96 protein-coding genes and 1 riboswitch are annotated in these 94,624 nt (G+C 72.1%); of the genes, 51 read left to right on the top strand and 45 right to left on the bottom strand.

Annotated features, from left to right (window positions below):
• The first annotated feature begins 88 nt into the window (after window positions 1-88).
• The 3 genes from ACFVYR_RS31730 to ACFVYR_RS31720 are packed head-to-tail and all read left to right on the top strand — an operon-like array spanning window position 89 to window position 1,948.
• Window positions 89-844: a CPBP family intramembrane glutamic endopeptidase gene (locus ACFVYR_RS31730; RefSeq protein ID WP_384263941.1), complete on the top strand. Its 756-nt coding sequence runs from the start codon at window positions 89-91 to the stop codon at window positions 842-844.
• 1 nt (window position 845) lies between these two features.
• A complete protein-coding gene (locus ACFVYR_RS31725; RefSeq protein ID WP_384263944.1) occupies window positions 846-1,187 on the top strand; it encodes a PadR family transcriptional regulator in 342 nt (113 codons plus the stop codon).
• Window positions 1,184-1,948 carry a hypothetical protein gene (locus tag ACFVYR_RS31720; RefSeq protein ID WP_384263946.1) on the top strand — a complete coding sequence of 255 codons (765 nt, stop codon included), beginning with the start codon at window positions 1,184-1,186 and terminating at the stop codon, window positions 1,946-1,948. Before ACFVYR_RS31725 ends, ACFVYR_RS31720 begins: the two co-directional genes overlap by 4 nt.
• 72 nt (window positions 1,949-2,020) lie before the next feature.
• Here the strand turns inward: ACFVYR_RS31720 and ACFVYR_RS31715 are convergent, their stop codons facing one another.
• The 5 genes from ACFVYR_RS31715 to ACFVYR_RS31695 form a co-directional block, all read right to left on the bottom strand.
• Window positions 2,021-3,469: a peptidoglycan D,D-transpeptidase FtsI family protein gene (locus ACFVYR_RS31715; protein WP_384257564.1), complete on the bottom strand. Its 1,449-nt coding sequence runs from the start codon at window positions 3,467-3,469 to the stop codon at window positions 2,021-2,023.
• A 126-nt stretch (window positions 3,470-3,595) separates the two neighbouring features.
• Window positions 3,596-4,258, bottom strand: a complete 663-nt coding sequence (locus ACFVYR_RS31710; protein ID WP_384257567.1) for a response regulator — start codon at window positions 4,256-4,258, stop codon at window positions 3,596-3,598.
• The gene (locus tag ACFVYR_RS31705) at window positions 4,255-5,514 is read right to left on the bottom strand and encodes a sensor histidine kinase (protein ID WP_384257569.1); all 1,260 of its coding nucleotides are present in this window, start codon (window positions 5,512-5,514) and stop codon (window positions 4,255-4,257) included. The genes ACFVYR_RS31710 and ACFVYR_RS31705 overlap by 4 nt, the downstream gene beginning before the upstream one ends.
• Before the next feature lie 189 nt (window positions 5,515-5,703).
• Window positions 5,704-6,180, bottom strand: coding sequence for a GNAT family N-acetyltransferase (locus tag ACFVYR_RS31700; protein ID WP_384257571.1), 477 nt, complete (start codon window positions 6,178-6,180; stop codon window positions 5,704-5,706).
• 3 nt (window positions 6,181-6,183) lie between these two features.
• On the bottom strand, window positions 6,184-6,957 hold the full coding sequence (locus ACFVYR_RS31695) for an IclR family transcriptional regulator (protein WP_384257574.1): 774 nt from the start codon (window positions 6,955-6,957) through the stop codon (window positions 6,184-6,186).
• Between the two features lie 159 nt (window positions 6,958-7,116).
• On the opposite strand from ACFVYR_RS31695, the gene ACFVYR_RS31690 reads away from it, so the two are divergent.
• The 6 genes from ACFVYR_RS31690 (at window position 7,117) to ACFVYR_RS31665 (ending at window position 12,903) form a co-directional block, all read left to right on the top strand.
• Window positions 7,117-8,649 (top strand): aldehyde dehydrogenase (NADP(+)), encoded by a 1,533-nt coding sequence (locus ACFVYR_RS31690; protein WP_384257576.1) that lies wholly within the window; start codon window positions 7,117-7,119, stop codon window positions 8,647-8,649.
• Between the two features lie 4 nt (window positions 8,650-8,653).
• On the top strand, window positions 8,654-9,262 hold the full coding sequence (locus tag ACFVYR_RS31685; protein ID WP_384257578.1) for a DUF1349 domain-containing protein: 609 nt from the start codon (window positions 8,654-8,656) through the stop codon (window positions 9,260-9,262).
• Between the two features lie 106 nt (window positions 9,263-9,368).
• Window positions 9,369-10,085: a DsbA family oxidoreductase gene (locus ACFVYR_RS31680; protein WP_384257581.1), complete on the top strand. Its 717-nt coding sequence runs from the start codon at window positions 9,369-9,371 to the stop codon at window positions 10,083-10,085.
• 22 nt (window positions 10,086-10,107) lie between these two features.
• Entirely contained in the window at window positions 10,108-11,163 is a 1,056-nt protein-coding gene (locus tag ACFVYR_RS31675; RefSeq protein WP_384257583.1) for an aminotransferase class V-fold PLP-dependent enzyme, read from the top strand.
• 58 nt (window positions 11,164-11,221) lie between these two features.
• Window positions 11,222-11,875 (top strand): RNA polymerase sigma factor, encoded by a 654-nt coding sequence (locus ACFVYR_RS31670; RefSeq protein WP_384257585.1) that lies wholly within the window; start codon window positions 11,222-11,224, stop codon window positions 11,873-11,875.
• Window positions 11,872-12,903, top strand: coding sequence for a maleylpyruvate isomerase N-terminal domain-containing protein (locus tag ACFVYR_RS31665; RefSeq protein WP_384257588.1), 1,032 nt, complete (start codon window positions 11,872-11,874; stop codon window positions 12,901-12,903). The genes ACFVYR_RS31670 and ACFVYR_RS31665 overlap by 4 nt, the downstream gene beginning before the upstream one ends.
• Before the next feature lie 51 nt (window positions 12,904-12,954).
• Here the strand turns inward: ACFVYR_RS31665 and ACFVYR_RS31660 are convergent, their stop codons facing one another.
• Window positions 12,955-13,476, bottom strand: coding sequence for a MarR family winged helix-turn-helix transcriptional regulator (locus ACFVYR_RS31660; protein WP_384257590.1), 522 nt, complete (start codon window positions 13,474-13,476; stop codon window positions 12,955-12,957).
• Window positions 13,477-13,612: 136 nt separating this feature from the next.
• Between ACFVYR_RS31660 and ACFVYR_RS31655 the strand changes: the two genes are divergently transcribed.
• Window positions 13,613-14,680, top strand: coding sequence for an alkene reductase (locus tag ACFVYR_RS31655; protein ID WP_384257592.1), 1,068 nt, complete (start codon window positions 13,613-13,615; stop codon window positions 14,678-14,680).
• Window positions 14,681-14,762: 82 nt separating this feature from the next.
• On the opposite strand, the gene thpD is transcribed toward ACFVYR_RS31655, so the two are convergent.
• The 6 genes from thpD to ACFVYR_RS31625 form a co-directional block, all read right to left on the bottom strand.
• Window positions 14,763-15,662, bottom strand: a complete 900-nt coding sequence (thpD, locus tag ACFVYR_RS31650; protein ID WP_384257595.1) for an ectoine hydroxylase — start codon at window positions 15,660-15,662, stop codon at window positions 14,763-14,765.
• A 52-nt stretch (window positions 15,663-15,714) separates the two neighbouring features.
• A complete protein-coding gene (locus tag ACFVYR_RS31645; RefSeq protein WP_361727199.1) occupies window positions 15,715-16,119 on the bottom strand; it encodes an ectoine synthase in 405 nt (134 codons plus the stop codon).
• 53 nt (window positions 16,120-16,172) lie between these two features.
• Window positions 16,173-17,444 (bottom strand): diaminobutyrate--2-oxoglutarate transaminase, encoded by a 1,272-nt coding sequence (gene ectB / locus ACFVYR_RS31640; RefSeq protein WP_384257596.1) that lies wholly within the window; start codon window positions 17,442-17,444, stop codon window positions 16,173-16,175.
• Window positions 17,445-17,510: 66 nt separating this feature from the next.
• A complete protein-coding gene (gene ectA, locus ACFVYR_RS31635; RefSeq protein ID WP_384257599.1) occupies window positions 17,511-18,062 on the bottom strand; it encodes a diaminobutyrate acetyltransferase in 552 nt (183 codons plus the stop codon).
• A gap of 350 nt (window positions 18,063-18,412) precedes the next feature.
• Window positions 18,413-18,943: a DinB family protein gene (locus tag ACFVYR_RS31630; RefSeq protein WP_384257601.1), complete on the bottom strand. Its 531-nt coding sequence runs from the start codon at window positions 18,941-18,943 to the stop codon at window positions 18,413-18,415.
• Between the two features lie 130 nt (window positions 18,944-19,073).
• Window positions 19,074-20,174, bottom strand: coding sequence for a pyridoxal-phosphate-dependent aminotransferase family protein (locus tag ACFVYR_RS31625; RefSeq protein WP_384257773.1), 1,101 nt, complete (start codon window positions 20,172-20,174; stop codon window positions 19,074-19,076).
• 111 nt (window positions 20,175-20,285) lie between these two features.
• Between ACFVYR_RS31625 and ACFVYR_RS31620 the strand changes: the two genes are divergently transcribed.
• Window positions 20,286-21,383, top strand: coding sequence for an amidohydrolase family protein (locus ACFVYR_RS31620; protein WP_384257603.1), 1,098 nt, complete (start codon window positions 20,286-20,288; stop codon window positions 21,381-21,383).
• Between the two features lie 363 nt (window positions 21,384-21,746).
• Window positions 21,747-22,700: an SCO1860 family LAETG-anchored protein gene (locus ACFVYR_RS31615; protein WP_384257606.1), complete on the top strand. Its 954-nt coding sequence runs from the start codon at window positions 21,747-21,749 to the stop codon at window positions 22,698-22,700.
• Window positions 22,701-23,050: 350 nt separating this feature from the next.
• On the opposite strand, the gene cobC is transcribed toward ACFVYR_RS31615, so the two are convergent.
• On the bottom strand, window positions 23,051-24,601 hold the full coding sequence (cobC, locus tag ACFVYR_RS31610; protein WP_384257608.1) for an Rv2231c family pyridoxal phosphate-dependent protein CobC: 1,551 nt from the start codon (window positions 24,599-24,601) through the stop codon (window positions 23,051-23,053).
• Window positions 24,602-24,675: 74 nt separating this feature from the next.
• On the opposite strand from cobC, the gene ACFVYR_RS31605 reads away from it, so the two are divergent.
• Window positions 24,676-25,407 (top strand): ZIP family metal transporter, encoded by a 732-nt coding sequence (locus ACFVYR_RS31605; protein ID WP_384257611.1) that lies wholly within the window; start codon window positions 24,676-24,678, stop codon window positions 25,405-25,407.
• Window positions 25,408-25,421: 14 nt separating this feature from the next.
• Here ACFVYR_RS31605 and ACFVYR_RS31600 read toward each other — a convergent pair whose 3' ends face one another.
• The 7 genes from ACFVYR_RS31600 to ACFVYR_RS31570 all read right to left on the bottom strand — a co-directional run bounded on the left by ACFVYR_RS31600 (window position 25,422) and on the right by ACFVYR_RS31570 (window position 34,007).
• Window positions 25,422-26,888: a cobyrinate a,c-diamide synthase gene (locus ACFVYR_RS31600; RefSeq protein WP_384257613.1), complete on the bottom strand. Its 1,467-nt coding sequence runs from the start codon at window positions 26,886-26,888 to the stop codon at window positions 25,422-25,424.
• Window positions 26,882-27,490: a cob(I)yrinic acid a,c-diamide adenosyltransferase gene (cobO, locus tag ACFVYR_RS31595; protein ID WP_384257615.1), complete on the bottom strand. Its 609-nt coding sequence runs from the start codon at window positions 27,488-27,490 to the stop codon at window positions 26,882-26,884. Before cobO ends, ACFVYR_RS31600 begins: the two co-directional genes overlap by 7 nt.
• Window positions 27,490-29,574: a putative cobaltochelatase gene (locus ACFVYR_RS31590; protein ID WP_384257618.1), complete on the bottom strand. Its 2,085-nt coding sequence runs from the start codon at window positions 29,572-29,574 to the stop codon at window positions 27,490-27,492. Before ACFVYR_RS31590 ends, cobO begins: the two co-directional genes overlap by 1 nt.
• Before the next feature lie 34 nt (window positions 29,575-29,608).
• Window positions 29,609-31,117, bottom strand: coding sequence for a cobyric acid synthase (locus ACFVYR_RS31585; RefSeq protein ID WP_384257620.1), 1,509 nt, complete (start codon window positions 31,115-31,117; stop codon window positions 29,609-29,611).
• Window positions 31,114-32,067 carry a cobalamin biosynthesis protein gene (locus ACFVYR_RS31580; RefSeq protein WP_384257623.1) on the bottom strand — a complete coding sequence of 318 codons (954 nt, stop codon included), beginning with the start codon at window positions 32,065-32,067 and terminating at the stop codon, window positions 31,114-31,116. The genes ACFVYR_RS31585 and ACFVYR_RS31580 overlap by 4 nt, the downstream gene beginning before the upstream one ends.
• 129 nt (window positions 32,068-32,196) lie before the next feature.
• Window positions 32,197-32,271: riboswitch (cobalamin riboswitch) on the bottom strand.
• 203 nt (window positions 32,272-32,474) lie between these two features.
• The gene (locus ACFVYR_RS31575; RefSeq protein ID WP_384257625.1) at window positions 32,475-32,699 is read right to left on the bottom strand and encodes a hypothetical protein; all 225 of its coding nucleotides are present in this window, start codon (window positions 32,697-32,699) and stop codon (window positions 32,475-32,477) included.
• A gap of 12 nt (window positions 32,700-32,711) precedes the next feature.
• Window positions 32,712-34,007, bottom strand: coding sequence for an anion permease (locus tag ACFVYR_RS31570; RefSeq protein ID WP_384257627.1), 1,296 nt, complete (start codon window positions 34,005-34,007; stop codon window positions 32,712-32,714).
• Between the two features lie 398 nt (window positions 34,008-34,405).
• Between ACFVYR_RS31570 and ACFVYR_RS31565 the strand changes: the two genes are divergently transcribed.
• The 3 genes from ACFVYR_RS31565 (at window position 34,406) to ACFVYR_RS31555 (ending at window position 37,944) form a co-directional block, all read left to right on the top strand.
• Window positions 34,406-35,128 (top strand): class II aldolase/adducin family protein, encoded by a 723-nt coding sequence (locus tag ACFVYR_RS31565; protein WP_384257629.1) that lies wholly within the window; start codon window positions 34,406-34,408, stop codon window positions 35,126-35,128.
• 82 nt (window positions 35,129-35,210) lie between these two features.
• Window positions 35,211-36,350, top strand: coding sequence for an alpha/beta hydrolase family protein (locus ACFVYR_RS31560; RefSeq protein ID WP_384257631.1), 1,140 nt, complete (start codon window positions 35,211-35,213; stop codon window positions 36,348-36,350).
• Window positions 36,351-36,471: 121 nt separating this feature from the next.
• Window positions 36,472-37,944 (top strand): hypothetical protein, encoded by a 1,473-nt coding sequence (locus ACFVYR_RS31555; RefSeq protein ID WP_384257634.1) that lies wholly within the window; start codon window positions 36,472-36,474, stop codon window positions 37,942-37,944.
• A 19-nt stretch (window positions 37,945-37,963) separates the two neighbouring features.
• On the opposite strand, the gene ACFVYR_RS31550 is transcribed toward ACFVYR_RS31555, so the two are convergent.
• On the bottom strand, window positions 37,964-38,854 hold the full coding sequence (locus ACFVYR_RS31550) for a neutral zinc metallopeptidase (protein ID WP_384257637.1): 891 nt from the start codon (window positions 38,852-38,854) through the stop codon (window positions 37,964-37,966).
• Window positions 38,855-39,087: 233 nt separating this feature from the next.
• Between ACFVYR_RS31550 and ACFVYR_RS31545 the strand changes: the two genes are divergently transcribed.
• From ACFVYR_RS31545 to ACFVYR_RS31530, 4 genes are all read left to right on the top strand, one after another.
• Window positions 39,088-39,840, top strand: coding sequence for a hypothetical protein (locus tag ACFVYR_RS31545; protein WP_384257640.1), 753 nt, complete (start codon window positions 39,088-39,090; stop codon window positions 39,838-39,840).
• A 121-nt stretch (window positions 39,841-39,961) separates the two neighbouring features.
• The gene (locus ACFVYR_RS31540) at window positions 39,962-41,560 is read left to right on the top strand and encodes an ABC-F family ATP-binding cassette domain-containing protein (protein ID WP_384257642.1); all 1,599 of its coding nucleotides are present in this window, start codon (window positions 39,962-39,964) and stop codon (window positions 41,558-41,560) included.
• A gap of 389 nt (window positions 41,561-41,949) precedes the next feature.
• The gene (locus ACFVYR_RS31535) at window positions 41,950-42,171 is read left to right on the top strand and encodes a helix-turn-helix domain-containing protein (RefSeq protein ID WP_055550175.1); all 222 of its coding nucleotides are present in this window, start codon (window positions 41,950-41,952) and stop codon (window positions 42,169-42,171) included.
• Between the two features lie 134 nt (window positions 42,172-42,305).
• Window positions 42,306-43,109 (top strand): enoyl-CoA hydratase/isomerase family protein, encoded by an 804-nt coding sequence (locus tag ACFVYR_RS31530; RefSeq protein WP_384257644.1) that lies wholly within the window; start codon window positions 42,306-42,308, stop codon window positions 43,107-43,109.
• Between the two features lie 188 nt (window positions 43,110-43,297).
• Here ACFVYR_RS31530 and ACFVYR_RS31525 read toward each other — a convergent pair whose 3' ends face one another.
• Window positions 43,298-44,047, bottom strand: coding sequence for a nucleopolyhedrovirus P10 family protein (locus ACFVYR_RS31525; protein WP_384257647.1), 750 nt, complete (start codon window positions 44,045-44,047; stop codon window positions 43,298-43,300).
• Window positions 44,048-44,160: 113 nt separating this feature from the next.
• On the opposite strand from ACFVYR_RS31525, the gene ACFVYR_RS31520 reads away from it, so the two are divergent.
• The 5 genes from ACFVYR_RS31520 to amaP are packed head-to-tail and all read left to right on the top strand — an operon-like array spanning window position 44,161 to window position 46,479.
• On the top strand, window positions 44,161-44,649 hold the full coding sequence (locus ACFVYR_RS31520) for an Asp23/Gls24 family envelope stress response protein (protein WP_384257649.1): 489 nt from the start codon (window positions 44,161-44,163) through the stop codon (window positions 44,647-44,649).
• A gap of 23 nt (window positions 44,650-44,672) precedes the next feature.
• On the top strand, window positions 44,673-44,858 hold the full coding sequence (locus ACFVYR_RS31515; RefSeq protein ID WP_384257650.1) for a hypothetical protein: 186 nt from the start codon (window positions 44,673-44,675) through the stop codon (window positions 44,856-44,858).
• Window positions 44,859-44,861: 3 nt separating this feature from the next.
• Complete coding sequence (locus ACFVYR_RS31510; RefSeq protein WP_384257653.1) at window positions 44,862-45,206, top strand: hypothetical protein; 345 nt, start codon at window positions 44,862-44,864, stop codon at window positions 45,204-45,206.
• On the top strand, window positions 45,203-45,895 hold the full coding sequence (locus ACFVYR_RS31505) for a DUF6286 domain-containing protein (protein ID WP_384257655.1): 693 nt from the start codon (window positions 45,203-45,205) through the stop codon (window positions 45,893-45,895). The genes ACFVYR_RS31510 and ACFVYR_RS31505 overlap by 4 nt, the downstream gene beginning before the upstream one ends.
• A 5-nt stretch (window positions 45,896-45,900) precedes the next feature.
• Window positions 45,901-46,479, top strand: a complete 579-nt coding sequence (amaP, locus tag ACFVYR_RS31500; protein WP_384257657.1) for an alkaline shock response membrane anchor protein AmaP — start codon at window positions 45,901-45,903, stop codon at window positions 46,477-46,479.
• A gap of 26 nt (window positions 46,480-46,505) precedes the next feature.
• On the opposite strand, the gene ACFVYR_RS31495 is transcribed toward amaP, so the two are convergent.
• The 6 genes from ACFVYR_RS31495 to ACFVYR_RS31470 form a co-directional block, all read right to left on the bottom strand.
• The gene (locus ACFVYR_RS31495) at window positions 46,506-47,261 is read right to left on the bottom strand and encodes an SDR family oxidoreductase (RefSeq protein WP_384257660.1); all 756 of its coding nucleotides are present in this window, start codon (window positions 47,259-47,261) and stop codon (window positions 46,506-46,508) included.
• A 4-nt stretch (window positions 47,262-47,265) separates the two neighbouring features.
• The gene (locus tag ACFVYR_RS31490) at window positions 47,266-49,050 is read right to left on the bottom strand and encodes a glycoside hydrolase family 15 protein (RefSeq protein ID WP_384257662.1); all 1,785 of its coding nucleotides are present in this window, start codon (window positions 49,048-49,050) and stop codon (window positions 47,266-47,268) included.
• Between the two features lie 56 nt (window positions 49,051-49,106).
• Entirely contained in the window at window positions 49,107-49,895 is a 789-nt protein-coding gene (locus tag ACFVYR_RS31485) for an SURF1 family protein (RefSeq protein ID WP_384257663.1), read from the bottom strand.
• A 49-nt stretch (window positions 49,896-49,944) separates the two neighbouring features.
• A complete protein-coding gene (locus tag ACFVYR_RS31480; protein ID WP_384257666.1) occupies window positions 49,945-50,178 on the bottom strand; it encodes a hypothetical protein in 234 nt (77 codons plus the stop codon).
• A gap of 103 nt (window positions 50,179-50,281) precedes the next feature.
• Entirely contained in the window at window positions 50,282-51,277 is a 996-nt protein-coding gene (locus tag ACFVYR_RS31475; protein ID WP_384257668.1) for a DEDDh family exonuclease, read from the bottom strand.
• Window positions 51,278-51,308: 31 nt separating this feature from the next.
• Complete coding sequence (locus ACFVYR_RS31470) at window positions 51,309-51,959, bottom strand: TetR/AcrR family transcriptional regulator (RefSeq protein ID WP_384257670.1); 651 nt, start codon at window positions 51,957-51,959, stop codon at window positions 51,309-51,311.
• Window positions 51,960-52,041: 82 nt separating this feature from the next.
• On the opposite strand from ACFVYR_RS31470, the gene ACFVYR_RS31465 reads away from it, so the two are divergent.
• The 6 genes from ACFVYR_RS31465 (at window position 52,042) to ACFVYR_RS31440 (ending at window position 58,109) form a co-directional block, all read left to right on the top strand.
• On the top strand, window positions 52,042-52,839 hold the full coding sequence (locus tag ACFVYR_RS31465) for an acetoacetate decarboxylase family protein (RefSeq protein WP_384257673.1): 798 nt from the start codon (window positions 52,042-52,044) through the stop codon (window positions 52,837-52,839).
• Between the two features lies 1 nt (window position 52,840).
• Window positions 52,841-53,725 (top strand): SDR family NAD(P)-dependent oxidoreductase, encoded by an 885-nt coding sequence (locus tag ACFVYR_RS31460; RefSeq protein ID WP_384257675.1) that lies wholly within the window; start codon window positions 52,841-52,843, stop codon window positions 53,723-53,725.
• 33 nt (window positions 53,726-53,758) lie between these two features.
• Window positions 53,759-55,048, top strand: coding sequence for an amidohydrolase family protein (locus tag ACFVYR_RS31455; RefSeq protein WP_384257678.1), 1,290 nt, complete (start codon window positions 53,759-53,761; stop codon window positions 55,046-55,048).
• Window positions 55,045-56,298: an amidohydrolase family protein gene (locus ACFVYR_RS31450; protein ID WP_384257680.1), complete on the top strand. Its 1,254-nt coding sequence runs from the start codon at window positions 55,045-55,047 to the stop codon at window positions 56,296-56,298. The genes ACFVYR_RS31455 and ACFVYR_RS31450 overlap by 4 nt, the downstream gene beginning before the upstream one ends.
• 186 nt (window positions 56,299-56,484) lie before the next feature.
• Window positions 56,485-57,399, top strand: coding sequence for a sterol desaturase family protein (locus ACFVYR_RS31445; protein WP_384257681.1), 915 nt, complete (start codon window positions 56,485-56,487; stop codon window positions 57,397-57,399).
• Entirely contained in the window at window positions 57,396-58,109 is a 714-nt protein-coding gene (locus tag ACFVYR_RS31440; protein ID WP_384257684.1) for a lysoplasmalogenase, read from the top strand. The genes ACFVYR_RS31445 and ACFVYR_RS31440 overlap by 4 nt, the downstream gene beginning before the upstream one ends.
• Here the strand turns inward: ACFVYR_RS31440 and ACFVYR_RS31435 are convergent.
• The 4 genes from ACFVYR_RS31435 to ACFVYR_RS31420 form a co-directional block, all read right to left on the bottom strand.
• Window positions 58,078-59,133: a CopD family protein gene (locus ACFVYR_RS31435; RefSeq protein WP_384257686.1), complete on the bottom strand. Its 1,056-nt coding sequence runs from the start codon at window positions 59,131-59,133 to the stop codon at window positions 58,078-58,080. The two genes, ACFVYR_RS31440 and ACFVYR_RS31435, sit on opposite strands and share 32 nt — an antisense overlap.
• Before the next feature lie 101 nt (window positions 59,134-59,234).
• The gene (locus ACFVYR_RS31430; RefSeq protein WP_384257688.1) at window positions 59,235-59,804 is read right to left on the bottom strand and encodes a hypothetical protein; all 570 of its coding nucleotides are present in this window, start codon (window positions 59,802-59,804) and stop codon (window positions 59,235-59,237) included.
• An 81-nt stretch (window positions 59,805-59,885) separates the two neighbouring features.
• Window positions 59,886-61,454 carry a S8 family serine peptidase gene (locus tag ACFVYR_RS31425; RefSeq protein ID WP_384257691.1) on the bottom strand — a complete coding sequence of 523 codons (1,569 nt, stop codon included), beginning with the start codon at window positions 61,452-61,454 and terminating at the stop codon, window positions 59,886-59,888.
• A gap of 14 nt (window positions 61,455-61,468) precedes the next feature.
• Complete coding sequence (locus ACFVYR_RS31420) at window positions 61,469-63,013, bottom strand: S8 family serine peptidase (RefSeq protein ID WP_384257693.1); 1,545 nt, start codon at window positions 63,011-63,013, stop codon at window positions 61,469-61,471.
• Between the two features lie 355 nt (window positions 63,014-63,368).
• On the opposite strand from ACFVYR_RS31420, the gene ACFVYR_RS31415 reads away from it, so the two are divergent.
• The 3 genes from ACFVYR_RS31415 to moaA all read left to right on the top strand — a co-directional run bounded on the left by ACFVYR_RS31415 (window position 63,369) and on the right by moaA (window position 66,591).
• A complete protein-coding gene (locus tag ACFVYR_RS31415; protein WP_384257695.1) occupies window positions 63,369-63,791 on the top strand; it encodes a DUF485 domain-containing protein in 423 nt (140 codons plus the stop codon).
• Window positions 63,788-65,425 (top strand): cation acetate symporter, encoded by a 1,638-nt coding sequence (locus tag ACFVYR_RS31410; RefSeq protein ID WP_384257697.1) that lies wholly within the window; start codon window positions 63,788-63,790, stop codon window positions 65,423-65,425. Before ACFVYR_RS31415 ends, ACFVYR_RS31410 begins: the two co-directional genes overlap by 4 nt.
• A 158-nt stretch (window positions 65,426-65,583) precedes the next feature.
• Window positions 65,584-66,591: a GTP 3',8-cyclase MoaA gene (moaA, locus tag ACFVYR_RS31405; protein ID WP_384257700.1), complete on the top strand. Its 1,008-nt coding sequence runs from the start codon at window positions 65,584-65,586 to the stop codon at window positions 66,589-66,591.
• A gap of 18 nt (window positions 66,592-66,609) precedes the next feature.
• On the opposite strand, the gene ACFVYR_RS31400 is transcribed toward moaA, so the two are convergent.
• Both ACFVYR_RS31400 and ACFVYR_RS31395 read right to left on the bottom strand, forming a co-directional pair.
• Window positions 66,610-66,825 (bottom strand): hypothetical protein, encoded by a 216-nt coding sequence (locus ACFVYR_RS31400; RefSeq protein ID WP_384257702.1) that lies wholly within the window; start codon window positions 66,823-66,825, stop codon window positions 66,610-66,612.
• A gap of 187 nt (window positions 66,826-67,012) precedes the next feature.
• Entirely contained in the window at window positions 67,013-67,399 is a 387-nt protein-coding gene (locus ACFVYR_RS31395) for a DUF3099 domain-containing protein (protein WP_384257704.1), read from the bottom strand.
• A 225-nt stretch (window positions 67,400-67,624) separates the two neighbouring features.
• On the opposite strand from ACFVYR_RS31395, the gene ACFVYR_RS31390 reads away from it, so the two are divergent.
• Entirely contained in the window at window positions 67,625-67,900 is a 276-nt protein-coding gene (locus ACFVYR_RS31390; protein ID WP_384257707.1) for a GlsB/YeaQ/YmgE family stress response membrane protein, read from the top strand.
• Between the two features lie 124 nt (window positions 67,901-68,024).
• Here the strand turns inward: ACFVYR_RS31390 and tyrS are convergent, their stop codons facing one another.
• From tyrS to ACFVYR_RS31375, 3 genes are all read right to left on the bottom strand, one after another.
• Complete coding sequence (gene tyrS / locus ACFVYR_RS31385; protein WP_384257709.1) at window positions 68,025-69,293, bottom strand: tyrosine--tRNA ligase; 1,269 nt, start codon at window positions 69,291-69,293, stop codon at window positions 68,025-68,027.
• 74 nt (window positions 69,294-69,367) lie between these two features.
• Window positions 69,368-70,768, bottom strand: a complete 1,401-nt coding sequence (locus tag ACFVYR_RS31380; protein WP_384257712.1) for a metallopeptidase TldD-related protein — start codon at window positions 70,766-70,768, stop codon at window positions 69,368-69,370.
• The gene (locus tag ACFVYR_RS31375; RefSeq protein ID WP_384257714.1) at window positions 70,765-72,288 is read right to left on the bottom strand and encodes a TldD/PmbA family protein; all 1,524 of its coding nucleotides are present in this window, start codon (window positions 72,286-72,288) and stop codon (window positions 70,765-70,767) included. Before ACFVYR_RS31375 ends, ACFVYR_RS31380 begins: the two co-directional genes overlap by 4 nt.
• Window positions 72,289-72,472: 184 nt before the next feature.
• On the opposite strand from ACFVYR_RS31375, the gene fabG reads away from it, so the two are divergent.
• From fabG to ACFVYR_RS31360, 3 genes are all read left to right on the top strand, one after another.
• A complete protein-coding gene (gene fabG, locus ACFVYR_RS31370) occupies window positions 72,473-73,192 on the top strand; it encodes a 3-oxoacyl-[acyl-carrier-protein] reductase (protein ID WP_384257716.1) in 720 nt (239 codons plus the stop codon).
• A gap of 4 nt (window positions 73,193-73,196) precedes the next feature.
• Window positions 73,197-73,958, top strand: coding sequence for an enoyl-ACP reductase FabI (gene fabI, locus ACFVYR_RS31365; protein ID WP_384257719.1), 762 nt, complete (start codon window positions 73,197-73,199; stop codon window positions 73,956-73,958).
• Window positions 73,959-74,103: 145 nt separating this feature from the next.
• Window positions 74,104-74,439, top strand: coding sequence for a hypothetical protein (locus tag ACFVYR_RS31360; RefSeq protein ID WP_384257775.1), 336 nt, complete (start codon window positions 74,104-74,106; stop codon window positions 74,437-74,439).
• On the opposite strand, the gene ACFVYR_RS31355 is transcribed toward ACFVYR_RS31360, so the two are convergent.
• On the bottom strand, window positions 74,423-75,133 hold the full coding sequence (locus ACFVYR_RS31355; protein WP_384257721.1) for a FadR/GntR family transcriptional regulator: 711 nt from the start codon (window positions 75,131-75,133) through the stop codon (window positions 74,423-74,425). The genes ACFVYR_RS31360 and ACFVYR_RS31355 overlap by 17 nt on opposite strands.
• Before the next feature lie 137 nt (window positions 75,134-75,270).
• Here ACFVYR_RS31355 and ACFVYR_RS31350 point away from each other — a divergent pair, with 137 nt between their 5' ends.
• The 4 genes from ACFVYR_RS31350 to ACFVYR_RS31335 all read left to right on the top strand — a co-directional run bounded on the left by ACFVYR_RS31350 (window position 75,271) and on the right by ACFVYR_RS31335 (window position 77,776).
• The gene (locus ACFVYR_RS31350; protein ID WP_384257724.1) at window positions 75,271-76,575 is read left to right on the top strand and encodes a CynX/NimT family MFS transporter; all 1,305 of its coding nucleotides are present in this window, start codon (window positions 75,271-75,273) and stop codon (window positions 76,573-76,575) included.
• A 69-nt stretch (window positions 76,576-76,644) separates the two neighbouring features.
• Window positions 76,645-76,761, top strand: coding sequence for an SGM_5486 family transporter-associated protein (locus ACFVYR_RS31345; protein WP_268770442.1), 117 nt, complete (start codon window positions 76,645-76,647; stop codon window positions 76,759-76,761).
• A 192-nt stretch (window positions 76,762-76,953) separates the two neighbouring features.
• Entirely contained in the window at window positions 76,954-77,169 is a 216-nt protein-coding gene (locus ACFVYR_RS31340) for a hypothetical protein (RefSeq protein ID WP_384257727.1), read from the top strand.
• 88 nt (window positions 77,170-77,257) lie between these two features.
• Window positions 77,258-77,776 carry a SixA phosphatase family protein gene (locus ACFVYR_RS31335; RefSeq protein WP_384257730.1) on the top strand — a complete coding sequence of 173 codons (519 nt, stop codon included), beginning with the start codon at window positions 77,258-77,260 and terminating at the stop codon, window positions 77,774-77,776.
• 109 nt (window positions 77,777-77,885) lie between these two features.
• Here the strand turns inward: ACFVYR_RS31335 and serB are convergent, their stop codons facing one another.
• Both serB and ACFVYR_RS31325 read right to left on the bottom strand, forming a co-directional pair.
• Window positions 77,886-79,100, bottom strand: a complete 1,215-nt coding sequence (gene serB / locus ACFVYR_RS31330) for a phosphoserine phosphatase SerB (protein ID WP_384257733.1) — start codon at window positions 79,098-79,100, stop codon at window positions 77,886-77,888.
• A gap of 249 nt (window positions 79,101-79,349) precedes the next feature.
• Window positions 79,350-81,089, bottom strand: coding sequence for a streptophobe family protein (locus tag ACFVYR_RS31325; RefSeq protein ID WP_384257735.1), 1,740 nt, complete (start codon window positions 81,087-81,089; stop codon window positions 79,350-79,352).
• A gap of 341 nt (window positions 81,090-81,430) precedes the next feature.
• Here ACFVYR_RS31325 and ACFVYR_RS31320 point away from each other — a divergent pair, with 341 nt between their 5' ends.
• A complete protein-coding gene (locus tag ACFVYR_RS31320) occupies window positions 81,431-84,052 on the top strand; it encodes an FHA domain-containing protein (RefSeq protein ID WP_384257737.1) in 2,622 nt (873 codons plus the stop codon).
• A gap of 107 nt (window positions 84,053-84,159) precedes the next feature.
• Here ACFVYR_RS31320 and ACFVYR_RS31315 read toward each other — a convergent pair whose 3' ends face one another.
• Window positions 84,160-84,879 (bottom strand): transglycosylase SLT domain-containing protein, encoded by a 720-nt coding sequence (locus tag ACFVYR_RS31315; protein ID WP_384257740.1) that lies wholly within the window; start codon window positions 84,877-84,879, stop codon window positions 84,160-84,162.
• Between the two features lie 462 nt (window positions 84,880-85,341).
• Between ACFVYR_RS31315 and ACFVYR_RS31310 the strand changes: the two genes are divergently transcribed.
• The 4 genes from ACFVYR_RS31310 to ACFVYR_RS31295 all read left to right on the top strand — a co-directional run bounded on the left by ACFVYR_RS31310 (window position 85,342) and on the right by ACFVYR_RS31295 (window position 87,944).
• Window positions 85,342-86,487, top strand: coding sequence for a GAF domain-containing sensor histidine kinase (locus ACFVYR_RS31310; protein WP_384257742.1), 1,146 nt, complete (start codon window positions 85,342-85,344; stop codon window positions 86,485-86,487).
• Window positions 86,480-87,142 carry a response regulator gene (locus ACFVYR_RS31305; RefSeq protein ID WP_384257744.1) on the top strand — a complete coding sequence of 221 codons (663 nt, stop codon included), beginning with the start codon at window positions 86,480-86,482 and terminating at the stop codon, window positions 87,140-87,142. Before ACFVYR_RS31310 ends, ACFVYR_RS31305 begins: the two co-directional genes overlap by 8 nt.
• Window positions 87,143-87,322: 180 nt before the next feature.
• Window positions 87,323-87,568: a chaplin gene (locus tag ACFVYR_RS31300; RefSeq protein ID WP_384257747.1), complete on the top strand. Its 246-nt coding sequence runs from the start codon at window positions 87,323-87,325 to the stop codon at window positions 87,566-87,568.
• Between the two features lie 127 nt (window positions 87,569-87,695).
• Window positions 87,696-87,944 carry a chaplin gene (locus tag ACFVYR_RS31295; RefSeq protein WP_384257749.1) on the top strand — a complete coding sequence of 83 codons (249 nt, stop codon included), beginning with the start codon at window positions 87,696-87,698 and terminating at the stop codon, window positions 87,942-87,944.
• A gap of 155 nt (window positions 87,945-88,099) precedes the next feature.
• Here ACFVYR_RS31295 and ACFVYR_RS31290 read toward each other — a convergent pair whose 3' ends face one another.
• On the bottom strand, window positions 88,100-88,888 hold the full coding sequence (locus tag ACFVYR_RS31290) for a hypothetical protein (RefSeq protein ID WP_384257752.1): 789 nt from the start codon (window positions 88,886-88,888) through the stop codon (window positions 88,100-88,102).
• A gap of 121 nt (window positions 88,889-89,009) precedes the next feature.
• On the opposite strand from ACFVYR_RS31290, the gene ACFVYR_RS31285 reads away from it, so the two are divergent.
• From ACFVYR_RS31285 to ACFVYR_RS31275, 3 genes are all read left to right on the top strand, one after another.
• The gene (locus tag ACFVYR_RS31285; RefSeq protein ID WP_384257754.1) at window positions 89,010-89,807 is read left to right on the top strand and encodes an ABC transporter ATP-binding protein; all 798 of its coding nucleotides are present in this window, start codon (window positions 89,010-89,012) and stop codon (window positions 89,805-89,807) included.
• A 41-nt stretch (window positions 89,808-89,848) separates the two neighbouring features.
• Window positions 89,849-90,277, top strand: coding sequence for an NfeD family protein (locus ACFVYR_RS31280; RefSeq protein ID WP_384257756.1), 429 nt, complete (start codon window positions 89,849-89,851; stop codon window positions 90,275-90,277).
• 99 nt (window positions 90,278-90,376) lie between these two features.
• A complete protein-coding gene (locus ACFVYR_RS31275) occupies window positions 90,377-91,315 on the top strand; it encodes an SPFH domain-containing protein (protein WP_384257759.1) in 939 nt (312 codons plus the stop codon).
• Window positions 91,316-91,385: 70 nt separating this feature from the next.
• Here ACFVYR_RS31275 and ACFVYR_RS31270 read toward each other — a convergent pair whose 3' ends face one another.
• From ACFVYR_RS31270 to ACFVYR_RS31260, 3 genes are all read right to left on the bottom strand, one after another.
• Entirely contained in the window at window positions 91,386-91,892 is a 507-nt protein-coding gene (locus ACFVYR_RS31270; RefSeq protein WP_384257762.1) for an HNH endonuclease, read from the bottom strand.
• A 176-nt stretch (window positions 91,893-92,068) separates the two neighbouring features.
• Complete coding sequence (locus ACFVYR_RS31265) at window positions 92,069-92,608, bottom strand: YbhB/YbcL family Raf kinase inhibitor-like protein (protein WP_384257764.1); 540 nt, start codon at window positions 92,606-92,608, stop codon at window positions 92,069-92,071.
• Window positions 92,609-92,654: 46 nt separating this feature from the next.
• Complete coding sequence (locus ACFVYR_RS31260) at window positions 92,655-93,437, bottom strand: sporulation protein (protein WP_384257766.1); 783 nt, start codon at window positions 93,435-93,437, stop codon at window positions 92,655-92,657.
• Between the two features lie 163 nt (window positions 93,438-93,600).
• Here ACFVYR_RS31260 and ACFVYR_RS31255 point away from each other — a divergent pair, with 163 nt between their 5' ends.
• Window positions 93,601-94,242 (top strand): DNA-3-methyladenine glycosylase, encoded by a 642-nt coding sequence (locus ACFVYR_RS31255; RefSeq protein WP_384257768.1) that lies wholly within the window; start codon window positions 93,601-93,603, stop codon window positions 94,240-94,242.
• The last annotated feature ends 382 nt before the right edge of the window (window positions 94,243-94,624 follow it).

Genomic DNA, 94,624 nt, shown 5'->3' with positions numbered 1-94,624 from the left:
CGCGTCCCCGGGGCCCGGCGTCTATAGGTTGTATTCCTGACTAGGTCGCTATACGGTCTAGATAGCTCAAACGCACAAGGAGGGCTCCATGACCATCTCGCCCGACTTCTCCGTCGCATCGACGGCCGTCACCGCCACGCTCGCCGTCTACCTGCTGTTCGCCGAACCCTTCACCGGCCGCCGGATGTACCGCTCGCTGGCCCGCCGCAGGGACACCGAACCCGGCGCCCTCGTCCGCTACTTCGGCCTGCTGCTCGCCCTCTCGTGGGCCCTCGCCGCCCTCGCCGTGGCGGCGCTGCTGCTCTCGCCCGGCATGGAAGCCGCCGACCTCGGCCTGGCCCTCCCGGAGCGGCCCATCTACGCCGTCGCCGGGATCCTCCTCTGCACGGCGATCGCCGTGACCTCCGGACGGAACTTCCACGACCTCGCCGAGCGCGGCAGGAACGTGCCGGGACTCACCGCCATCGAGGCGATGCTCCCGCGCACCACCGAGGAGCGCAGGCTCGCCGTCGCCGTCGCCGTGAGCGACGGCCTCTGCGCCGAACTGGTCTACCGCGGCCTCCTCATCGCCTTCGGCGTCGGCGCGCTCGGCCTCAACCTCTATGCGGCGGCGGCCCTCTCGGTCCTCGTCTACGCGGTCGCCGGCCTCTACCAGGGCCGCCAGGGGATCCTCGTCTTCGCCCTCTTCGGCGCCGTGTTCACCGGCCTCTACCTGGCCACGGGCAGCCTGCTGCTCCCCGTCGCCGTGCACATCGTCCTCTCGGTACGCGACCTGACGCTCCCGGCGCCGGACAAGCCGCGCGCCGCCCACACCGCCCGGCCCACCGCCCGAAAGGCAGAGTGAAGTGACCGACCGCCGCGCCAGCTGGTTCAAGGGCGTACTCGACCTCCTCGTGCTCGCCGCCCTCACCGACGGTGAGAGCTACGGCTACGAGATCGCCAAACTGCTCGGTGCCGCGGGCTTCGGGCAGATCAAGGGCGGCACCCTCTACCCGGTGCTGAACCGCCTTGAGGAGGCGGGCCTGGTCTCCGCGGAGTTCCGCGCGACCGAGAAGGGGCCCGGCCGCCGCTACTACCGGCTCACCGACGCCGGCCGCGACACCCTCGGCGAACAGGGCGGCCTCTGGCTCGCCTTCGACGGATCCGTACGCGAAGTCCTCGCGAAGGCAGGAGTGACCCCTCGATGAACACCACGGAAGACATGAACACGCGCCACCGGCAGGACGGTTACCTCATCGGCCTCGCCGAGCGGCTGCGGGCGCACGGCCTGCCCGCCGACCGCGTCGAGGCGACCGTCGCGGACCTGGCCGCGCACCTGGAGGAGTCCGGCGCGAAGGACGCAGAGGCCGAGTTCGGGCCCGCCGAGGAGTTCGCCGCACAGCTGGTGCCCGCCACGGGGGAGCGGGCACCGCAGGCGCCGGAGGAGCGGGTGGAGACCTGGCGCTGGACCGCCGACACCTACGTCGACGAGGAGCTCCTGAACCGCTTCGGCGACGAGGGCTGGGAGGTCGAGCGGGTCGACGCCGTCGGCCGCTTCGTCAGCCGCCGCGACATGGCGCAGCCGCAGCGCTGGGAGTACCGGCGCGAACTGATCACCCGCGGTCGCGAGGGCCTGGACGAGCGGCTCGCCCCGGACGGCTGGGAGGCGTGCGGGACCTGGCTGATCTACGCCTGGTTCAAGCGGCCGAGGGCGGCGAGCCTCGGGCCCGCGGCCCGGGTGGAGTCCCCGCCGCCGGTGCCGGAGCGGTCCAGCTTCTTCAGCGGACAGTTCTACGCGCTGCTGACCGTGCTCGCCGTCGCGGTGCTGGCCGGCGGAATCTCGATGACCACCCGCGACGGCGACGTCGGCTCGGGGATCGGCTTCGTGGGAGGACTGCTCGCCGGCGCCGGGGCGGTCGCGGCGGTGGTCTGGGCCCTGCGGACGTGGCAGGAACGCCACCGCTCCTGAGACCTGTCAGGGGGCGGGGTGGTGGACGCCGGTCATCCGGCGCCCACCACCCCGCCCCCTCGCCGATTCGGCTCAGCGCTTCAGCGCCGCCTGCATCATCGCCTTGGCGATGGGCGCCGCGAGGCCGTTGCCGCTGACCTCGTCGCGGGCCGCGCTCGACGACTCGATCATCACCGCGACCGCCACCTGCTTGCCGTCGGCGCCCTTGGCGTACGACGTGAACCAGGCGTACGGCGTCTGGCTGTTGTTCTCGCCGTGCTGGGCCGTGCCCGTCTTGCCGCCGACCGTCGCGCCGGCGATCTGCGCGTTCGAACCGGTGCCCTTCTCGACGACCGTCCGCATCGCGGACTGCAGGCCCTTCGCGGTGGACTCGTCCATCACGCGCTGGGACTCCCCGTCGTCGTACCTCTCCAGGACGTCGCCGCCGGAGTCGCTGATCTGCGAGACCATGTGCGGCTTGACGAGCTCGCCGCCGTTGGCGATGGCCGCCGACACCATCGACATCTGCAGCGGCGTCGCCGTCACGTCGAACTGGCCGATGCCGCTGAGCGCCGTCTGCGCCTTGTCCATGCCCGACGGGTAGACGCTCTTGCCCGCGCGCACCGGGACGTCCAGCCTGTCGGCGTTGAAGCCCAGCTTCTCCGCCATCTCCTTGACCTTGTCCTGGCCCAGGTCGACGGCCATCTTCGCGAAGACGTTGTTGCAGGAGTACTGCAGCGCCGTGCGGATGTCGGCGTTCTCGCAGGGCGCCGACCGGTTCTCGTTCTCCAGGACCGTCCGGGTACCCGGCAGCGTGTACGGGTTCGGGCTGCTCGTCCTCGTGTCCACCGAGCCGTAGAGGCCGTCCTCCAGGGCCGCCGCCGCGACGACCAGCTTGAAGGTCGAGCCGGGCGGCAGCGGCTGCCGCAGCGCGCGGTTGACCATCGGCTTCTCCTTGTCGGTGGTCAGCTCCCGCCACGCCTCGGAGTCCGTGGAGCCGCTGATCCTCGACGGGTCGTACGACGGTGTCGAGACCATGCCGAGGATCTTGCCGGTCTCCGGGTCGACGGCGACCGCGGCGCCCTTGATGTCGCCCAGCGCCTTGTACCCGGCCTTCTGCACCGCGGGATCGATCGTCGTCACGACGTCACCGGGAGCGGCGCGCTTGCCGGTGAGCGTGTCGAGCGGGGTCTTCAGCCGGGTGTCGGTGCCGTCGAGCAGGTCCTTGTAGATGCCTTCGAGCTGGGTGGCGCCGTAGACCTGGGAGCTGTAGCCCGTCACGGGTGCGTAGAGGTCGCCGTCCTTGTAGGTGCGCTTGTACGCGAGGTCTCCGCCTTTCGTCCGCTCGGAGCCGGTGATGGCCTCACCGCCCACGATGATGTCGCCCAGCGGGTTCGCGTACTGCTCCATCGCGTTGCGCCGGTTGTGCTTGTCGTCCGCGAGCGCCTTCGAGTCGTGGAACTGCACCCATGTCGCCCGCACCAGCAGGGCGAGCACGAGCAGCAGTGCGAAGACCGAGGCTTGCCTGATCGTCTTGTTCATCCCGTGGAAGGACGAACGGCGGCGAGGGGTTCGTTCCCTTCTGATGCGCTTCTGTCCGTTTTCTCAGAGAGTCCTCAGACAGCAGCGAGTCCTCAGACAGCAGGGAGTCCTCAGCCGGCCCCGCGCTCAGCCGGTCCGCATGAAACCGGCCTCGTACGCCGCGATCACCGCCTGGGTGCGGTCCCGCGCGCCCGTCTTGGCGAGGACGGACGCCACGTGCGTCTTCACCGTCGCCGGGCCGACCCCCATCCGTCCGGCGATCTCCGCGTTCGTCAGCCCCTTCGCCATCAGCCGCAGCACCTCGCTCTCCCGGCCGGTGAGCCGCGCCACCCAGGCGGGCGGGGCGGCCTCGGCGCGGCCGTACTCGGCGGCCAGGGCGCGGACGGCCGCGGGGAAGAGGAGGGAGTCGCTGCGCGCGACGAGCCGGACCGCCTGGACGAGCTCGTCGGCGTCCGCCCGCTTGAGCAGGAACCCCGCGGCTCCCGCGCGCAGCGCCTCGTACACGTACGCGTCGTTCTCGAAGGTCGTCACCACGACGACGCGCGGCGGGCAGGACATCGTCCGCAGGATCTGCTCGGTGGCGCGGATGCCGTCGGTCTCCGGCATCCGGACGTCCATCAGGACCACGTCGGGCCGCAGCTCCCGTACGACGGAGACGGCCTCGGCCCCCGTCGCCGCCTCGCCCGCCACCTCGATGCCCGGCTCGGCGGAGAGGATCGCGCGCAGGGCGGTGCGCACCATGCGTTCGTCGTCCGCGAGGACGACCCTGATGTTGCTGTTCGCCGTCATGGCTGTCCCTTCAGCGGAAGTCGTACGTCCAGTCGCCACGTCGTCCCGCGCACGGGGCCCGCGTCGGATGTGCCGCCGAGCAGCCTGGCCCGGTCGGCGATGCCGCGCAGGCCGTGGCCGCCGCCGGGCCGGGAGCCGGTGGAGCGGGGCGGCAGCGGGTTCTCGGCGGTGACGGTCAGGTCGGGTCCTTCCACGGCGATGCGCAGGGTGACGGCGGTGTCATCGCCGCCGTGCCGCAGCGCGTTGCTCAGGGCCTCCTGCACGATGCGGTAGGCCTCGCGGGAGACCAGCGGGGGCACGGCGGAGGGCTCCACGTCGACGGTGGCGGCCACCCGGAGGCCGCCCGCGACGGTGCGCCGCAGCAGGCCGTCCAGGTCGGCGGCGAGCGTGGGCGCCGGCGCCGTCGGACGGGCTCCGTCGGCCTCGCGCAGCACGCCGAGCACGGCGTCGAGTTCGCCGACCGTGCGGCGCGCGGTGTCCTCGATGGCGGCCAGCGCCTCGCGTACGAACTCCACGTCGTGGTCGAGGACCCGGCGGGCCGCGCTCGCCTGGAGCGTGACGGCGCTCAGGGCGTGCCCGACCGAGTCGTGCAGCTCGCGGGCGATGCGGTTGCGCACCGCGAGCTCGGCGGCGCGCCGCTCGGCTGCCGCGAGCCGGTCGGCGGGCGTCGGCCCGAGGAGGCCGGGCGCCCAGCGCGCGAGCAGCCCCCCGGCCGCGGCGGCGCACGCCGCGAGCGCCGCGAGCGAGGCGACGCCGATGACCGGCGAGAGTGCCAGCAGCCAGCCCTCGCCGAAGACCGCGGGCAGCCCGATGAGACCGCCCCCGAGCAGGGCGAAGAACGGCAGCGCGATGAGGACGCCCGCGAAGGGCGGCAGCGCGAGCGACATGCCGCTGATGACGCCGCCGAGCCCGAGGTGCAGGGTGAACCACGCGGCGGTGCGCCCGCGCGCCGCCCGGGACCGCGCGGGCCCGTCGGCGAGCGACTCGTCCGGCACCGCGCACAGCGCCCGTACGGCGGCCACCGACATCGGCCGGGTGAGCGGGAAGAGCGCGGTGACCGCGGCGAGCGGCAGCCCGACCGCGAACGACGTGAGCTGGGCGCCGAACGAGCCGAAGAGGCCGCTGTCGCCGAAGAGCGGCCCGACGACGACGGAGCCGACGAAGACGTACGGCATGGCGAGGGCGCCGCCGAGGATGAGATGGACCCACCGGCGGCGCACCCGGCGCCCGAACAGGGCCGTGGCCAGGGCCTTCACGCCGCCGACCCCGCCCGCTCCGTGCGGGCCGGACGCGGGGAGCCGGTGGGCCGGTGGGCGGTGTCCCCCGGACGTCGTGAGCGGGTCGGGGGCAGGTACAGGATCTTCGTCATGCCCCGACGTTCCCCGCGGCGCGGGCGCGGCGCCTCCCGCGCCGTGCTGATCCGCCTCCGCCGCGCGGGGGAGGGCTCAGCCACCGCGCAGGACGAGAACCACCTCGTCGATCTCCGCCTGCCGCGCCGCCGCGTACCCCCGCTCCCGCGCGGACACCCGGAACCCGCACTTCTCAAGGACCCGCAGCGAGCCCGCGTTGTCCGCCGCCGCGCGGGCGTACAGCGGCCGCTCGAGGAACTGGGCGAGCAGCGCGCACAGGGCGGCGGTGGCCAGGCCCCGCCCCCAGTACGCGCGATCGATCCAGTACGTGACCTCCCGCTCGCCGGGCGTCCCGTACACCCCGGCGCTGCCCACCACGTCCCCGTCCACGAGGACCGTGCGGACGTCGACCTCGGCGGAGGCCCGCATCGTGGCCCAGTGCGCGTCGAACCTGTCCCGGTCGGCCGGGTCCTCGGGGGTGAAGGCGGCCATGTGGCAGGACTCGGGGTCGTTCATCTGCCGGAAGAAGACGGGCAGATCACTGTCGTGGACCGGGCGCAGGCTGACATCCATGGCTCAGAGCCTACGAGTTGCCAGTGTCAGCCGGTCGCGTGCGTCGAACAGGGCGTCCTTCACCATCTGTTCGTGCGCGGGCGTGAGCCGCGCGACCGGCACCGAGCAGCTGATGGCGTCGCGCGCGGGGGTGCGGTAGGGGATGGCGACGCCGAAGCAGCGCAGCCCGAGCGTGTTCTCCTCGCGGTCCACCGCGAAGCCCTGCTCGCGCACCGCGCGCAGCTCCTCGATGAGCTGCTCGCGGTCGGTGATGGTGTGCTCGGTGAGCGCGGGGAGCGTCTCCGGGAGCATCTTGCGGACCTGCTCGTCGGTGTGGGTGGCGAGCAGCGCCTTGCCGAGCGACGTGGAGTGCGCGGGCAGGCGGCGGCCGACCCGGGTGAAGGGCCGCAGGTAGTGCTGGGACTGGCGGGTGGCGAGGTAGACGACGTTCGTGCCGTCGAGGCGGGCGAGGTGGATGGTCTCCGTGGTGTCGTCGGAGAGCCGGTCCAGGGTCGGCCGGGCGGCGGCCACGACCTCGTCGCCGTCGATGTACGAGGTGCCGACGAGCAGGGCGCGTACGCCGATGCCGTACCGCGTGCCGGTCGCGTCCGTCTCGACCCAGCCGAGCTCGACCAGCGTGCGCAGCAGCATGTAGAGGCTCGACTTGGGGTACCCGACGGCCTCCTGGACCGCGGCCAGGGAGTGCATTCCCGGACGGCCCGCGAAGTACTCGAGCAATTCCACCGTCCGCACCGCGGACTTGACCTGCGCACCGCCTCCGGTCTCGCCAGCCGACATCGCCCTTGACCCCTTCGAACGCCGAGAAATAGTCTCCGAGTCCCCGACCATTCACCGATGGGGACGGCGTTCAGCATATCGAACAGCCCTGGTGAGTGGCGCCCCTCCGGCAAGACCCCTCACAAGACCCTGGCAGTACCTCTGGAAAGGGAATCCGCGGTGGCAGCAGCACCAGTCTGGAGTGTCGACCCCCGAACCGGGAAGCAGCGCGAGCAGGTCGCGGTGGAAGCCACAGCCGAGGAGGTCGACCTGGCGGTCCGCGCGGCCAGGGACGCCGCGCCCGCCCTGGCCGACCGCACGGTCCGCGCCGCCTTCCTGCGCACGGCGGCGGACCTCCTCGAAGAGGCGAAGGGCCACCTCGTGGAGGCCGCGGACGCCGAGACCGCGCTCGGGCCCGTCCGGCTCGCCGGTGAACTCGCCCGCACCTGCTACCAGTTGCGCGCCTTCGCCGGCATCGTCGACGAGGGCGCCTTCCTCGGCGTCGTCATCGACCACCCCGACGCCACGGCGACCCCGCCCGTCCCGGACCTGCGCCGTTACAAGATCCCGCTCGGTGTCGTCGCGGTCTACTCCGCCTCCAACTTCCCCTTCGCCTTCTCGGTGCCCGGCGGCGACACCGCCAGCGCGCTCGCCGCGGGCTGCCCCGTCGTCGTCAAGGCCCACCCCGACCACCCCGGCACCTCCGAGCTCGTCGCCTCCGTGCTGCGCAGGGCCGCCGCCCGGCACGACATCCCCGAAGGCGTCCTCGGCCTCGTGCACGGCTTCGAGGCGGGCGTCGAACTCGTCAAGCACCCCCTCGTCGCGGGCGCGGGATTCACCGGCTCCATCCGGGGCGGGCGCGCCCTCTTCGACGCGGCCGCCGCCCGGCCCGTGCCGATCCCCTTCCACGGCGAGCTCGGCTCCCTCAACCCCGTCGTCGTCACCGAGGCCGCGGCCGCCGAGCGCGGTGAGGAGATCGGCACCGGCCTCGCCGGGTCGATGACGCTCGGCGTCGGCCAGTTCTGCGTCAAGCCCGGCCTGGTCCTGGCCCCCGAGGGCGCGGGCGGCGACCGGCTCGTGAAGTCCCTGACCGACGCGGTCAGCAACACCGGGTCCGGCGTGCTCCTCGATCACCGCATGCGGGACAACTTCGTCGCCGGGGTGCGCGAGCGCGCCGAACTCCCGGACGTCCACGCCCCGGTGACACCCGGCGCGGGCGGCGAGCACACCGTCAGCGCGGGCTTCCTCACCGTCCCCGCCGCGCGCCTCGCCGCCGAAGGCGCGCACGACCTGCTCCTGGAGGAGTGCTTCGGCCCGGTGACCGTCGTCGCGCGGTACGCCGACGCCGCGGAGATCACCGCCGTCCTCTCCCGCCTGCCGGGCAACCTCACCGCCACCGTGCAGCTGTCCTCGGACGAGGCCGCGGGGGAGAGCGGCCGGGGCGCCGAACTGCTCGCCGAGCTCACCCCGCTCGCCGGGCGCGTCCTCGTCGACGGCTGGCCCACGGGCGTCGCCGTCGCCCCCGCCCAGCACCACGGCGGCCCCTACCCCGCGACCACGTCGACCTCGACGTCCGTGGGCGGCACGGCCGTCGAGCGCTGGCTGCGGCCGGTCGCGTACCAGAACACGCCGGAGGCGCTGCTGCCGCCGGAGCTGCGCGACGACAACCCGCTGGGACTGCCGCGGCGCTACGACGGCCGCCTGCAACACTGAGGCCATGGACGTCACGATCCCCGAACTGCCCTTCCCGCTGCGCACCTACGGCCCCGAGGGCCACTGGTCCCACGAGGACGGCGTGCTCACCGGCTGGGCGGGCGCCCGCCAGGACCGCTTCGTCGCGCCGACGGGCGAGGCGCTGGAGCCCGCCTCCGACGCGCCGCGCCTGCTCGGTGCCCCGGAGGGCGACTTCCAGCTGATCGCCCGCGTCACGGTCGGCTTCGCCGCCGCCTTCGACGCGGGCGTGCTGTACCTGCACGTGGGCGAGCGCGAGTGGGCCAAGCTCTGCCTGGAGCGCTCCCCGGACGAGCCGACGATCTGCACGGTCGTCACCCGCGGCCACTCCGACGACGCCAACGCGTTCGTGGTGGACGGCACCAGCGCCTGGCTGCGGATCAGCCGTACGGGCTCGGCGTTCGCCTTCCACGCGTCGACGGACGGCGAGCGGTGGACCTTCGTGCGGATCTTCTCCCTCGGCGACGAGGAGTCGGCGGGCGCCGCGCTCGTCGGCTTCATGGCGCAGTCGCCCGTCGGCGAGGGCTGCGTGGTGACGTACGACCACATCGAGTTCCGCCCGAACTGGCCGAAGGGGCTGCGGGACGGCTCGTAGACCCGGGAGCGGTACCGGGAATGCGACGCTTTGCCCGTACGTTGACGCGGGGAGCGGAGGCTGCCTCCGTGCCCACCCGATGTACGACCTGAAGAGAGCCACACACATGCGCGTCGAGATCTGGAGCGACATCGCCTGCCCCTGGTGCTACGTGGGCAAGGCCCGCTTCGAGAAGGCGCTCGCCGCCTTCCCGCACCGTGACGGCGTCGAGGTCGTGCACCGCTCCTTCGAGCTGGACCCGGGGCGCGCCAAGGGCGACACCGGGCTCGTCCTGCCGATGCTCATGCAGAAGTACGGCATGAGCGAGGAGCAGGCCCGCGAGGGCGAGCGGCGGCTCGGGGAGAACGCCGCGGCCGAAGGACTCGACTACCGCACGGAGGGCCGCGACCACGGCAACACCTTCGACATGCACCGCCTGCTGCACTTCGCCAAGGAGCAGGGCAGGCAGGACGAGCTGATCGGCCTGCTCTACCGCGCGAACTTCGCCGAGGAGCGGTCCGTCTTCGCGGACGACGCGCGCGTCGTGGAGCTCGCCGTCGAGGCGGGCCTTGACGAGGGCGAGGTGCGGGCCGTCCTCGCCGACCCCGAGCGGTACGCAGACGACGTCCGCGCCGACGAGCGCGAGGCAGCCGAGCTGGGCGCGAACGGCGTGCCGTTCTTCGTCCTCGACCGCAAGTACGGCATCTCCGGCGCCCAGCCCGCCGAGGTCTTCTCGCAGGCCCTGGAGCAGGCGTGGGGCGAGCGCGCGCCGCTCACCACCCTCGCGACGGCCGACGGCGGCGATGCGTGCGGGCCCGACGGATGCGCGGTTCCGCAGGCCTGACACGCCGCATAGGTTGATCCCCATGGAGTCCATGGGGATCAACACCGGTACGGAATTCGCTCCCACGTCGACGTATCTGAACACCGCGAGCTGCGGTCTTCTGCCGCGCCGCGCCATCGACGCGATCCGGACGCTCGCCGTCGAGAATGGTGCGGGGAGGCCGGGCGGCGCCGGTGACTTCGAGGTGGTGGACGCGGCGCGGGCCGCGTTCGCCCGGATCGTCGGCGTGGCCAAGGGCCGGGTGGCGGTCGGCGGGTCCGTCGCCGTGCACGCCGGGCTGATCGCCGCCTCCCTGCCCCCGGGCGCCGAAGTCCTCGTGCCCGAGGGCGAGTTCGCCTCCATCGTGAACCCCTTCGTGCTGCGCGGCGACCTCAAGATGCGGTACGCGCCGCTGGACGGGCTCGCCGAGGCCGTCACGCCCACGACGGCGCTCGTCTCCTTCTCGGCCGTCCAGTCCGCCGACGGCCGCACCGCCGACCTGCCCGCCGTCCGCGCGGCGGCCGCCGCCCACGGCGCGCGCACCCTGCTCGACGCGACCCAGGCGGTGGGCTGGCTGCCGCTGGACGCCGACGCTTACGACTACACCCTCACCGGCGCCTTCAAATGGCTCCTGTGCCCGCGCGGCGTGTCCTTCCTGACCGTGCGCGAGGAGGTCCAGGACTCCCTCGTCCCGCTGCACGGCGGCTGGCTCGCCGCGGCCGACACCTGGCACTCCACGTACGGCCCGCTCACCGAACTCGCCCCGGACGCCCGCCGGTTCGACGAACCCACCGCCTTCCTCGCCTACCACGGCGCGGCGGCGGCCCTCACCCTCGTCGAGGAGACGGGGATCGACGCGATCCACGCCCACGACACGGCGCTCGCCGCCCGCTACCGCGCCGGACTCGCGGAGCTCGGCCACGTCCCCGTGCCGGGCCGCGCCCCCATCGTCTCGGTGCCCGGCCTCGCAGACCGCGCCGCCGAGCTGACCCGGGCCGGCATCCTCACCTCGGCACGGGCGGGACACCTGCGGGCGACGTTCCACCTGTACAACACCGAGGCGGATGTGGACCGCCTCCTCGACGTCCTCTCCTGCTGAGGCCTGGCGCGGCGGGCCGCGGAACGCCAGGGTTGACAGGACGAAACGGCCGCGCGAGGTGGTGGTGCCGGTGAAGCCGTCGTCCGAGGAGCCGGGCACGCCGGAGCCGCGGGCCCGCCCCGGTGGGCCCGCCGCCGACGCCGCCCTGCACCGGCGCCTGGTGCACGGCGAGGAGGCGGCCCTCGCCGAGGCCTACGCCGCGTACGGCCCGCTCGTCCGCCGCGTCGCGGCGCGCGTCACCCGCGACCACGCCGCCGCCGAGGACGTGGCGCAGGAAGTCTTCGCCCATCTGTGGAGCCGGCCCTACGCGTACGACGCCCGCCACGGCGGCCTGCGCGTCCGGCTCTCGATGCTCGCCCACCGGCGCGCCGTGGACTGGGTGCGCGGCGAGGAGCGGCACCGCAAGGCCGTGCCCGCCGACGGGGCGGCCCCGCGAGCGGTCCCGGCGCCGGGGCACTCCCCGGACGGGCGCTCGCCGGACGGGGCGGTCGTCGAGCAGGAGCGCTCCCTGCTCCTGCACTCCGCCCTCACCCGGCTCCCGCCGTCCCAGCAGCAGGTGATGCACCTGGCCCACTTCGCGGGCCGCACCTACCGGCAGGCCGCCGTCGAACTCGGCATCCCCGAAGGCGCCGTCAAGAGCGGTCTGCGAGCGGCCCTTGGCACACTGACCGAGACCCTCGCGGACCCGCCCCCGCGAGGTGAGCGCCCGTGACGGACCCCCACGCGGCGGTACGCGAACTGCTCGGCGCCCGGGCCGTGGACGCCCTCCTCGCGGGCGAGGAGGCCGAGGTCGGCCGGCACCTGGGGGAGTGCGCGCCCTGCGCCGCCGATGCCGCGCGGCTGCGGGCCACCGTGCGGTACCTCGACGGCCCCGCCGTGCCGGACCCGGCACCGGACGCGCCGTCCACGGCGCACGGACTCTCGCTGGCCCTGCGGACCCGCGCCCCCGCCCTGCGCACCGCCCCGCACGCCGCTCCTTACGCCGCCGCGGTCGCCGCGCTCCAGGCACTCCTCGGCGAACTGGACGAGCGCGGGCCCTGGAGCACGCCGGTCGCGCACGACCGGGACGTCCGCGACACCGTCGCCCATCTGATCGCCGCCGACGAGCCGCTCGCCCGGCGGCTCGGCCCCGGCCCCCGCGCGCAGCAGCCCGCCCCCGGCTCGTCGGACGGCGCGTCCTGGCGTACGGCGAGGAAGGCGCGTACCCGCGAGGTGATCCGCCGCGAGCGGGCCCGCACCCCCGCGCAGACCGTCTCCGCCTGGCGCGTCCAGGCCGCCGGACTGCTCTCGTCACGTGCCGCCCACGACGCCGAACGTGCCGCCCGCGCAACGGAGCTGGCGGGCGTCCTGCTGCCCGTCACCGACCACTTCCTGGCGCGCGCCTTCGACACCTGGGTGCACGCCGACGCCATCGGATGCGCCCTCGACCGCGTCGTGCCCCCGCCGCCGCCCCCGCACCTGTGGCGGTTCGTGCGCCTCGCCGTCCGCCTGCTCGGCCCGGCCCTCGGCCCGAAGGCTCCGCCCGTCGCGCTCACCGTCGCCGGGGAGGGCGGCGAGACCGAGTGGGTCCTCGGCAGCGCGGACGATCCGGTACGCGCGCAACTCGTCCTCGGCCCGGTCGACTTCTGCCTGCTGGTGGGCGGCCGGCGCGCGCCGGACCGGGTGCCGCGCGGCACATCGGGCGACGAGTCGGCGGCTCAGCGGGTCCTGACCCGGGCGGCGTCGCTGTCCTGGCTCTGATCTGATCCGATCTGATCGGATCAGGCCGGAGCAGAGACCGAGATCGCGCCCTCAGGCGCGCCCCTTCCGCTCCGGGCAGTCCTCCGTCTCCTTGCACAGGTTCGTCTCCACCTTCGCGAGGAGCCGCGCCAGGTCCGCGCGTTCCGTGTCGTCCAGGCCCGCCAGCGTGTGGCCCTCCAGCTCGCCCCACGCGCGTTCCACCTGAGTGAGCAGGCCGCAGCTCGCCGCGCTCGCCTCGACCAGGACCGCGCGGCGGTCGCTCGGGTCGGGGCGGCGGCGTACGTGGCCGGCCTGCTCCAGGCGCTGCAGCATCTTCGTGACCGTCGAGGGGTCGAGGTCGACCGCCTTGATCAGCTCGGACTGCCGGACCGCGCCCGCCTCCCACAGGTGCATCATCACGAACTCCTGGCCGGGGTAGAGACCGAGACCCTTCAGCACCTTGCCCGCGGCGATGCGGTGCAGCCGGGCGACCCGGCTGACGGCGAGACTGACAGGTCCCGCGTCGGCGACACCGGAGGCCCCGGGGGTACAGACGGGGTCGCCCGGAGGTGCCTGGACGGTGTCGGCCTTCATCACGTGCTCCTGTTTGTCGATCGTGAGACGTCTGCCAAAAGATTACCTTGGTCGGCCAAGGAATGGGTTACAGTGCTCTCAGCGCGAATGATTGGCCGACCACATATTTCCGTCGTATCTCAGTCAGGGAGTTCTGATGACCACCGCGTTCGACCCGATCGACCTGTCCGGAACCCAGCTCCGCAACCGCATCGCCATGGCCCCCATGACCCGGAGCCGCGCTGGTCAGGGCGGTGTCGCCACCGATCTGACCGCGGAGTACTACGCGCAGCGCGCTTCCGCGGGACTCATCGTCACCGAGGGCATCCAGCCTTCCGTGGTCGGCCAGGGATACCCGGACACGCCGGGCCTGCACAGCGCCGAGCAGACCGCCGCCTGGCGCAAGGTCACCGACGCCGTGCACGCCGCCGGAGGCACGATCTTCGCCCAGCTCATGCACGCGGGCCGCGTCGGCCACCCCGTCCTCCTGCCCGACGGACTGATCAACGTCGCCCCCTCGCCGGTCGCGGCCGACGGACAGGTGTACACCGCCGAGGGCCCCAAGGACTTCGTCACCCCGCGCGAGCTGACCGACGCCGAGATCCGCGCCACCATCGCCGACTTCGCCACCGCCGCGCGCAACGCGATCGACGCGGGCTTCGACGGCGTGGAACTGCACGGCGCCAACGGCTACCTGATCCACCAGTTCCTCGCCCCCGGCTCCAACCGCCGCACCGACGCGTGGGGCGGCTCGCCCGAGAACCGCGTCCGGTTCGCCGTCGAGGTCGCCGCCGCCGTCGCCGAGGAGATCGGCGCCTCCCGCACCGCCCTGCGCATCTCGCCCGGCAACCCCGCCAACGGCATCTCCGAGCCCGACCCCGAGCCCGTGTACACCGCGCTCGCCAAGGAGCTGGCCGCGCTCGACATCGCGTACCTGCACATCATGGAGATCGGCGGCGTCCGCGAGCTCACCGTACGGCTGCGGCAGGACTTCGGCGGCACGCTCGTCCTGAATCCGCACAGCGAAGGCCCCACCGGCCCCGACGCCCTCGCCCTGGTCGAGGACGGCACCGCGGACATCGTCACGTTCGGCGCCCTGTTCCTCGCCAACCCCGACCTGCCGGCCCGCCTGAAGGCGGGCGGCCCGTACAACACCCCGGACCCCGCGACCTACTACGGCGGCGCCGAGAAGGGCTACACGGACTACGCCTTCCTGGCGCAGTAGCCGTAGAACGGCGAACGGCCCGGCTCCCAGGAAAGGGAACCGGGCCGAACACGCCCACCTGACAGGTCACTTCACCGGCAGGTCACTTCACCGGGGTGAAGTCCCGCGCCCCGATGTACTCGGGACGGCGCACCGGCGCCGCGAACGGCTCCACCGCCGTGTTCTCCACGCTGTTGAACACGATGAAGACGTTGCTGCGCGGGTACGGGGTGATGTTGTCCCCCGAGCCGTGCATGGCGTTGCAGTCGAACCACGTCGCCGATCCCGCCTCGCCCGTGAACAGGCGGATGCCGTAGTCGGAGGCGAGGTGTGTGAGCGTCGCGTCCGACGGGATGCCCGCGTCCTGCATCTGCAGCGACCGCTTGTAGTTGTCCTTCGGCGTGGCGCCCGCGCAGCCGAGGAACGTCTTGTGCGACCCCGGCATGATCATGAGGCCGCCGTTGGTGTCGTAGTTCTTCGTCAGCGCGATGGACACCGAGACGGTCCGCATGTTGGGCAGGCCGTCCTCCGCGTGCCAGGTCTCGAAGTCCGAGTGCCAGTAGAACCCGGAGGCGCCGAAGCCCGGCTTCACGTTGATCCGTGACTGGTGGACGTAGACGTCCGAGCCCAGGATCTGCCGTGCCCTGCCGACGACGCGCGGGTCCGCCGCGAGCCTGCCGAAGAGCTCGCTGATCTTGTGCACCTCGAAGATCGACCGGATCTCCTGGGAGCGCGGCTCGACGATGGAGCGCTCGTTCGCGCGCATCGCCGGATCGTTGATGAGCCGCTCCAGCTCGGCGTGGTAGACGCTCACTTCGTCCGGGGTGATCAACTGGTCGATCGCCAGGAAACCGTCCCGCTCGAACCCGGCCAGATCCCCGGCCGAGATCGGCCCTTCAGCGCCCGGCTCGGACCACACGACGGGGTCCTTGCGCTCGATGAGCACCTCTTCGGTGCCTCGCGTCGGGTACAGGTCACTGGTGCGTTCGGGTGCGGTGGTCATGGTGTTGCCTGCCTCTCCTCTCGTACGGCCCTGTTCGGGATGTAGGACTCGATCAGTCCGCGTCCGGCTCCGTGAGCAGCGGGTACACGCCGTTCTCGTCGTGGTCCTCACGACCCGTGACGGGCGGGTTGAAGACACAGATGCAGTGGAAGTCCTCCTTGATCCGCATCGTGTGCTTCTCGTGCCCGTCGAGCAGGTACATGGTGCCCGGCGTGATCGTGTACTTCTCGCCGGTCGTGTCGTCGGTCAGCTCCGCCTCACCCTTGGTGCAGACGACGGCCTCGATGTGGTTCGCGTACCACATCGACGTCTCCGTACCCGCGTACAGGATGGTCTCGTGGACCGAGAAGCCGACGCGCTCCTTGGCGAGGACGATGCGCTTGCTCTCCCAGGTACCCGAAGCGGCCTTCACATGCCGGTCGGTGCCTTCAATGTCCTTGAACGAACGGACGATCACGGTGAGTTGATTCCTTTTCTCTTACGGTGCCGGGGGCCGGCCGGGTCGCTCGGTCAGGCGGTCTCGCGGACCGCGCGGGCCAGCGTGCGCAGCCCCTCGTCCAGCTCGTCGGGGGTGATCGTCAGCGCCGGAAGGAGCTTGACGACCTCACCCTCGGGGCCGGAGGTCTCGATGAGCAGGCCCAGTTCGAAGGCCCGCTTCGCCACGGCGCTCGCGCGGTCCTTGTCCAGGAACTCGATGCCCCAGACGAGACCGCGGCCGCGGAACTCCTTGATCTCCGTGCGGTTCTCCTCGACGATCGCGGCGAGCACCTGCTCGACCTGCTCGCCGCGGGCGCGGGTCTGCTTCTCCATCGCTGAACCGTCGGCCCAGTAGGCCTCAAGGGCGGCGGCGGCCGTCACGAACGCGGGGTTGTTGCCGCGGAACGTGCCGTTGTGCTCGCCCGGCTCCCACACGTCGAGCTCCGGCTTGAACAGGCAGAGCGACATCGGCATGCCGTAGCCGCTGATGGACTTGGACACCGTCACGATGTCCGGCGTGATGCCCGCCTCCTCGAAGGAGAAGAAGGCACCGGTGCGGCCGCAGCCCATCTGGATGTCGTCGACGATCAGGAGCATGTCCCAGCGCTCGCACACGTCGGCGAGCTTGCGCAGCCACTCGGTGCGGGCGACGTTGATGCCGCCCTCGCCCTGCACCGTCTCGACGATCACGGCGGCGGGCTGGTTCAGGCCGGACCCCTGGTCCTCCAGGAGCCGCTCGAACCAGATGAAGTCGGGGGTCCGGCCGTCCAGGTAGTTGTCGAACGGCATCGGGGTGCCGTGCACCAGCGGGATGCCGGCGCCCGCCCGCTTGAAGGCGTTGCCGGTCACCGCGAGCGAGCCGAGCGACATGCCGTGGAAGGCGTTCGTGAACGACACGATCGACTCGCGGCCCTTGACCTTGCGGGCCAGCTTCAGCGCCGACTCGACGGCGTTGGTGCCCGTCGGGCCCGGGAACATGACCTTGTACGGCAGGTCGCGCGGGCGCAGAATGATGTTCTGGAACGACTCCAGGAAGGCGCGCTTGGCGCTGGTCGACATGTCGAGGCCGTGGACGACCCCGTCGCGCTCCAGGTAGTCGATGAGGGCGCGTTTCAGGACCGGGTTGTTGTGGCCGTAGTTGAGTGAACCGGCTCCGGCGAAGAAGTCGAGGTACTCATGGCCGTCCTCGTCGTACATGCGGCTGCCCTGCGCGCGGTCGAAGACCGTAGGCCAACCGCGGCAGTAGCTGCGCACCTCCGACTCCAGGGTCTCGAAGACGCTCAGGTCGGGCTGGGTGATGGTCACAGCAGATCTCCTGGGAGATGGAAAGGCGTGGGAGTGGGGGGTTCGGGCGTGCGGGGGGAGCGAAGTTCAGGGGTGGATCGGACCGATGCGGTAGAGCACCTCGGGCTCGTGCCCGTCATCCGGGAAGAGCCCCGCGTCGAAGAGGGTCTTCCGCTCGACCGACGCGCCGTGGCGCCGTGCGTAGGAGAGGAACAGCCGCTCGGAAGCGGTGTTCCCCGGCGAGATGGTCGTCTCGACTGTGCTCAGCTCGCGCCCGGCGCCGACCTTCGCGGTCAGCCCTTCGAGCAGCGCGCCGGCGAGTCCGCGGCCGCGCTGCCCGTGGTCGACGGCCACCTGCCAGACGAGCAGGGTGTCCGGGCGCTCGGGCCTGATGTAGCCGGTGATGAAGCCGACCGGTTCCCCGGCGGCGTCCCGCGCCACGACGGACGTGGCCGCGAAGTCACGGCACCACAGCAGATAGCTGTAGGACGAGTTCAGGTCGAGCACTTTGGAGTCGCGGGCGATCCGCCAGATGGCGGCGCCGTCGGCGACCACGGGACTGTCGAGTCGCAGCCCCTCTGGCATTTTCAGGAATTTCGCTTGCAGGTCGGTCGGTAGATCGGCTTGTGCAGCGGTCATGCGGATTGAATTTACCGAGCAATTCCTGGGATTGCATCGGGGGGAGGGGTTACATGAAAGCGGTTCATGTGTTATCACGCGTAGGTGCGCGCCCGCATGAGGTCCCGCTGGTTTGGGGTGATTTGACCGGGATTTATAGCACAAAACGGGCGCGATGTGGAGTACGTCACAGATCCGCAATCGCGCGGAAGGTGTCCGGATTGCGGTATTTGATGCTGTCGAAATCTTAGTGTTTAGGACCCGGGAAAGCGGGCAGAAGAATACGGGAAGCTGTGCTTCTCGAGTTTATAAACAATTCGTGGGATTGGTTGCGGGAATTCACAGTGACGCAAAGAGGCGGAGGGGTGGATTCACGGTCCGGTGACCCCGTCGATGCGTTCCCTCAGGAGATCCGCGTGGCCGTTGTGCCGGGCGTACTCCTCGATGAGGTGGACCAGGATCCAGCGCAGGCTGACCGTCTCCTCGCCGCCCACGACCGCCGCCTCCTCGGCGCCGAGCCGCCCCGTGTCGTCGAGTGGACGCCCCGCGCAGATCCCCCGGTTCACCTCCACCTCGCGCTCCCACACCGCGAGCACCTCGGCGAACGTCCTGGACCGGTCCGGGGTGAAGGCGCAGGACTGGTCCTCCCCGTAGAGCGGCGGCACGTCGCGCCGGGCGAAGATCCGCTGGATCCAGTTGCGTTCGACCTCCGCGAGGTGCTGTACCAGGCCGAACAGCGAGAGTGCGGACGGCTCGACGGCCGTGCGCAGCGTCTGCTCGTCGTCGAGCCCCGCGCACTTCAGCGCCAGGGTGGCGCGGTGCATGTCGAGCCAGCTCGCCAGCAGGGCCGGCTCGTCTGCGGTCAGGGGCGGGATGCGGCGGCCGTCCGGAAGTGTGGTCATGACAGGTACGTTGCCATGGGGCGGTGGACGGCCGCAGCGATTTCGTACAGGTCGGGGCCGATGCCGCCGAAGGCCCCGCGCGCGCTGCGCCCGCGCTTCGCGCGGACGGCGGGGGTTCGAAGGCGGGCTCTCAGCGCCAGGCGTCGTTCACCGCGCGCCGGGCCGCCTCCAGGTCGACCGCGAGACCGGCCTCGCCCATCGCGGCGCCCAGCGCCGCCAGGCAGGCGTGCACCGCGCCACGGGTCGCGTCCTGGCCGTAGTGGTTGACCCGGATCATCTCCTTGGCCAGGGCCCCGCCCCCGGCGACCAGCGCAAGCGCCGGGTCCGAGGCGAGCGCCGCGGCCACCAGGGCCGAGGCGTCCACGCCCGAGGGCGCCCGCAGGGTGGTGGCGACCGGAGCCGCGTCCGCCGCGTCGTGCACGTACGGCTCCAGACCCCCGCCCAGCGCGAGCGCGCCCGCGCGGGTGGCGGCCGCGGCGGTGGCGTGCCGCGTCATCAGGGCGTCGAGGCCCTCCGTCTCGATACGTTCCACGCACGCTTCGAGCGCGAGCATCTCCAGCTGGGCGGGCGCGTGCAGCAGGGCCTTGCGGCCGCCGTCGATCCAGCGCTCCTTCCAGTCCAGGAGGGAGAGGTAGGAGCGGCGCGGCGCCTGCGGATTGGCGGCGATGCGCTGCCAGGCCCGCTCGCTCACGGACACCGCGGAGACACCCGCGGGCCCGCCCATCGCCTTCTGCGCGCCGATCACGCACAGGTCCACGCCCCACGCGTCCGGCAGCAGCGGTTCGGCGCCCACCGAGGCGACCGCGTCCAGCATGAACAGCGCCCCGTGCGCGCGCACGACCTCGCCGATCTCCGCGACGGGGTTGGTGTTGCCCGTCGCGGCCTCGGCGTGCACGAGCGAGACGAAGTCGATCTCCGGGTGCTCGGCGAAGGCCTGGCGCACCTGGTCGGCGGTGACGGCCGTGTGGAAGGGCACGGCGAGGTCGATGACGGTCGCGCCGCAGTCCCGCAGCCAGTTCCCGAAGGTCTGGCCGTACGGCCCGGTGATCACGTTCAGCGCGGTCGTGCCCGGCCGCGCCGCGCCCCGGATGCATCCCTCCAGGGGCAGCAGGGCCTCGCCCTGCATGATCACGACGTCCTGCCGGGTGCTGAGCAGCTCCGCCACCCGTGCCTCGATGGCGGCGAAGTGCTGGGCGCTCAGCGGCGCCAGGTCCAGAAAGGGATGCGTCACAGTACTGCTCACGTCACTGCTCACTTCGCTCACGAGTTCGTTCGGGCTGCGGTACCGAGCGTACCGACCGGGCCCGTACCGGGCGCTGCGAGTGCCTCCTAAGCTGCTGCCATGAGTGATCACGCGGTGCTGCACGTGACGGGGCGGGTGCTCGTCGGGCCCGATGAGGTACGCGACGAACTGTGGGTGGTCGGGGGGAGGGTGACGTACGACCGGCCCGCGGGGACGGCCGCGGCCGACATCCGTACCGTCCAGGGCTGGGCCCTGCCCGGCCTGGTCGACGCGCACTGCCACGTGGGCCTGGACGCGCACGGTCCGGTCGACGCCGCCACCGCAGAGAAGCAGGCGCTGACCGACCGTGAGATCGGGGCCCTCCTGCTCCGCAACGCGGGCTCGCCCTCCGACACCCGCTGGATCGACGACCGCGAGGACCTCCCCAAGATCATCCGGGCGGGCCGCCACATCGCGCGCACCCGGCGCTACATCCGCAACTACGCCCACGAGATCGAGCCCGAGGACCTGGTGGCGTACGTCGCCCAGGAGGCGCGGCGCGGGGACGGCTGGGTCAAGCTCGTCGGCGACTGGATCGACCGCGAGGCGGGTGACCTGACGGCGTGCTGGCCGCGCGACGCGGTGCGGGCGGCGATCGCGGAGGCCCACCGCCTCGGCGCCCGCGTCACGGCCCACTGCTTCGCCGAGGACTCCCTGCGCGACCTGGTCGAGGCGGGGATCGACTGCATCGAGCACGCCACGGGGCTGACCGAGGACACGATCCCGCTCTTCGCGGAGCGCGGCGTCGCGATCGTCCCGACACTCGTCAACATCGCCACGTTCCCGGCCCTCGCCGCGGGCGGCGAGAAGAAGTTCCCCCGCTGGTCGGACCATATGCGCCGGCTGCACGCCCGCCGCTACGACACCGTGCGCGCCGCGTACGACGCGGGCGTCCCGATCTACACGGGCACCGACGCGGGCGGCTCCCTGGCCCACGGCCTGGTGGCCGCGGAGGTCGCCGAGCTGACCCTCGCGGGCATCCCCGCGGTGGACGCGCTCTCCGCCACGACCTGGGGCGCGCGCGACTGGCTCGGGCGCCCCGGTCTCGCGGAGGGCGCGCCGGCGGACCTCGTGGTGTACGAGGCGGACCCCCGTCAGGACGTACGGGTGCTCGCGGCGCCGCGCAGGGTGGTGCTGAACGGGCGGGTGGTGGGGTGACGGCCGGGGTCCGGTCGTGATGGCGGACGCCCGGCCGGTGCCCGGTTGACCCGGGCGTTGCGCGGGGGTGGTGCGGGTCGTTGGAGTCGCCCCGCGGGGGAGCGCGCGTCAACGGCCGTGCGCGGGCGGCCGGTTGCTCGGGTGACGTGAGGGAACGCCTGTGCCGGGGGATTCGAAAGCGTGGGCGGAAACCTCCCTTTGGGGTGAACTCACGCCAGGTTGCTGACCGTTCACCCACAGTGCGTAAAGATTCCCGCGTCGCCCTCGCCGATGCAGGGCGACGCCGTCGGCCGGTTCGCACGCGTTGTCCCCTTGTGACGTGCGCCGCCGGTGGCCCGTCTCTCTCGTGGGGGTTCCACCACCTTGAACAGCAACACCTTCCGCATGCCCGCGCGCCGCCTCTCCGTCGTCGCCGTCGCCACCGCGCTCGCCGCCGGACCCGCGGCCCTCGCGGGCGCGGGGTCCGCGCAGGCCACGGGTGGCGACGGCCACCGGGGCGGGCGCGCCGACGCCGTCGTCCTGCGCGCCGGTCTGAACGTCTCCCTGCTCAACAAGACCGTGAACGTCCCGCTCAACGTCGCCCTGAACGAGGTGCGGGCCCCTGCCAGCGCCTCGAAGACCGCGCTGACCGCCCACCTGAACGGGGTCGACGGAGGCCGCCCGTTCAGCGTGCTGCGCGCCGACGTGGCCACGGCGAAGGCGACGGTGCGCGGCGGCACGGCCGAGGGCTACAGCAACATCGCGCGGGCCCGGGTCCATGTGCCGGGGCTGCCGCTGCTCTCCCTCATCGAGGTCGAGCAGGTCACCTCGAAGGCGCTCTGCACGGCGGGGAAGCGGCCGGTCGCCGAGTCGAATCTGCTGGGCGGGGTGACCGTGCTCGGCAAGAAGGTCACGCTGACCGCCGGGGGGACGACCGAGGTGAAGGTGCCGGGCGTCGGCGAGGTGCGGCTCGACCTGTCGAAGACGCACGTGACGTCGCGTACGGCCGCGGCGTCCGCGCTGGAACTGAAGGTGTCCGTGAACCCCCTGAAGCTGAACGTGGCGGAGGTGACGGGTGCGGTGACGCTGGCCGGGGCGGAGTGTGAGACACCGGCGGGAGCACCGCCGAAGGACGCGGAGACGAAGCCGCGGCCGCAGGGGGAGCCGGCGAAACCGGCGAAACCGGCGAAGCCGGTGGAGTCTGCGAAGCCGGTGGAGCCGGAGCTGGCGGAGACGGGCGGCAGCTCGATGACGCCGTATGTGGCGGGCGGGGCGGTGGCGTTGCTGCTGGCGGGGGGTGGGGCGGTGGCGCTGGGCAGGAGGCGGAGGCGGGGCTGATTCTGGCGGGGGCGCCTTGGGCGGGGTTCGCCTGTTGTTCGGTTGTGGGGCGGGGCCGCGGGGGTATGTGCGTACTCGCTATCCCTGCGTCGCGCTGCACGAACAATGGGGCTATAGCGTGCTCGGTGCTCCGTTCGCACATACCCCCACGTCCCCTCCGGCGCGCGAGCGACTGCGGTCCGGTGGGGGCGTGTCCCTACTCCCGCTGTGCGTCGCAGGGTGAACGGGTGGGTGGGTGGGATACATCCGCCGCGAAGCGGCGGTCCCGTTCGTACCCGCGGACGGGAGACGAAGGGGACCCCTACCCGCCCTCCATCCCCGCGAAGCGGGGGTGTACCCACCCCCTGCCCCTACTCCCGCCGTGCGTTGCGGGGCAAACGGGTGGGTGGGTGGGAGGCATCCGCCGCGGAGCGGCGGGTCTGTTCCGGCCCCCCGAGCACCGCCGAGAACGCGCCGAGGAGGCGGTCCGACGTGGCGCGATCGCGGACGGCGACCCGGATCCAGTCAGGCCCCAGGCCAGGAAACGTGTCGCCGCGCCGCACCGCGAACCCCCGCCCCCGCAGCCGCTCGCGCACCCCGGCCGCCCCGGGCACCCGTATCAGCACGAAGGGCCCCTCCGCGGGCTCCACCGCGCGGACCCCGAAGGAGGACAGCTCCGCCAGGCCGGCGAGCAGGTGGGCCCGGTCCGCGGCGACACGGTGCGCCGCGTGGCCGGCCTCGGCGAGCGCCCGCGGCCCCACACACGCCCGCGCCGCCTCAAGCGCGGGCGAGGACACCGGCCACAGCGGCTGCGCCTGCGCGAGGGCGGCGATCGTGTCGGGCGCGGCGAGGACATAGCCGATCCGCAGCCCGGCCAGGCCCCACGTCTTCGTGAGGCTGCGCAGCACCACGAGGCCGGGCACGTCCGTGCGGCCCGCCAGCGCCTCCCGTTCGCCCGGCACCGCGTCCATGAAGGCCTCGTCCACCACCAGGGTCCGCCCGGGCCGCGCCAGCCCGGCGACCGACGCCGCCGGATGCAGGACGGATGTGGGGTTCGTGGGATTGCCGACGACCACCAGGTCGGCCTCCTCAGGCACCGCCGAGGGGTCGAGGCGGAAGCCGTCCTCCTCCCGCAGCAGCACGCGCCCGACCTCGTGCCCCGCGTCCCGCAGCGCCGCCTCCGGCTCGGTGAACTGCGGGTGCACGACGTAGGGGTGACGCACCTTCAGGGCGCGGGCGAGCAGCACGAAGGCCTCCGCCGCGCCCGAGGTGAGCAGCACGCGGTCCTGCGGCAGGCCATGGCGTGCCGCCACCGCCTCGCGCGCCGCGCGCCCGTCCGGGTAGGCCGCCAGGCCGTCCAGGGACCTGGCGATCACCTCTTTGAGCCAGGCCGGGGGAGTGTCGGACCGTACGTTGACCGCCAGGTCGGTGAGGTCCGCGCCGTCGTCCCGTACCTCCGCGTCCCCGTGGTGGCGCAGGTCGACGGGGGCCGGGACGCGGGGCCGCCGCAGGCCCGCGACCGCGCACGTCGCCATCGAAGGACGCCCCTCGGGCGCCGACTTCCGCTTGGGCACGAGGAGTTCGCCCCCGCCGCGCAGCGCCGCCGCCTCCGCCACCGACGGCGTGCCCACCGCCGCCCGGGACCGCGCCGAGGGGTTCGGCACCGTCACCTCCGCGAGCTCCCGCGCCGAGTACGTCACGAGCGGCACCCCGAGCCGCGCCGCCGCCCCCACGATCCCCGGCTCCCCGCCCTTCACGTCGACCGTCGCCAGCTCGGCGACCGCCTCCTCGGGGAAACCGGCCTCGCGGACCGCCGCCCGGACGAGGCCGAGCACCTCGTCCACCGCCGCGTCCTCACAGGCACCGACGCCGACGACGAGGACGGTGTCATCAGGGGGCGTCGTCCGTCCGGCACCGGTCATGGGGAGGTCCTTCCGTGTGAGGCGGGGGGGAGGTGGATGTGCGGGGCAGGGGGTCAATCGGATAGCAAGGGCCCATGGCGGTGCTCGTGGCGCTCGGCGCCTTCCTCATGACCCTGGTCGGCGGCTGGACGGCCCAGCGGGTCACCGACCGGCGCCATCTCGTCCTCGGGCTCGCGGGCGGCCTGATGCTCGGCGTCGTCGGCCTCGACCTGCTGCCGGAGGCGCTGGACGCCGCGGGCGGACTCGTCTTCGGCGTACCGGCGGCCCTGCTCCTGTTCGTGGGCGGCTTCCTCGTCGCCCATCTGGTCGAACGGCTCCTCGCGGGCCGTCAGGCCGCACACGGCGCGGGCGGGCACGACCGCGGGCGGGTGCCCGAGGTGGGGCTCACGGCGGCCGCCGCGATGGTGGGCCACAGCGTCATGGACGGCGTCGCGATCGGCGCGGCCTTCCAGGTCGGCGGGGGCATGGGCGTCGCCGTGGCGCTGGCCGTCGTCGCCCATGACTTCGCGGACGGCTTCAACACGTACACGATCACCAGCCTGTACGGGAACGCCCGCCGCAAGGCCCTCGCGATGCTGTTCGCCGACGCGGCGGCGCCGGTGGTGGGCGCCGCGTCGACGCTGCTCTTCACCATTCCGGAGCAACTGCTCGGCGGCTATCTCGGCTTCTTCGGCGGCGCGCTGCTCTACCTCGCGGCGGCCGAGATCCTGCCCGAGGCGCACCACGACCACCCGGCCCGCTCGACCCTGCTGTGCACGGTGGCGGGCGCGGCGTTCATCTGGCTGGTGGTGGGCATCGCGGGCTGAGCCGACCCGTGCGGTCACGGCGTGCAGCTCCCGACGAAGCGGCGCGCGACGCCCGGCTCCGCCGCCCAGTGCGTGTGCAGATAGCTGGCGTGCACGTTCCCCTGGACGAAGCCCTCGACGCGCCGCTCGGGCGCGTGCAACCCCCAGGCGGGCGTCGGCCCCGCGCCGGGCTCGACGACGGTGCGGTGGAACTCGTGGCCCCGCGTCCGCGCGCCCGCGACCGCGAGCACGCTGTCCGACACGGCCACCGCTTCCCGGTACCCGAGCGTCAGCCGCTCCGCCATCCGCGCCTGTGCGTCGAGCACCCCGCACATCGGCTTCCCGTCCAGCTCGCGCGCGAGGTAGAGCAGCCCCGCGCACTCGGCGGCCACCGGCGCACCACAGAGCGCGAGTTCGGCGACGGCCTTCCTGAGCCGCTCGTTGGCGGACAGCTCGGGAGCGTAGACCTCGGGGAACCCGCCGCCGATGACCAAACCCGCGGTCCCGTCGGGGAGTTGCTCGTCGCGGAGCGGGTCGAAGGTGACGACCTCCGCCCCGGCGGCGGTGAGCAGCTCCGCGTGCTCGGCGTAGGAGAACGTGAAGGCGGCCCCACCGGCGACGGCGATGCGGGGGCGAGATCCAGCCTGTCCAGCCTGTCCGGCCTTTGCGGACGAACCCGGCGCAGCCGGTGATGGACCGAGCCCCGTGCCGGGGTCCGGGGCGGCGCCCCGGTTTCGGGAAGGGGCGGGATCGGGGAGAGCAGCGCCGCGGGCGACAGCCGCAACCGGATCCCACGCGTCGCCCGACAGCGAGGGCGCGCTGCGCGCCAGCGCGAGCAGGGCGTCCAGGTCGCACCCCTCCCGCACCTGGGCGGCGAGTGCGGCGACGGACTCGACCGCCTCGGCCTGCCGCTCCGCCACCGGAACGAGCCCCAGGTGCCGGGAGGGCGCCCGGACCTGGGAAGCGCGGCGCAGAGCACCGAGCACCGGCACCCCCGACTCGTCCAGCGCCTGACGCAGCAACTGCTCGTGCCGGTCGGAGCCGACCTTGTTGAGGATGACGCCCGCGATCCGCACCTCCGGGTCCCACGACGCGAAGCCGTGCACCAGCGCCGCCACCGAGCGCGACTGCGACGACGCGTCGACGACCAGGACGACCGGGGCCCGCAGCAGCTTCGCGACATGGGCCGTGGAGGCGAGTTCGCCCTGCCCGGCGGCCCCGTCGTACATCCCCATCACGCCCTCGACCACGGCGAGATCGCACCCGGCGGAGCCGTGCGCGAACAGCGGCGCGATCAGGTCGGGGCCGCACAGGTACGCGTCCAGGTTGCGGCCGGGGCGGCCGGTCGCGAGCGCGTGGTAGCCGGGGTCGATGTAGTCCGGCCCGACCTTGTGCGGGGACACGGCGAGCCCGGCCGCCGCGAACGCGGCCATCAGGCCCGTCGCGACGGTCGTCTTGCCGCTGCCCGACGACGGCGCCGCGATGACGAGGCGAGCTACCACTCGATGCCCCTCTGGCCCTTCTGGCCCGCGTCCATCGGGTGCTTGACCTTGGACATGTCGGTGACCAGGTCGGCGAAGTCGATCAGCTGCTGCGGCGCGTTGCGCCCGGTGATGACCACGTGCTGGGTGCCGGGGCGGTCGCGGAGGACCTCCACGACCTCCTCCACGTCGATCCAGCCCCAGTGCATCGGGTAGGCGAACTCATCGAGGACGTACAGCTTGTACGTCTCCTGGGCGAGGTCCCGCTTGACCTGCTCCCAGCCCTCGCGGGCCTTGTCCTCATTGGTCGACTCGCCCTCGGCGGGGGCGCGCTGGATCCACGACCAGCCCTCGCCCATCTTGTGCCAGGCGACCGAGCCGCCCTCGCCGGAGGCGCCGAGGACCTTCAGCGCGTTCTCCTCGCCGACCTTCCACTTCGCCGACTTCACGAACTGGAAGACGCCGATCGGCCAGCCCTGATTCCAGGCCCGCAGCGCGAGCCCGAACGCGGCGGTCGACTTGCCCTTGCCGATGCCCGTGTGCACGAAGACCAGCGGACGGTTGCGGCGCTGGCGCGTCGTGAGCCCGTCGTCCGGTACGACGCTCGGCTGTCCCTGCGGCATTAAGCGGCCCTCCTCGAAGGCGAGTTCATGGTCTGTACGTCCTTGACGAGGCCGGCGATCGAATCCGCCCGCAGCTCGTCGAGGGTCACGGCCGTCCCGCCGAGCTCACCCGCGAGCTGCCCCGCGAGACCAAGACGCACGTAGCCCGACTCGCAGTCCACGACGACCGAGGCGACGCCTTCGGCCGCGAACAGCCTGGCGGCACGGCCCGCGCGGGCCACCGGCTCCACGCCCCCGGTCGCCCGCCCGTCCGTCACCACGACCACCAGCGGACGGCGCGCCGCGTCCCGCAGCCGCTCGATCCGCAGCACGTCGTGCGCCTTCAGGAGCCCGGCGGCCAGCGGGGTGCGCCCGCCCGTCGGCAGTGATTCGAGCCTGGCCGCCGCCGCGTCCACGGACGACGTCGGCGGCAGCGCCACCTCGGCGTCCTTGCCCCGGAACGTCACGAGCCCCACCTTGTCGCGCCGCTGGTAGGCGTCGAGGAGCAGCGAGAGCACGGCGCCCTTGACGGCGCTCATCCGCTGCCGCGCCGCCATCGACCCGGACGCGTCCACGACGAACAGCACGAGATTGCCCTCGCGCCCCTCCCGGGTGGCCTGCCGCAGATCGTCGCGGCGTACGACGAGGCCGGTGCCGGAGCGTCCGCGGGCCTTCTGGTGCGGGGCCGCGGCCTGCACCGTCGCCGCCAGGTGCAGCTTGGTCAGGGCGCCTTGGGGGCGGCGCGAACCCGTCGTACGGCCGTGCTCGGTGCGGGCACGCGAGCGCCGGCCCGCCGCGCCCTCACCGATACCGGGCACGCTCAGCATCTTCGTGCGGAACGGCTCGGCGGCCCGTACGGCCTGCTGCTCGCCGGTGGCGCCGCCCGGGGCGGGGGCGGGCTCCTGAGGGGCCGCTGTCTCGTCGGGGTCGGGGCCCTGGTTCTGTGCGGGCAGGTCGGGAGAGGGGGGCTCCGGGCCGTCGGCCGGGGGCTGCCCGCCGCCGTCGGGGCCACCGCCGTCGGGGCCGCCGTCGGGACCGCCGCCGTCCGGGTCGTCGTCACCCTCCGGAGGCTCCGGCTCCGCGGAAGCCTCGTCCTCGCGCGCCTCCTCCAGCGTCTCGTCGAGCTTGTCCTCGTCGAGGCCCGGCGCGTCGAAGGGGTTGCGGCGCCTGCGGTGCGGCAGCGCGAGCAGCGCGGCCTGGCGCACGTCCTCGCTCTGCACGTCGGTACGGCCCGCCCACGCGGCGAGCGCCGTCGCGGTGCGCGCCATCACGATGTCCGCGCGCATCCCGTCGACCTCGAACGCCGCGCAGGTCGCCGCGATCTGCCGCAGCGCCGCGTCGCCGAGGACGACCTGGGGGAGCAGCGCCCGCGCCGCCACGACGCGGTCCCGCAGCGCGGACTCCGCCTCGCTCCAGCGCCCGGCGAAGCCCTCGGGATCGTCGTCGTACGCGAGGCGCCGCCGTACGACCTCGACGCGCTGGTCGGTCTCGCGGGACGCGGCCACCTCGACGGTCAGCCCGAACCGGTCGAGCAACTGCGGGCGCAGCTCGCCCTCTTCGGGGTTCATCGTGCCGACGAGCAGGAAGCGTGCGGCGTGCCGCACGGAGACGCCCTCGCGCTCCACGTACGAGGCGCCCATGGCGGCGGCGTCCAGGAGGAGGTCGACCAGGTGGTCGTGGAGGAGGTTGACCTCGTCGACGTAGAGGATGCCGCGGTGCGCGTCGGCGAGCAGGCCGGGCTCGAAGGCCTTGACGCCCTCCGAGAGTGCCCGCTCGATGTCCAGGGCACCGACGAGGCGGTCCTCGGACGCGCCGACCGGCAGCTCGACCATCCGGGCGGGCCGCGCGGTGGCGCCGCCCGTCTCGTGCGGGCCGTCCGGGCAGTTCGGGTCGGCGGCGGCCGGATCGCACGAGAAGCGGCACCCGGCGACGACCGGCACCTCGGGGAGCAGCGCCGAGAGAGCGCGCACGGCGGTGGACTTGGCGGTGCCCTTCTCACCCCGCACGAGCACACCGCCCACGGCGGGCGAGACGGCGTTCAGCAGGAGCGCGAGCCGCAGGTCGTCCTGGCCGACGAGAGCGGTGAACGGGTACGGGGTGGTCACTGAGCCTCCTTGATGCGGTGGTGCGGGGTGGTGCTCACGAGGGCGCGCCGGGCGCGATGAACGGCAGCCCGGCCGGCGCGCCGTTCTCGATCAGGCCCAGCAGGCCGTCCGTGTCCGCGTGTTCTTCGATCAGGTCGCCGAGCAGGTCGAGCTGTTCCTCGCGCAGCGCCGCGAAGCTGGTGTCGGGCGCGGGCACGAAGCGGCGTCCGGCCGCGCGGGCGACCTCGGTGAGGAATCGGCGCCGGAACGCGTCGCTCTCCAGCGATCCGTGCCAGTGCGTGCCCCAGACCTCGCCGACCCGGCAGCCGTCCAGGAAGGGCTCGCCGCCCAGGACGTCGGCGACGCCGTGGTGGATCTCGTACCCCTCGACGTACTCGCCGAGGGCCTCGCCGACCGGTCGCGCCAGGGTCTTCTCGCGGGCGAACCGCACCCGCACCGGCAGCAGCCCGAGCCCGTCGACGGCCCCGGCCCGCGACTCGACCTCGTCCTCGATGTGCTCGCCGAGGACCTGGAAGCCGCCGCAGATCCCGAGCACCGGGCGACCCTCGGCGGCGCGCCGTGCCAGGGCGTCGGCGAGGCCGCGCTCGCGCAGCCACTCAAGGGCGCGTACGGTCCCGCGCGTGCCCGGCACGACCACGAGGTCGGCGTCGACGAGTTCCTCGGCGCGGTCCACGAACCGCACGACGACGCCCGGCTCGGCGGCCAGCGCGTCCACGTCGGTGAAGTTGGACATCAGCGGCACCGCGCACACGGCGACCCGCAGCACGTCGTCGCCGACCGGCGGGGCCACCACCGACTCCCGGACGGCGCCCCGCAGGGACACCCGCAGGCCGTCCTCCTCGTCGATGCCGAGCCCGTGCTGGAACGGCAGCACACCGTACGTGCGCCGCCCGGTGAGACCGAGCAGCATGTCGAGCCCGGGTTCCAGGAGGGAGACGTCCCCCCGGAACTTGTTCACCAGGTAGCCCGCGACGAGCTCCTGGTCGGCCGCGCTCAGCAGCGCCGTCGTCCCGAAGAACGACGCGAACACCCCGCCCCTGTCGATGTCCCCGACCACCAGGACGGGGAAGCGGGCGGCGCGCGCGATGCCCATGTTGACGATGTCGGTGCGCCGCAGATTGATCTCGGCGGGACTGCCCGCGCCCTCACAGATCACGGCGTCATACGTGCCCCGCAGCTCCTCCAGGCATCCCACGACGGTGTCGAGCAACTGCGCCTGCCGCCCTCCGTGGTAGCCACGCGCGCTCATCTCGCCCACCGGCTTGCCCATCAGCACGACCTGGCTGGAGCGGTCGCCACCGGGCTTGAGCAGGACGGGGTTCATCAGCGCGCTCGGCTCGACGCGGGCGGCCTGCGCCTGCATGGCCTGGGCCCGCCCGATCTCCGCCCCCTCGCGGGTGACGAAGGAGTTGAGGGACATGTTCTGCGCCTTGAACGGCGCGACGGACACGCCCTTGCGGGTCAGCCACCGGCAGATGCCGGCGGTGACGACGCTCTTGCCCGCGTCCGAGGTGGTCCCTGCGACGAGCAGTCCACCGCTCATGACGTTCTCCCTGACGTTGCCGACCGAAGTGCCCAGCGGGCGGTGACCACGGCGCCGAGGGCGAGCAGGCCGACGCGGCGGGACAGCTGCGCCGCCCGTTCGATGTCCCCCGCGCGCACGTCGCGCCCCTCCGCGTTCAGAACGGGCCGGTGCTCGACCCGTCCCCCGTACGACAGCGTCCCCCCGAGCCGTACGCCAAGCGCGCCGGCGAAGGCCGCCTCGACGGGTCCTGCGTTCGGGCTCGGATGCTTCGCCGCGTCCGCGCGCCAGGCCCGTACCGCTCCGGCGGGCGATCCCCCGGCCAGCGCCGCGAGGCCCGCGGTGAGCCGCGCCCCCGGCCATCCGACGACGTCGTCGAGGCGGGCGGAGGCCCAGCCGTACCGGCGGTAGCGGGCCGACTTGTGGCCCACCATCGCGTCCAGTGTGTTGACGGCCCGGAAGCCGACGAGTCCGGGCACCCCGCCCAGCGCGCCCCACACGAGCGCCCCGACCACCGCGTCGGAGGTGTTCTCGGCGACGGACTCCACGACGGCCCGCGCGATGCCGTCGGCGTCCAGCGCCTGCGGATCACGCCCGCACAGATGCGGCAGCCGCTCCCGCGCGACCCCGATGTCCCCGGCCTCCAGCGCGCCGCCGATGGCCCGCGCCTCCCGGCCGAGCGAGGTGCCGCCGACGACGGCCCAGGTCGCGGCGGCGGTCAGCGCGACGGTTCCGGCCCGGGAGCGGCGTACGAGGGTGGTGGCGAGGGCGGCGGCGCCCGCCGCGCCTCCCGCGCAGACCACGGTGTGCAGGGCGCCCCAGCCGCGGTGGTCGCGCCAGAGCAGCCGCTCGACGGCGCCCGCGGCACGGCCGAACGCGGCGACCGGATGGCCCCGGCGGGGATCGCCGAGCAGCAGGTCACCGAGGAGGCCGGCGGCGGCGCCGTACGCGAAGTCGCGATCGGCACTCATGCGCTCAGCCCGTCGCCGTGCTGCGGAGAGGCTTCGACGTGCGGAGGAGGGGCGGCACCGGGCGGCCGGGCATGGCGATATGTCCTCACTCAGGGTGTCCGCGCCCTGGTTCGACGTGATCGGCGGCGAGAGTTCCTGGCTCGCGGGGAGTGGCTCCCCGGTGACAGTGGCGGGACCGCGCCGGATTCGCACCGGCTTCCTCTTCTGCCGCCGTAGTTGGCCCGGGCAGTCCACCACGGTCCGCGAAGGCCCGTCAACTCGCCGTTGACCTGCGGCGGGAGAGTGTGTTGGGGCCCACATGCGGGGTTGCGCGCACGCCCGGCGCGCGGGATCCGGATATGCGGGTGGGGCGCGGAGCTCCGTACGCTCCGCGCCCCACCCGGGAAAACCGGCCGACGGCCCTGCCGTCAGGCGACGATCAGGAAGATGCCGTACGCCACCGCCGCCGCGCACAGGGCGAAGCAGGCGTACGCGCCGGTGCGCGCCAGGGCCGCGGTGCCGCCCGTGGCGGCGGCCGCCGTCTCCTGCCGGGAGAGGCCGACGACGCCGAGGGTGAACAGGCCCACCAGGGCCACCGTCACCGCGAGACTGACTCCGAAGACGGAGCCGAGAGCTGCCCAGTCGATGCTCATGCTGGTCTGTCCTTACACGGTCGCGGGCCGGGCGGGGTCCGCCATGGCGCCGGTCGTGGTGGTGGTCGGGGCCGAGACCGTGACCCTGACGGGCTGGTCCACGGGGACGGCGGCGGCAGGCACGCTCGCCGGGGGAGGGGAGACGGCGGCGATCGCGGTGGTGACCACGCCCGCGGGCTCGGCGACCGCGGTGTCGTCGTGGCCGATCTCGTCGTCCGTGACGTTGGTGTGGTCGACGGCGTTGCGCCGCGAGAGCACCCAGATCACGCCCGAGCCCGCGATCAGGAGCGTCGCGGTGGCCGCGATGCCCCAGGGGCCCTGCTTGGTGAGGAACTCGGCGCCCGCGCCGACCAGGCCCGCCGCCGGCAGGGTCAGGCCCCACGCGACGAACATCCGGGTCGCGGTCGACCAGCGGACCACGCCGCCCTTGCGGCCGAGGCCCGCGCCCATCACGGCGCCCGAGCAGACCTGGGTGGTGGAGAGGGAGAAGCCGATGTGCGAGGAGGCGAGGATCGCCGTCGCGGCGCTGGTCTGGGCGGCGAAGCCCTGCTGCGGCGCGAGGTCGGTCAGGCCCTTGCCCATGGTGCGGATGATGCGCCAGCCGCCGAGGTAGGTGCCGAGCGCGATGGCCATGCCGGCCGAGACGATGACCCACATCGGGGGGTTGGCGCCGGGGTTCAGGACGCCGCCGGTGATCAGGGCGAGCGTGATGATGCCCATGGTCTTCTGCGCGTCGTTCGTGCCGTGGGCCAGCGAGACGAGGCCGGCGGAGGCGATCTGGCCCGCGCGGTACCCCTTGGCGGTGGCCTTCTGGTCGGTGCCGCGGCCGATCCGGTACGTCAGGCGGGTGGCCAGCGTCGCGGCGATGCCCGCCACGAGCGGGGCCGCGACGGCCGGGATCAGGATCTTGGTGACGACGGTGCCGCCGTTGATCGACGACCAGCCCATCGACATGACGGCGGCGCCGATGAGGCCGCCGAAGAGTGCGTGGGAGGAGCTGGAGGGCAGGCCCACCAGCCAGGTGACGAGGTTCCAGAGAATCGCGCCGACGAGCGCGGCGAAGATGACCTCTGTCTTCAGTCCGTCCTCGTTGACGATGCCGCCGGAGATCGTCTTGGCGACTTCGATGGAGAGGAAGGCTCCGACGAGGTTGAGCACGGCGGACATGGCCACCGCCGTCTTGGGCTTGAGAGCGCCGGTCGAGATGGTCGTCGCCATCGCGTTGGCAGTGTCGTGGAAACCGTTCGTGAAATCGAACACGAGAGCGGTGACGATCACGATCCCGAGGAGAAGCGTGATGTGTTCCATTTACCCAGGCTTCTGTTGGACGTCAGTGGCATGTGGAACGTAGGCAATCCGGGTGAACGGAAAGTGAACTGGGCCGGGCGGTGCGGTGACCCGAAGCGGAGTGCCCCTGCTCCGTATTCAGCAGGTGTCTGAAGATGATCGTAAGGAGCGGCCACGGGAGGCCCGCAAACGGGGCGGAGTGTCGGGTTCCGCCATCCGGCGGCCGTCTCCGGCGCACACCGCTTCGCCCGGCCCCCCCGAACCGGCCAGGAGACGCGGATCACCCCCACCGGCTGCCGCGTCCGCCGCGCCCGCCGACGCCGGGGGGCCGTAAGCGGAATCCCGCCAGGGCCGGTTCCGCACCGCCCCTTCCGCGCTCCGCTCCGCGGCGCCCGGGGGCGGGCTGGCAGGATCGCCGCATGACTGAGCAGGGACAGGCGCAGGAGCGGCGGCAGGAACAGGTGACGCGGCGGCAGGCGGACCCGGGCGCGGCGCGCGACGCGATCGGGCGGGCCTGGGACGAGCTGGTCGAAACGGCCCGCAGGACCGTGGCGGACGGCCTGGTCGTCGGCACCTCGGGCAACGTCTCGGTCCGGGTCGGCGACACCGTCCTCGTCACCCCGAGCGGCGTCCCCTACGACCGGCTGCGGCCCGCGGACGCGGTCGGCGTCGACCTCGAAGGACGGCAGGTGATCGGCGACCTCACGCCCACCAGCGAACTCCCGATGCACCTCGCGGTCTACCGGACCACCGACGCCAAAGCGGTGGTCCACACCCACGCCGTGCACGCCACGGCCGTCTCGATGCTGGTCACCGAGCTCCCCGCGGTCCACTACATGACCGGCGCCCTCGGCGGCCCGGTCCGCGTCGCGCCGTACGCGCTGTACGGCACCGAGGAGCTGGCCCAGCACATGCTCCACGCCCTGCGCGCCCGCACCGGCTGCCTCCTCCAGAACCACGGAACGGTCACCTACGGGGACACCCTCGCCCAGGCCTACGACCGCACGGCCCAACTGGAGTGGATGTCCCGCCTCTGGCTGACGGCCGCCGCGGTCCCCGGCCACGCCCCGACCCTGCTGTCCCTCGCGCAGCTGCGCGAGGCGCAGGACAAACTAGGGGGGTACGGCCAGCCGTCCCGCTGAGCGGCGCACTTCCGTCCGTTTCCGCTCACTCCGCGGGCATCGCCCACTGGCCTCGGGCGCCTCGCCCCCGGACACTGGGACGGTGCGCCCAGCCAAAGCGACGGCAGCGGCCGTCACCGCAGTCACAGCAGCCGCCCTAGGGACCGCCGCTGCCACCATCGCGGCGGGCCGGTTCGCCAGCGACGCCGCCCTCAAGGCACCGGTGGGCCGTCCGCTGCCGACCGAGCCACGCCTGACCGTGCACGCCACGGCCGCGGGCCGGATCAGCCTGACCCGCGCCCTCGCGAGCCGCCGCCCCGGCACGTACGGCCTGAGCGGCAACGGCAGCCACGCGATCGTCGGCCCCGTCCTGGAGTCCGCCCCGCACGAGGCCGACACGGTCGTACGCCGCCTCGAAGCCGTCACCCACGGCTCCCTGGACCCCGGCGCCCGCGTCTGGCTCACCCCGCAGGTCCACATCGGCGACCCGCTGACCGCACTCGGCATCGAGTACGCGGACGTCGACATCCCCGGCGAGCTCGGCTCCCTGCCCGCCTGGTCCGTGCCCGGCGCCCGCGACACGCACGTCATCACCGTGCACGGCCTGGGCACGACCCGCGAGCACCCCATGGTGGTCATGGACTTCCTGCACCGCCTGCGGGTCCCCGTCCTCGACATCGCCTACCGCGGCGACCCCGGCGCCCCCCGCTCCCCGGACGGCCTCGGCCACCTCGGCGAGACGGAGTGGCGCGACCTGGACGCCGCCATGCGGTACGCCGTACGCCACGGCGCCGAGCGCATCGTCCTGTACGGCTGGTCCACCGGCGCCGCCATGTGTCTGCACGCCGCCGCGCACTCGGCCCTGCGCGACCGCGTCAGCGGCCTCGTCCTCGACTCGCCGGTACTCAACTGGGAAACCACCCTGCGCGCCCTCGCCGGCGCCCGGCGCACCCCCGGACCGCTCCTTCCGCTTGCGGTCCGTGCGGCACAGGGGCGCACGGGGCTGCGCGGCGACCGGATCCTGGCGGCGGGCGGCCCCGGCACACTGCGGGTCCCGACCCTGCTCGTGCACGGCCCCGACGACGCCGTCGCGCCCTGGCTCCTCTCCCGTCAACTGGCCGCCCGACGCCCGGACCTGGTCACGCTCCACCCCGTCCCCGACGCACCGCACGGCGCCATGTGGAACGCCGACCCGAAGGGGTACGAAGAGGTGCTGCGCCGCTTCCTCACCCCCTTGCTGTGACCGTCCGCACCCCTGCCGCACCCCTCCCGTACGCCTTCCACCACCCCGGCCCGCGGCGGACGAACGGCCCCCGTCCGCATTCCGTTTGGGTTTTCGGACCGTCAACAGGAAGACTGCTCCCGTGACGTCCCGTACCCCGCGCGACTCCAGGCTCCGACTTGTCCGCGCGCCCTACCCGAGGGCCGAAGAGCGAAAAGAGGCCCGGCGCGACGCGACACGACCCCTCTCGGCCGCCCCCGGCGCGATGAGCAACCGCCGCACGCGCCGTCCCGCGCCCCGGCCGCCCGAGGGCACCCCCGCCCCCGCCGAACTGGCCCGGGCGGCCCGCGCCTGTCTCGCCGACGCCGTACGGGTCGCCCGCTGGGCCGACGCCGCCCTGCGCCCGGGCCCCGGCGGCACCGGCGGAACGCCCGACGGCAAGGGCACGCTCTCCGACGCCACCGCCGAACGCGCCGCCGGCGAGCTGGGGCTGACCCCCGCTCAGGTCCGCGCGGACTGGGACACCGCACGCCTCGCGGGCCTCATCGAGGTGCACGGCGACAGCGCGCGGCCCGGCTGGCGGCTGCGCGCCTGGAACCGCGACGACACCGCCGTGCTGCGCGGCTGGGTCGCCCTCTTCGACGCCTGGTCGCTGGCGCACCCGGCGCCCGACGAGCTCGCCCCCGCGGCCGTCGCCGAGGTCGTCGAGGCCATGCCGCAGGTCCTCTCGTTCCTGCAGTTGTCGGCGGGCCCCGTCCCCGTGCCGCAACTGCTCGACCTCCTCGACCAGCGCGTCACCGAACTGCGCACCGAACGCTGCGAGATCCCCTACGGCCCGCAGCCGGAGCCGCCCCAGCCGGAGGGCCCCGCCCCGGCCGACGGCCCGCAGGACGCCCCGCTCCCCGCCCTCCTCGACTGGGCCCTGCACGGCCTCGCCGCCGTCTCCGCGCTGACCTGCGCCGACGGGCAGGCCACGCTCACCCCGCTCGGCAGCTGGGCGGTCTGGGTCAAGCTGGAGCAGATCTGCGTCGCCGCGCAGAGCCCCGCCGGGCACATCGAGCAGTCCGCCGAGGACATGCTGCGCGGCTGCGCCCGCCTGCGCCCCAACGCGGCCCGCGCCGAGTACCGCGCCTGGCTCGCCGCCCGCACCGTCTCCAGCGCCGTCACCGAACTCCTCACCGCCGCCCGCGGCGAGGACGCCCTCCTGCGCGGCCTGGCCTTCGAGGCCCTGCGCGTGGTCGGCGCCCCGGCCGAGGCGGACGTCAGGGCCGTCGTCGACGAGCCCTCGCTGCGCCCCTACGCCCTGCTGTGGCTCGCCGAGCAGGAGGGCGCCGACCCCGAGGACGTCCACCTCGTGCTGACCCGCGAGGAGACCACCTGGCTGTGGATCGACACCGCGGCGGCCGTCGCGGACCACGGCGAGACCCAACTCCTCGTCCGGCACCTGGAATCCGCGGTCCAGCCCACCGTGCCCGCCCTCCTCGACGAGGTGCGCCGCGCCGGGCACCCCCGCACCGTCCAGGTCCTCGTCGCCCTCGCCGCGGCCCACCCGGACCCGGCGCTCGCCAAGGCCGTGCGCCGCGCCGCCTTCCAGGTGCACACCGGCGGCGAGTGAGCCCCGTACTCGGGGACCGCTAGCGGAACGTGTCGCACTGACCCATGTCGCCGGTCCGGTAGCCCTGGTAGAACCACTGCTGGCGCTGCCGGGCCGAGCCGTGCGTCCAGGTCTCGGGGGTGACCCGGCCCTGGAACCTCTCCTGGATCCGGTCGTCGCCCACCGCGGCCGCCGCGTCGAGGCCGTCGCGGATGTCGTTGTCGTCCAGGCTGCTGATCAGCGGCTTGCCGGTGCGTTCGGCCGGGCTGCGGGTGGCGTGCCGGGCCCAGACCCCGGCGTAGCAGTCGGCCTGCAGCTCCACCTTCACCGCGTTGCTGTCCCGGCCGGTGCGCCCGTCCTGGGAGCGCCCCAGGGTGCCCACCAGGTCCTGCACGTGGTGGCCGTACTCGTGGGCCACGACGTACGCCTGCGCGAAGGGGCCGCCCGTGGAGCCGAACTTGGTCCGCAGTTCGTCGAAGAAGTCCAGGTCCAGGTAGACCTTCTTGTCGCCCGGGCAGTAGAACGGGCCGACCGCCGATGTGGCGGTGCCGCAGGCGGTGCCCACCCGGCCGGTGAACAGCACGGTCGGCGCGGGGGAGTACGTTCCGCGCCTGCGCCGGAACTCCGGGCGCCAGTAGTCCTGGACGCTGTTGACCACCGCCACGATGCGGCAGTCCTCCTTGCTGTTCGCGTCCTTCCCCGTACGGCAGCCCTGCTGCACCCGCGCGAGGGACGAGGAGGTGGCCTCGGGCTCGTCGTTGCCGGAGGAGAGCCCCAGCTGGTCGGGGCCCACTCCGAAGAACAGCCCGAGGAGCAGCGCGATCAGACCGGCGACGCCGCCCCCCACGGTCGCCCGGCCGCCGGGGATCCGGCTGCCGCGCACATCCTGCACCTCAGAGGTGTCCAGGCCCGCGTCGTCGTCGAACTGCATGGCGCACCCCTCTGCCGCACGACCGGGACGGCACGCGCCGTCCCGCACCGGACTACCGGACTACCCGACACCTCATCCTCATATGCCCTACGCCACCGGGCGCCGGACGGAGGTCCGAACGGGGGACGCGGACCCCGCCCGCGCCGTGTCGCCCCGCCGCGGACCGGACCTGCCGTGCCCCCGCCGCTACGCTCGCGCCTGATCCGTGGGCAGTGGGTACCGAAGGGGGCGTCGTGTCCGCATCGCCGCTCGACCCGGCAGGACCGCCGCGCGAGGCGCCCGCCCCGGCCCGCCGCGGCGCCCGCATCGCCCTGCCCGTGGCGCTCGCCCTGCTGGCCCTGCCACTCATCACCGCGGCCCACCACTCGCGGCCCGCCCCTTACGGAGACCGCCTCACCGTCCACGCGCGCGTGGCCGCTCCCGTCGCCGACCCGGGGCTGCGTACCCGGGGCCGCGCCGTGGAGGCGTACGACATCGGGAGCGGCAGCCGCCGCTGGACCTACACGCGCGAGGACCGCCACCCCGTCACGCTCCTGCCCGCACCGGGGCACGCCCTCACGCTCTGGAACGACGGCCTGGTCACCGACGTCGCGCGCGCCGACGGCGGCGCCGTGCGCTGGCACCGCGCCATCCCCGAGAGCGCCGCCTGGCTGCGCTCCCCGGCCGCGCGCGGCGGCGCCGGGGTCCTTCAGCCGCTCACCCCGGACGCCCGCATGCTGGCCGTCGTCACCCCGCACCGCATCGCCGCCTACCGCACCGCGGACGGGGACCTGCGCTGGGTGCTGCCCGCCCGCCCCGGCTGCGCCTTCGATCCGGCACGTTCCGTGCGGCGCGGCGGGGCCCTGCTGCTCGCCCAGCCCTGCACGGGCGCCACCGCGTCGTGGACCGCGCAGGTCATCGCGGTGGACGACTACGGGAGGATCGTCCCGGGGCGCACCCCGCTGGGCAACGGGGACACCGGCGGCGGCAGCGGCCCGGAAAAGTAGTTGCGACGGCCCGTTAGACTGGCTGTCATGGCAGCACCTCTCCTCAGTTGGACGGCATAGACACCGGTCCTGAGCACCTCAGTCGTCCCTCCCGCCGTCCACTCTGTTTCAGGAGAACCCCGTGATCACCGCTTCCGGCATCGAGCTGCGCGCCGGCGCCCGCATCCTCATCGAGAACGCCACCTTCCGCATCGCGAAGGGCGACCGCATCGGCCTCGTCGGTCGCAACGGGGCGGGCAAGACCACCCTCACCAAGTGCCTGGCCGGTGAGGGCATCCCCGCCGGCGGCACGATCTCCCGCTCCGGAGAGGTCGGGTACCTCCCGCAGGACCCCCGCACCGGCGACCTCGACGTCCTCGCGCGCGACCGCATCCTCTCCGCCCGCGGCCTGGACACCCTGATCCGCAAGATGCGCGAGAACGAACAGCGCATCGCGAGCGGCTCGGGCGCCACCCGCGAGAAGGCCCTCAAGCAGTACGAGCGCCAGGAGACGGAGTTCCTCACCAAGGGCGGGTACGCCGCCGAGGCCGAGGCCGCCACCATCGCCGCCGCGCTCAACCTCCCCGACCGGGTGCTCGGCCAGCCCCTGCACACGCTCTCCGGTGGTCAGCGCCGCCGTATCGAGCTGGCCCGCATCCTCTTCTCGGACGCCGACACGCTCCTCCTGGACGAGCCGACCAACCACCTCGACGCCGACTCCATCGTCTGGCTGCGCGACTACCTGAAGACGTACCGCGGCGGCTTCATCGTGATCTCCCACGACGTCGACCTGGTCGAGACGGTCGTCAACAAGGTCTTCTACCTGGACGCCAACCGCGCCCAGATCGACGTCTACAACATGGGCTGGAAGCTCTACCAGCAGCAGCGCGAGTCCGACGAGAAGCGCCGCAAGCGCGAGCGCCAGAACGCCGAGAAGAAGGCCGCGACGCTCCATTCGCAGGCCGACAAGATGCGCGCCAAGGCCACCAAGACGGTCGCCGCGCAGAACATGGCCAAGCGCGCCGACAAGCTCCTCGCGGGCCTTGAGGAGGTGCGCCAGAACGACAAGGTCGCCAAGCTGCGCTTCCCCGAGCCCTCGCCCTGCGGCAAGACGCCGCTGATGGCCGAGGGGCTCTCGAAGTCGTACGGCTCGCTGGAGATCTTCACCGACGTCGACCTCGCCATCGACAAGGGCTCGCGCGTCGTCATCCTCGGCCTCAACGGCGCGGGCAAGACCACCCTGCTCCGCCTCCTCGGAGGCGCCGAGAAGCCCGACACCGGGCAGGTCATCGAGGGCCACGGCCTCAAGCTCGGCTACTACGCGCAGGAGCACGAGACCCTGGACCCCGAGCGCACGGTCCTGGAGAACATGCGCTCGGCCGCCCCCGACCTCGACCTGGTGGCGGTCCGCAAGACGCTCGGCTCGTTCCTCTTCTCCGGGGACGACGTCGACAAGCCGGCGGGCGTGCTCTCCGGCGGCGAGAAGACCCGGCTCGCCCTCGCGACCCTGGTCGTCTCCTCCGCCAACGTCCTCCTCCTCGACGAGCCCACCAACAACCTCGACCCGGCCAGCCGCGAGGAGATCCTCGGCGCGCTGCGCACCTACAAGGGCGCGGTCGTCCTCGTCACGCACGACGAGGGCGCCGTGGAGGCCCTCCAGCCGGAGCGGATCATCCTGCTGCCGGACGGCGTCGAGGACCTGTGGGGCCAGGACTACGCGGATCTGGTCGCCCTCGCCTGAGGCCGGTGGCCCCACAGGCCCGTGCCGGGGCGGCGGTGCGTCCACCGTGCTTGATCGAATGACTGATCCACTGGGTATGGATCATTCGGCCGATCCGTGATCCCTCATCTGTGTGAGCTGTCCTCGTACCGACGTGTGTCATACACGGATTTCGGCGCCGACCTGCGAGGAGTCGCGCTCCCTCCCCTCGCACCGCCCTGACCTGCCCCTTCGTCGCGGTCTCCGTTCGGCTGAGTGAAATTCAGCGCGCGGAATGGTGAACTCCGCTCGTGTCCGGGGCGCCTCGGACGGCCAACCTCGTCGCATGGACCTTGTCGAATGGGTGGCCAGGAACGCCGAGAGGGGTGATCATGAGAAGTCCAGAGCGCACTTCCCATGAGGAGGCACGGGTGGCCGAGACTCTGAAGAAGGGCAGCCGGGTAACCGGCGCCGCGCGCGACAAGCTCGCGGCAGACCTGAAGAAGAAGTACGACGGCGGTGCGAGCATCCGGGCGTTGGCCGAGGAGACCGGCCGGAGCTACGGTTTTGTGCACCGCATGCTCAGCGAGTCCGGCGTCACGCTGCGGGGACGCGGCGGGGCGACGCGAGGCAAGAAGGCCGCCGCCGGCTGACGGCAGGAGGCAGGCTGTCCCATGCTCCGATGGTGACCACCCGGTCGGCCGACAGACCGGCCGGGTGGTTACTGTGCAGTCACTTGCGGGCGCATCCGTGCGTCCGGCCCGACCGCACCCCATCGGAGGCACCCATGGCTTCGTCCGACAGCGAGCTCGCACCGGTTCTCGACAAGGACGGCGTACGCCTCACCATCGACGAGGCCGTCGCCACGGTGACGCTGACCAATCCGGCCAAGCGCAACGCCCAATCTCCCGCGCTGTGGAGGGCGTTGACGGAGGCAGGTCAGCGGCTGCCCGGCAGCGTCCGCGTCGTGGTGCTGCGCGGTGAGGGCAAGTCCTTCTCCGCGGGCCTCGACCGGCAGGCGTTCACGCCCGAGGGCTTCGACGGCGAGCCGTCCTTCATCGATCTGGCACGCGGTGAGGACTGCGTACTCGACGCCACGATCGCCGAGTACCAAGAGGCGTTCACCTGGTGGCGGCGGAGCGACATCGTGTCCATCGCCGCCGTCCAGGGCCACGCCATCGGCGCGGGCTTCCAGCTCGCGCTCGCCTGCGATCTGCGCATCGCGGCCGACGACGTGCAGTTCGCCATGCGCGAGACCAGCCTGGGCCTGGTCCCCGACCTCACCGGCACGCATCCGCTGGTGGGCCTCGTCGGCTACGCCCGCGCACTGGAGATCTGCGCCACCGGACGCTTCGTCCACGCGGACGAGGCCGAGCGCACCGGCCTGGCCAACCTCGTCGTCCCCGTGGACCAACTCGACGCGACCGCCAAGGACCTGGCCGCCGCGCTCGTCGCCGCGCCCCGCGACGCCGTCATCGAGACCAAGGCGCTGCTGCAGGGCGCCGCGGGCCGCTCCTACGAGGAGCAGCGCGTCGCCGAGCGCGCCGCACAGGGACGCAGGCTCCGGGACCTCGCGGGCCTCGGCGACTGACCCGGCACCGTCGCCGCGGGCTCTCAGAGCCTGTGTCATATCCCCGGCCGGGTGGTCGCCGCCTGGCACGCACGCTCGCCGCGTTGCCGAAAAGCCCTAGTAGCTCTGCTACGAGGACTTTCCGGCGCCTTGCGATCGCACGCACCAGACGACGCCCACTGATCCGACCGGGGATATGACACAGGCTCTCAGCCCACCTCGGTGACCAGCACGGCCACCGACGGATGGTCGGGCAGGGCGGCGCCGACCGCCGCGCGGACCGCGAGCGCCACGTCCAGAGCGCGGTGCCCGCCGTCCGTAGCGAGCTCCACGCGCGCGTGGCGGCGCGGCAGCGCTGCCGCCTCCGGGCGCTCCTCGATGTGCACGGCCCGGCCGAGCACCCCGGTGAGCCCGGCCACCCCGGGCACCGAGAGGACGGCCTGCTCGACGCGTGCGGCGTCACCGTCGCGCGGCTCGCCCCCGCTCTCCCCGCCGTCCCCCTCCTCGTCACCGGAGTGCCCCGCGGGCGCGGGGTCACCCTGTGGGCGTACGCCGGCGTCCGCGCCCTCGTCGAGCAGAGCCGTCACCTCCAGATCCACCGCGTCGGCCCGCAGGCCGACCCGGTGCGCCGCGGTGGTCAGCGCGGCGCGCAGCCGGTCCGCCGCCGCGGGCAGCGGCTCGCCGGTCACGGCCGCGAAGTCCGCGGTGATCCGCAGCGGCCCCGGCGGCAGCGCGCTCGGCGGCGGCGGCACCGCAGGCTCCTGCGCGTGCTCCGGATCGGCGGGCGCGACGCGGAGCGTGCCGAGGCGCACACCGGTGACGTTGTCAGCCATCCGGCGCAACGCTGCGTCCACCGCCGATTCCGTCACCCACGCGCCGTCACCCGCGCCGCCCAGCGGCAGCACCCGCCCGAGCCCCAGCTGCCGGCGTACCGCCTGGGTCCAACCCTCTCCCGTCATGGCTCCAGCCTGCCCCATCCCGAGCGCGCGGGCGCGGGGCCGCGCTTACTGTGGGCGCAGAAGCAGCCTCATTCGACGGAGCAGTTCCCCCTGTCGAAAGGAACGGGACGGCGATGACCGAGAGCGGACAGCGCAAGGCGTCTCAGACGCTGGAGAAGAATTCCCTGGACGAGAGCGCGGCGAAGTCCGCGCCGGGCCGGAGCGGCGGCGGTGACCCCGCGAGCCGGGGCCGCACCACCATCGCGGACGGCGTCGTCGAGAAGATCGCGGGGCTCGCCGCACGCGATGTCGAGGGCGTGCACGCCATGGGCGGCGGCCTCGCACGGACCTTCGGGGCCGTGCGCGACCGGGTCCCCGGCGGCTCCAAGTCCGTGTCGCGCGGCGTGAAGGCCGAGGTCGGCGAGGTGCAGACCGCGCTCGACCTCGAGATCGTCGTCGAGTACGGCGTACCGATCGCGGACGTCGCACAGGACGTACGCGAGAACGTGATCGCGGCCGTCGAGCGCATGACCGGGCTCGAGGTCGTCGAGGTCAACATCGCGGTGAGCGATGTGAAACTGCCCGACGAGGACGACGACGAGTCCCAGGGACGCCTCCAGTAGGACGTCTCGCGAAGGAGCGCACGATGAGCATGGCCGTGATCGGCATGGTGGCCGGAATGGCTCTCGGATTCGCCGGATACTTCGGCGGATTCGGGGCGTTCCTGCTGGTGGCCGCCTTGGGCGCCATCGGCTTCGTGGCCGGCAAGTTCCTCGACGGGGACCTGGAGCCCGGCGACTTCTTCCGCAGCCGCGGCGACCGGCGGCGGTGAGCGGTGGCGGCACAGGTCGCGCCCGAGGAGCGCGGCGCGACCCGGATCGCCGACCGGGTCGTCGCGAAGATCGCCGCGCAGGCGGCCCGTGAGGCGGTGGACGCGGTTCCGCCGGACGGTACGCCGCCGCGCGCCACCGTCTCCGTCCGCCATGACGCGGCCCGCATCCGGGTCAGCCTCGAACTGGACTACCCCTGCGACATCGGCGGCCAGTGCGGCGCGGTGCGTCGCCATGTCGCCCAGCGGGTAAAGGCGTTGGCGGGGATGGACGTGCCCGAGGTGGCCGTCCAGGTGGAGCGGCTGCACTCGGCGCGGGTCCGCGCCGGGGCACAGGGGAGGACACGATGAGCGAACCCCAGGGGGGCGGCGCCACCCAGCCGCTGCCGGTCGTCGAACAGTCCGGGAGCGAGCCCGAGCAGTTCGGGAGCGAGCTCGACCAGTCGGCCTCCGCGTCCGCCTACCAGCCGCCGCCCACGCTCTCCGGCGACGAAGGCAGGGCCCGCCGCTTCTGGTCGGCCCGCCGGGTGCCCGCGGCCCTGCTCGCCCTGCTGGTCCTCGCGGGTTCCGGGCTGCTCCTGTACGACATCGTCGCCGTCAGGGCCGACCACCCGGCGATGCGGTGGCGGCGCGAACTGGCCCACCAGCTCGGGCACCGCCCCCTCGACGACACGGCCGTACTGGCCGGCGCCGCCGTGGCCGCCCTCATCGGGCTCTGGCTCCTCCTGCTGGCGGTGACGCCCGGTCAGCGCGCGGTCCTTCCGATGCGGCGTACGCACTCCGACGTGCGCGCGGGCCTGTACCGCGGCGCGGCAGCGACGGTGCTGCGCGACCGGGCGATGGACGTGCCGGGAGTGCAGTCCGTGCGGGTCCGCATGACGCGTTCCAAGGTGGATGTGCGCGCCGTCTCGCACTTCCGTGAACTCGACGACGTACGCGGCGACCTGGACACCACGCTGGCCGACGGCATCCACGAACTGGGCCTCGCGCGGGCCCCCGGGCTCTCGGTCCACGTGGCCCGGCCCGGCAGGAAGGGGTGAGCGCGATGCTGCGCACCGTCAACCGCGTCGTCCTCGCACTCGCCGGACTCGTGCTGCTCGTCCTCGGCGGCTCCGTGCTCGCCGTCGGCCTCGGCGCGCCCCCGCCCTCGTGGTGGATCCACGACGGCCGCCACGACGTGCTGCTGAGCACCGCCGACCGCACGCGCTGGCGGGACGAGGGCTGGTTCTGGCCCACCGTCATCGCCGTCCTCGCGGTCATCGTGCTGCTCGCCCTGTGGTGGCTCTCCGCACAGCTGCGCAGGCACCGCCTCGCCGAGGTCCTGGTGGAGACCGGGGACGGCGAGGGCGCGCTGCTGCGCGGGCGCGCCATGGAGAACGTGCTGGCCGGTGAGGCCGAGGCACTGGACGGCGTCCGGCGCGCGCAGGTCGCCCTGACCGGGCGGCGCGGCACGCCGAGGGCGCGCGCGGAGCTCGTGCTCGAACCCCACGCCACGCCGTCCGACGCGCTGCACCGGTTCTCCGCCGAGACCCTCGCGCACGCCCGCGACTCGGCGGGCCTCGCGAGCCTGCCGGCGACGGTGCGGCTGCGCGGCCTCAAGCACGGCGCCGAACGCGTGAGCTGACCGGCCCGCGCGAGACGGGGGCGGCCTCAGAAGCCGCTGCGCGACCCGCCGTCCACCGGCACCATGATGCCCGTCAGGTACGACGCCGCGGGCGAGAGCAGGAACGCCGCCGTGCGGCCGAACTCCTCCGGCATGCCATAGCGGCGCAGCGGGATGCCCGCCTCGTTGGCGGCGCGGGTGGCCTCCGGGTCGGGGGAGAGGCCGTCCAGCTGGCGCATGCGGTCGGTGGCGATGCGGCCGGGGAGTACGCCGATGACGCGGATGCCGCGCGGGCCGAGCTCGTCGGCGAGCGACTTGGCGAACCCGGCGAGTCCCGGCCGCAGTCCGTTCGAGATCGTCAGGCCCGCGATCGGCTCGTACACCGAACCGGAGAGGACGAAGCCGATGACGCCGCCCTCGCCGAGCTCGGCGGCGGCGGCGCGGGCGAGCCGCACGGCGCCGAGGAAGACCGAATCGAACGCCGCCTGCCACTGCTCGTCGGTGTTGTCCGCGACGAAGCCGGGGGCGGGGCCGCCGACGCTGATCAGCACGCCGTCGAAGCCGCCGAAGTGCTCGCGCGCCGTGGCGATCAGCGCGTCCGCGGCGCCCGGGTCCGCGTTGTCGGCGGCGACGCCCGCGGCGCGCGGGCCGAGCTCGGCGGCCGCCTCGGTGACGGTCTTCTCGTCGCGGCCCGTCACCACGACCTTCGCGCCGTCGGCGACCAGCGCGCGGGCGGTGGCGTTGCCGAGGCCCCGGGTGGCGCCGGTGACTACGTACACACGGTCCTTCAGTCCCAAATCCATGGCCCTATCCTCCCGCGCCCTCCCCGAACAGCGCGAGGGCGGTGTTCACGAGGCCGATGTGGCTGAACGCCTGCGGGAAGTTGCCCAGCTGCCGGCCGGCCGCGGGGTCGTACTCCTCCGCGAGCAGCCCCACGTCGTTGCGGAGGAGCAGGAGCTTCTCGAACAGCTCGCGCGCCTCCTTCGTGCGGCCCGTCATGTGCAGGGCGTCCGCCAGCCAGAACGAGCAGACGAGGAAGACGCCCTCCTCGCCCGGCAGCCCGTCGATGACCGTCTGGTCCGCGGTGTAGCGGCGCAGGAATCCGTTGTGGCCGAGCTCGGCGCGGACCGCGTCGATGGTGCCGATGACGCGCGGGTCGTCGGGCGGCAGGAAGCCCACGCGCGGGATGAGGAGAGTCGAGGCGTCCAGCTCCGCGGAGCCGTAGAACTGCGTGAAGGTGTTGCGGGCCGCGTCGTAGCCGCGCTCGCAGACCTCGCGGTGCACCTCGTCCCGCAGCTCGCGCCAGCGCTCGACGTCACCGCGCAGCTTCGGGTTCTCCTCCAGGGCGCGCACCGTGCGGTCGGCGGCGACCCACACCATGACCTTGGAGTACACGAAGTGGCGGCGCGGCCCGCGCACCTCCCACAGGCCCTGGTCCGGCTCCCGCCACTTCTCGTACAGGAATTCGAGCAGGGCGAGCTGGAGGTTCCAGGCGTGCGGGGGTGTGGGCAGGCCCGAACGGTCGGCGAGGGCGAGGGAGTCGACCACCTCGCCGTACACGTCGAGCTGCAGCTGTTTGACGGCCTCGTTGCCGATGCGCACCGGGGCCGATTCCGCGTAGCCGGGCAGCCAGGGGATCTCGTACTCGGGCAGGCGCTGCTCACCCGCGAGGCCGTAGACGATCTGCAGGGCGGCCGGGTCGCCCGCGACGGCGCGCAGCAGCCAGTTGCGCCAGGCCTCGGCCTCCTCGGAGTAGCCGGCCGCGAGCAGCGCGCCCAGGGTGAGGGTGGAGTCGCGCAGCCAGCAGAAGCGGTAGTCCCAGTTGCGGACGCCGCCGGGCTCCTCGGGGAGCGAGGTGGTGGGGGCGGCCACGATGCCGCCGGTGGGGGCGTAGGTGAGGGCCTTGAGGGTGATGAGGGAGCGGACGACGGCGTCGCGGTGCGGTCCTTCGTAGTGGCAGCGGTCCGCCCAGGCCCGCCAGTCCGCCAGGCTGTCGCGGAGCGCGCCGTACGGGTCGACGAGCGGCGGGCGCGGCTCGTGCGAGGGGTGCCAGGTGAGGACGAACGCGACCTGCTCGCCCTCCTCGACGGTGAACTCCGAGTGGGTGCCGAACTGATGCCCCCAGGTGTGCACCGCGGGCTCGCTGCGCAGCCACACCGAGTCGGGGCCCGCCACGGCGATGCGGTGGCCGTCCCTTTTGCGCATCCACGGCACGACCGAGCCGTAGTCGAAGCGCAGGCGCAGGGTGCTGCGTACGGTGACGGTGCCCTTGAGGCCCTCGACGATGCGTACGACATCGGGGGCGCGGTCGCGCTGCGGCATGAAGTCGGTGACCCGGACGGATCCGTCCGCCGTCTCCCACTCCGAGTCGAGGACGAGGGAGTCGGGCCGGTAGGCGCGGCGGGTGCAGGGGCCCGCGCCCTTCGGGGCGATGCGCCAGTGGCCGTTCTCCTCGTCGCCGAGCAGCGCGGCGAAGCAGGCGGCCGAGTCGAATCGGGGCAGGCAGAGCCAGTCCAGGGAGCCGTCCCTGCCGATCAGGGCGGCGGTCTGGTGGTCGCCGATGAGCGCGTAGTCCTCGATGGGGTGATGCACGGGGAACGGCTTCCCGCGAAGGGGCCCGGCCAATCCGGAGCCCCGGAGCCGTGTGATCAGGCGGTGGCGGGGACGGTCTCCTCGGCGGGCGACTCGGCGGCGGCCGCGCGGTCGCGCCGCTCCCTGCGGACCAGGACGACCCAGCCGACCGGGACGCCCGCGGCGAAGAGCCACCACTGGACCGCGTACGCCATGTGCGGGCCGATGCCGCTGTGGTCGGGTTCGCCGATCAGTTCGGGGGAGCCGCCGGGCGACTCGGGCGAGGTCTGCTCGACGTAGCCGCCGAGGACCTGCTTGCCGAGGCTGGCGGCCTGCTGCCCGCTGCTGATCAGCATGATCTGACGGTCCGGCAGGCCGCGGACGTTCTTGATGCCGCTGGCCGCGGAGGTCTCGTCGGCCTTCAGGCGGCCGGTGATGGTGACCTCGCCCCTGGGGGCGGCGGGGATCTTCGGGAAGGCGGTCTGCGGGCCGTCGGCGGGGATCCAGCCGCGGTTGACGAGCAGGACCTTGCCGTCGTCCAGGACGAAGGGGGTCAGGACGTGGAAGCCGACCTCGTCGTCGGAGTTGGTGCGACGGCGCACGACGACCTCGTGCTTCGTGTCGTACGTCCCCTTGGCGCTCACCCGGCGGTACAGGTCCGCCTTGGGCACCTCGTGGCCGGGCGATGTGATCCTCTCGGCGGGGACCGGGTCGGCGGCCAGTGCCTCGGTGACCCGCTGGTTCTGCGCGACACGGTGCTCATGGCGGTGCAGCTGCCAGAAACCCAGCTCGACCATCACGGGGATGAGAACGAGGGCGATGAGGGTGAGGATCACCCACTGCCGGGACAACAGGAAGCGGTACACCCCACGAAGGTACCTCTCGGGTCGTGGGGTGCCGGGCGGCGGGGTCCGGTCAGACGCTGTCGACGATGCCCACCCGCCCCTCCGCGCGCGAGCAGTGGGCGCCGCAGTACCAGTGGCCCTCCACCTCGACGCCCTGACCGATGATGCGGCACCGGCAGTGCTCGCAGATGGGCGCCATGCGGTGGATGGCGCAGGAGAAGCAGTCGAAGACGTGCACCGCACCCTGCGCGTGCACTTCAAAGGACATCCCGTAGTCGTTTCCGCAGACCTCGCAACGTGCCATGCGCCACAGGGTGGGACGCCGAGGCGGTGCGGGGCGAGCGGTCGGCGGGCGAGTCGTGCGGCAATCACCCGTCTGACGCCCGCGGGGGTGCAAAGACAGGCGCTTACGGCTCCGTGGCGGACGTCACGTCCTGGAGGAGCTGCCCGAAGGCCGCCTCGTCGATCACCGGCGTGCCGAACGAGCGCGCCTTGACGGTCTTGGACGTACCGGACTCCGGGTCATTGGTGACGAGCAGGCTCGTGAGGCGGGACACACTCGTCGCGATGTGCAGCCCGGCCTCCACCGCCCGGTCCTCCAGGAGTTCGCGCTCGACGGAGGTGTCCCCGGAGAACGCGACCCGCATGCCCTGCTTGAGCGGTTTGCCCGGTTCGTAACGCCCCGGGTTCGGGTACGGGCACGGCGGCCGCTTGCGCGAGGGGCGCCAACTCCCGGGGCGGTACGAGGAGACGGGCGCAGGACCCGTCGACTGGCGCACGATCCGGGGCGCGCCGTCGGACCACTCGGTGAGCGGCCTGCACTCCAGGAGCGGCAGGCGGACATTGCCGCCGGCCGCCGCATGGAGGCTCGGCCGGAACGCCTCGGCGAGCACGCGCGCGTCGTCCAGGGCGTTGTGCGCGTGCCGCTGTTCGACGCCGAAGTGCGCGGCCAGGGACTCCAGCTTGTGGTTGGGCAGCGGGAGGGCCAGCTCCTTGGAGAGCGCGATGGTGCACAGCCGCTGGCGCACGGGGGCGGTGCGCTCCGCGCGCGCGTACTCCCTGGCGATCATCGACCAGTCGAAGACGGCGTTGTGCGCGACGAGAACCCGGCCGTCGAGGCGTCCCGCGAACTCCTCGGCGATGTCCCCGAAGAGGGGCGCGTCCGCGAGCATGGCAGTCGTGAGGCCGTGGATCCAGACGGGCCCCGGATCGCGCTGGGGGTTGACCAGCGTGTACCAGTGGTCCTCGATCTCGCCCCTGGCGTCCACGCGGTAGACGGCGGCCGACACTATGCGGTCGTCGCGGGCCAGGCCGGTGGTCTCCACGTCGACGACCGCGTACCCCGTTGGGTACGCGGCCGGCCAGGGGGCTGCGGACGCTGCGGTCGTGCGGTCTTCGAGCATGGTCCATGAGGATACGGGCCGCGACTGACAGTCAGGTCCCCGGTCCGAGCAGTCCGGCCACCAGAGCCCTGACGGAGACGCGGAACACCGCCTCCGGATCGAGGGGTGCGGCCAGCGCGCGGGCGAGCGCGCCGTCGTCCTCCGCGGTCCGTGCCGTCCACAGCTCCTCCTCGCCGGGGTGCTGCTCAGGGGCGCGTTCGCGGTTGCGCTCGACCAGGACGTGGCCGACGACGTGGAACTGGACGGCGCGCACGGCCTCGGCCGCGCGGACGCCGCGCAGCCCCGCCCCGTGCACCTCGTGCACGAGGGTCCGCTGGGCGGGCAGGAACATCCGTTCCGTCAGGCCCCGTTCGTGGACCATCGCCACGAGGTGCGGGTGGTCGAGGAGCCGGCGGCGCAGGGCGCGGGCCACGGAGGCGACGCGCTGCGCGGGGGTGCGGCCGGTGGCGCGGATCTCGCCGAGGTCGGCGAGGGTGCGCTCGACAAGGGCGTCCAGGAGCGACTCACGGTTGCCGACGTGCCAGTAGATCGAGGTGACGGCGGTGCCGAGCTCGGCGGCGAGCGCCCGCATCGTCAGGGCCCGCGGGCCGTGCCGCTTGACGAGACGCGCGGCGGTGTCCAGGACCTGCTCCCGGTCCAGCGGCGCGCGGGGATCGTCGCGCTGTGTCTCTTTACCCTTCACGACGACTGTTGTAACTGTGTTACAGAACCGCCGCAAGTCCCGGCCGCGGAGCCGATTCCGCGCTGACGAAGGGTGGTACGACATGACACGTGTGCGCTACGGAGCGCGCGACGAGGCGGAGATCGCCGCCGCGCGCACCGCGAGTTCCAGGCTCCCCGACATCTGGTCGACGGGGGTGGTGGCCGTCTGGGAGAGCGACCCGGACGCGGTCGCGGCCGTCCTGCCGCCGCCGCTGAAACCCACCGGGCGCCCCCTGGTGCGGGCCAACATCAGCAAGGTCGACCTGCCCGGCTACCCGCTGGGCGCGGGCTCGGTCGCCGTCGCCGCCGCGCACGGGGACGTGGAGGGCTGGTATCCGCTGGTGATGCCGATGACCCACGAGCGGGCCCTGATCGGCGGGCGCGAGGTCTTCGGGGAGCCGAAGAAGCTCGGCGAGGTGGAGGTCGAGCGCGACGGCCTCGTGGTGCGGGCGAGCCTCGCCCGGCACGGCATCGCGTTCGTGGAGGTGCGCGGCGCGGTCAGCGGCGCCCTGCCACTGCCGGAGCCGGTCCGGAAGACCGACTTCTACTTCAAGTTCCTGCCCGCGGTGGACGGTTCGGGCTTCGACGCGGACCCGGTGCTCGTGCACTGCGTACGCAACGAGAAGGTCCGCAAACTGGAGGCCGTCACCGGCGACGTCGTGCTGCGCGAGTCGATGTACGACCCGGTGGCCGACCTCCCGGTGCGCTCGGTCGTCGAGATCACCATCGGCGAGAAGACCACCGACCAGCAGGGCAGGGTCGTCGAGCGGGTCAGCGCGGAGGCCCTGCTGCCCTACATCCACCAGCGTTACGACGACCCCGCACAGATCTTCGACGGACCGCCCGAGGGGAGCGCCTGAGATGGAGCTGCGGGAAGGGCAGGTCGCCGTCGTCACCGGGGCGGCGAGCGGCATCGGCCTCGCCATGGCCCGGAGGTTCGCGGCGGACGGCCTGAAGGTGGTGCTCGCCGACGTCGAGGAGGGCGCCCTGGAGAAGGCCGCCGCGTCCCTGCGGGAGGACGGCGCGACGGTGCACGCGCGCGTGGTCGACGTCGGGGTGCGCGAACAGGTGCTCGCCCTCGCCGACGAGGCGTACGACAAGTTCGGCGCCGTCCACGTGCTGTGCAACAACGCGGGCGTCGGCTCGGGCGCCGAGGGCCGCATGTGGGAGCACGAGCCGAACGACTGGAAGTGGGCCTTCGAGGTCAACGTCTGGGGCGTCTTCCACGGCATCCAGGCCTTCGTGCCCCGGATGATCGCGGGCGGCGAGCCGGGCCACGTCGTCAACACCTCGTCCGGCGACGGCGGCATCGCACCGCTGCCCACCGCCTCCGTGTACGCGGTCACCAAGGCCGCCGTGGTGACGATGACCGAGTCGCTCTACGCCCATCTGAAGGCGGAGCACGCGCGCGTGGGCGCCTCCGTGCTCTTCCCCGGACCCCACATGCTCCGCACCGGCCTGTGGGAGTCGCACCGCAACCGGCCGGGACGCTACGCCAAGTCGCGCCCCCGCAAGGCCCCTTACCGCAGCCTCGGCCAGTGGGAGGCCGCGATGAGGGAGGCGGGTCAGGAGGTGGAGTTCACGCCCGTCGAGCAGGTCGCGGACTTCGTGGCCGAGGGCATCGCGGCCGGCCGCTTCTGGCTGCTGCCGGCCGGCGAGCACAGCGACCGGCAGATCAGGGCGAGGGCGCAGTCGATGCTCGACCGGTCCGACCCGGCGTACCTGGAAAGCTTCATCCTGGACTGAGGGATTCGTCCGGGACCGACTGAGGGACGTGTGATGACGGCTCAGCAGAACGACCCGTACCTGATCATCTCCTCCGACTGCCACGCCGGACTCCCCACCGAGGAGTACCGGCCCTACCTGGAGCGCCGGTTCCACCGCGACTTCGACGCCTTCCTCGGCGAGCGCGACGCCCGCCGCGATGAGGCGACCCGGCTCGGCATCCGCAACGACGCCTTCGCCGCCAAGTGGTTCCAGGACAACGAAGAGGGCCTGCGCGGCGGCTGGGACACCGCGCAGCGCCTCAAGGAGCTGGACGGCGACGGCGTGGCCGCCGAGGTCGTCTTCCCCGACGCGGACGCCGTCGACAGCCGGACGGCCGCCCCCTTCGGAGTGGGCCTCGGCCTCTCCGGCGACCAGGACCCCGAGCTCGGCATGGCGGGCGCGCAGGCGCACAACCGCTGGCTGGCCGACTTCGTCTCCGAGCACCCCGAACGGCACTGCGGCGTCGCCCTGCTGCCCATCACCGGTGAGACCGACCGCGTCGTCGCCGAGGTGCGCCGCGCCAAGGAGTCGGGGCTCGGCGCACTGATGATCCCCTCCATGTGGGTCGACAAGGCGCCCTACCACGACCGGCGTTACGACCCCGTGTGGGCCGCCGCGGCCGAGTGCGCGATGCCCGTGGTCACCCACTCCGGTGCGGCGCCCCGCCAGGAGTACGGCGACCACCTCGGGATCTACGTCAGCGAAGTGACGTGGTGGCCCGCGCGGCCGCTGTGGTTCATGCTCTGGTCCGGCGTCTTCGAGCGCCATCCGGGGCTCAGGTTCGGTGTCGCGGAGTCCGGTTGCTGGTGGCTGCCGAACCTCCTGTGGTTCATGGACCGCCTCTACCTGGGCGCGCACGGCGGCAAGAAGCTCTCCCCGTTCGCGGAGCTGAAGCGCCCGCCGCACGAGTACCTGGACCGGCAGCTCTTCGTCTGTGCCACCAACACCAAGCGCCGCGAGCTCGCCCAGCGCTACGAGATCGGCGTCGACAACGTCCTCTGGGGCAGCGACTTCCCGCACCCCGAGGGCACCTGGCCCGACACGCGCGCGTGGCTGCGGAAGACCTTCCACGACATCCCCGTCGCGGAGAGCCGCCGCATGCTCGGCCTCGCCGCCGCCGAGGTCTTCGGCTTCGACACGGAGAAGCTCGCACCGCTGGCCCGCCGCATCGGCCCGACCCCGGCCGAGCTGGGCCAGGACGTCGACCAGCGGGCCGTGGAGGCCTCCTGGGCGCGCTCGCGCGAGGTGGGCCGCCACTGGCTGACCGACCACGACTTCCCGGTACTGGGGGCGGACGCATGAACGCACCACGTACGACCGAGGACCGCTACACCGTCATCTCCGCCGACTGCCACGCGGGCGCCGACCTCCTCGACTACCGGCCGTACCTGGAATCGCGCCACCACGACGCGTTCGACGCGTGGGCGGCCACCTACGTCAACCCGTACGAGGACCTGCTCGCCGACACCGCCGACCGCAACTGGAACTCGGACCGCCGCGTCGCCGAACTCGAGGCGGACGGCATCGTCGCCGAGGTCGTCTTCCCCAACACCATCCCGCCGTTCTTCCCCTCGGCGTCCCTGATGGCCCCGGCGCCGACCCGCGAGGAGTTCGAGCAGCGCTGGGCGGGCCTGCGCGCCCACAACCGCTGGCTCGCGGAGTTCTGCGCCGCCGCCCCTGGCCGCAGGGCGGGCGTCTTCCAGATCCTCCTGAACGACGTCGACCGGGCCGTCGAGGAGATCCACCGGTCGGTGGAGGCGGGCCTGACGGGCGGCCTCATGCTGCCCGGCACCCCGCCGGGCTCCGGCCTGCCCGAGCTGTACTCCGCCGCGTACGACCCGATCTGGGCGGCCTGCGCCGAGCTGGGCGTGCCGGTCAACCACCACGCGGGCTCCGCCTCACCGCCGCTCGGCGAGGAGCCGGCCGCGCGCGCGGTGTTCATGGTCGAGACGACGTGGTTCTCGCACCGGGCCCTGTGGCACCTGGTCTTCGGCGGGGCCTTCCGCCGCCACCCGCGGCTCAGGCTCGTCCTCACCGAACAGGGCTCGGGGTGGATCCCCGGCGTGCTCGACATGCTGGACTACTACCACGGACGGCTCGTCGCGGCGGCGCGCAGGACCGGCACCCCGGACACGGCCGAGGCCAAGTTCGGCACGGGCCTAGCCGACGCGATGGGCAAGGGCCCCTCCGAGGTGTGGCGCGAGAACTGCTTCGTCGGCGCCAGCTTCATGCGTCCCCACGAAGCGGCCCTGCGCGAGCGGATCGGCCTCGACAAGATCATGTGGGGCAGCGACTACCCGCACGACGAGGGCACGTACCCCTACTCGCGCGAAGGCCTGCGCATCTCCTACGCCGGCCTCCCCAGGGAGGAGATCGCGGCCATGGTCGGCGGCAACGCGGCCCGCGTCTACGGCTTCGACCTGGAGCGGCTCGACCGTATCGCCGCGCGCGTGGGACCCACGGTCCGGGAACTCGACGAGCCCCTCAAGGAACCACCCGCCGACGCGACGAGCCCGGTGTTCGCGCCGGGGGCGTCGGTACGGGTCTGGTGAGGGCGTAGCGGCTCGGGGCGGCACCGCGGAGACGGGGTGCCGCCCCGGCCCCGAATTCCCGGGCCCGGCCCGCGGTTTGAAGCCGGGCCTTTGGTGAGGATCACCAACAACCGCTCCCGTACCGCCGGTAATACTTGTCGGTAACAACCTCTAGTCGTGGACGAATAGCCGTTCTACCGTGCACGCATGTCCCCGAACCTGCCCGATGTCGTGCTGTGGTCCATCCCCGCCTTCGTGCTGCTCACCGTCGTCGAGATCGTGAGCCACCGGATCCATCCCGACGACGACGCCGCGGGGTACGACACCAAGGACGCCGCCACCAGTATCGGCATGGGGCTCGGCAGCCTCGTCTTCGACTTCCTGTGGAAGATCCCGATCGTCGCGATCTACACCCTGGTCTACGAGCTGACCCCGCTGCGCGTGCCCGTCCTGTGGTGGACCGTCCCGCTGATGCTCCTCGCCCAGGACTTCTTCTACTACTGGTCGCACCGGGGCCACCACGTCATCCGCATCCTGTGGGCCTGCCACGTCGTGCACCACTCCAGCCGCAAGTTCAACCTCACGACGGCCCTGCGCCAACCCTGGACGAGCCTCACGGTGTGGCCGTTCTACCTGCCGCTCATCGCCTGCGGCGTCCATCCGGCGGCCCTCGCGTTCTGCTCGTCGGCCAACCTGGTCTACCAGTTCTGGATCCACACCGAACGCATCGGGAAGCTGCCCCGCCCCTTCGAGTACGTCTTCAACACGCCCTCGCACCACCGCGTGCACCACGCCTCCCAGGGCGGCTACCTGGACCGCAACTTCGGCGGCATCCTGATCGTCTGGGACCGCGTGTTCGGCTCCTGGGTCGCCGAGACCGACCGTCCCGTGTACGGCCTGACGAAGAACATCGACACGTACAACCCGCTGCGCGTCGCCACCCACGAGTACGTGGCCATCGCCAAGGACCTCAAGCGGGCCGCCAGTTGGCGCGAGCGGGCCGGGCGGGTCTTCGGCGGCCCCGGCTGGCAGCCGAGGACCCCGCAGGCACCCGCGGCCCCGCAGGCGCCCCCGGCGGCCGTGCCCGCCCCCGACGTGACGGTCCCGGAACGGGCGGCGTGACGCGCCCGCCGGCGCCGCGGCTCCTCCTCGGCGCCTTCGGCGTCGCCGCGGCCGGTGACCTCCTCGCCCTCCTCGCGGACTCCGGCCCCGGCCACGCCGCCCTCAAACCGCTGCTCATGCCGCTCCTCGCCGCGTACGCCGCCGCGCTCGGCGGTCCCCGGCCGCTCGTCGCGGCGCTCGTCTTCGGCTGGGGCGGCGACACCCTCCTGCTCTTCGACGCCGAGCCGGCCTTCCTCGCCGGGATGGGGTCCTTCGCCGCAGGACACGTCTGCTACCTCGTGCTGTTCAAGCGGTACGGCGACACCCGGAGGTACGCACCCGGCGGCGGATCGCCGCGCGCCCGCGGGGCGGCGCTCGTCACCGCGTACGCCCTCGCGCTCGTCGCCGTCGTGACACTGCTCCGGCCCGATCTGCCGGCCGGGATGCGGGGCCCGGTCGCGGGCTACAGCCTGCTGCTCACCGCCATGGCCCTCGGCGCGACCACGCTCGGCGTCACGGCCGCCGCCGGAGGGGCGCTGTTCCTGCTCTCGGACACTCTCATCGCGACCGGCGTCGCCGAGTGGCCACAGCTGCCCCGGCCAGACTTCGCCATCATGATCACGTACCTCGCGGCGCAGTACCTGCTGACCGCGGCGGTGCTCCGGACCGGCGCCGAGCCGGAACCGCGCCCGGTGCACCTCACCAGCGGATCGGCACCGGCACCGCGGTGAGCAGCGCCGAGAGCACCACGACGACGCCCAGCGCGAGCACCTCCCCGCGCGCGGGAACGTACGCCGAGAGGCGGTCCTCCGTGCGGCGCAACCGGCGGCGGGCCAGCAGCGCGAGCGCCGCGACGACGGCGACGAGCAGCAGCTTGGCGAGCAGGGTGCGGCCGTACGCGGTCTCCGTGAGCTGGTCGGTCACCGTGCCCGGCGGCATCCGGCGCAGCGTGCTGCACACCCCGGTCGCGGTGATCGCGGCGAGCAGGACGGCGGCCACGCGCGCGTAGAGCCCCAGTACCGCGACGGCCTCCCGCGGAGCGGACGTCCGCCACCGCCGCAGCAGGCGCAGGACGTACAGCAGTCCGCCCGCCCACAGGGCGCCGCAGGACAGGTGCACCAGGGTGAGGCCGCTGCCGACGAGCGGGGCGTCCTCCACGGGAGGGTGGGCCCGCAGCGCCTCCGCGACGACGACCGCGGCCAGCGGGAGTGCGGCGCCCGACGGGCGCCGGGTGCGTGCGCAGAGCGCCGCCACGAGGAAGGCGTTGACCTCCAGGAGGGCGAGCCTGCCGTCCCTGGTGTCGTAGAGCCGGCCGATGTCCAGGTCGGAGAGGCCCTGCGGCACGAGATTGCCGTTGGCCACGATGGCCGCGAGCCCGAGCGCCGCCGCGCACCCCGCCCACGCCGTGTACGCGCCCCAGCCGCGCGGTGCCCGGTGCAGCGGCGCCCCCGGGACCCGGCGGGCGAGGCGACCGGCGAAGACCTCGCCCAACTGCACGCAGAGGGCGGCGAACACGACCGTCCGCAGGAACGTGATCACGGCGGTGCCGGGGGCCTCGGCCTCGCCCGTACCGCGCAGCGCCACCGAGGGGCCGAGCAGCGGGACGAGCGCGGCGACGGCCACGAGGACGAGCACGGCGACGGCGCCACCGGGGGAGGGGCGGCGGCGCGGGGCGCGGTGCGGGACGGGGGCGGCGGCCGGTATGCCGCTTGTGGCGTCGCCTCCCGGCTCGACGGACGGACGAATGGAGCTCACGACGAAATCCTCACCAGGGCGTCCCCGACGGGCAAGTTCTGAGGGACAACTGGTGCAATACCGTTTCGAACGGGTGTAATGGTTCGGGCAGCGGCGGGCCGCTAGGCCGAGTGCGCGGTTTCCCCGGACGCGGAGGCCGCCGACCACCACAGCCTGATCGACTTCTCCGGGTCCGACGGCCGCAGCTCCCACCCCTGCGCGGCCGCGGCCCGTACGACGTAGTCGCCGCCGACACCGCGGTAGGCGCGCCGCGGGATCTCGCACTCGGCGGGCGGCAGCGGCTTCTTGGGCTTGCGCGGGGCCGAGGCCCTGGCGGTCCACCGGGCGAGGAGCTTGTCGACCTCGGCGCGGTAGTGGCCTGCGTCCCCCTCGTACCGCATCTCGGACCAGAGCACGCACCACCGGGGAAGCGTGGTGATCCGGCCGAACGCGCGGTCCATGAACCGCTCGAACCCCTTCTCGTACGAGCTGCTCACCGCGGCGACGACCTCGGTGAGCAGCCCGAAGGCGAGGGTGGCGCAGAAGACCGCGATCCCGAACACGATCCAGAACGGCAGGAACAGCACGGTCGCGACGAACCGCGCCACCAGCTGCCACCGGGGGCGGACGGGCCACGCGGCCCAGGCCTGTGCGCTCGATGCGACGAACTGCTCGTCCCTGTACTCGTACATGGTTCGACATCCTCTCCCGCGCCGCTCGCGAAGGGCCGGGCGGCCCCTCGACCGCCCGGCCCCGACCACCGCGAGGCGGCTCTACTTGCGCACGGCGTCCAGCGCGTCGGCCATGCCCACGCCGTAGAAGCCGTTCTTGTTGCGGCCGCCCTCGCAGACCGCGTCGACCTTGCCGTCACCGTCGAAGTCGTACGGGTCGGTGCACGCCATCCGGTCCGCCTGGCGGTACATGAGCTCCTTCACCCGCGCCGCCGAGGCGTGCGGGTGCGTCGACTTGACCAGCGCGGCGAGACCCGCGACGTGCGGGGACGCCATCGACGTACCGGCCTTGTAGCCGAACTTGCCGCCCGGCAGCGTCGACAGGATCCGGCCGTCCACGGCCGGCGGCGCCGGCGTCTGGTACTTGGTGGAGTCGCCGCCCGGCGCCGCGATGTCGATGACGCCCTTGCCGTAGTTCGAGTACGAGGACTTGATGCCCTTCGCACCCGTGGCCGAGACGGTCACGACGCCCGGCAGCTGCGACGGGATGTCGAAGCAGTCCTTGGTCCTGACGGTCCGCGGCACCGGGGTGGTGTCATCGGGGCTCGAGTCGTCGAGGATTTCGTCCTGGGCGAGGTCGGTCTTCGCGTTGCCCGCGGCCGCGACGTTCACCGCGCCCTTGCGCTCGGCGTACTTGGACGCCCTGCCGACCGCGTCGACCAGTGCCTTCTGGTCGTCGTCCGTCGTGCAGTTGAACAGCCACGGGTCGGTGTAGTAGCTGCTGTTGGTGACGTCGACGCCGTGGTCGGCCGCCCACACGAAGCCGCAGACCACGGCCTCCGTGTAGTACATGCCGGTCGCGGGCTCGGCCACCTTCAGGCTCGCCACCTTCACGCCGGGCGCGACGCCCGTGATCCCGGTGCCGTTCTTGGCGGCGGCGATGGTGCCCGCCACGTGCATGCCGTGGTCGCTCTCGCCGGCCACCGGCCGCCAGGCGTCGCCCTTCTGGACGGGTATGCCGCCCAGGCAGCTCGCCGAGGCCTCGCGGTCGAAGTTCGGCGCGATGTCGGGGTGCGTGTCGTCGACACCGGAGTCGAGGACGCCGACCGTGACCCTGCGGCTGCCGAGCGAGATCTCGTGCGCCTTGTCCGCCTTCATGGCGGGCAGGTCCCACTGCAGGGGCTCCAGCTCGTCCTGGCCCGCCGACGCCTTGCCCGCCGCGGCCTTCGCCTCGGCCGCGGTCAGCGGACGCTCCGACTCCAGGGCGTCGTCGGCCTGCGCCGAGAGCGGCGCGGTGCGGGTGGCGCCCGCCGAGTCGACGCCCTTCACCCGGCGGATCGTCTTCGCGAAGTCCGCGTTCGCCGAGTGGACGACGATGACACCGATCTTGTCGTACGCGATGACGACGTCGCCGCCCGCCTTGGCGATGGCCTTCTTGACGCGCGCCGAAGTGCCCTTGCCGGGCCGGACGTTCACGACGTAGCTCATCGACGCGGCGTCCGAGGCGGACGCGGACGCGGAGGCGGGGGCGTCCGGGATCGCGGCCGGGCGCGCCGACGCAGTCCCCGGCAGGAACGCGAGGGCCGAGACCACCGCGACGCCGAGCGGCAGGGCGAGCGCGCGGCGCGAGCGCGGGGAGGCGGTGGTACGGGTGGTGTGGGACCTGGTCACGAGCTGTCTCCCCTTCACTTCTTCTTCACGGCGTCGAGCGCGTCGACGAGACCGCTGCCGTAGAAGCCGTTCTTGTGCTTGCCGCCGGTCTCGCAGACCGCGTCGATGTCACCGTCGCCGTCGGGGTCGTACGCGGTCGGGCACTCCAGCCGGTCGGCCTGCTTCTTCAGGAGCCGCTGCAGCTCGGCCGGGCCCGCCTTGGGGTGGGTGGACTTGATGAGCGCGGCGACGCCTGCGGCGTGCGGCGAGGCCATCGACGTGCCCTGCAGCCAGCCGTACTGGCCGCCCGGCATGGTGGACAGGATGCGGCCGTTCTTGGAGGGGGTGTCGGCCGGGATCTGGAACTTGTCGCCGCCCGGGGCCGTGACGTCGATGACGCCCTTGCCGTAGCTGGAGTAGATCGACTTCAGGTTCCGCACACCGGTCGCGCTGACGGTGACGACGCCGGGCAGCTGGGTCGGCACGTCGAGGCATTCGTGCGGGTCGATGGTGCGGGAGACCGGGGTGGAGTCGTTCGGGCTTGAGGTGTCGACGATCGCGTCCGAGTCCAGGTCATGGTTGGAGTTGCCCGCGGAGGCCAGGCTGAGCGTGCCCTTCTTCTGGGCGTACAGCTGGGCGCGGTTGACCGCGTCGAGGATCGCCTTCTGGTCCGGGTCGTCCTTGCAGTTGTACAGCCACGGGTCCACGTAGTAGCTGTTGTTGGTGATCTCGACGCTGTGCTCGGCGGCGAACACGAAGGCGCAGACCACGTTCTCCGGGTAGAACAGCTCGTTGACCGGGTCGGCGACCTTGATGCCCGCGATCCTCACGCCGGGCGCCACGCCCGCGACGCCGACGCCGTTGCGCGCGGCGGCGATCTCACCGGCCACGTGCGTGCCGTGGTAGTGGTCGGGCTTCGTCGGGCGCCAGGCCCCGGCGGAGGTGTCCGCCTTGCCGCCGGCGCAGTTCGCCGACTGCGACGGCGAGAAGTTCGGGGCGAGGTCCGGGTGGGTGTCGTCGACGCCGGTGTCGATCACGGCGACCGTGACGTTCCTGCTGCCCGGGTTGATCTTCGCGGCCTTGTCGGCGCCGATCGCCCGCAGGTCCCACTGATCGGCTTCCATCGGCTCGTCGCCCGGGGCGGCGTGCCGCTTCAGGGACTTGGCCTCGGCCTCGGTGAGGAGCTCGGCCCGGCCGTCCTCGGTGGTGCCCGCCGCCTTCAGCGGGGAGGTGTGGGTAGCGCCCGCGGACTGAACGCCGCGGACGCCGCGTATCCGCTCGCCGAACTGCGGGTCCGCCGAGTGCACGACGATGACGCCGATCTTGTCGTGCGTGACGACGACGGAGCCGCCGGCCCGCGCTATCGCCTTCTCGACGTACGCGATCGTCTTGCGGTCCGTACGGGTGTTGACGACGTACGCGAAGGCGGGGGCGTCCTTCGCGGACCGCGCCGACACCGGGGCGGGGGAGCCGTCCGGGGCCGCGGTGGCGGAGCCGGGCATGAAGCCGACCGAGGCGGCGAGGGCGAGGCCGAGCGGCACGGTGAGTGCCGTACGGCGTCTGGAACGCAGATGAGCCATGGGATCTCCACATCATCCGGAGACGAGAACCGCACACGGAATTGCATACGGAACTGCCCGAACACGACTGGTGCTCGGGCAGGTACATGACGGGTGGTTCAGGGTGAAGCTAACCCGGAAAGTCCCAGGCCATCAATGAGTTGCCGAAGAAATCGGGGAGTTCGGCCACGTCGCGCGGCGCGCGGGGACGTTGAGCAGGGGACGGAAGCAACATCAACCCCCTGTCGGATCACGTCCCGTGGCCTTAGCATCGCCATCCGTGGCCCACGTGATCCGCGTCACTCCCGGATGCGAGGCCTGCGACCCCATGGAACAACTGTCCGTCCCCACCCCACCCGCACCACGAGGAGACTCCGTGGCCACCGACGCACCGCCCCCTTCGAAGGGTGGCGCAGGAAAAGACCCCGCTCCCCACGCGCCCTCCACGGAGGAGTTCATCGAGGTGCAGGAGGGCGCGGAATTCGGTGAACTGCGCCGCTCGCACCGCTCGTTCGCCTTCCCGCTCACCGTCGCCTTCATCGCCTGGTACCTCGGGTACGTCCTGCTCTCCAACTACGCGGGCGAGTTCATGGGCACCAAGCTGTTCGGCAACATCAACGTCGCCCTGGTCCTCGGCCTGGGGCAGTTCCTGACCACGTTCCTCATCGCCTGGTTCTACTCGCGGCACGCCGCCGCGCGGCTCGACCCCAAGGCCGAGGCCATCAGGGCCCGCATGGAGAACGGCCCGCAGCCCCGCATGGAGAACGGCACGCAGACCCGCCTGGAGGGCGACGCATGAGCCCCGCGCACCCCGCCGTCATCGAGCTGGCGGCCGCGTCCGACGCCTCCGAGCACCGGACGCTGATCATCAGCCTCTTCGCGGTGTTCGTCGTCGCGACCCTCGTCATCACCGTGTGGGCCGGGCGGCAGACCAAGAGCGCCGCCGACTTCTACGCGGGCGGCCGGCAGTTCACCGGCTTCCAGAACGGCCTGGCCATCTCCGGCGACTACATGTCCGCCGCGTCCTTCCTCGGCATCGCGGGCGCCATCGCCCTCTTCGGCTACGACGGCTTCCTCTACTCCATCGGCTTCCTGGTCGCCTGGCTGGTGGCGCTCCTCCTGGTCGCCGAACCGCTGCGCAACTCCGGCCGCTACACGATGGGCGACGTCCTCGCGTACCGCATGCGCCAGCGCCCGGTCCGCACCGCGGCCGGCACCTCCACCATCGTCGTCTCGATCTTCTACCTGCTCGCGCAGATGGCCGGTGCGGGCGTCCTCGTCTCGCTTCTCCTCGGCATCACCTCCGACGCGGGCAAGATCCTCATCGTCGCCCTCGTCGGCGTCCTGATGATCGTCTACGTCACCATCGGCGGCATGAAGGGCACCACCTGGGTGCAGATGGTGAAGGCCGTCCTGCTCATCGCGGGCACCATCCTCATCACCTTCCTGATCCTGCTGAAGTTCCACTTCAACGTCTCCGACCTGCTCGGCACCGCCGCCTCCAACAGCGGCAAGGGCTCCGCCTTCCTGGAGCCCGGCCTCAAGTACGGCGCGAGCGGCACCACCAAGCTGGACTTCATCTCGCTCGGCATCGCCCTGGTCCTGGGCACCGCGGGCCTGCCGCACATCCTGATCCGCTTCTACACGGTGCCCACAGCCAAGGCCGCCCGTAAGTCAGTGAACTGGGCCATCGGCATCATCGGCGCCTTCTACCTGATGACGATCGTCCTCGGCTTCGGCGCCGCCGCGCTGCTCAAGCCCGGCGACATCATCGCCTCCAACAAGGCGGGCAACACCGCGGCGCCGCTCGCCGCCATGGAGATCGGCGGCGGTGGCGACTCCACCGGCGGCGCGCTGCTGCTCGCGGTGATCTCCGCGGTCGCCTTCGCCACCATCCTCGCCGTCGTCGCGGGCCTCACCCTCGCCTCGTCGTCGTCGTTCGCGCACGACATCTACGCCAACGTCATCCGCAAGGGCAAGGCCACCGAGAAGGAGGAGATGAAGGCCGCCCGCTGGGCCACCGTCTTCATCGGCATCGTCTCCATCGCGCTCGGCGCACTCGCCCGCGACCTGAACGTGGCGGGCCTGGTCGCCCTCGCCTTCGCGGTCGCGGCCTCCGCCAACCTGCCGACCATCCTCTACAGCCTGTTCTGGAAGAGGTTCACCACGCAGGGCGCGCTCTGGTCCATCTACGGCGGCCTCGTCGCCGCCGTCGGCCTGGTGCTGTTCTCCCCGGTCGTCTCCGGCAAGCCGAGCTCGATGTTCCCCGACGCGAACTTCGACTACTTCCCGCTGGAGAACCCGGGCCTGATCTCCATCCCGCTGGGCTTCCTGCTCGGCTGGCTCGGCTCACTCCTCTCCAAGGAGGAGCCCGACAAGGGCAAGTACGCGGAGCTGGAGGTCAAGTCCCTCACCGGCGTCGGAGCGCACTGACGAGAAATTGTTCACGCGTTCGCAGCGGCCGCGTCGTAGAGTCCTACGACGCGGCCGCGCTGTTCCTCGTGGCAAATGGCCCATGGCGTTGTCAGAGGTCTGGCGTAAGGTCGAAACCAGTCGGGAACATCAGCACCAACCGCCGGGGAGGGGCCGCAGTGCTCATCGACACGTATGGCCGCGTAGCCACTGACCTGCGCGTATCACTGACCGACCGCTGCAATCTGCGCTGTACGTACTGCATGCCGGAGGAAGGCCTGCAGTGGCTGGCCAAGCCCGATCTGCTCACCGACGACGAGATCGTCCGCCTCGTGCGCATCGCCGTCACACAGCTCGGCATCACCGAGGTCCGCTTCACCGGCGGCGAGCCGCTGCTGCGCCCCGGTCTCGTCGGCATCGTCGAGCGCTGCGCCCAGCTCGAGCCCCGCCCGAAGATGTCCCTGACGACGAACGGCATCGGTCTCAAGCGCACCGCGAAGGCCCTCAAGGCCGCGGGCCTGGACCGGGTCAACGTCTCCCTGGACACCCTGCGCCCCGACGTCTTCAAGACACTCACCCGCCGTGACCGTCACAAGGACGTCCTCGAAGGCCTCGAAGCGGCCCGCGACGCCGGCCTCACCCCGGTCAAGGTCAACACCGTCCTGATGCCGGGCCTGAACGACGACGAGGCCCCCGACCTCCTCGCCTGGGCCGTGGAGAACGCGTACGAGCTGCGCTTCATCGAGCAGATGCCCCTCGACGCCCAGCACGGCTGGAAGCGCGACGGAATGATCACAGCTGGTGACATCCTGAACTCCCTGCGCACCCGCTTCGAGCTCACTGAGGAAGGCTCCACGGAGCGCGGCTCGGCCCCCGCGGAGCGCTGGATCGTCGACGGCGGCCCGCACCGCGTCGGCGTCATCGCCTCCGTCACCCGCCCGTTCTGCTCGGCCTGCGACCGCACCCGGCTGACCGCCGACGGCCAGGTGCGCACCTGCCTGTTCGCCACGGAGGAGACCGACCTGCGCGGAGCCCTGCGCGCGGCCCCCGAAAGCAGCACGGACGGCTCGGACGAGGCCATCGCCCGCATCTGGAAGCTCGCCATGTGGGGCAAGAAGGCGGGCTCGGGCCTGGACGACCCGTCGTTCCTGCAGCCGGAGCGCCCGATGTCGGCGATCGGCGGCTAGTCGGCCCGGCCGGCTCGGCTAGCCTTCCCGGGCTGCCCATTCCGCGAGCGGCACCACGTCCTTCAACATCCCGCGCACGCCCAGGAATTGGGCGAGGTGCTCGCGGTGCTCCCCGCACGCGAGCCACGTCTTGCGCCGCTCGGGAGTATGGATCTTGGGGTTGTTCCAGGCGAGCACCCAGACCGCGTCGACGCGGCAGCCCTTGGCGGAACAGATGGGGGTTTCGTCACTCACAGTCGCGTCCAAGTGCTTCACAACAAGGCGACGCCGAGCAGCCACGGGGGGAGCTGCCCGGCGTCGGTCTGTCGCTCCGACGGGGGATGCGGAGCGCGTACGAAGTATGTCACGGGGGACCCGGTGACTGGCACCGGAACTACATGAATGGTCTGAGGTTTTCTTGAGCTTGGCGCAACGTCGACGGTCAGCTCTGCTCGTGCGCCGCGTTCCGCCGCTGGTCGTACGAGGATGCCAGGGGATCTTCCGGGGTGGATTCAGCGGCGGCGGTCGCGACGGGCGGCGCCAGCATTGGCCGAGAAGGAGCGGGTACGAACGTCGACGGCAGCGACGGCGCGTTCTCCCGGCCGGCGTTGGCGATCACGACGGAGACGTACGGCAGGAGAATTCCGAGTACCAGAGCGACGAACGCGACGTGCCGTTCGACGTTCCACAGCACCGCCGCGGCCACGACCGACACCGTACGCACCGTCATCGAGATCACATACCGGCGCTGCCTGCCCCGGACGTCCTCCGCGAGACCCTGCCGCGCCCCCGTGATCCGGAAGACCTGGCCGCTGCTCTGCTTCCGCATCACGCTCCACCGCCCTGTCCGATGTGCCGGACTCTCCGTGGATACCTGCCCCGGTCCGACCCCTCAACGTTACGCCGCGGCTGCGTCGCCTACGAGACCGGGGCAGGCCTCACCTCGGTGCTCTTCCTGCGCCGTGCCACGTATGGCGGTGCCCGACATGCGCCGTATGGCGGACCGGCCGACACTTGCCGTAACGCTCATGTGGAGCCATATGAGGAGGCAGCTATGGGCTGGTTGTGGGCGATCATCGTGGGATTCGTGCTGGGGCTGATTGCCAAGGCGATCCTGCCCGGTAAGCAGCACAGTCCGCTCTGGCTGACCACGGTGTTCGGAATCATCGGAGCCGTCCTGGGCAACTGGCTCGCCACGCAGTTCGGCATCAACGAGACCAAGGGCATCGACTGGGGGCGCCACGCGCTGCAGCTGGTCGCCGCGGTCGTGGTCGTCGGCCTGGGTGACGCTGCGTACAACATGATCCGGGGCAAGAGGCGAACGGCCTAGCCGCACGGGCGCACTCACGCACTCACGCCCTCACACACTCACACACTCATGCACGGAAGAGGGCCGGTCCGCACGGACCGGCCCTCCTCGCATGTGCGGGTCAGGCCCCGCCGCGTGCCCGCGCTCAGCCCGCCGTGACCTCGACCGCGGCCAGGTTCTTCTTGCCGCGGCGCAGCACCAGCCAGCGCCCGTGCAGCAGATCCGAGCGGGACGGCACGGCGTCCTCGGCGGCGACCTTCACGTTGTTCACGTAGGCACCGCCCTCCTTGACCGTGCGGCGGGCGGCCGACTTGCTCGCCACCAGGCCGACCTCGGCGAGCAGGTCCACGACCGGTCCGAGCTCGGCGACCTGGATGTGCGGCAGCTCGGAGAGCGCCGCGGCCAGCGTCGCCTCGTCGAGATCGGCGAGGTCGCCCTGGCCGAACAGCGCCTTGGACGCGGCGATGACCGCGGCACACTGGTCCGCGCCGTGCACCAGCGTGGTCAGCTCCTCGGCGAGCGCGCGCTGCGCGGCGCGCGCCTGCGGACGCTCCTCCGTCTGCTTCTCGATCTCCTCCAGCTCCTCGCGGGACTTGAAGGACAGGATCCGCATGTACGTCGAGATGTCCCGGTCGTCCACGTTCAGCCAGAACTGGTAGAACGCGTACGGCGTCGTCATCTCCGGGTCGAGCCAGACGGCGCCGCCCTCGGTCTTGCCGAACTTGGTGCCGTCCGCCTTGACCATCAGCGGTGTGGCGAGCGCGTGGACCGTCGCGTCCGGCTCCAGGCGGTGGATCAGGTCGATGCCGGCCGTGAGGTTGCCCCACTGGTCGGATCCGCCCTGCTGGAGCGTGCAGCCGTACCGCCGGTACAGCTCCAGGAAGTCCATGCCCTGCAGGAGCTGGTAGCTGAACTCCGTGTAGGAGATGCCTTCCTGCGACTCCAGGCGGCGGGCCACGGAGTCCTTGGTGAGCATCTTGTTCACGCGGAAGTGCTTGCCGATGTCGCGCAGGAACTCGATCGCGGACAGGCCCGCGGTCCAGTCGAGGTTGTTGACCATCGTGGCGGCGTTGTCGCCCTCGAAGGACAGGAACGGCTCGATCTGCGAACGCAGCCGGGCCACCCAGTTCGCGACCGTCTCCGGATCGTTCAGGGTGCGCTCGGCGGTCGGCCGCGGGTCGCCGATCTGGCCGGTGGCCCCGCCGACGAGCGCCAGCGGCCGGTGCCCTGCCTGCTGGAGCCTGCGGACGGTGAGGACCTGCACCAGATGCCCGACGTGCAGGCTCGCCGCGGTCGGGTCGAAGCCGCAATAGAACGTGACGGGACCGTCCGCGAGCGCCTTGCGCAGTGCGTCTTCATCGGTGGACAGGGAGAAGAGTCCCCGCCACTTCAGCTCGTCGACGATGTCCGTCACGGTCTCGTGTCTCCTTGGGTGTGCTTGCACGGTGCACGAAAGTGCGAGGTTGCACGGAAGTGCAAGGTCCGAGGTTATACGCCCTGGCTGACCGAACTCATGTTGAAATCCGGGACGCGCAGCGCGGGCATGGCGGCCCGGGTGAACCAGTCGCCCCACTCGCGCGGCAGTGTCCGCTCCGTACGGCCCGCCTCGGTGGCCCGGCCGAGCACGCCGACCGGCGACTCGTTGAACCGGAAGTTGTTCACCTCGCCCACCACCTCGCCGTTCTCCACGAGGTACACGCCGTCCCTGGTCAGGCCGGTGAGCAGCAGCGTCGCCGGATCGACCTCGCGGATGTACCAGAGGCAGGTGAGCAGCAGTCCGCGCTCGGTGGCCGCGACCATCTCGTCCAGTGAGCGGTCGCCGCCGCCGTCCAGGACGAGGTTGTCGACGGCCGGCGTCACCGGCAGCCCGGTCAGCTCCGCGCTGTGCCGGCTGGTGGCCAGGTGAGCGAGGTCACCGGCGCGGATCCACTCGGTGGTGGAGAGCGGCAGGCCGTTGTCGAAGACGGAGGCGTCACCGCCCGAGGCGTGCGCGAGGACGAACGGCGCCGCCTCAAGGCCCGGCTCGTGCGGGTCGCTGCGCAGCGTCAGCGGCAGCCCGGCGATCCGCTCGCCGAGCCGCGTGGCGCCGCCCGGCTTAGCGAAGACGGTGCGGCCCTCGACGGCGTCGCGGGCCGACGACTGCCAGATCTGGTAGATCAGCAGGTCCGCGACGGCGGTCGGCGGCAGCAGCGTCTCGTACCGCCCCGCGGGCAGGTCGATGCGCCGCTCCGCCCAGGTCAGGCGCCGCGCGAGCTCGGCGTCGAGCGCTGCCGGGTCCACGTCCCCGAAGTCGCGGGTGGCCCGCCCCGCCCACGCCGACCTGGTGCGGTCGGGAGACTTGGCGTTCAGCTCGAAGGTGCCGGTCGGCTGGTCGTGCCGCAGCCGCAGCCCCGTCGACGTACCGAGGTAGCTGGAGACGAACTCATGGTTGGCGAAGCCGTACAGCTCGCGACCGCCCGCCCGGGCCCGCGCGAACGCTTCCCCGAGCGCCGGCGCGAACTCCGCGAAGACGGCGGAGGAGGTCTCGGCGGGCGCCTCGGTGAAGTCGGGGGACGCGGCGGTGCCGGTCACCAGCGGCTGGGCGTCCTCGGCGGGGCCCGCGCCGCGCGCGGCCTCCTCGGCGGCCCGCACCAGCGGCTCCAGGTCGTCGGCGGTCACGGCCGAGCGCGTCACGACCCCGGAGGCGGTGCCTTCCTTGCCGTCGACGGTCGCGATGACGGTGAGGGTGCGACCGCGGGTCACGCCGTTGGTGGTCAGCGCGTTGCCGGCCCAGCGCAGGTTCGCCGTCGACTCCTCGTCGGCGATCACGACGCAGCCGTCGGCGGTGGACAGTTCGAGGGCGCGCTCGACGATCTCGTGCGGCCTGGTGCTGCGCATCGACGGGCTCATCGACCGGCCTCCTGCGTGGTGTTGAGAATGTTCACGCCCCGGAACAGGGCGGACGGGCAGCCGTGCGAGACGGCGGCGATCTGGCCCGGCTGGGCCTTGCCGCAGTTGAAGGCGCCGCCGAGGACATACGTCTGCGGGCCGCCGACCGCCGTCATCGAGCCCCAGAAGTCGGTGGTCGTCGCCTGGTAGGCGACGTCGCGCAGCTGCCCGGCGAGCCGCCCGTTCTCGATCTTGTAGAACCGCTGCCCGGTAAACTGGAAGTTGTACCTCTGCATGTCAATCGACCAGGATCGGTCCCCGACCACGTAGATGCCGCGGTCGACGCCCGCGATCAGGTCCTCCGTGGAGAGCCCGCCGGGATCCGGCCGCAGCGAGACGTTGGCCATGCGCTGCACCGGTACGTGTCCGGGGGAGTCCGCGAACGCGCAGCCGTTGGAGCGCTCGAAGCCGGTGAGCTTCGCGATGCGCCGGTCCAGCTGGTAGCCGACCAGTGTGCCGTCCTTGATCAGGTCCCAGGACTGCGCGGCCACGCCCTCGTCGTCGTACCCGATGGTCGCGAGCCCGTGCTCGGCGGTCCTGTCGCCCGTCACGTTCATCAGCGGTGAGCCGTACGCCAGCTCACCGAGCCGGTCGAAGGTGGCGAACGACGTCCCCGCGTACGCCGCTTCGTAGCCGAGCGCGCGGTCCAGCTCGGTGGCGTGGCCGATGGATTCGTGGATCGTCAGCCAGAGGTTGGACGGGTCGACGATCAGGTCGTACGAGCCCGCCCGCACACTCGGCGCCCGCATCTTCTCGGCCAACTGCTCGGGGATCTCGGCGAGTTCGCTCTCCCAGTCCCAGCCGGTCCCCGTGAGGTACTCCCAGCCGCGCCCGGCCGGCGGCGCGATCGTCCGCATCGAGTCGAACTCGCCGCTCGACTCGTCGACGGCCACCGCCGTCAGCTGCGGGTGCAGCCGCACGCGCTGCTGGGTGGTCACCGTCCCCGCCGTGTCCGCGTAGAACTTGTTCTCGTGGACGGTGAGCAGCTCGGCGTCGACATGCGCGACGCCGTCCGCGGCGAGCAGCCGCGCGCTCCAGTCGGCGAGCAGCCCCGCCTTCTCCTCGGCCGGCACGGAGAACGGATCGATCTCGTACGAGGAGATCCACGTCCGCTCCGCGTGCACCGGCTCGTCCGCGAGCTCCACCCGCTCGTCCGCGCCCGCGGCCTTGATGACCTGCGCGGACAGCTTCGCCATCGCCACGGCCTGCGAGGCGACCCGGGCCGCCGCGTCCATCGTCATGTCGACACCCGAGGCGAAGCCCCAGGTGCCGCCGTGCACCACCCGCACCGCGTACCCGAGGTCCGTGGTGTCGGAGGTGCCCGCCGGTCTGGCGTCGCGCAGCCGCCAGGAGGCGCTGCGCACCCGCTCCAGGCGGAAGTCCGCGTGGTCGGCGCCGAGCGCCCGCGCGCGGGCGAGCGCGGCGTCGGCGAGAGGCCGCAACGGCAGTGCCGCGAAGGCTTCATCGATGGAATGGGGCACGGGTGTCTCCCTGTTGTCGGCGCCGGTCGGGTCCGATCATGTCGTCCGGAGGGCCCGGGGACCAGAGTTTATGTAGGGACCCGACAGGGAGTCCTCCGAGCCACTGTCGGTCGTCGATTCTCCGTATCGCGACAGGTACCGATAGGTTTTCGAGGTACCAGACCGCTAGGGAAAGGGTGATCCGTTGAGCCGCTCGGTTCTCGTCACCGGAGGAAACCGGGGCATCGGCCTCGCCATCGCCCGCGCATTCGCCGACGCCGGCGACAAGGTCGCGATCACCTTCCGCTCGGGTGAGCCGCCGAAGGAACTCACCGACGCCGGTGTCCTCGCCGTCAAGTGCGACATCACCGACGCCGAGCAGGTGGAGCAGGCATACAAGGAGATCGAGGAGAAGCACGGGAACGTCGAGGTCCTGGTCGCCAACGCGGGCATCACCAAGGACCAGCTCCTGATGCGCATGACCGAGGACGACTTCACGTCCGTCCTCGACACCAACCTCACCGGCACCTTCCGCGTCGTCAAGCGCGCCAACCGCGGCATGCTGCGCGCCAGGAAGGGCCGCGTCGTCCTCATCTCCTCGGTCGTGGGTCTGCTGGGCGGCGCCGGGCAGGCGAACTACGCCGCCTCCAAGGCGGGCCTGGTCGGCTTCGCGCGCTCGCTCGCCCGCGAGCTGGGATCGCGCAACCTCACCTTCAACGTCGTCGCACCCGGTTTCGTCGACACCGACATGACCAAGGTGCTGACGGACGAGCAGCGCGCGGGCATCGTCGCCCAGGTGCCGCTCGGCCGTTACGCGCAGCCCGAGGAGATCGCCGCCGCGGTGAAGTTCCTCGCGTCCGACGACGCCTCGTACATCACTGGAGCCGTCATCCCCGTTGACGGCGGATTGGGCATGGGTCACTGATCACATGAGCGGAATTCTCGACGGCAAGCGCATCCTCATCACGGGTGTGCTGATGGAGTCCTCCATCGCCTTCCACGCGGCCAAGGTCGCTCAGGAGCAGGGCGCGGAGGTCATCCTGACCGCCTTCCCGCGGCCCACCCTGACCGAGCGCATCGCCAAGAAGCTGCCCAAGCCCGCCAAGGTCATCGAGCTTGACGTGACCAACCAGGAGCACCTGGACCGCCTGGAGGGCCTCGTCCGCGACGAGCTCGGCGGCCTGGACGGCGTCGTCCACTCCATCGGGTTCGCCCCGCAGGGCGCCTTCAACTTCCTGGAGGCCACCTTCGAGGACGTCTCGACGGCGATGCACGTCTCCGCGTACTCCCTGAAGTCGCTCACGATGGCGTGCCGCCCCCTGTTCGGCGACAGCGCCTCGGTCGTCGGCCTCACCTTCGACGCCCAGTACGCCTGGCCCAAGTACGACTGGATGGGCCCGGCCAAGGCCGCCCTCGAGGCCACCAGCCGCTACCTCGCCCGCGACCTGGGCAAGGAGGACATCCGCTGCAACCTGATCTCCGCGGGGCCGATCGGCTCCATGGCGGCCAAGTCCATCCCGGGCTTCGCCGACCTCGCGGACGTCTGGAACAGCCGCTCGCCGCTGAGCTGGGACATGGCCGACCCCGAGCCCGCGGGCCGAGGCATCGTCGCCCTGCTCTCGGACTTCTTCCCGAAGACGACCGGCGAGATCATCCACGTCGACGGCGGCGTGCACATGATGGGCGCCTGACCAGGCATTTCGCCCGTCATACGGTACGTTCCCGAGGCCCCGTCCCCCGCAGCGCGCGGGAGGCGGGGCCTCACCCGTTCGGCCCACGGGCCGGGCGGCGGCGGGGGAGCGGCGGGCACCCTGGAGTGTGCGTCTCTCCGGTGCGGTGCTCGTGGCTCTCGCTCTTGTGGTCGCCGCGCCGAGCGGTGCGCCGCAGGGACCGCATCCCGCGCGCGCGGGAGGGGCGGCGGGCGCGAAGGCGCAGAAGGCCCGGCCCTTCGGCTCCGAGTGCCGTACGGGCGTCGCGGGCCAGACCGTCGTCGCGTACTGCCACAACCCCTACCCCGAGACCGACCGCGTCCGTCTGCACGTGGAGTGCGCCCGCTGGTGGGACATCGACACCGACTCGCGGCCCGTCGAGGCGGGGCCCGCGATGACGGTGCGGCTCACCGGGCGGTGCTGGAAAGAGGTCCGCTCCGTCTGGGTCAGCCACCAGAAGTGACGCCCCGGCCGTCGGCCCTCCCCGACCGCTCAGGGCGGCACATGAACGGATAGCCCGCGGCCTCCACGGCGGCGGCCTGCGCGTCCCCGGCACGGATCGCGTCGACCAGCCGGGCGTGGTCCATGTGCGTCTCGGGGGTCAGCTCCGTGCCGATGTCCTCGCGCAGCCAGTCCCGCAGGACCTCGCCGAGGTCCGCGTAGAGCGCCGTCATGACGTCGTTGTGCGAGGCGGCGACGACGGCCATGTGGAAGGTCGCGTCGGCCGTCACGAACGCCTCGGCGTCCCCGGAGGCCCAGGCCTCCTCGCGGCGTACCAGCAGGCCGTCGAGCTGCTTGAGGTCGCGCTCGGTACGGCGCTCCGCGGCGAGCTCGGCGGCGCTCGACTCCAGCGTGCTGCGCAGCTCGGCGATGTGCCGCGGGTCCGCGTCGGCGAATCTGCGCTGCATGACGCCGGCCAGCTCGCTCGTCGCGACCACATAGGTGCCCGAACCCTGGCGGATGTCGAGCAGGCCGTTGTGCGCGAGGGCGCGCACCGCCTCCCTGACCGTGTTCCTGGCCACGCCAAGCTGCTCCACCAGCTCCGGCTCGGTGGGAATGCGGGAGCCCACCGGCCACTCGCCCGAGGAGATCTGGTTGCGCAGCTCGGCGATGACCTGTTCGGAGAGAGCCGAACGGCGAGGGGTGGTCAGCGGCATGACGTTCCTTCGTGCGGTGGCGGTGGCGGTGGCGGTGGCGGTGGCGGTGGCGGTGGGGGGGGGGCTGAGGGGCGTGCGTTCCAGGTGTGACGGAAACGATTGGACAGCCAATCATCCCATGATTCTATGATGGCCCCATGGCTAGTGAGGAAACCGGCACGATGACCCCGCCCACGACACCCCCCGTCCGCACCGCGGCCGGGGAGAAACAGGCCCCCACGCGCGCGTGGGCGACGCGACTCGTCATCGTCGGCATCGTCCTCGCGGCCATGAACCTGCGCCCCGCCATCACCAGCCTCGGCTCCCTCCTCGAAGAGGTGCGCGACGGCCTCGGCATGAGCGGCACCCTCGCCGGACTGCTCACCTCCGTACCGCCCCTCTGCTTCGCGGTCTTCGGAGTGATGGCCCCCCGCTTCGCCCGGCGCTTCGGTCCCGGCGCCGTCGTCTGCGTCGGCATGGCCGCGATCGCCGCGGGACTGCTCATCCGGCCCTTCGTCGGCGGCACCGCGGGCTTCCTCGCCGCCACCGCTCTCGCCCTCATGGGCATCGCGGTCAGCAACGTCCTCATGCCGGTCATCGTCAAGCGCTGGTTCCCCGACCGCGTCGGCTCGATGACCGGCCTGTACTCGATGGCACTGGCGCTCGGCACCTCCCTCGCCGCGGCGCTCACGGTCCCGATGACCGACGCGCTCGGCGGGCGCTGGCAGACCGGACTCGCCGTCTGGGCGGGCCTCGCCGTCGTCGCCGTCGTGCCGTGGATCCCGCTCGTCAAGGACCGCGGTCCGGTCTCCGCCGCCGCCCCTGAGCACGTCGACCCCGCGGTGCGGCAGGAGGACGCCGGACTGCGCATCACCCACAGCCGCACCGCCTGGGCCCTCGCCGTCTTCTTCGGACTCCAGGCGACGGCCGCGTACATCACGATGGGCTGGATGCCGCAGATCTTCCGGGACGCGGGCGTCCCGGCGGGCGAGGCGGGCGTGCTGCTCGCCGTCACGATGGCCATGGGCGTGCCGCTGGCTTTCGTCATCCCGAGGGTCGCCACGCGCCTGCCCAGCCAGGGGCCCGTCGTGATCGTCCTCGGTCTCTGCGGCCTCGCCGGATACGCGGGCCTCTACCTCGCCCCCGCCGCCGGCGCCTGGGGCTGGGCACTGCTGATGGGCATCTCCAACTGCGCCTTCCCGCTCGCCCTCACGATGGTCGGAATGCGGGCCAAGAGCAGCGTGGGCGTCGCGAAGCTGTCCGCCTTCGCGCAGAGCACCGGCTACCTGATCTCGATCCCGGGACCGCTCCTCGTGGGCGTGCTCTACCAGCACAGCGGCGGCTGGGGCCTGCCCCTCACCCTCATGGCGTGCCTGATGGTGCCGCAGATCGTCGTCGGCACCCTGGCGGGCCGCAACCGCACGGTCGAGGACGAAGTGGCGGCCAAGGCCGCGGCGGCCTGACCCCGACGGGTGCCGAAGGGGCCCGACCCCGACGGCGGGGGGACCGGCGAAGGGTGCGAGACTGGCCATATGCCCGTCCTCGACCCGAACCCCCAGAACGGCCAGAAGAAGCTGCTCATCGTGCTCGGCGCGATGCTGGCCATCACCGTGATCATCGGCGTCATCGCCTCCATCGCCTCGCCGTGAGCCGACGCCCGCAAGGGACCCGAACGGACCTCGGCGGGGCGGATGGTGGGGCTAGCACCCCCATCCCCTAGGGGGCCAGTGTCAGGGTCAAGTGGGTGGGTCTCCGGATGGGGTTGAGGGGCGCCGATCACCTAACTTCGAGTGGTGGCCGCGAAAACGCGGCGCGGAGCACTCGAAGACCACGGAGGCGGCATGTCGGCCCGATCGCACACCCGGCGCGACCCGGCGGAGTCCGGCAGCGTCGAGATCCAGCTCCCGTGGTGGGCGATCGCCCTCCCCGCCGTCGCCTTCGCGGCCCTGCTCCTGCTCATCCTGAACCCCGTGGACGCGCACGCCACCGCAGGCGAACCGATCATCACCCACCTCCTGGAGCGCATACAGGCGCTGGTCCTGCGCACGGCCTCATGACCCCCCGCGCGCCCATGCCGTCACTCCTGGCGAGGGAGCGCACCAACTCCCTGCGCCCCGTGGCGCGTTTCATGCGAAGCTGGGATGTATGAGCGTCGCAGAACCCCGCAGGATTGTCCTCTTCCGGCATGCGAAGGCCGACTGGCCGCAGGTTTCCGACCACGAGCGCCCGCTCGCCGATCGCGGCCGCCGGGACGCCCCCGTCGCCGGGCGCAAGCTGGCCGACAGCGGCATCCCGTTCGACCAGGCCCTCTGCTCCACCGCGGCCCGGACCCGCGAGACCTGGAAGCTCGCCGTCCAGGAGCTGCCGCAGCGGCCCAAGACCGTCTACGAGGAGCGGGTGTACGAAGCCTCTCCCGGTGAGCTGATCGCCGTACTCAACGAAACCCCGGACGACGTGCAGAACCTCGTCCTGATCGGCCACAATCCCGGGGTCCAGGGCCTGACGGACGTCCTTGCCGGTGACTGCGAGGGTGACGCCAGAGAGCGGCTGAACCGCCGGGGCTTTCCCACCGCGGCCTTCGCCGTGCTGACGTACTCCGGTTCGTGGAAGGCGCTCGAACCCGGCGTGGCCACCCTCGTCGACTACTGGGCGCCGTCCGAGTAGCGACCCGCCCCTCCTCCATCGTGAAGGGGCCCGGCACCTCGCGGTGCCGGGCCCCTCCTACGTACGCGTCGACGCACGCGCGGGGTGCGGCGGGGGTCGGTGCGGCGGGTCAGTCCAGGTGCATGTCCGCGGCCTCGACCTCTTCGCGGGTGATACCGAGGAGATAGAGGACGGTGTCGAGGAAGGGGACGTTCACCGCGGTGTGCGCGGCCTCGCGGACCACGGGCTTGGCGTTGAAGGCGACACCGAGGCCCGCCGCGTTCAGCATGTCGAGGTCGTTCGCGCCGTCGCCGATCGCGACGGTCTGCTCCAGTGGCACCCCGGCCTCCCTGGCGAAGCGGCGCAGGAGGCGCGCCTTGCCCGCCCGGTCGACGATCTCGCCGGTCACCCTGCCGGTGAGCTTGCCGTCGACGATCTCCAGGGTGTTGGCCTGGGCGAAGTCGAGGCCGAGACGTTCCTGCAGATCATCGGTGACCTGAGTGAACCCGCCCGAGACGACGCCCACTTGGTAGCCGAGGCGCTTGAGCGTACGGATGAGAGTGCGGGCGCCCGGCGTGAGCCTGACCTCGGAACGGACCTTGTCGACGACCGACGCGTCGAGCCCGGCGAGCAGCTTGACCCGGGCGTGCAGGGACTGCTCGAAGTCCAGCTCGCCGCGCATCGCGGCCGCCGTCACCTCGGCGACCTCGTCCTCGCAGCCCGCGTGCGCGGCGAAGAGCTCGATGACCTCGTCCTGGATCAGCGTCGAGTCGACGTCCATCACGACCAGCCGCTGGGCGCGGCGGTGCAGGCCGGCCGCGACGACCGCGACGTCCACGCCGAGCTTCGCCGCCTCGGTCGCGAGGGCCGTGCGCAGGGTCTCGGTCTCCGTGCCGGACACCGCGAACTCGACGGCGGTGACCGGGTACTTGGCGAGCCGGAAGATACGGTCGATGTTGCCGCCGGTGGCCGTTATCCGGGCGGCGATCGCGGCCGTCGACTCCGAGGTCAGCGGGTGGCCGAGGACGGTCACCAGCGAACGTCCGAGACCGCGCGGCCGGTTGTCGCCGATGCCCGAGATGATCTCGGCCTGCATCTTCATGGACTCCGCCCAGCTGTGGACGGTGGCGCGCAGGTCGCCCTCCAGACCGGCGGGCGGCTCGGTCACGAGCGCGCACAGCACGATGCGGCCGCGGGTGACGACCTGCTCGATGTCGACGACGTCGACGGAGTAGGCGGCGAGGGTGTCGAAGAGACCGGCGGTGATACCGGGGCGGTCCTTGCCGAAGATCTTGACGAGAAGCGTCGGGATGTCGGCGGGCTGAGGGGGCTGCGAAGCACTCATGGTGATCCCTACGGTATCCGCCTCCCTGGCATGGGGGTGGTGGCGGTCCGCTGGCCGGACAGGGGGGACTGTCGTGGGGCGGCTTGTATGCGGCGCCGCCGCTTCGCGGTGGATTCCTCCCACCCACTCACCCACCGGTTTGCCCCGGGGGAGCCCGCCTTCCGTTGTGGGCAGGCGTTCCGCAGCCGTTCCGCGGGCGGAACGGGTGGGCACGACCCCCGGTGCCGGGGGCGAGGACAGTAGCTCCGGTCAGCGGGGCCCGCGTGGCTCCGGTGGCGGGGGAGGCGGCGGTGGAGGGGGAGGCCAGTCCCCCGAGCGGGTGCGTGGCCGCTTCGGGGGAGGTGACGGGCGCGGTACGACCGGGCCCACCACCGTCGGCGCACCGGATACGTCCTGGGGAGGCCGCAGGTAAGGGTTCGTGTCCGGGTTCGGCGGCCGGTGCGGGGTCCCGGGGCGGTACGGCCCGGCACCGGTCGGCGCACCGGTTGGCGTACCGCTCGGCGCACCCGGCGACGTCCCGGTCCGCGCACTGGACGGTGAACCATGCGACGCACCGCGCGACGCACCGGCCGACCCACCGGACACCTCCCCGGCCAGCGCCGGCACCGCCGCCCTGCTCCCGGCCGCCCCCGCCCCCACCGCGAGCACCGCCCCCGCCGCCCCCGCCACGAGCCCCCACGCCGCCCCGATCAGCGCCGCCGCCCCCAGCCGTCCGTGCAGCTCGATGCCCGCGCCGAACGCGTCGAAGCCGAGTACGGAGAGCGAGGCGTCGGCGGACACCCCGGTCAACCACGCCAGGAGGGGGAGCCCGAGCGCCGTCACGACCCCGAGACGCACCCCGCACCGCCCCGCGAACCCCGGAACGGAGACCACCTCGCGCGCCCAAGGGGTCCGCACCGCCGTCAGCACCCCCGCGAACAACATCATCACGGCCGTTGCGACACCCAACAGCCATACTCTGCCGTCGAGTTCGGCGAGCCTGCCGAGCGTGAGCGGCTTGTCGGACGGGCCCGACAGGAGGTCGTCCACCGGATCGGGCAGGAAATGGGTGAGCGATCCCGTCGCCCTGCCGTCCCACGGCACGAAGAGCCCCACGGGGATGCCGAGCCACACGCCGTTCGGCGCCCCGAGCAGCGCCGCGCCCGCGATCCGCTTGGGGTGGGCGTCGCCGGCCATCGCGTACGCCGCCGCGGCGAGCCCCGCGGCGACCGCCACAAGCACCACCGTGACCAGCGCGGACGCGGCGGGGCGCACCACCCGGTGCAGGCCGTCGAGCCGGTGGGGCAGCGGAGTGCGCCGCGACGCGAGCAGCGCGATGAGCAGGACTCCGGCCACCCAGAGCGCCCCGCCGAGCAGCGTCGGACCGGTGTCCACGGTGAATCCGACCGAGGCCTTCGCGCCCGCCAGATCCCCGAGCCGGTCGGGGAGGAGCCCGCCGACGTCCCCGATCCCGCCGGGCAGCTTGTCGCCGATGCCGCCCGGCAGCCGGTCGAGTCCCTTCTCGATCCCCTTGTCGATGCCGAGCTGCTTGCCGTTGATCGTGATGAGGTCGTGACCCGTCCAGGCGAGCCCCGCGAGCATCGCCACGAAGAGGACGAGCACCGCCGCCGCGCGCGCGAGAAGTTCGGCGGGCGCGATGACCGGGCCCGCCGCGCGCAGGGAGCGGAGGAAGAAGTGGGCGAGGAGCAGAGCTCCCACGAGGCCCACGCCGAGTGGCGCGATATCGATCGTCGTGGCCGCCTCGGCGCCGTCCAGACCGAACGCCGAGACATCGCCGGACGGCGTGACCGACCCCCCTGCGCCCAGTGCGACGGTCGCCGCCGTCATCGGTCCGAGTGAGCCCACCGCGTCGGCCCCGAGCAGATGCAGTCCGAGCGCGGCCGTCCCCGCCATGCCGACCAGCGCCCAACTCACCGCGGCGATCGCGGAGAGCAGCACATCACCCCACCGCACGTCCCTGCCTTGGCTTTTGTGCTCACCGGCTGCCATGAGGACCCCCCGAAACACCGTGCGCCACCCCACCTCCACGCGCACGCGTTTCATGCGTTTCGCACAACTCATGGGTCTCGGAGCCGTGATGGGCGCCATGAGTGAAATGCGCTGAATGAGGCTGAATGAGCATGATCCGTATGCACTGATGGGTGCTTACTACTCTCCGGGTCGGTTTCTGCCCCGTCAACAAGGCAACCCCCTGACGCCCCGGCGCAGTCTTCACAAGGCCCGACTTTCGGTCAGAGCCCTCCGCCTGAAATAGTTCCTCCCGATGTTCGACATCCCTAGACTCCCCACCGATGGGGGCTAGCTCGGGGGACAACTCAGTGGGGCATGGAGTGCCGGAACTCGTACTGGAATTGAATGGCAGGACCTGGACGCTCGACGCGTCCAGGCCGTACACCCTCGGACGTGATCCGCAGGGGGATATCTCGCTCGACGACGCCAGGGTGTCCTGGCGGCACGCGACGATCAGCTGGAGCGGGCGCAGTTGGGTCATCGAGGACCACGGCAGCACGAACGGCACCTTCGTCAAGGGCCAGCGGATCCACCAGATGGAAATCGGCCCGGGTTCGGCCGTGCACCTCGGCAACGCGACCGACGGTCCGCTGGTGAACGTCTCCGGCAGCGCCGCGGGCGCGGCCGCCGCGGCCGTCTCCGCACCGCAGCACGCGCCCCAGCAACACCAGCAGCACCAGCAGGAGGCACCCGGCTGGGCCGCGCAGGCCCCGCACCAGCAGCAGGCCCTGCAGCACCAGGCACCCCAGCCGCAGGCCCCGTACCAGGCCCAGCAGCAGGGCTGGCCGCAGCAGCAGCCGCCGCAGCAACAGCACCAGCCCCCACAGCAGCACCAGTCGCACGTGCCCCCGCAGCAGGGCGGCCCGTCCGAGCAGTACGGGCAGAAGACTCCGGGTTCCGGCGGCGTCGCGGGGGCTCCGCCGGTCTACGGTGACCGCAGTCCGACGACGTTCCACCAGCTGGCGCTCGGCCGCAAGATGCGCATCGGCCGCGCCTTGGAGAACGAGCTCGTCGTCTCCGACCTGCAGGTCTCTCGCCACCACGCCGAGTTCACGGCGACGCCCGACGGCCGCTTCGAGATCCACGACCTCGGGTCCCACAACGGCACGTACGTCAACGGCCAGCCGATCGCGAAATCCTCGACGGTCCTGATCGGCCCGAACGACATCGTCGGCGTCGGCCACTCGACCTTCCGCCTCGTCGGCGGACAGCTCGAGGAGTTCGTCGACACCGGTGACGTCTCCTTCTCGGCCCGCCACCTCACGGTCACCGTCGACGGCGGCAAGCAGATCCTCAAGGACGTCTCCTTCGGCGTCCCGGAGAAGTCGCTCATCGCGGTCATCGGACCCTCGGGTTCCGGCAAGTCGACCCTGCTCAAGGCGCTCACCGGCTACCGGCCCGCCAACCAGGGCGACGTCCTCTACGACAACCGGAACCTGTACAAGCAGTTCGCCGAGCTGCGTCAGCGCATCGGTCTGGTCCCGCAGGACGACATCCTGCACAAGGAACTGACCGTCAAGAAGGCCCTCAAGTACGCGGCCAAGCTGCGCTTCCCCGCCGACACCACGGAGGCCGAGCGCGACTCCCGCATAGACGAGGTGCTGCGCGAGCTGAAGCTGGACATCCACAAGGAGAAGAAGGTCACCTCCCTCTCCGGTGGCCAGCGCAAGCGCGTCTCGGTGGCCCTGGAGCTCCTGACCAAGCCGTCGCTGATCTTCCTGGACGAGCCGACCTCCGGCCTCGACCCGGGCATGGACCGCGACGTCATGCAGCTGCTCCGCGGCCTCGCCGACGACGGCCGCACGGTCCTCGTCGTCACGCACTCGGTCGCCGAGCTGGCCATCTGCGACAAGCTCCTGGTGATGGCCCCGGGCGGTTCGGTGGCGTACTTCGGTCCGCCGGAGGAAGCCCTCAACTTCTTCGGCTACAGCACTTGGGCCGACGTCTTCTCCGCCTTCGAGAACTACCGCGACTACGACTGGGCGGGCCGCTGGAAGGGTTCGCAGCACTACCAGATGTACGCCGCGGACATCGACGCCGTCGCCGCGCAGTCCGTACAGATGCCGCCGCCGCAGGCCGTGAAGCCGCCGAAACCGCAGGGCTGGGGTTCGCAGCTGTGGACGCTGATCCGCCGCTACGTCTCCGTGATCGCCTCCGACAAGGGCTTCATGGGCCTGATGGTGATCCTGCCCGCGGTCCTCGGCATCGTCAGCGTCGTCATCCCTGCCGACTTCGGCCTCGCCCCGCCGAAACCGCCCGTCAAGTTCAACGGCGACGCGGGCACGATCATGCTCATCCTCGCGGTCGGCATGTGCTTCTCGGGCGCGGCCAACTCCGTACGTGAGCTGATCAAGGAACGGGTCATCTACGAACGGGAACGGGCGACCGGCCTCTCCCGTTCGGCGTACCTGATGTCCAAGGTCATCGTCCTCGGCGTGATCACGGCCATCCAGGGCGTCATCATCTGCGGCATCGGCTTCGCCCCCCGCGATCTGCCGGAAGAGGGCCTGATCATGCCCCCGGCCGCGGAGATCTGCCTGACGATCATCGCGCTCGGCTTCACCTCGATGATGTTCGGCCTGGTCATCTCCTCGCTGGTGAAGACCTCCGAGAAGACCATGCCGCTCCTGGTGATGTTCGCGATCGTCCAGGTCGTGTTCACCGGCGTCCTCTTCCAGGTCTACGGCTCGCCCGGCCTCGAGCAGTTCGCCTGGCTGATGCCGTCGCGCTGGGCCATCGCGGGCGCGGGCTCCACGCTCGACCTGGCCCACCTGATGCCGCCGTGGGACCCGAAGAAGCCCGGCGACCTCGACCCCCTGTGGGAGCACTCGGCCACGCAGTGGGGCATCAACATCACGGTGCTGCTCGTGCTCGGCATCATCTGCGGCGTCGCGGTCGCGCGCCTGCTGCGCCGGCACGAGCCGGAGGTCATGCGGAAGTAGGCGCCTTCGGGCGCACGAGAAGGGCGGCACCCCGTGCGGGGTGCCGCCCTTCGGCGTCTGCGAACCTCATCTTCGGCTGAAGAGGTCCAGTGATCAGGCGATCAAGGTCAGTAGGCGCCGTTCACGTTGTCCATCGAGCCGTAGCGGTCGGCGGCGTAGTTGGCCGCGGCCGTGATGTTGGCGACCGGGTCGTAGATGTTCGTGGAGGTGCCGTCGACGTGGTAGGCGTCGAACGTCGGCTTGATGACCTGGAGCAGGCCGATCGACGGGGTGCCGTTGATGGCGTTGATGTCCCAGCCGTTGACGGCGCTCGGGTTGCCCGCGGACTCACGGATGATGTTGCGGTGCAGGCCCTCGTAGGAGCCGGGGATGCCCTTGGCCTTCATGATGTCCAGGGACTGGCGGATCCAGCCGTCGAGGTTGTTGGCGTAGACGGGCTTGCGGGCGGCGGCGCGGCTCGCGGCCTCCTGTGCCTTGCGCTCGTCCTCGGCCTTCTTCTTCGCGGCGGCCTCGTCGGCGGCCTTCTTGACGTCCTCGGCCTTCTTCTTCTCCTCGGCGGCCTTCGCGGCGTCCTTGGCCTGCTTGTCGGCGCTGCTGTGCTGCTTGATGACACCGGCGCGGACGGCCTGCTCGGCCTCGACGTTCTGCTTGAAGGCCACCGGGGCGGCGGCGTCCAGGCTCTGGGTCTCGGTACCCGCGTCGGCGCTGCCCGGCACGAGGGAGAAGGCGAGGGCGGCGGCACCGAGCGTGGCGACACCGGCGATCGAGAACTTCTGGGACCTGGTCACGGTGGACGGACTATGACCGGGGAGGTTGAACTTGGACATGCGAGTTGGACCTCTTCGAATAGCGGAGGCCGCTCTGGTCCGGTGGGGACATTGCTACTCCGGCACAAACGCCGCGGTGGTCGTACCGCGGCGCCGAGCGACGGGAGCAATTGTTAGCGGGCGCAAAATTCTGAGGCAAAGGTGTGACATACGATCCGGGGTAGTGGATCAGGGGGTCGGAAGATGCCCCCGGCGGCCCCGCTTACCCGCCACGGAAAGGGCCCATGCATCCACTAGCAGCCTTCGTACGTGACGTTGGTCCTATGCGCGGGCTCACATCGGACACGTAACAACCTCACCGCTAGTTGCCCGAGCAATGCTCTCGGTGAGGGCCCTCCTCCGTCTGGTGCCACAGACGCCAGACGGCGTACCGCCCGGACCATGGGCCTAGGCCCCGCGGCCTAGGCGGAGGCCGCCACATGACGGATACGCGGTGTCACACCCCGCCGGTACGGTGTGATCATGAGTCAAGGACCCCGGACCGGCCTGACCGCGGTGAGTTCCGCGCTCCTCGCCATGAGCAGGCACCTGGAGGTGCGCGACGTCCTCAAGACGATCGTCGCCTCGGCGCGCGAACTGCTCGACGCCGAGTACGCCGCCCTGGGGGTCCCCGACGACCACGGCGGCTTCGCCCAGTTCGTCGTCGACGGCGTCAGCGAGGACCAGTGGAAGGCCATCGGCCCACTGCCCCGCCAGCACGGCATCCTCGCCTCGATGCTGCAGAAGGGCGAGACCGTCCGGCTCGGCGACGTGCGCGAGGATCCGCGCTTCGGGGGCTGGCCCTCCGCCCACCCGGAGATGTCCGACTTCCTCGGCATGCCCATCCACTCCGACGAGGAGACGCTCGGCGCGCTCTTCCTCGCCAACAAGAACTGCCCCAAACCCCAGGGCGGCTGCGGCTTCACCGAGGACGACGCGGAGCTCCTCTCCCTCCTCGCCCAGCACGCGGCCATCGCCCTCACCAACGCCCGCCTGTACGAACGCAGCCGCGAGCTGACCATCGCCGAGGAGCGCTCGCGCCTCGCCCACGAGCTGCACGACGCCGTCAGCCAGAAGCTGTTCTCACTGCGTCTGACGGCGCAGGCCGCCGCGGCCCTGGTGGACCGCGACCCGTCCCGGGCCAAGGGCGAACTGCAACAGGTGGCGGCACTCGCCGCCGACGCCGCCGACGAACTGCGCGCGGCCGTCGTCGAGCTGCGCCCCGCCGCCCTCGACGAGGACGGCCTGGTCGCCACCCTGCGTACCCACACACAGGTGCTGCACCGGGCACACTCCGCACAGGTCACCTTCGAGAGCAAGGGCGTGCGGGCGCTGCCCGCCTCGCAGGAGGAAGCCATGCTGCGGGTCGCCCAGGAGGCCCTGCACAACGCCCTGCGCCACTCCGGCGCCGAGCACGTCACGGTGGCCCTGGACAAGCGCGGCGCCGGAGCCGTCCTGCGCGTCACCGACGACGGCACGGGCTTCGACCCGCAGGTCACCCGCAGCGCGGGACGGCACTTGGGGCTGGTCTCCATGAGGGACCGGGCGAGCGGGGTCGGCGGACGGCTGACCGTGGAATCGGAGCCCGGCAAGGGCACAACGATCGAGATGGAGGTGCCCGGTGGCTGACGCTGTGCTCAATTCGAAGACCGGGATCCGGGTGCTGCTGGTCGACGACCACCAGGTGGTCCGCCGCGGTCTGCGTACGTTCCTGGAGATCCAGGACGACATCGACGTGGTCGGCGAGGCCGCCGACGGCGCCGAAGGCGTCGCCCGGGCCGAGGAGCTGAAGCCGGACGTCGTCCTGATGGACGTCAAGATGCCCGGCATGGACGGCGTCGAGGCGCTGCGCAAGCTCCGCGAGCTGGCCAACCCCGCCCGCGTCCTCATCGTCACCAGCTTCACCGAGCAGCGCACGGTCGTCCCGGCCCTGCGCGCCGGCGCCAAGGGGTACGTATACAAGGACGTCGACCCGGAAGCCCTCGCCGGCGCCATCCGCTCCGTCCACGCGGGACACGTCCTGCTGCAGCCGGAGGTGGCGGGCGCGCTGCTGTCCCAGGAGGAGGCGGGCACCGGACAGGGCCGAGGGGGTTCGCTCACCGAGCGCGAGCGCGAGGTCCTCGGCCTGATCGCCGACGGCCGCTCGAACCGCGAGATCGCCCGCGCCCTCGTCCTCTCGGAGAAGACCGTCAAGACCCACGTCTCGAACATCCTGATGAAGCTGGACCTGGCCGACCGGACCCAGGCCGCGCTGTGGGCCGTACGGCACGGTGTGACCGGCTGACCGGCTGACCGGCTGACCGGCTGACCGGCGCGGGCGTCAGAGCGGACCGTCGTCTTCCGGGCTGAGATTCATACCGTCGTGTATATGTCCCCCGATTGGCGTATCCCCAAGGAGGCCCGGGCGTTCTCCAGTGCGTGCTGCGGCGGCTGGCCGCAGTTTCCGCTCAGGAGGATCGTAGAAGTGAAGAACCTCAAGAAGGCCGCTGCCGTCACGATGATCGCCGGTGGCCTGGCCGCGGCCGGTGCCGGCATGGCCTCCGCCCACGGCGGCGCGCACGCCGACGGCGTCGCCAAGAACTCGCCCGGCGTCGTCTCCGGCAACCTGGTCCAGGTCCCGGTCCACATCCCGGTGAACGCCTGCGGCAACACCCTCACCGTCATCGGCGGGCTGAACCCGGTGTTCGGGAACTTCTGCGCGAACCGCTGATCGCACCGCGCGACCGACCGGCCGCCCATACGTGACCGGTCCCGCGGCCGACCGCAACCCCAGCGCCCCGCGCACCCTTCTGACCCCGCAGCCGGGGTCGCCCATGTCAGCAGGAGGAGCACTTCCCATGAACAGCATCGCCAAGAAGGCCGCCCTGGCCGTTGTCGCCGCCGGACTCGCCGCGGGCGCCTCCGCCGGAGCCGCGTCCGCCACCTCGGACGCCCAGGCCAACGGCGCTGCCACGAACTCGCCGGGTGTCGGCTCCGGCAACCTCGTTCAGGTACCGGTGGACGTCCCGGTCAACGTCACCGGCAACAGCGTGAACGTCGTCGGCGTCCTGAACCCGGCGTTCGCCAACGCGACCGTGAACCACTGAGGCACGGACAACCACTGAGGCACCGGACAGCCACTGAGGCGCCGAACAGCCACTGAGGCACCGATGGAGTGCTGAGGGCACCGGCCCCAGTACGGGCCCCGCGGACCCCCGAGGTCCGCGGGGCCCATGGCGTTCGTGCCGCGCCGGGGGCGTCCTCAGCGCCCGCCCCGCTCCCGCTCCTCGACCCACGCGTTGTACGCGGCCACCTGCGCCCGGCGCGCGGTCCGCTCCACGGGCCGCAGAGCCTCGCCCCGTGCGGCCATCTCCGACGCACTCACCGCCCCGCCGGGACCGTTCTCGTACGCCAGCGAGATCAGCAGGTCGACCCGCTGCGCCAGCTCAAGCACCCGTACCGCGCGCGGCGGATAGCCGGGAGCGAGCACCTCGCGGCCTCGCTCGGCCCGCGCCCGGTACGCGTCGAGCGCCGCCTCCGCGACCGGACCCGACCCCGCGACATCGAGCCGCGAAAGGACCTCCGTCGCCTCCCGCAGCGCCTCCGCGAGCTCGCGCTCCGCCTCACCGAGCGAGGGCACATCGGCGGGCGGCGCCTCACGCACGGGCAGGCAGTGCCAGACGACCTCCACATGGACATCGCCGTCCGGCCCCGCCTCGTACACCTCGGGCACGAGCCCGTACGGCGCACCGAACGCGACGACGGCCTCCTCCGCCTCCAGGGCGCGCGCGTTGAACTCGGGGGGACCGCTCAGCCCGAGCGGATGCCCCGGCGCGGGCAGCGCCACCCGCAGACCGGTCACCCCCAGCGAGCGCAGCCGGCCCATGGCGAGCGTCAGCCCGACCGGGCCCGACTCGCCGGGAAGTCCTTCGACCCGGTGCACCGCGTCCTCGCCGACCATCGCGAGCACCGCGTCATCCGGAGAAACAAGTCCGGCCAATAGGGCATTTCCCCATGCGGCCAAGCGTCCTGAGCGTGGTTCCGAGAGCATGCACACAGCCTAAGGACCGGGCTCACGACAGGAACGGTCGGCCGGTGGCGTAGGTTTTATCCGGGGGCCGCGTCCACCGACGCGAGCGACGATCGAGACTGCAATGGGAGACAGCGCGCTCATGAGCGATGTACTGGAGCTTGAGGACGTATCTGTGGTCCGCGAGGGCCGGGCTCTGGTGGACCAGGTCTCCTGGTCGGTGAAGGAGGGGGAGCGCTGGGTCATCCTCGGGCCGAACGGCGCGGGCAAGACCACCCTCCTCAACGTCGCCTCCAGCTACCTCTTCCCGAGCACCGGCACCGCGACCGTCCTCGGCGAGACCCTCGGCAAGCCCGGCACCGACGTCTTCGAGCTCCGCCCCCGCATCGGCATCGCCGGCATCGCGATGGCGGAGAAGCTGCCCAAGCGCCAGACCGTCCTGCAGACGGTCCTCACCGCCGCGTACGGCATGACCGCGGGCTGGCACGAGAACTACGAGGACATGGACGAGCAGCGCGCCCGCGCCTTCCTCGACCGCCTCGGCATGAGCGACTACCTGGACCGCAAGTTCGGCACCCTCTCGGAGGGCGAGCGCAAGCGCACCCTGATCGCCCGCGCCCTGATGACCGACCCCGAGCTGCTGCTCCTGGACGAGCCCGCCGCCGGTCTCGACCTCGGCGGGCGCGAGGACCTCGTACGCCGCCTCGGCCGCCTCGCCCGCGACCCGATCGCCCCCTCGATGATCATGGTCACGCACCACGTCGAGGAGATCGCCCCCGGCTTCACGCACGTCCTCATGATCCGGCAGGGCAAGGTCCTCGCCGCGGGCCCGCTGGAGCTCGAACTCACCTCGCGGAACCTCTCCCTCTGCTTCGGCCTCCCGCTCGTCGTCGAGCAGCGCAACGACCGCTGGACCGCCACGGGTCTCCCGCTCGGCTGACACCCTGTCCCCGAGGGGACCGGCGGTCCTACCATGACGGTGTGGACATCGACGCATGGGTGTGGTGGCTGATCGGAGCGGCCGCGCTCGGAATTCCGCTCGTACTGACCGCGATGCCGGAGTTCGGCATGCTCGCCATGGGAGCCGTCGCGGCCGCCGTGACGGCGGGTCTCGGCGGGGGCACGGTGCTCCAGGTCGTGGTCTTCGCGGCGGTCTCCGTCGCGCTCATCGGCGTCGTACGCCCCGTCGCGACCAGGCATCGCGCACAGCGCCCCGAACTGGCCACCGGAGTCGACGCGTTGCGGGGGAGGTCCGCCGTAGTCCTCGAACGCGTCGACGGCTCGGGCGGCCGCATCAAGCTCGCGGGCGAGATCTGGTCGGCCCGCGCGCTCGACACCGACCAGGCCTACGAAGCCGGGCAGGAAGTGGATGTCGTGGAGATCGACGGAGCGACGGCCGTCGTCATGTGAATGCCCCACGGGCCGTACGGCGGTCTGACAGACTCGACCGGCAAGATCCTTGAGATCCCGCGGACACACGCCGAAGCATGAAGGGTACGGGGAGCCACGATGCAACCAATCATCATCGTCCTGATCATTCTGGTGGTGCTGGTCTTCATCGCCCTGATCAAGACCATCCAGGTCATCCCACAGGCGAGCGCCGCCATCGTCGAGCGCTTCGGCCGCTACACACGCACGCTGAACGCCGGACTGAACATCGTCGTCCCGTTCATCGACTCGATCCGCAACCGCATCGACCTGCGCGAACAGGTCGTCCCCTTCCCGCCCCAGCCGGTGATCACCCAGGACAACCTGGTGGTCAACATCGACACCGTCATCTACTACCAGGTGACCGACGCCCGCGCCGCGACGTACGAGGTCGCCAGCTACATCCAGGCGATCGAGCAGCTCACCGTCACCACCCTGCGCAACATCATCGGCGGCATGGACCTGGAGCGGACCCTCACCTCCCGCGAGGAGATCAACGCGGCGCTGCGCGGCGTCCTCGACGAGGCCACCGGCAAGTGGGGCATCCGCGTCAACCGCGTCGAGCTCAAGGCGATCGAGCCGCCGACCTCCATCCAGGACTCGATGGAGAAGCAGATGCGCGCCGACCGTGACAAGCGCGCCGCGATCCTCCAGGCCGAAGGTGTCAGGCAGTCGGAGATCCTGCGCGCCGAGGGTGAGAAGCAGTCCGCGATCCTGCGCGCCGAAGGTGAGGCCAAGGCCGCCGCCCTGCGTGCAGAGGGCGAGGCGCAGGCGATCCGCACGGTCTTCGAGTCCATCCACGCCGGCGACCCGGACCAGAAGCTCCTCTCCTACCAGTACCTCCAGATGCTCCCGAAGATCGCCGAGGGCGACGCGAACAAGCTCTGGATCGTGCCCAGCGAGATCGGCGACGCGCTCAAGGGCCTCGGCGGCGCCCTCGGCAACTTCAACCCGATGGGCGGCGGCTCGGGCAGCGGCCCCTCCGGCAAGGAGCGCCGCGAACAGCCGACGATCGACTGACGCGAGGACGAGCACAGAACCCGCGCCCCCAGGAAGTGGGGCGCGGGGGCATCACATCAGGCGGCCGGACTCAGGCCGCGGGCTGGGCCAGCCACTCCGGCAGCGAGGCCAACTCCTCCCGCCCCAGCGACAGGAGCATCGCGTCCGCGGGCGTCGGCTCGAACGGCTGCCGCAGCAACGGCATCCCGGCCTCCTCCGGAGTCCGGTTCGCCTTGCGGTGGTTGTCCAGGGCACACGACGCCACCGTGTTCAGCCAGGAGTCGGCGCCGCCCTGCGACCTCGGAACGACGTGGTCCACCGTCGTCGCACGCCTGCCGCAGTACGCGCACCGGTGCCGGTCCCTGACCAGTACGCCCCGCCTGGACCATGGCGCCTGTCTTCGGAACGGCACCCGTACGTATCTGCACAGCCTGATCACCCGTGGCACGGGTATGTCGATCGCCGCCGCGCGCACCCGGAGCCCGGGGTGGGCGTGCTCGACCACGGCCTTGTCCTGGAGCACCAGAACGACGGCCCGGTTGAGCGACACCGTCGAGAGCGGCTCGAAGCTCGCGTTCAGCACCAGCGTGTCCCGCATCAACCTGCCCACCTCCCGTATGCACCGGCCCACCGCCGGGCGGGCTGGGATCAACTCTGGCCGGGCGCGCCGAGATGGACAACGCAATAAAGATGCCCGCCCCTGGTCACTTCCATGACCGGGGGCGGGCAAACAATCCGTGAACTTGATCCGGGAAGGCCGGGCCGACGTCCCGCTCAGCTCTCCGCGGGGGCCGCGTACTCGGCGATCACCTGCGCACGCGCGAGCGTGTGGAACCGGAGGTTGAAGCCGACGAACGCGGGAGCCGCGTCCGAGTCGGGACCGAGCTTCTCCTGATCCACCGCGTACACGGTGAACACATAGCGGTGCGCGGGGTCGCCGGGCGGCGGCGCCGCACCCCCGAACTCCTTGGTCCCGAAGTCGTTGCGCACCTGCACCGCGCCCTCGGGAAGACCCTCGAACTTGCCGCTGCCCGCTCCGGCGGGCAGCTCGGTCACCGAGGCCGGGATGTCGAAGACGGTCCAGTGCCAGAAGCCGCTTCCGGTAGGGGCATCCGGATCGAAGCATGTCACGGCGAAGCTCTTGGTCCCGGGCGGGAAGCCCTCCCACCGCAGCTGCGGCGAGGTGTTCCCGGCCGCGTAGACCTGAGCGTCTTTGAGGACCGCACCCGGCTCGAAGTCCTCACTCACGACCGTGAACGACGGCACGGACGGATGGAAGTCATGGGGAAGCGGCGGCCTCTTGAGCTCGGTCACGTAGGCACCTCCTGGTTGATTGCTGGACCTCTGATCCTCTCCGAGCCTAGAACCAGTTGCGCTTGCTGCCGACCTGGGACAGCCACTCGTTCAGGTACGCCGCCCAGTCCGTGCCCTGGAAGTCGTGGAGACCGACCGTGAACGAACGGAACGAGTCGCTGCCCTCGCTGAACAGGCCCGGCTTCTTGTCCATCTCCAGGACGACGTCCATCTCACGGTCGTCGGCGACGAAGCTCAGCTCGACCTGGTTGAGACCGCGGTACTGCTGCGGCGGGAAGAACTCGATCTCCTGGTAGAAGGGCAGCCTCTGCCGCGTACCGCGGATGTGACCGCGCTCCATGTCGGCGCTCTTGAAGCGGAAGCCCAGCTGGATGAAGGCGTCCAGGATGGCCTGCTGCGCCGGCAGCGGGTGCACGTTGATCGGGTCCAGGTCGCCGGAGTCGACGGCGCGCGCGATCTCCAGCTCGGTGGTCACACCGATGTTCATGCCGCGCAGCTGCTGCCCGTCGATGCTCGTGACCGGCGTCTCCCAGGGGATCTCCAGGCTGAACGGCACCGCGTGCACCTGGCCGGCCTGCAGCGTGAAGGCTCCGCCGAGGCGCACCTTGGTGAACTCGATGTCCTGCTTGGTCTCCTGGTCGTTGCCCTCGACCTCGACCCGGGCCTGCAGACCGACCGAGAGCGCCTCGATCTGCTGCTCCACCGACCCGCCCTGGATGCGCACCTCACCCTGGACCACACCGCCCGGCACGACGTTGACCTCGGTCAGCACGGTCTCGACCGAGGCACCGCCGGCACCCAGACTCGCGAGCAGCTTCTTGAACCCCATGACTCTCCTCCCCCAGGCCGTCAGCCTGCGGTTCGTCTCGACGTGAACCCTTGATCCGTACAAACGCGAGGGGACCGCGCCTGGTTCCGCGCCATCACCCTGGCAACCGGGCGGCCCGCAGGCCACCCGCAAACGAAGACCACGTGTATTACGCTCGTACGACATGATCGCGGCCCCTGACCGTACGCCCCTGACCCGAGACTTCTTCGACCGCCCTGTCCTGGAGGTCGCCCCGGACCTGCTCGGACGCGTCCTCGTACGCGACTCCCCGGACGGTCCGATCGAACTCCGCCTGACAGAGGTGGAGGCATACGCGGGAGAGGTCGACCCCGGCTCCCACGCGTACCGCGGCCAGACCGCGCGCAACGGCGTGATGTTCGGACCGCCCGGCCATATGTACGTCTACTTCACCTACGGCATGTGGCACTGCATGAATCTGGTGTGCGGCCCGGAGGGCAAGGCGGGCGCGGTCCTGCTGCGCGCGGGCGAGATCACGGAGGGCGCGGCCCTGGCCCGTACCCGTCGACTCTCGGCCCGAAATGACAAGGAACTGGCCAAAGGCCCCGCACGCCTGGCCACCGCCCTCGACGTGGACCGCCGGCTCGACGGCAGCGACGTCTGCGGGGACCCGGACTCCCCGTTCTCCGTCCTGACGGGCACACCTCCCGCTTCCGACCAGGTCATGAGCGGTCCACGCACAGGAGTGTCGGGCGAGGGCGGCGTCCACCCGTGGCGCTTCTGGACGGCCAACGACCCTACGGTGAGCCCCTATCGGGCCCATACGCCCCGGCGCCGGCGAACTTGACGCACCCCTGGCCCCTCCGTAAGGTAGTCCGAGTCGCTTGAACCGGGTACGGCAATCTGCCAACAGCCGGAAGCGGCCAACCACTACCTCACGACTTCCCCTCTGCGGGGTCCTATTCGGCGCGCTCGCATGCCGGAATTGGAACTCGCGAAACTCGATTATGAGTTGCGGAGGGGATCCGCTAAAGTAGTGAACACGCCGAAAGGCAAAGGCCCTCCAACGGCCACCGGAAATGAAATCCGAACCGGAAACGGAACGGAAAACGGATCTGGTAAGGTTGGAAACACGAAATACCGAAGGGAAGCGCCCGGAGGAAAGCCCGCGAGGGTGAGTACAAAGGAAGCGTCCGTTCCTTGAGAACTCAACAGCGTGCCAAAAGTCA

It is taken from the genome of Streptomyces sp. NPDC058284 (genome assembly GCF_042881135.1).
GTDB lineage: Bacteria > Actinomycetota > Actinomycetes > Streptomycetales > Streptomycetaceae > Streptomyces.
This window is presented reverse-complemented; position numbering and strand designations above follow the sequence as displayed.

What these genes read in the sequence shown, in the direction of transcription:
- ACFVYR_RS31730 (WP_384263941.1), top strand. Translation starts at nt 89, where the DNA reads ATGACCATCTCGCCCGACTTCTCCGTCGCATCGACGGCCGTCACCGCC.
- ACFVYR_RS31720 (WP_384263946.1), top strand. Translation starts at nt 1,184, where the DNA reads ATGAACACCACGGAAGACATGAACACGCGCCACCGGCAGGACGGTTAC.
- ACFVYR_RS31715 (WP_384257564.1), bottom strand. Translation starts at nt 3,469, where the DNA reads ATGAACAAGACGATCAGGCAAGCCTCGGTCTTCGCACTGCTGCTCGTG.
- ACFVYR_RS31710 (WP_384257567.1), bottom strand. Translation starts at nt 4,258, where the DNA reads ATGACGGCGAACAGCAACATCAGGGTCGTCCTCGCGGACGACGAACGC.
- ACFVYR_RS31700 (WP_384257571.1), bottom strand. Translation starts at nt 6,180, where the DNA reads ATGGATGTCAGCCTGCGCCCGGTCCACGACAGTGATCTGCCCGTCTTC.
- ACFVYR_RS31695 (WP_384257574.1), bottom strand. Translation starts at nt 6,957, where the DNA reads ATGTCGGCTGGCGAGACCGGAGGCGGTGCGCAGGTCAAGTCCGCGGTG.
- ACFVYR_RS31685 (WP_384257578.1), top strand. Translation starts at nt 8,654, where the DNA reads ATGGACGTCACGATCCCCGAACTGCCCTTCCCGCTGCGCACCTACGGC.
- ACFVYR_RS31680 (WP_384257581.1), top strand. Translation starts at nt 9,369, where the DNA reads ATGCGCGTCGAGATCTGGAGCGACATCGCCTGCCCCTGGTGCTACGTG.
- ACFVYR_RS31675 (WP_384257583.1), top strand. Translation starts at nt 10,108, where the DNA reads ATGGAGTCCATGGGGATCAACACCGGTACGGAATTCGCTCCCACGTCG.
- ACFVYR_RS31660 (WP_384257590.1), bottom strand. Translation starts at nt 13,476, where the DNA reads ATGAAGGCCGACACCGTCCAGGCACCTCCGGGCGACCCCGTCTGTACC.
- ACFVYR_RS31655 (WP_384257592.1), top strand. Translation starts at nt 13,613, where the DNA reads ATGACCACCGCGTTCGACCCGATCGACCTGTCCGGAACCCAGCTCCGC.
- thpD (WP_384257595.1), bottom strand. Translation starts at nt 15,662, where the DNA reads ATGACCACCGCACCCGAACGCACCAGTGACCTGTACCCGACGCGAGGC.
- ectA (WP_384257599.1), bottom strand. Translation starts at nt 18,062, where the DNA reads ATGACCGCTGCACAAGCCGATCTACCGACCGACCTGCAAGCGAAATTC.
- ACFVYR_RS31630 (WP_384257601.1), bottom strand. Translation starts at nt 18,943, where the DNA reads ATGACCACACTTCCGGACGGCCGCCGCATCCCGCCCCTGACCGCAGAC.
- ACFVYR_RS31620 (WP_384257603.1), top strand. Translation starts at nt 20,286, where the DNA reads ATGAGTGATCACGCGGTGCTGCACGTGACGGGGCGGGTGCTCGTCGGG.
- cobC (WP_384257608.1), bottom strand. Translation starts at nt 24,601, where the DNA reads ATGACCGGTGCCGGACGGACGACGCCCCCTGATGACACCGTCCTCGTC.
- ACFVYR_RS31605 (WP_384257611.1), top strand. Translation starts at nt 24,676, where the DNA reads ATGGCGGTGCTCGTGGCGCTCGGCGCCTTCCTCATGACCCTGGTCGGC.
- cobO (WP_384257615.1), bottom strand. Translation starts at nt 27,490, where the DNA reads ATGCCGCAGGGACAGCCGAGCGTCGTACCGGACGACGGGCTCACGACG.
- ACFVYR_RS31585 (WP_384257620.1), bottom strand. Translation starts at nt 31,117, where the DNA reads ATGAGCGGTGGACTGCTCGTCGCAGGGACCACCTCGGACGCGGGCAAG.
- ACFVYR_RS31580 (WP_384257623.1), bottom strand. Translation starts at nt 32,067, where the DNA reads ATGAGTGCCGATCGCGACTTCGCGTACGGCGCCGCCGCCGGCCTCCTC.
- ACFVYR_RS31575 (WP_384257625.1), bottom strand. Translation starts at nt 32,699, where the DNA reads ATGAGCATCGACTGGGCAGCTCTCGGCTCCGTCTTCGGAGTCAGTCTC.
- ACFVYR_RS31570 (WP_384257627.1), bottom strand. Translation starts at nt 34,007, where the DNA reads ATGGAACACATCACGCTTCTCCTCGGGATCGTGATCGTCACCGCTCTC.
- ACFVYR_RS31565 (WP_384257629.1), top strand. Translation starts at nt 34,406, where the DNA reads ATGACTGAGCAGGGACAGGCGCAGGAGCGGCGGCAGGAACAGGTGACG.
- ACFVYR_RS31550 (WP_384257637.1), bottom strand. Translation starts at nt 38,854, where the DNA reads ATGCAGTTCGACGACGACGCGGGCCTGGACACCTCTGAGGTGCAGGAT.
- ACFVYR_RS31530 (WP_384257644.1), top strand. Translation starts at nt 42,306, where the DNA reads ATGGCTTCGTCCGACAGCGAGCTCGCACCGGTTCTCGACAAGGACGGC.
- ACFVYR_RS31525 (WP_384257647.1), bottom strand. Translation starts at nt 44,047, where the DNA reads ATGACGGGAGAGGGTTGGACCCAGGCGGTACGCCGGCAGCTGGGGCTC.
- ACFVYR_RS31520 (WP_384257649.1), top strand. Translation starts at nt 44,161, where the DNA reads ATGACCGAGAGCGGACAGCGCAAGGCGTCTCAGACGCTGGAGAAGAAT.
- ACFVYR_RS31515 (WP_384257650.1), top strand. Translation starts at nt 44,673, where the DNA reads ATGAGCATGGCCGTGATCGGCATGGTGGCCGGAATGGCTCTCGGATTC.
- ACFVYR_RS31505 (WP_384257655.1), top strand. Translation starts at nt 45,203, where the DNA reads ATGAGCGAACCCCAGGGGGGCGGCGCCACCCAGCCGCTGCCGGTCGTC.
- amaP (WP_384257657.1), top strand. Translation starts at nt 45,901, where the DNA reads ATGCTGCGCACCGTCAACCGCGTCGTCCTCGCACTCGCCGGACTCGTG.
- ACFVYR_RS31495 (WP_384257660.1), bottom strand. Translation starts at nt 47,261, where the DNA reads ATGGATTTGGGACTGAAGGACCGTGTGTACGTAGTCACCGGCGCCACC.
- ACFVYR_RS31480 (WP_384257666.1), bottom strand. Translation starts at nt 50,178, where the DNA reads ATGGCACGTTGCGAGGTCTGCGGAAACGACTACGGGATGTCCTTTGAA.
- ACFVYR_RS31475 (WP_384257668.1), bottom strand. Translation starts at nt 51,277, where the DNA reads ATGCTCGAAGACCGCACGACCGCAGCGTCCGCAGCCCCCTGGCCGGCC.
- ACFVYR_RS31465 (WP_384257673.1), top strand. Translation starts at nt 52,042, where the DNA reads ATGACACGTGTGCGCTACGGAGCGCGCGACGAGGCGGAGATCGCCGCC.
- ACFVYR_RS31460 (WP_384257675.1), top strand. Translation starts at nt 52,841, where the DNA reads ATGGAGCTGCGGGAAGGGCAGGTCGCCGTCGTCACCGGGGCGGCGAGC.
- ACFVYR_RS31455 (WP_384257678.1), top strand. Translation starts at nt 53,759, where the DNA reads ATGACGGCTCAGCAGAACGACCCGTACCTGATCATCTCCTCCGACTGC.
- ACFVYR_RS31450 (WP_384257680.1), top strand. Translation starts at nt 55,045, where the DNA reads ATGAACGCACCACGTACGACCGAGGACCGCTACACCGTCATCTCCGCC.
- ACFVYR_RS31445 (WP_384257681.1), top strand. Translation starts at nt 56,485, where the DNA reads ATGTCCCCGAACCTGCCCGATGTCGTGCTGTGGTCCATCCCCGCCTTC.
- ACFVYR_RS31430 (WP_384257688.1), bottom strand. Translation starts at nt 59,804, where the DNA reads ATGTACGAGTACAGGGACGAGCAGTTCGTCGCATCGAGCGCACAGGCC.
- ACFVYR_RS31420 (WP_384257693.1), bottom strand. Translation starts at nt 63,013, where the DNA reads ATGGCTCATCTGCGTTCCAGACGCCGTACGGCACTCACCGTGCCGCTC.
- ACFVYR_RS31410 (WP_384257697.1), top strand. Translation starts at nt 63,788, where the DNA reads ATGAGCCCCGCGCACCCCGCCGTCATCGAGCTGGCGGCCGCGTCCGAC.
- ACFVYR_RS31395 (WP_384257704.1), bottom strand. Translation starts at nt 67,399, where the DNA reads ATGCGGAAGCAGAGCAGCGGCCAGGTCTTCCGGATCACGGGGGCGCGG.
- ACFVYR_RS31390 (WP_384257707.1), top strand. Translation starts at nt 67,625, where the DNA reads ATGGGCTGGTTGTGGGCGATCATCGTGGGATTCGTGCTGGGGCTGATT.
- ACFVYR_RS31380 (WP_384257712.1), bottom strand. Translation starts at nt 70,768, where the DNA reads ATGAGCCCGTCGATGCGCAGCACCAGGCCGCACGAGATCGTCGAGCGC.
- fabI (WP_384257719.1), top strand. Translation starts at nt 73,197, where the DNA reads ATGAGCGGAATTCTCGACGGCAAGCGCATCCTCATCACGGGTGTGCTG.
- ACFVYR_RS31355 (WP_384257721.1), bottom strand. Translation starts at nt 75,133, where the DNA reads ATGCCGCTGACCACCCCTCGCCGTTCGGCTCTCTCCGAACAGGTCATC.
- ACFVYR_RS31350 (WP_384257724.1), top strand. Translation starts at nt 75,271, where the DNA reads ATGGCTAGTGAGGAAACCGGCACGATGACCCCGCCCACGACACCCCCC.
- ACFVYR_RS31345 (WP_268770442.1), top strand. Translation starts at nt 76,645, where the DNA reads ATGCCCGTCCTCGACCCGAACCCCCAGAACGGCCAGAAGAAGCTGCTC.
- ACFVYR_RS31340 (WP_384257727.1), top strand. Translation starts at nt 76,954, where the DNA reads ATGTCGGCCCGATCGCACACCCGGCGCGACCCGGCGGAGTCCGGCAGC.
- ACFVYR_RS31335 (WP_384257730.1), top strand. Translation starts at nt 77,258, where the DNA reads ATGAGCGTCGCAGAACCCCGCAGGATTGTCCTCTTCCGGCATGCGAAG.
- serB (WP_384257733.1), bottom strand. Translation starts at nt 79,100, where the DNA reads ATGAGTGCTTCGCAGCCCCCTCAGCCCGCCGACATCCCGACGCTTCTC.
- ACFVYR_RS31325 (WP_384257735.1), bottom strand. Translation starts at nt 81,089, where the DNA reads ATGGCAGCCGGTGAGCACAAAAGCCAAGGCAGGGACGTGCGGTGGGGT.
- ACFVYR_RS31315 (WP_384257740.1), bottom strand. Translation starts at nt 84,879, where the DNA reads ATGTCCAAGTTCAACCTCCCCGGTCATAGTCCGTCCACCGTGACCAGG.
- ACFVYR_RS31310 (WP_384257742.1), top strand. Translation starts at nt 85,342, where the DNA reads ATGAGTCAAGGACCCCGGACCGGCCTGACCGCGGTGAGTTCCGCGCTC.
- ACFVYR_RS31295 (WP_384257749.1), top strand. Translation starts at nt 87,696, where the DNA reads ATGAACAGCATCGCCAAGAAGGCCGCCCTGGCCGTTGTCGCCGCCGGA.
- ACFVYR_RS31290 (WP_384257752.1), bottom strand. Translation starts at nt 88,888, where the DNA reads ATGCTCTCGGAACCACGCTCAGGACGCTTGGCCGCATGGGGAAATGCC.
- ACFVYR_RS31285 (WP_384257754.1), top strand. Translation starts at nt 89,010, where the DNA reads ATGAGCGATGTACTGGAGCTTGAGGACGTATCTGTGGTCCGCGAGGGC.
- ACFVYR_RS31275 (WP_384257759.1), top strand. Translation starts at nt 90,377, where the DNA reads ATGCAACCAATCATCATCGTCCTGATCATTCTGGTGGTGCTGGTCTTC.
- ACFVYR_RS31270 (WP_384257762.1), bottom strand. Translation starts at nt 91,892, where the DNA reads ATGCGGGACACGCTGGTGCTGAACGCGAGCTTCGAGCCGCTCTCGACG.
- ACFVYR_RS31260 (WP_384257766.1), bottom strand. Translation starts at nt 93,437, where the DNA reads ATGGGGTTCAAGAAGCTGCTCGCGAGTCTGGGTGCCGGCGGTGCCTCG.
- ACFVYR_RS31255 (WP_384257768.1), top strand. Translation starts at nt 93,601, where the DNA reads ATGATCGCGGCCCCTGACCGTACGCCCCTGACCCGAGACTTCTTCGAC.